Annotated in this window: 107 protein-coding genes, 1 pseudogene and 2 riboswitches (2 of these 110 cut by a window edge); of the genes and pseudogenes, 45 read left to right on the forward strand and 63 right to left on the reverse strand. The window is 35.9% G+C overall.

All coding sequences use genetic code 11. The features are described from left to right. Window positions 1–2,172: the 5' portion of a penicillin-binding protein 1A gene (locus MUB18_RS18330; RefSeq protein ID WP_248754170.1), read on the reverse strand. It extends 246 nt beyond the left edge of the window; only the first 2,172 of its 2,418 coding nucleotides appear in the window; the start codon lies at window positions 2,170–2,172; the stop codon falls past the left edge of the window. Between the two features lie 230 nt (window positions 2,173–2,402). On the opposite strand from MUB18_RS18330, the gene rpoN reads away from it, so the two are divergent. Continuing rightward, entirely contained in the window at window positions 2,403–3,869 is a 1,467-nt protein-coding gene (gene rpoN, locus MUB18_RS18335) for an RNA polymerase factor sigma-54 (protein ID WP_094771657.1), read from the forward strand. Window positions 3,870–4,232: 363 nt separating this feature from the next. Beyond that, window positions 4,233–5,426: a porin gene (locus MUB18_RS18340; RefSeq protein WP_248754171.1), complete on the forward strand. Its 1,194-nt coding sequence runs from the start codon at window positions 4,233–4,235 to the stop codon at window positions 5,424–5,426. Between the two features lie 79 nt (window positions 5,427–5,505). On the opposite strand, the gene MUB18_RS18345 is transcribed toward MUB18_RS18340, so the two are convergent. The 9 genes from MUB18_RS18345 to MUB18_RS18385 form a co-directional block, all read right to left on the reverse strand. Next, window positions 5,506–6,726: a tetratricopeptide repeat protein gene (locus MUB18_RS18345; protein WP_248754172.1), complete on the reverse strand. Its 1,221-nt coding sequence runs from the start codon at window positions 6,724–6,726 to the stop codon at window positions 5,506–5,508. Window positions 6,727–6,863: 137 nt separating this feature from the next. Continuing rightward, window positions 6,864–8,027, reverse strand: a complete 1,164-nt coding sequence (gene lysA, locus MUB18_RS18350; protein ID WP_045755787.1) for a diaminopimelate decarboxylase — start codon at window positions 8,025–8,027, stop codon at window positions 6,864–6,866. A 14-nt stretch (window positions 8,028–8,041) separates the two neighbouring features. Further along, a complete protein-coding gene (locus tag MUB18_RS18355; protein WP_248754173.1) occupies window positions 8,042–9,355 on the reverse strand; it encodes an aspartate kinase in 1,314 nt (437 codons plus the stop codon). A 119-nt stretch (window positions 9,356–9,474) separates the two neighbouring features. Beyond that, window positions 9,475–10,422, reverse strand: a complete 948-nt coding sequence (locus tag MUB18_RS18360; RefSeq protein ID WP_045755785.1) for a D-2-hydroxyacid dehydrogenase — start codon at window positions 10,420–10,422, stop codon at window positions 9,475–9,477. An 8-nt stretch (window positions 10,423–10,430) separates the two neighbouring features. After that, complete coding sequence (gene serC, locus MUB18_RS18365; protein ID WP_248754174.1) at window positions 10,431–11,504, reverse strand: 3-phosphoserine/phosphohydroxythreonine transaminase; 1,074 nt, start codon at window positions 11,502–11,504, stop codon at window positions 10,431–10,433. 203 nt (window positions 11,505–11,707) lie between these two features. Continuing rightward, a complete protein-coding gene (locus MUB18_RS18370) occupies window positions 11,708–11,965 on the reverse strand; it encodes a hypothetical protein (protein WP_248754175.1) in 258 nt (85 codons plus the stop codon). A gap of 65 nt (window positions 11,966–12,030) precedes the next feature. Continuing rightward, window positions 12,031–13,293 (reverse strand): NADP-dependent isocitrate dehydrogenase, encoded by a 1,263-nt coding sequence (icd, locus tag MUB18_RS18375; RefSeq protein WP_045752236.1) that lies wholly within the window; start codon window positions 13,291–13,293, stop codon window positions 12,031–12,033. A gap of 8 nt (window positions 13,294–13,301) precedes the next feature. Then, window positions 13,302–15,425 (reverse strand): cation:proton antiporter, encoded by a 2,124-nt coding sequence (locus MUB18_RS18380; protein WP_248754176.1) that lies wholly within the window; start codon window positions 15,423–15,425, stop codon window positions 13,302–13,304. 113 nt (window positions 15,426–15,538) lie between these two features. Continuing rightward, a complete protein-coding gene (locus MUB18_RS18385) occupies window positions 15,539–16,759 on the reverse strand; it encodes an ABC transporter permease (protein WP_094771664.1) in 1,221 nt (406 codons plus the stop codon). A gap of 111 nt (window positions 16,760–16,870) precedes the next feature. Here MUB18_RS18385 and fmt point away from each other — a divergent pair, with 111 nt between their 5' ends. Next, the gene (fmt, locus tag MUB18_RS18390) at window positions 16,871–17,788 is read left to right on the forward strand and encodes a methionyl-tRNA formyltransferase (protein WP_094771665.1); all 918 of its coding nucleotides are present in this window, start codon (window positions 16,871–16,873) and stop codon (window positions 17,786–17,788) included. On the opposite strand, the gene MUB18_RS18395 is transcribed toward fmt, so the two are convergent. After that, window positions 17,785–18,027 carry a helix-turn-helix domain-containing protein gene (locus MUB18_RS18395; RefSeq protein WP_045754102.1) on the reverse strand — a complete coding sequence of 81 codons (243 nt, stop codon included), beginning with the start codon at window positions 18,025–18,027 and terminating at the stop codon, window positions 17,785–17,787. The two genes, fmt and MUB18_RS18395, sit on opposite strands and share 4 nt — an antisense overlap. 376 nt (window positions 18,028–18,403) lie before the next feature. Here MUB18_RS18395 and MUB18_RS18400 point away from each other — a divergent pair, with 376 nt between their 5' ends. After that, window positions 18,404–19,264 (forward strand): RNA polymerase sigma factor RpoD/SigA, encoded by an 861-nt coding sequence (locus MUB18_RS18400; protein WP_021189489.1) that lies wholly within the window; start codon window positions 18,404–18,406, stop codon window positions 19,262–19,264. Window positions 19,265–19,552: 288 nt separating this feature from the next. Here MUB18_RS18400 and MUB18_RS18405 read toward each other — a convergent pair whose 3' ends face one another. From MUB18_RS18405 to MUB18_RS18425, 5 genes are all read right to left on the reverse strand, one after another. Next, entirely contained in the window at window positions 19,553–19,723 is a 171-nt protein-coding gene (locus MUB18_RS18405; RefSeq protein WP_248754177.1) for a quinol oxidase subunit 4, read from the reverse strand. Between the two features lie 390 nt (window positions 19,724–20,113). Further along, window positions 20,114–21,883, reverse strand: a complete 1,770-nt coding sequence (locus MUB18_RS18410; RefSeq protein ID WP_248754178.1) for a RagB/SusD family nutrient uptake outer membrane protein — start codon at window positions 21,881–21,883, stop codon at window positions 20,114–20,116. A gap of 117 nt (window positions 21,884–22,000) precedes the next feature. Beyond that, a complete protein-coding gene (locus tag MUB18_RS18415) occupies window positions 22,001–25,324 on the reverse strand; it encodes a SusC/RagA family TonB-linked outer membrane protein (protein ID WP_248754179.1) in 3,324 nt (1,107 codons plus the stop codon). Between the two features lie 21 nt (window positions 25,325–25,345). Further along, window positions 25,346–26,380 (reverse strand): FecR family protein, encoded by a 1,035-nt coding sequence (locus tag MUB18_RS18420; RefSeq protein WP_248754180.1) that lies wholly within the window; start codon window positions 26,378–26,380, stop codon window positions 25,346–25,348. A gap of 27 nt (window positions 26,381–26,407) precedes the next feature. Continuing rightward, complete coding sequence (locus tag MUB18_RS18425) at window positions 26,408–26,944, reverse strand: sigma-70 family RNA polymerase sigma factor (RefSeq protein WP_045754098.1); 537 nt, start codon at window positions 26,942–26,944, stop codon at window positions 26,408–26,410. A 429-nt stretch (window positions 26,945–27,373) separates the two neighbouring features. Between MUB18_RS18425 and MUB18_RS18430 the strand changes: the two genes are divergently transcribed. Then, complete coding sequence (locus MUB18_RS18430; protein ID WP_248754181.1) at window positions 27,374–28,366, forward strand: 2-hydroxyacid dehydrogenase; 993 nt, start codon at window positions 27,374–27,376, stop codon at window positions 28,364–28,366. A 112-nt stretch (window positions 28,367–28,478) separates the two neighbouring features. Here MUB18_RS18430 and bla read toward each other — a convergent pair whose 3' ends face one another. The 6 genes from bla to MUB18_RS18460 all read right to left on the reverse strand — a co-directional run bounded on the left by bla (window position 28,479) and on the right by MUB18_RS18460 (window position 34,628). Continuing rightward, complete coding sequence (gene bla / locus MUB18_RS18435) at window positions 28,479–29,390, reverse strand: class A beta-lactamase, subclass A2 (RefSeq protein WP_411028106.1); 912 nt, start codon at window positions 29,388–29,390, stop codon at window positions 28,479–28,481. 288 nt (window positions 29,391–29,678) lie between these two features. Further along, on the reverse strand, window positions 29,679–30,047 hold the full coding sequence (locus MUB18_RS18440; protein ID WP_248754183.1) for a DUF2200 domain-containing protein: 369 nt from the start codon (window positions 30,045–30,047) through the stop codon (window positions 29,679–29,681). Between the two features lie 98 nt (window positions 30,048–30,145). Then, window positions 30,146–30,532 carry a VOC family protein gene (locus tag MUB18_RS18445; RefSeq protein ID WP_248754184.1) on the reverse strand — a complete coding sequence of 129 codons (387 nt, stop codon included), beginning with the start codon at window positions 30,530–30,532 and terminating at the stop codon, window positions 30,146–30,148. 146 nt (window positions 30,533–30,678) lie between these two features. Next, window positions 30,679–31,527, reverse strand: coding sequence for an SDR family oxidoreductase (locus tag MUB18_RS18450; protein ID WP_248754185.1), 849 nt, complete (start codon window positions 31,525–31,527; stop codon window positions 30,679–30,681). Between the two features lie 49 nt (window positions 31,528–31,576). After that, window positions 31,577–31,987 (reverse strand): Rrf2 family transcriptional regulator, encoded by a 411-nt coding sequence (locus MUB18_RS18455; RefSeq protein WP_248754186.1) that lies wholly within the window; start codon window positions 31,985–31,987, stop codon window positions 31,577–31,579. Between the two features lie 304 nt (window positions 31,988–32,291). After that, window positions 32,292–34,628 carry a GH92 family glycosyl hydrolase gene (locus tag MUB18_RS18460; protein ID WP_248754187.1) on the reverse strand — a complete coding sequence of 779 codons (2,337 nt, stop codon included), beginning with the start codon at window positions 34,626–34,628 and terminating at the stop codon, window positions 32,292–32,294. Window positions 34,629–35,241: 613 nt separating this feature from the next. Here MUB18_RS18460 and MUB18_RS18465 point away from each other — a divergent pair. From MUB18_RS18465 to MUB18_RS18480, 4 genes are all read left to right on the forward strand, one after another. Then, complete coding sequence (locus tag MUB18_RS18465) at window positions 35,242–35,922, forward strand: DinB family protein (RefSeq protein WP_248754188.1); 681 nt, start codon at window positions 35,242–35,244, stop codon at window positions 35,920–35,922. Then, entirely contained in the window at window positions 35,923–36,372 is a 450-nt protein-coding gene (locus MUB18_RS18470; RefSeq protein ID WP_248754189.1) for an SRPBCC domain-containing protein, read from the forward strand. It abuts the gene before it with no gap. Between the two features lie 2 nt (window positions 36,373–36,374). Further along, window positions 36,375–36,536, forward strand: a complete 162-nt coding sequence (locus MUB18_RS18475; protein ID WP_248754190.1) for a DUF1801 domain-containing protein — start codon at window positions 36,375–36,377, stop codon at window positions 36,534–36,536. A gap of 411 nt (window positions 36,537–36,947) precedes the next feature. Continuing rightward, entirely contained in the window at window positions 36,948–37,511 is a 564-nt protein-coding gene (locus MUB18_RS18480) for a DUF4230 domain-containing protein (RefSeq protein WP_248754191.1), read from the forward strand. 324 nt (window positions 37,512–37,835) lie between these two features. Here MUB18_RS18480 and MUB18_RS18485 read toward each other — a convergent pair whose 3' ends face one another. Together MUB18_RS18485 and MUB18_RS18490 are read right to left on the reverse strand one after the other, a co-directional pair. Continuing rightward, window positions 37,836–38,792: a helix-turn-helix domain-containing GNAT family N-acetyltransferase gene (locus tag MUB18_RS18485; RefSeq protein WP_248754192.1), complete on the reverse strand. Its 957-nt coding sequence runs from the start codon at window positions 38,790–38,792 to the stop codon at window positions 37,836–37,838. 366 nt (window positions 38,793–39,158) lie between these two features. Continuing rightward, entirely contained in the window at window positions 39,159–39,629 is a 471-nt protein-coding gene (locus tag MUB18_RS18490; RefSeq protein WP_248754193.1) for a hypothetical protein, read from the reverse strand. Window positions 39,630–39,812: 183 nt separating this feature from the next. Between MUB18_RS18490 and MUB18_RS18495 the strand changes: the two genes are divergently transcribed. Further along, window positions 39,813–40,649 carry an alpha/beta hydrolase gene (locus MUB18_RS18495; protein ID WP_248754194.1) on the forward strand — a complete coding sequence of 279 codons (837 nt, stop codon included), beginning with the start codon at window positions 39,813–39,815 and terminating at the stop codon, window positions 40,647–40,649. Window positions 40,650–40,825: 176 nt separating this feature from the next. Here the strand turns inward: MUB18_RS18495 and MUB18_RS18500 are convergent, their stop codons facing one another. After that, window positions 40,826–41,332 carry a GNAT family N-acetyltransferase gene (locus MUB18_RS18500; protein ID WP_248754195.1) on the reverse strand — a complete coding sequence of 169 codons (507 nt, stop codon included), beginning with the start codon at window positions 41,330–41,332 and terminating at the stop codon, window positions 40,826–40,828. A gap of 114 nt (window positions 41,333–41,446) precedes the next feature. Here MUB18_RS18500 and MUB18_RS18505 point away from each other — a divergent pair, with 114 nt between their 5' ends. Then, window positions 41,447–41,650 (forward strand): DUF6965 family protein, encoded by a 204-nt coding sequence (locus tag MUB18_RS18505; RefSeq protein ID WP_248754196.1) that lies wholly within the window; start codon window positions 41,447–41,449, stop codon window positions 41,648–41,650. Window positions 41,651–41,688: 38 nt separating this feature from the next. Here MUB18_RS18505 and MUB18_RS18510 read toward each other — a convergent pair whose 3' ends face one another. From MUB18_RS18510 to MUB18_RS18520, 3 genes are all read right to left on the reverse strand, one after another. Next, entirely contained in the window at window positions 41,689–42,756 is a 1,068-nt protein-coding gene (locus tag MUB18_RS18510; RefSeq protein WP_248754197.1) for an acyl-CoA dehydrogenase, read from the reverse strand. After that, window positions 42,737–43,369, reverse strand: a complete 633-nt coding sequence (gene pnuC / locus MUB18_RS18515) for a nicotinamide riboside transporter PnuC (RefSeq protein ID WP_248754198.1) — start codon at window positions 43,367–43,369, stop codon at window positions 42,737–42,739. The genes MUB18_RS18510 and pnuC overlap by 20 nt, the downstream gene beginning before the upstream one ends. Window positions 43,370–43,425: 56 nt before the next feature. Then, window positions 43,426–43,571, reverse strand: a riboswitch (TPP riboswitch). 9 nt (window positions 43,572–43,580) lie between these two features. After that, the gene (locus MUB18_RS18520; RefSeq protein ID WP_248754199.1) at window positions 43,581–45,089 is read right to left on the reverse strand and encodes a malate:quinone oxidoreductase; all 1,509 of its coding nucleotides are present in this window, start codon (window positions 45,087–45,089) and stop codon (window positions 43,581–43,583) included. 297 nt (window positions 45,090–45,386) lie between these two features. Here MUB18_RS18520 and fabG point away from each other — a divergent pair, with 297 nt between their 5' ends. Both fabG and MUB18_RS18530 read left to right on the forward strand, forming a co-directional pair. Then, a complete protein-coding gene (gene fabG, locus MUB18_RS18525) occupies window positions 45,387–46,130 on the forward strand; it encodes a 3-oxoacyl-[acyl-carrier-protein] reductase (protein ID WP_045752681.1) in 744 nt (247 codons plus the stop codon). 251 nt (window positions 46,131–46,381) lie between these two features. Then, window positions 46,382–47,359, forward strand: coding sequence for an acyl transferase (locus MUB18_RS18530; protein WP_094773629.1), 978 nt, complete (start codon window positions 46,382–46,384; stop codon window positions 47,357–47,359). Window positions 47,360–47,537: 178 nt separating this feature from the next. Here the strand turns inward: MUB18_RS18530 and MUB18_RS18535 are convergent, their stop codons facing one another. Beyond that, window positions 47,538–48,404 (reverse strand): neutral zinc metallopeptidase, encoded by an 867-nt coding sequence (locus MUB18_RS18535; RefSeq protein WP_045752683.1) that lies wholly within the window; start codon window positions 48,402–48,404, stop codon window positions 47,538–47,540. Between the two features lie 193 nt (window positions 48,405–48,597). On the opposite strand from MUB18_RS18535, the gene MUB18_RS18540 reads away from it, so the two are divergent. After that, window positions 48,598–49,179, forward strand: coding sequence for a PhnA domain-containing protein (locus MUB18_RS18540; protein ID WP_248754200.1), 582 nt, complete (start codon window positions 48,598–48,600; stop codon window positions 49,177–49,179). A gap of 75 nt (window positions 49,180–49,254) precedes the next feature. Here MUB18_RS18540 and MUB18_RS18545 read toward each other — a convergent pair whose 3' ends face one another. The 3 genes from MUB18_RS18545 to MUB18_RS18555 form a co-directional block, all read right to left on the reverse strand. Continuing rightward, entirely contained in the window at window positions 49,255–50,178 is a 924-nt protein-coding gene (locus MUB18_RS18545; RefSeq protein WP_248754201.1) for a polysaccharide deacetylase family protein, read from the reverse strand. A 165-nt stretch (window positions 50,179–50,343) separates the two neighbouring features. After that, entirely contained in the window at window positions 50,344–51,993 is a 1,650-nt protein-coding gene (locus MUB18_RS18550) for a protein-disulfide reductase DsbD family protein (protein ID WP_248754202.1), read from the reverse strand. 133 nt (window positions 51,994–52,126) lie between these two features. Next, window positions 52,127–53,203 (reverse strand): PLP-dependent cysteine synthase family protein, encoded by a 1,077-nt coding sequence (locus MUB18_RS18555; RefSeq protein ID WP_248754203.1) that lies wholly within the window; start codon window positions 53,201–53,203, stop codon window positions 52,127–52,129. A 190-nt stretch (window positions 53,204–53,393) separates the two neighbouring features. Between MUB18_RS18555 and MUB18_RS18560 the strand changes: the two genes are divergently transcribed. Beyond that, a complete protein-coding gene (locus MUB18_RS18560) occupies window positions 53,394–53,852 on the forward strand; it encodes an Lrp/AsnC family transcriptional regulator (RefSeq protein WP_045752688.1) in 459 nt (152 codons plus the stop codon). Between the two features lie 70 nt (window positions 53,853–53,922). Here MUB18_RS18560 and MUB18_RS18565 read toward each other — a convergent pair whose 3' ends face one another. Beyond that, on the reverse strand, window positions 53,923–54,468 hold the full coding sequence (locus tag MUB18_RS18565) for a hypothetical protein (RefSeq protein ID WP_248754204.1): 546 nt from the start codon (window positions 54,466–54,468) through the stop codon (window positions 53,923–53,925). Window positions 54,469–54,792: 324 nt separating this feature from the next. Between MUB18_RS18565 and MUB18_RS18570 the strand changes: the two genes are divergently transcribed. Next, the gene (locus tag MUB18_RS18570) at window positions 54,793–55,122 is read left to right on the forward strand and encodes a YchJ family protein (RefSeq protein ID WP_248754205.1); all 330 of its coding nucleotides are present in this window, start codon (window positions 54,793–54,795) and stop codon (window positions 55,120–55,122) included. Between the two features lie 54 nt (window positions 55,123–55,176). On the opposite strand, the gene MUB18_RS18575 is transcribed toward MUB18_RS18570, so the two are convergent. Both MUB18_RS18575 and MUB18_RS18580 read right to left on the reverse strand, forming a co-directional pair. Further along, the gene (locus MUB18_RS18575) at window positions 55,177–56,622 is read right to left on the reverse strand and encodes a dicarboxylate/amino acid:cation symporter (RefSeq protein ID WP_045752690.1); all 1,446 of its coding nucleotides are present in this window, start codon (window positions 56,620–56,622) and stop codon (window positions 55,177–55,179) included. Window positions 56,623–56,797: 175 nt separating this feature from the next. After that, the gene (locus tag MUB18_RS18580) at window positions 56,798–57,148 is read right to left on the reverse strand and encodes a 4Fe-4S dicluster domain-containing protein (protein WP_045752691.1); all 351 of its coding nucleotides are present in this window, start codon (window positions 57,146–57,148) and stop codon (window positions 56,798–56,800) included. Window positions 57,149–57,309: 161 nt separating this feature from the next. On the opposite strand from MUB18_RS18580, the gene MUB18_RS18585 reads away from it, so the two are divergent. From MUB18_RS18585 to MUB18_RS18610, 6 genes are all read left to right on the forward strand, one after another. Next, window positions 57,310–58,323 (forward strand): acyl-CoA reductase, encoded by a 1,014-nt coding sequence (locus MUB18_RS18585; protein ID WP_045755258.1) that lies wholly within the window; start codon window positions 57,310–57,312, stop codon window positions 58,321–58,323. Between the two features lie 59 nt (window positions 58,324–58,382). After that, window positions 58,383–58,586, forward strand: a complete 204-nt coding sequence (locus MUB18_RS18590) for a hypothetical protein (protein ID WP_045752692.1) — start codon at window positions 58,383–58,385, stop codon at window positions 58,584–58,586. A gap of 4 nt (window positions 58,587–58,590) precedes the next feature. Beyond that, complete coding sequence (locus MUB18_RS18595; protein WP_045752693.1) at window positions 58,591–59,271, forward strand: cell division ATP-binding protein FtsE; 681 nt, start codon at window positions 58,591–58,593, stop codon at window positions 59,269–59,271. Window positions 59,272–59,429: 158 nt separating this feature from the next. Continuing rightward, a complete protein-coding gene (locus tag MUB18_RS18600; RefSeq protein ID WP_045752694.1) occupies window positions 59,430–59,966 on the forward strand; it encodes a nucleotide exchange factor GrpE in 537 nt (178 codons plus the stop codon). A gap of 10 nt (window positions 59,967–59,976) precedes the next feature. Next, window positions 59,977–61,134 carry a molecular chaperone DnaJ gene (dnaJ, locus tag MUB18_RS18605; protein ID WP_094773625.1) on the forward strand — a complete coding sequence of 386 codons (1,158 nt, stop codon included), beginning with the start codon at window positions 59,977–59,979 and terminating at the stop codon, window positions 61,132–61,134. A 304-nt stretch (window positions 61,135–61,438) separates the two neighbouring features. Beyond that, window positions 61,439–62,074 carry an outer membrane beta-barrel protein gene (locus MUB18_RS18610; RefSeq protein WP_045755293.1) on the forward strand — a complete coding sequence of 212 codons (636 nt, stop codon included), beginning with the start codon at window positions 61,439–61,441 and terminating at the stop codon, window positions 62,072–62,074. Between the two features lie 56 nt (window positions 62,075–62,130). Here the strand turns inward: MUB18_RS18610 and MUB18_RS18615 are convergent, their stop codons facing one another. Further along, entirely contained in the window at window positions 62,131–62,898 is a 768-nt protein-coding gene (locus MUB18_RS18615) for a C40 family peptidase (protein WP_045755294.1), read from the reverse strand. 75 nt (window positions 62,899–62,973) lie between these two features. On the opposite strand from MUB18_RS18615, the gene MUB18_RS18620 reads away from it, so the two are divergent. Continuing rightward, on the forward strand, window positions 62,974–63,447 hold the full coding sequence (locus MUB18_RS18620) for a universal stress protein (RefSeq protein ID WP_045752819.1): 474 nt from the start codon (window positions 62,974–62,976) through the stop codon (window positions 63,445–63,447). 266 nt (window positions 63,448–63,713) lie between these two features. On the opposite strand, the gene MUB18_RS18625 is transcribed toward MUB18_RS18620, so the two are convergent. The 7 genes from MUB18_RS18625 to MUB18_RS18655 form a co-directional block, all read right to left on the reverse strand. Then, the gene (locus tag MUB18_RS18625) at window positions 63,714–64,883 is read right to left on the reverse strand and encodes an RsmB/NOP family class I SAM-dependent RNA methyltransferase (protein WP_248754206.1); all 1,170 of its coding nucleotides are present in this window, start codon (window positions 64,881–64,883) and stop codon (window positions 63,714–63,716) included. A 3-nt stretch (window positions 64,884–64,886) separates the two neighbouring features. Beyond that, a complete protein-coding gene (locus MUB18_RS18630) occupies window positions 64,887–66,176 on the reverse strand; it encodes an ABC transporter substrate-binding protein (protein ID WP_248754207.1) in 1,290 nt (429 codons plus the stop codon). Beyond that, a complete protein-coding gene (gene guaA / locus MUB18_RS18635; RefSeq protein ID WP_248754208.1) occupies window positions 66,133–67,683 on the reverse strand; it encodes a glutamine-hydrolyzing GMP synthase in 1,551 nt (516 codons plus the stop codon). Before guaA ends, MUB18_RS18630 begins: the two co-directional genes overlap by 44 nt. Window positions 67,684–67,875: 192 nt before the next feature. Further along, window positions 67,876–69,144, reverse strand: a complete 1,269-nt coding sequence (locus MUB18_RS18640; RefSeq protein ID WP_248754209.1) for a tetratricopeptide repeat protein — start codon at window positions 69,142–69,144, stop codon at window positions 67,876–67,878. 297 nt (window positions 69,145–69,441) lie between these two features. After that, entirely contained in the window at window positions 69,442–70,278 is an 837-nt protein-coding gene (gene pyrF, locus MUB18_RS18645) for an orotidine-5'-phosphate decarboxylase (RefSeq protein ID WP_248754210.1), read from the reverse strand. A 16-nt stretch (window positions 70,279–70,294) separates the two neighbouring features. After that, window positions 70,295–70,879 carry a TlpA family protein disulfide reductase gene (locus MUB18_RS18650; protein ID WP_045752825.1) on the reverse strand — a complete coding sequence of 195 codons (585 nt, stop codon included), beginning with the start codon at window positions 70,877–70,879 and terminating at the stop codon, window positions 70,295–70,297. An 11-nt stretch (window positions 70,880–70,890) separates the two neighbouring features. Then, entirely contained in the window at window positions 70,891–71,634 is a 744-nt protein-coding gene (locus tag MUB18_RS18655) for an RluA family pseudouridine synthase (protein WP_045752826.1), read from the reverse strand. Window positions 71,635–71,761: 127 nt separating this feature from the next. Here MUB18_RS18655 and panB point away from each other — a divergent pair, with 127 nt between their 5' ends. Both panB and MUB18_RS18665 read left to right on the forward strand, forming a co-directional pair. Further along, a complete protein-coding gene (gene panB / locus MUB18_RS18660) occupies window positions 71,762–72,577 on the forward strand; it encodes a 3-methyl-2-oxobutanoate hydroxymethyltransferase (RefSeq protein WP_045752827.1) in 816 nt (271 codons plus the stop codon). Window positions 72,578–72,589: 12 nt separating this feature from the next. After that, complete coding sequence (locus MUB18_RS18665) at window positions 72,590–73,198, forward strand: hypothetical protein (RefSeq protein ID WP_045752828.1); 609 nt, start codon at window positions 72,590–72,592, stop codon at window positions 73,196–73,198. A 124-nt stretch (window positions 73,199–73,322) separates the two neighbouring features. Here MUB18_RS18665 and MUB18_RS18670 read toward each other — a convergent pair whose 3' ends face one another. From MUB18_RS18670 to dinB, 6 genes are all read right to left on the reverse strand, one after another. Further along, window positions 73,323–73,526 (reverse strand): YwbE family protein, encoded by a 204-nt coding sequence (locus MUB18_RS18670; protein ID WP_038697238.1) that lies wholly within the window; start codon window positions 73,524–73,526, stop codon window positions 73,323–73,325. A 72-nt stretch (window positions 73,527–73,598) separates the two neighbouring features. Continuing rightward, complete coding sequence (rseP, locus tag MUB18_RS18675) at window positions 73,599–74,924, reverse strand: RIP metalloprotease RseP (protein WP_045752829.1); 1,326 nt, start codon at window positions 74,922–74,924, stop codon at window positions 73,599–73,601. 22 nt (window positions 74,925–74,946) lie between these two features. Next, window positions 74,947–76,101, reverse strand: coding sequence for a 1-deoxy-D-xylulose-5-phosphate reductoisomerase (locus MUB18_RS18680; RefSeq protein WP_248754211.1), 1,155 nt, complete (start codon window positions 76,099–76,101; stop codon window positions 74,947–74,949). A 15-nt stretch (window positions 76,102–76,116) separates the two neighbouring features. After that, on the reverse strand, window positions 76,117–76,905 hold the full coding sequence (locus tag MUB18_RS18685) for a beta-carotene 15,15'-monooxygenase (RefSeq protein WP_248754212.1): 789 nt from the start codon (window positions 76,903–76,905) through the stop codon (window positions 76,117–76,119). 154 nt (window positions 76,906–77,059) lie between these two features. Then, window positions 77,060–79,189, reverse strand: coding sequence for a S9 family peptidase (locus MUB18_RS18690; protein ID WP_248754213.1), 2,130 nt, complete (start codon window positions 79,187–79,189; stop codon window positions 77,060–77,062). A 98-nt stretch (window positions 79,190–79,287) separates the two neighbouring features. After that, window positions 79,288–80,388 carry a DNA polymerase IV gene (gene dinB / locus MUB18_RS18695; RefSeq protein ID WP_411028107.1) on the reverse strand — a complete coding sequence of 367 codons (1,101 nt, stop codon included), beginning with the start codon at window positions 80,386–80,388 and terminating at the stop codon, window positions 79,288–79,290. Between the two features lie 340 nt (window positions 80,389–80,728). Between dinB and MUB18_RS18700 the strand changes: the two genes are divergently transcribed. Continuing rightward, window positions 80,729–81,133, forward strand: a complete 405-nt coding sequence (locus MUB18_RS18700; protein ID WP_248754214.1) for a hypothetical protein — start codon at window positions 80,729–80,731, stop codon at window positions 81,131–81,133. A 1,193-nt stretch (window positions 81,134–82,326) separates the two neighbouring features. Here the strand turns inward: MUB18_RS18700 and dnaB are convergent. Continuing rightward, window positions 82,327–83,934, reverse strand: coding sequence for a replicative DNA helicase (dnaB, locus tag MUB18_RS18705; protein ID WP_045752833.1), 1,608 nt, complete (start codon window positions 83,932–83,934; stop codon window positions 82,327–82,329). Window positions 83,935–84,366: 432 nt separating this feature from the next. Between dnaB and ubiE the strand changes: the two genes are divergently transcribed. From ubiE to MUB18_RS18735, 6 genes are all read left to right on the forward strand, one after another. Next, window positions 84,367–85,107 carry a bifunctional demethylmenaquinone methyltransferase/2-methoxy-6-polyprenyl-1,4-benzoquinol methylase UbiE gene (ubiE, locus tag MUB18_RS18710; protein ID WP_248754215.1) on the forward strand — a complete coding sequence of 247 codons (741 nt, stop codon included), beginning with the start codon at window positions 84,367–84,369 and terminating at the stop codon, window positions 85,105–85,107. Between the two features lie 36 nt (window positions 85,108–85,143). Then, window positions 85,144–85,908, forward strand: coding sequence for an SDR family NAD(P)-dependent oxidoreductase (locus MUB18_RS18715; protein ID WP_045752835.1), 765 nt, complete (start codon window positions 85,144–85,146; stop codon window positions 85,906–85,908). Between the two features lie 13 nt (window positions 85,909–85,921). After that, window positions 85,922–86,371, forward strand: coding sequence for a GatB/YqeY domain-containing protein (locus MUB18_RS18720; protein ID WP_045752836.1), 450 nt, complete (start codon window positions 85,922–85,924; stop codon window positions 86,369–86,371). Window positions 86,372–86,424: 53 nt separating this feature from the next. After that, window positions 86,425–86,871 (forward strand): GNAT family N-acetyltransferase, encoded by a 447-nt coding sequence (locus MUB18_RS18725; protein ID WP_248754216.1) that lies wholly within the window; start codon window positions 86,425–86,427, stop codon window positions 86,869–86,871. Window positions 86,872–86,881: 10 nt separating this feature from the next. After that, a complete protein-coding gene (locus MUB18_RS18730; RefSeq protein ID WP_045752838.1) occupies window positions 86,882–87,256 on the forward strand; it encodes a DUF423 domain-containing protein in 375 nt (124 codons plus the stop codon). 5 nt (window positions 87,257–87,261) lie between these two features. Beyond that, window positions 87,262–87,324, forward strand: a riboswitch (Fluoride riboswitch). A gap of 48 nt (window positions 87,325–87,372) precedes the next feature. Continuing rightward, window positions 87,373–88,668, forward strand: a complete 1,296-nt coding sequence (locus MUB18_RS18735) for a voltage-gated chloride channel family protein (protein WP_248754217.1) — start codon at window positions 87,373–87,375, stop codon at window positions 88,666–88,668. A 65-nt stretch (window positions 88,669–88,733) separates the two neighbouring features. On the opposite strand, the gene MUB18_RS18740 is transcribed toward MUB18_RS18735, so the two are convergent. The 5 genes from MUB18_RS18740 to MUB18_RS18760 form a co-directional block, all read right to left on the reverse strand. After that, the gene (locus MUB18_RS18740; RefSeq protein ID WP_248754218.1) at window positions 88,734–90,467 is read right to left on the reverse strand and encodes a thiamine pyrophosphate-dependent enzyme; all 1,734 of its coding nucleotides are present in this window, start codon (window positions 90,465–90,467) and stop codon (window positions 88,734–88,736) included. A gap of 94 nt (window positions 90,468–90,561) precedes the next feature. Further along, window positions 90,562–91,878, reverse strand: a complete 1,317-nt coding sequence (gene mgtE, locus MUB18_RS18745) for a magnesium transporter (RefSeq protein ID WP_248754219.1) — start codon at window positions 91,876–91,878, stop codon at window positions 90,562–90,564. A gap of 66 nt (window positions 91,879–91,944) precedes the next feature. Next, on the reverse strand, window positions 91,945–92,649 hold the full coding sequence (gene pepE, locus MUB18_RS18750; RefSeq protein ID WP_248754220.1) for a dipeptidase PepE: 705 nt from the start codon (window positions 92,647–92,649) through the stop codon (window positions 91,945–91,947). Window positions 92,650–92,832: 183 nt separating this feature from the next. Next, on the reverse strand, window positions 92,833–93,021 hold the full coding sequence (locus tag MUB18_RS18755) for an Arc family DNA binding domain-containing protein (RefSeq protein ID WP_108157420.1): 189 nt from the start codon (window positions 93,019–93,021) through the stop codon (window positions 92,833–92,835). 19 nt (window positions 93,022–93,040) lie between these two features. Next, window positions 93,041–93,913, reverse strand: coding sequence for an SPFH domain-containing protein (locus tag MUB18_RS18760; protein WP_248754221.1), 873 nt, complete (start codon window positions 93,911–93,913; stop codon window positions 93,041–93,043). A 118-nt stretch (window positions 93,914–94,031) separates the two neighbouring features. On the opposite strand from MUB18_RS18760, the gene MUB18_RS18765 reads away from it, so the two are divergent. From MUB18_RS18765 to MUB18_RS18785, 5 genes are all read left to right on the forward strand, one after another. Then, entirely contained in the window at window positions 94,032–94,517 is a 486-nt protein-coding gene (locus MUB18_RS18765) for a DNA-deoxyinosine glycosylase (protein ID WP_248754222.1), read from the forward strand. Window positions 94,518–94,576: 59 nt separating this feature from the next. Continuing rightward, a complete protein-coding gene (locus tag MUB18_RS18770) occupies window positions 94,577–95,755 on the forward strand; it encodes an AIR synthase related protein (protein ID WP_045756131.1) in 1,179 nt (392 codons plus the stop codon). Between the two features lie 51 nt (window positions 95,756–95,806). Further along, entirely contained in the window at window positions 95,807–96,241 is a 435-nt protein-coding gene (locus MUB18_RS18775; protein ID WP_045756124.1) for an ATP-dependent zinc protease, read from the forward strand. A gap of 66 nt (window positions 96,242–96,307) precedes the next feature. Beyond that, window positions 96,308–97,240, forward strand: a complete 933-nt coding sequence (gene rimK, locus MUB18_RS18780) for a 30S ribosomal protein S6--L-glutamate ligase (protein WP_045756123.1) — start codon at window positions 96,308–96,310, stop codon at window positions 97,238–97,240. A gap of 179 nt (window positions 97,241–97,419) precedes the next feature. Continuing rightward, on the forward strand, window positions 97,420–98,277 hold the full coding sequence (locus tag MUB18_RS18785; protein ID WP_248754223.1) for a fumarylacetoacetate hydrolase family protein: 858 nt from the start codon (window positions 97,420–97,422) through the stop codon (window positions 98,275–98,277). A 62-nt stretch (window positions 98,278–98,339) separates the two neighbouring features. On the opposite strand, the gene MUB18_RS18790 is transcribed toward MUB18_RS18785, so the two are convergent. Then, entirely contained in the window at window positions 98,340–99,014 is a 675-nt protein-coding gene (locus MUB18_RS18790) for a head GIN domain-containing protein (RefSeq protein ID WP_045756130.1), read from the reverse strand. Window positions 99,015–99,190: 176 nt separating this feature from the next. After that, window positions 99,191–100,270, reverse strand: coding sequence for a class II fructose-bisphosphate aldolase (gene fbaA, locus MUB18_RS18795; RefSeq protein ID WP_094773615.1), 1,080 nt, complete (start codon window positions 100,268–100,270; stop codon window positions 99,191–99,193). 264 nt (window positions 100,271–100,534) lie between these two features. Between fbaA and MUB18_RS18800 the strand changes: the two genes are divergently transcribed. The 4 genes from MUB18_RS18800 to MUB18_RS18815 all read left to right on the forward strand — a co-directional run bounded on the left by MUB18_RS18800 (window position 100,535) and on the right by MUB18_RS18815 (window position 105,628). Beyond that, window positions 100,535–100,882 (forward strand): ArsC family reductase, encoded by a 348-nt coding sequence (locus tag MUB18_RS18800; protein WP_094773614.1) that lies wholly within the window; start codon window positions 100,535–100,537, stop codon window positions 100,880–100,882. Window positions 100,883–100,969: 87 nt separating this feature from the next. Continuing rightward, window positions 100,970–102,919, forward strand: coding sequence for a M1 family metallopeptidase (locus MUB18_RS18805; RefSeq protein ID WP_248754224.1), 1,950 nt, complete (start codon window positions 100,970–100,972; stop codon window positions 102,917–102,919). A gap of 108 nt (window positions 102,920–103,027) precedes the next feature. Next, window positions 103,028–103,732 carry a hypothetical protein gene (locus MUB18_RS18810; RefSeq protein WP_248754225.1) on the forward strand — a complete coding sequence of 235 codons (705 nt, stop codon included), beginning with the start codon at window positions 103,028–103,030 and terminating at the stop codon, window positions 103,730–103,732. Between the two features lie 408 nt (window positions 103,733–104,140). Further along, window positions 104,141–105,628 carry an amino acid permease gene (locus MUB18_RS18815; RefSeq protein ID WP_248754226.1) on the forward strand — a complete coding sequence of 496 codons (1,488 nt, stop codon included), beginning with the start codon at window positions 104,141–104,143 and terminating at the stop codon, window positions 105,626–105,628. A gap of 87 nt (window positions 105,629–105,715) precedes the next feature. On the opposite strand, the gene MUB18_RS18820 is transcribed toward MUB18_RS18815, so the two are convergent. Further along, window positions 105,716–106,021, reverse strand: coding sequence for an FtsB family cell division protein (locus tag MUB18_RS18820; RefSeq protein WP_045752120.1), 306 nt, complete (start codon window positions 106,019–106,021; stop codon window positions 105,716–105,718). Window positions 106,022–106,387: 366 nt separating this feature from the next. On the opposite strand from MUB18_RS18820, the gene lpxB reads away from it, so the two are divergent. Both lpxB and MUB18_RS18830 read left to right on the forward strand, forming a co-directional pair. Next, the gene (lpxB, locus tag MUB18_RS18825; protein ID WP_045752119.1) at window positions 106,388–107,497 is read left to right on the forward strand and encodes a lipid-A-disaccharide synthase; all 1,110 of its coding nucleotides are present in this window, start codon (window positions 106,388–106,390) and stop codon (window positions 107,495–107,497) included. Between the two features lie 65 nt (window positions 107,498–107,562). Beyond that, window positions 107,563–108,201, forward strand: a complete 639-nt coding sequence (locus MUB18_RS18830; protein ID WP_045752118.1) for a hypothetical protein — start codon at window positions 107,563–107,565, stop codon at window positions 108,199–108,201. A gap of 45 nt (window positions 108,202–108,246) precedes the next feature. On the opposite strand, the gene MUB18_RS18835 is transcribed toward MUB18_RS18830, so the two are convergent. The 3 genes from MUB18_RS18835 to MUB18_RS18845 are packed head-to-tail and all read right to left on the reverse strand — an operon-like array spanning window position 108,247 to window position 111,318. Then, on the reverse strand, window positions 108,247–109,326 hold the full coding sequence (locus MUB18_RS18835) for a DUF3810 domain-containing protein (protein ID WP_317233168.1): 1,080 nt from the start codon (window positions 109,324–109,326) through the stop codon (window positions 108,247–108,249). Window positions 109,327–109,333: 7 nt separating this feature from the next. After that, window positions 109,334–110,389, reverse strand: a complete 1,056-nt coding sequence (locus MUB18_RS18840) for a nucleoid-associated protein (protein WP_248754227.1) — start codon at window positions 110,387–110,389, stop codon at window positions 109,334–109,336. 23 nt (window positions 110,390–110,412) lie between these two features. After that, window positions 110,413–111,318 carry a histone deacetylase gene (locus MUB18_RS18845; protein ID WP_045752673.1) on the reverse strand — a complete coding sequence of 302 codons (906 nt, stop codon included), beginning with the start codon at window positions 111,316–111,318 and terminating at the stop codon, window positions 110,413–110,415. A 128-nt stretch (window positions 111,319–111,446) separates the two neighbouring features. Between MUB18_RS18845 and MUB18_RS18850 the strand changes: the two genes are divergently transcribed. Together MUB18_RS18850 and MUB18_RS18855 are read left to right on the forward strand one after the other, a co-directional pair. Then, a complete protein-coding gene (locus tag MUB18_RS18850) occupies window positions 111,447–112,082 on the forward strand; it encodes a YceH family protein (protein ID WP_248754228.1) in 636 nt (211 codons plus the stop codon). Between the two features lie 226 nt (window positions 112,083–112,308). After that, window positions 112,309–113,184 (forward strand): DUF72 domain-containing protein, encoded by an 876-nt coding sequence (locus MUB18_RS18855; RefSeq protein ID WP_248754229.1) that lies wholly within the window; start codon window positions 112,309–112,311, stop codon window positions 113,182–113,184. Between the two features lie 67 nt (window positions 113,185–113,251). Here the strand turns inward: MUB18_RS18855 and eno are convergent. Beyond that, a pseudogene (gene eno / locus MUB18_RS18860) lies at window positions 113,252–114,548 on the reverse strand (phosphopyruvate hydratase). 212 nt (window positions 114,549–114,760) lie between these two features. Further along, on the reverse strand, window positions 114,761–115,343 hold the 3' portion of the coding sequence (carA, locus tag MUB18_RS18865) for a glutamine-hydrolyzing carbamoyl-phosphate synthase small subunit (RefSeq protein WP_045752669.1). 518 nt of this gene lie beyond the right edge of the window; only the last 583 of its 1,101 coding nucleotides appear in the window; the start codon falls outside the window, past its right edge — the gene reads right to left on this strand; the stop codon is at window positions 114,761–114,763.

Consider the following 115,343-nt stretch of genomic DNA (forward strand, 5'->3'; position numbering starts at 1 on the left):
AGGTGCTGGAAATTTACCCTGAGTATACCCTAGAGCTTTATCTTTGTATATAGCTTCCATAAACAAACCAAAGATCGGTAAAGCTGTTTTAGACCCCTCTCCTGTTTGTGAGTTTTTAAAGTGAATATTACGATCATCACAGCCTACCCATACTGCTGTTACCAAATCCTTTGTAACCCCCATATACCATCCGTCAACATATTCGGACGAAGTACCAGTTTTACCCCCTATCTCATTTTCTTTACTAAACAAGTCATATTCCCACAAGGCTTGTGAAGTCCCCCCTGGCTCCTCCATTCCACCACGCAACATATAAGTCATCAACCAGGCATCCTGTTTATCGACAACTTGTTTACGTTCAGGTTTAAAAGTTGCAATAACATTACCTTCATAATCTTCAATGCGCGAAACTAAAACCGGAGTCACACGCTCACCATGATTCATCATTGTTGAATATCCATTTGCCATCTCAAAAACTGAAACATCATTCGGCCCCAATCCAATCGATGCTACAGCACTCAATTTACTTTCTATACCAACACGATAAGCCGCTTCCACAATCTTATCCGCCCCAACTTTTTCCGTTAACTGCACGGTGATTGAATTTACCGAACGTGCCATTGCCCAACGCAAGGACATATCTCGGTAACTGAAATTCCAATCTGCATTTTTAGGCTCCCAAACTTCAATAGAATCGCCTTTATCAATTTTAATCGTGACTGGCTTATCTTGCATTTGATCACAAGGGGTCATGCCCGATTCCAAGGCAGCCAAATAAACAAATGGTTTAAATGTGGATCCTGCTTGTCGTTTTGACTGGTTTACATGATCATACTTAAAATATTGATGATCTATTCCTCCAACCCAAACTTTGATCTCACCCGAGTATGGATCCATACTCATCACACCCGTATTCAACATCGTCACATAATATTTGATCGAATCCACTGTGGACATCTGCACCTTCTCACGCAAGCGTTCACCTTTCCATGAAAAAACTTCCATTTCTTTTTTTTGATTCAGATAGTAATCCATACTATCCGTACGGTTATCGTATTTTTTAGCCAAAAATTTATAATAATCGGTTTTTTTAACCAAATTATCAATAAACCCAGGAATCACCTTACCGGACAGATCCCTCCAAGGATCTTCATTGCCCCATGCGTTTTTCAATCTTCTTTGCAATACTTGCATTTGCTTAGCTACAGCCTCCTCGGCATGCTTTTGCATTTTTGAATTGATGGTGGTGTAAATTTTTAAACCATCTTTATAAATATCTCGATCATTCTCTTCTGCCCATTTTTCCAACCAACGTTCTACAGCTGCACGCAAATATGAATCTTCTCCTGCATGTACATCCTTATTGTCCGCATGCAAGACTAATGGCTCTTTTGACAATTTTTCTACCTGTGATTGATCAATATAATCAGCTTTTGCCATTTGCGCCAATACAACATTTCTACGTTCACGCGACTTTTCTAAATTACGCATTGGATTATAGATTGTAGTTCCTTTCAGCATCCCCACCAATACTGCGGATTCATTGATACTCAAGTCACTTGCATTTTTACTAAAATAACGACGCGCAGCAGTTTGGATACCATAAGAATTATTACTAAAAGATACCGTATTCAAATACATTGTAATGATTTCATTCTTTTCATAACGGGATTCCAATTTATAAGCTGTCATCCATTCTTTGAATTTGGTTACGATCAAACCCACACCAGGAATTTTTGCCAGTAAACCACCAGACTTATTATATCGAGTTCGATAAAGATTTTTTGCAAGTTGCTGTGTAATGGTACTTGCCCCCCTTTTATCCCCAGTTAAGGTCGAAATAATCCCCGATCCTAAACCCCAAAAATCAACCCCACTATGTTTATAAAAACGAACATCTTCCGTAGCGACCAAAGCATTTATCACATGCTTAGATATACTGTCAAAAGCAACGGGATTACGATCTTCATCGAAATACCGACCTATTAATACACTATCTGCAGTATACAATTCTGTTGAGATATTGACACTTGGCATCGTAATATCCTTTTTTGTAGGCGAGTAGCCAAAAAGCCCTAAAAAGTTAAGCTGTATAGCACAAACTAGGACGATTAAAAAATATATAGCGATCGCTATATAGCGTAAAAATTTATTCTTAATACGTTTGAACATACGGTAAAGGTCTAAAAATGTTTTGTGAAAACAAGCAAAAAAAATAAGCTTTTACATGCTGCAAAGAAGAATTAACGAAATTTAACATTTCGTTATTCCAAATCTGATAATTAGGATTATAAGAATCCATATTGCTACAATAATTATACCTAAATATACCACCTCAGTATTTTTGTTTCATTAATCGATATAATTTATTTAAATTTATCTTCGAATTAGTCATATAAAACATGTTAAAGCAAACCTTACAACAAAAGTTATTACAAAAACTATCTCCACAACAGATTCAGTTTATCAAACTTTTACAGGTTCCTACGGTATCTTTGGATGCACGCATTAAAGAAGAATTAGAAGAAAATCCAGCTCTTGAAGACGGCAGCTTAGCAAATATGGCTGAACCGAATGAGGAATACCCGGATCGTGACCCTGACGATACTTTCGATAGTGAAGAAAGCTATGACAGCGATGAGTTTAATGTAGATGAATATATTCAGGAAGATGATTATACCGATTATTCCAATAATTATAATTACTCTGATGAAGACGATGATAAAAAAGAGATTCCTATTGCTGTACAAGATTCATTTTTCGAAAAATTGCAACAACAATTAGATTTATTAGCTTTAGATGACCGTGATTTTCTAATTGGACAACAGATTATCGGAAGTTTAGATGATGACGGCTATCTACGTCGACCTATATTAAGTCTTATCGATGATCTAGCATTCTCACAGAATGTCATAGCGTCAGAAAGTGAAGTATTGGAGATGCTTAAAGTGATTCAAGATTTTGAACCTGCTGGCATTGGTGCACGTGATCTACAAGAATGCCTACTGATACAACTGCAAAAGAAAGATCAAAACAATCCTACAGTTATTCAAGCGACCAAAGTAGTTAAAAATTATCTAGAAGAATTTACAAAGAAACATTACGATAAACTGGAGAAATCACTAGGATTAACATCAGAAGATCTTAAGAATATCGTTAATGAAATACTTAAACTAAATCCCAAACCAGGAGATTCAGGCGCTGTTGCAGGCAAACAACTGCATGTTATACCTGATTTTCATATCAGTAATAATGATGGTGTTCTTCATCTTACCTTAAATGGTCGTAATGCTCCAGAACTACGTGTAAGCCGCTCATACCAAAGTATGTTTGAACATTACGAAAAGTCTAATCAAAAGGATAAAAAGATGAAGGAAGCGGTTCAGTTTGTTAAACAAAAACTGGATTCTGCTAAATGGTTTATTGATGCCATCAAACAAAGGCAACAAACTTTATTGAAAACCATGAATGCTATCATGGAGTATCAATACGATTACTTCTTAACAGGAGATGACGTCAAACTTAAACCCATGATTTTAAAAGACATTGCTGACCGTATTGGTATGGATATTTCAACAGTTTCTCGTGTAGCAAACTCGAAGTATGTACAAACAGAATTTGGAACTTTCCTTCTCAAATCCTTTTTCTCTGAAGCGATCCAGACCGAATCTGGGGAAGAAGTTTCGAATAAGGAAGTAAAAAAGATCTTAGAAGAATGTATTGCAAATGAGGATAAACGTAAACCACTAGCTGACGAGAAATTAACCGAAATTCTGAAAGATAAAGGTTATAATATCGCTAGACGTACTGTGGCAAAATATCGTGAAGCACTCAATATACCTGTCGCCCGCCTTCGTAAAGAGTTATAAAAACTGAAAAGCCACCTACTGGTGGCTTTTTGTTATTTAGATTATTATCTTTGTTCCAAACAATAAATAAGAATTATATTCAAAATACAAATTGACTTGGTTATATTTCAATTTGAATAAAGATAGTCGAAAGGGATCTCGTACAAAAAACTATCGCACATATAACTCATATTTTTGTGCCAATAACAAATATTTAGCTACCATATTCTAATATGATGTATTGATGAAAATTATCTCCAAAACAACCCCAATAACGACCTTTGCATTACAGCATATGGAAATTAATTGATGGCTATCTATGTATCATTGTGAAATCATCATTACTTACTCAAAAAAAAACTTACTATAATTTTTTAAAGACCAATGAGAGCAACAAAAATTGTTACCCTTACAGCCTTACTTGCGATCCTAACCTGTGCGGCAGAAGGGCAAGAACGAGATGATAGAGCTACTATCTTAAATTTCAAAGGAATTCAATTTCACAGCAAAGATTCACTTTTCTACACGAACTTCAGATTTAGGATGCAAAACCGAGCAGGGTTCACCGAAAAATTAGACGGAGAAAAGAATCGTGAATGGGATGCCCGTGTTCGTAGACTTAGGATGCGTGTCGATGGTTATATTTACACACCTAAAATTAGCTACTCGTTGCAATTGGCCTTTACCAGAAGTGATCAAGATTTTGATGAAACCGGGATACCTAATATTGTCCGTGACGCAGTTGTATTCTACAACTTTACAGACGATTTCTACATCAGTTTTGGGCAAAATAAATTACCGGGAAATAGACAACGTGTCAATTCTTCCGGACAGCTCCAGTTTGCAGATCGTTCCTTAGTAAATACAAGATTTACATTAGATCGCGATTTCGGTATGAGTGCCAATCTTAGCAAAAAAATTGGTGAAGTACCTATTAATGCTAAAGTAGCAATCTCTACAGGTGAAGGTAGAGCAGCAAGTGGTACAGATAGCGGATTATCTTACACAGGAAGGGTTGAATTTTTACCTTTTGGCAATTTTGAAAACGGAGGAGACTATTCAGAAGGAGATTTGGAAAGGGAAGAAACACCTAAGTTATCAATTGGAGGAGGATATAGTTTAAACGATAGAACGACACGAATAGGTGGTCAAACAGGTAAGTATGTTGAAAATCCTTTCACTTTAAAAACAAGCTTTGTGGATGCAATCTTCAAATATCAAGGATTTGCTTATCAAGCGGAATATATGCGTCGTGATGTCGACAATCCAATGAATATTGATTTACAAGGCAACACAGTCTATGCATATAAAGGATTCGGTGTGAACCAACAGATGTCATATCTGATGAATCATGGATATGAAATCGTCAGTCGATATACTTTTGTTCAGCCACACAAAGATATTCGAGCTTATGAAAAGCAGACAGAGATCATAGAAGCTGGCATAAACAAATATATAAAAGCACATCGCCTAAAATTTAATCTAAGTGGAAATTATACCTTTAAAGATGGGCAATTTGACAATACTGATGAAAAAAATTCATGGGGATTTCTATTTCAAGTTGAGTTAGGAATATAATTACCCATATATTCAGGATTAAATGAAAATCCCCTTAAACGCATCTGGCTTTTAGGGGATTTTTCAAAAAAAGATGAAGCTACTCCTCATCCAATTCTTCAAACTTTTGTAAATCTGCTTCAGCTCCGATTCTATCACCTAAGGATTCCTTAATCGCAGCACGGTATTGGTAAAGGTCCGAGTAGTATGGATTGAGATCAATAGCCCGATTATAATCGAGTAAAGCCTCCTCCTGCTTACCCAAACGTTCAAATACATCTGCACGAAGTACATATGGATAGAAGTCATCTTTCATCAGAGCGATCAATTTAGAATAATCAACGATTGCATCTTCGTCTTTTCCCAATCTTTCAAACAGCGAAGCCCGCTCCTCGTATATAACTGATTGATCTGGATTTATGGACTCTGCTTTTTTATAATCGGCTAACGCATCCTTATCCTTCCCTAGGCATTCATACAATTTTGCACGTAAAATATAAGCTGACACACAAGACTTATCCATTATTAAAGCTTGATCACAATCTTCTAAGGCCAATACGTACAAAGTCAACTTGCTATAAATAGCTGCTCGGTAGACATACCATTCCGCAGAATCAGATGACAACATTAACCCTTCAGAATATAAAGCAATAGCTTGCTGATAATCATAAATATGAACATATTCCAAAGCAAGCTTCGTTAAATTCTCCATATTATCAGGATTTTGTCTCCAAGATCTTTCGAGATCTTGGATATCTACTTGTTCCGCTTTGAGCGTTACCAAATAGGGAAGATGTTCATGCCATTCTAACAGACTATGATAATTAAAATCAAGGCGCTTTGCCACCTGATAATCATAAAAAGCACCTTCATCATCATCCAAATTACGATTCAGTATACATCGGCATGCATAAAAATAAGGTTCTTTTGGAAAATCTACGATAGCTTTGGTATAAATTTGAACTGCTTTTTCAGGTTCATCATGTATAAAATAGTGTAATGCTAAATAACTATAACCAAGCGGAGTTACTTGCACACTTTGAGCTTGTTGTAAATAATTTGCAGCATCAATTGAACCAGATTGTATTGCTGTCAACCCCTTCAATAAAAGTATTTCTGTAGCTTCTACATTTACATCGTCCAATTCAGCTAAGATCTCTCGATATCCAGCCGTGACCTCAGGTTTAAATTGAAGCAATTCTACGATTGGTAGATAAGCATACTTTGCTAATAAAGCAGTTGTATTACCCTTTAAATCAAAGTCTGAACCAACATGTTGGTGCCTAAACAATTTCTTAAGTATATCTTGAATCTGTTGCATTTACAAATGTACAAGGATGTACAGCAAAACAGAAATATATTTCAATCCTTTACTGAATTGATAACTGTCCGATTCGTATAAAAATAAAAAGGCTTAAACATTTGATAGTTTAAGCCTTTTTATTTTTATAGGATAGTTTACACTAATTCGTCGCTATAGACATAACGGATCTCTTCTCTAAGATTGTAACGCGAAGCCATAACTTCACCATAGGCACCAGCAGTACGTATCGCAATCAAATCTCCTCTTTTTGACTCTGGCAAAGTCACCTCTTTCCCAAAGCAATCTGAGCTTTCACAGATCGGCCCAACAACATCATAGTTGACAAATTCCTTCGAAGTAGCAGCATCCAATTTTTCGATTTTATGAAAAGCTTGGTACAAGGCCGGGCGCATTAATTCGGTCATTCCAGCATCCAAAATCAAGAAATTCTTCTTTACACCATTCTTCACATAAAGTACTTTACTAATTAAAGAACCACATTGTGCTACCAAAGCTCGCCCCAGCTCAAAGTGAACTTCTTGTTGCGCAGTTCTTTCCAAAAACTTATCAAAAATATCAAAATACGTTTCAAAATCAGGTATAGCATTGGTATCTGGATGATGATAATCTACTCCAAGCCCTCCCCCTACGTTCAATACTTTGATAGCTACACCACGTTCCTCAAACCAGTTCTTCCACTCATTTACCTTTACACACAAGCTCTTAAATACATTCATATCCGTTATTTGAGAACCAATATGAAAATGAAGTCCAATGAGTTCAATATTTTCACATTTCCGTATTACAGCAGCTGCTCTTTCTAATTCAGCATTTGTTACACCAAATTTATTTTCATCCAAACCTGTAGTGATATAATGATGAGTATGTGCATCGACATTGGGATTGATTCGCAAAGCTACCTTCGCTTTACGTCCCTTTACTTCAGCTAAATCATTGATAACTTCTAACTCCTGAATAGACTCTACATTGAAAGCAAAAATATCGTGCTCTAATGCTAAATTTATCTCTTTGTCAGACTTTCCTACTCCAGCAAAAGTGATCATCTTTGCATTAAACCCTGCATCAATGGCTTGTTGCACCTCATTACCACTTACGCAATCGGCACCAAAGCCCTTGCTTTGGATCATTTCAAGTAATCTACTATTAAAATTTGATTTCAACGCAAAATGTACATGAAATCCACGTTTACTGGATGCCTCATATGCTGCATCCAACGTATCTTCCAATACGTTCAGATCATAATAATAAAAAGGAGTTTCTTTTCCTATGAACTGATTTTTTATATTTTCATTTTTCATTTAGGCTATTTCAATTAAAATAAACGGTTATGTAATGAACGTAATGCCTCGACTTTATGATTTGTATCCAATAAAACAGAAACATTATAGTCAGAACCGCCATATGAAATCATACGTACAGGTAAGTGTTTTACCGCATCTAAAACACGCGCAGCATATCCATGCGTATTCAAGTCAAAATCACCTACTACACATACGATCGTTTGATGCTCATCAACTGAAACTGTTCCAAAATCCTCGACCTCTTTGATAATATCTTGCAGATTTTTTGTATCATCAATAGTAACCGAAACAGCCACTTCAGAAGTTGTAATCATATCAATTGGTGTTTTATAACGCTCAAATATCTCGAAAACACGACGTAAGAATCCGTACGCTAATAGCATACGAGAGGAATGGATATGAATGGCAGTAATACCATCTTTAGCAGCAATAGCACGGATACTCCCTTTTTGACCACCTTCTTTGCTAATAAGAGTGCCGGTTGCCTCTGGATCCATCGTATTTAACAAGCGAACTGGAACATTATACTTCTGAGCCGGAAAAACAGATTGTGGATGTAAAATTTTAGCTCCAAAATAAGCTAACTCTGCTGCTTCATCAAAACTCAAATGTGCGATAGGACTTGTATTTTTAACAATACGAGGATCATTATTATGCATACCGTCAATATCAGTCCAGATTTGAACCTCCTCAGCACCGATAGCTGCACCAATTAAAGAGGCAGTATAATCTGAACCGCCACGTCGTAAATTATCCACTTCCCCAAAAGAATTACGACAAATAAATCCCTGAGTAATGAATAACGTATTTTCTGGTACTTTAGCAAGTAAAGGTGTCAACCTTTCTGTAATAAAATCTACAACGGGCTCATTGTCTTCATCAATCTTCATAAAATCTAATGCCGGCAATAAAATAGACGGAACATTGATTTCTGTCAAATAAAAATGAAATAAAGCAGTAGACATCAATTCTCCCTGCGCCAAGATGATTTTATCTTCCACAGGAGTAAAAATTTCATTAGCAAAGCTTTCAATAAAATTAAAATGAGAATCAATCAGGCTTTTACCATTTTTATATCCCGCTTCAGTTTTGAACAATTCCTTAATAAGGTCTTCGTACTTGTCTTTATGCTTCTTTATTAAATCCTTTGCCAAGTCTTTATCACCTGCAAGATATGCTTGACCAATTTCTACTAAAGCATTTGTTGTCCCAGACACAGCTGACAACACCACAACCTGACGCTCAGAAGGGTTTACGATATCTAATAACCCTTTGATGCGTTCTGCACTACCGACAGATGTACCACCAAATTTTAAAATTTTCATACTGAATTACATTATATTTAAATTTTGCCGTGAATATAGGCAATTACTTAGTTTTTTTGCAAAAAAAAGCGGCACAAATACATAAAGTTTTTGTGCCGCATCATTTATTATGCGGAAGATTACTTCTTAAGATTCTCGATAATCAACTGTGCCAATTCAACACCTATACGTTCTTGTGCCTCATTTGTAGCCGCTCCAATATGGGGCGTCAACGAAATTTTTGGATGTTTTAAAATCTCTATTCGCGGAGTAGGCTCATTGTCAAACACATCCAAACCAGCAAATGCAACTTTACCTGAATCTAACGCTTCAATCAAAGCAAGTTCATCAATCACACCACCTCGAGCAGCATTCACTAAACCGACCTGATCTTTTAATAGCGCAAATTCAGCTTGACCAATTGCCGGTTTATCTAAGAATGGAACATGTAGCGTAATAAAATCAGATGTTTTTAATAAATCCTCCATTGCTATCTGATCTACAGGCAGCTCGACTTCAAATCCCTGTGTTAAAGACAACGTTAATGTTTTAGGACCATCGGCAAGATCGTAGTACACAACGTCCATTCCCAGACCTAATCCAATTTTTGCAGTCTCACGACCGATACGACCGAAACCAACAACACCTAAAGTTTTACCCCTAAGTTCAGTTCCACCAGCATATGCTTTTTTTAAAGCACCAAATTTACTCTCGCCTACTATGGGCATCTGACGGTTGGAATCGTAAAGAAAACGTACACCATTTAGTAGATGAGCAAATACCAATTCCGCCACAGATAATGAAGAAGCCGCAGGCGTGTTTAATACTGCTATTCCTCTCGAACGCGCATATTCAACATCGATATTATCCATACCAACACCACCACGTCCAATCACTTTTAAATTTGGACAAACATCAATTAGTGCTTGTCTTACTTTCGTTGCACTACGCACTGTAATAGCGTCGTATGCCTGTAATTTTTCCGCTAATTCTTCCTGCGGTATATGATTTGTATCTACTTCAAATCCGGCATTCTCCAAAAGTAATTTACCTGCTGGATCAATACCATCATTTGCTAATATTCTCATGATATAAATTAGATTTTATTTTTCAATTCTTCAAACTCCTTCATCGCATCTACCAATGCATTGATACTACTGATCGTTAGTGCATTGTAAATAGAAGCTCTAAAACCACCAACTGAACGATGCCCTTTGATACCGATCAACTCACGCTCTTTTGCCAAAGCCAAAAACTCTGCTTCTAACTCTGCAGAATCCATGATAAAGGTAACATTCATACGAGAACGATCTTCCAATGCAGCAGTTCCTCTGAAGAATGGATTGCGATCAATTTCATCATACAAAGTACGTGCTTTGATGATATTCTCTTGCTCAATAACTGCTACCCCCCCCTTAGCTTTCAACCAACGTAAGTTGAGCAACGAGACGAAGATAGAAAATACAGGTGGAGTATTGTACATAGAATCTGCAGCTATATGTGCAGAATAATCCAATATTGATGGAATAACTCGACCCGTTTTACCTAAAATCTCATCTTTTACAACTACTAAAGTAGCACCTGCAGGTCCCATATTTTTCTGTGCACCAGCATAAATTAAATCAAAATCAGAAACATTAATCTCACGACTCAAAATATCTGAAGACATATCAACCACTATGGGTGCATTTGAAACTGGTACATCAAACACTTCAGTACCATAAATTGTGTTATTCGATGTATAATGAAAGTAAGACGCATCTGCAGGAACAGTAAACTGTTTTGGTATATAAGTGTAGTTCTTATCGCTCGATGACGCAACTACCTCTACAGCTCCGATCTTCTTAGCCTCTTTAATCGCTTTAGAAGCCCAAACTCCAGTATCCAAATAAGCAGCTTTACCACTTTCTGGCAATAAGTTCATCGCTACCATAGCAAATTGCAAACTCGCCCCTCCTTGTAAGAACAAAATGGAATATCCTTGCGGTACATTTAACAATTCGCGAACCAATTTAGTAGTTTCATCCAATACCGCCTCAAATTCTTTGGAACGATGCGAAATCTCTAAGATGGATAAACCTGTATTATTAAAATCAATTACAGCTTGTGAAGCTTCTTGAAAAACTTCCTTTGGCAGAATGCAAGGACCTGCTCCAAAATTATGTTTCATCGATATATAGTTTGTTTTTGTATAGCTTTTCTATGTTTCGATTAAGCAAACGTTTGCTTTCCGAAGATCAAAGGTACAAGATTTCTTATTTAAATTTCAATAAAAAATCAATATTAATGAAATTTAGAAAAAACTAATGCCCAAATGATAAAAAGATAACATAAAACTGCTTTAAATTTGTTAAAAATGATATTATGTATAACCTATAATAAGATTACTTTCCAAGCTTGATCTACTTTATTTTTTTTTAATAAATCTTGAGCATAAAGTTGGAGATGTATTTGACGACTCGAATCATCACCAATAAAAGCATTAAGCAGATCAAAAATTTCCGGTTCATCTCTTATCGCATCAATCTCATCATCCTCAGGTAGCTGGTTCACGGTCAGCAGTTGCTGTATCTCTTCTGGTGTAAATACAGCCGAAACCTTAATAAAGGGGGGTAAATCTGAAAATTGCATATAAAAAAATTGACCTTTGAACAATAGTCAAAGGTCAACTTTATCTCTGGTATTTAAAACAGTTTTTACAACTTTTCAATAATATGATCAGCAAACGAACTCGTTTTAACAAGTGTAGCATTCTCCATTAAATTGTAGAAATCTATAGTTACAGTTTTATCTTTTATGGTCTCGCTCAATGCTTTAACAATCATATCAGCAGCTTCCTGCCATCCCATATATTCTAACATCATCACACCGCTCAAAATAACAGATGAGGGATTCATGGTATCCGTATTCGCAAAACGGGGCGCAGTTCCATGTGTAGCCTCAAAAACAGCATGACCTGTATTATAATTGATATTTGCTCCAGGAGCTATACCGATACCACCTACTATAGCCGCTAAAGCATCAGATATATAATCTCCATTGAGATTTAAAGTGGCGATCACCGAGTAATCACGTGGATTCAATAAAATCTGTTGCAAGAAATTATCGGCAATTACATCTTTAATCAATAATTTACCAGCTGCCATAGCTTCTTGCTGCTCAGCATTAGCAGCGGCATCACCTTTTTCTATTTTGGTACGTTCCCACTGACCCCAAGTATAGGTCTGATGTGCAAATTCTGTCTCAGCGAGTTCATAACCCCAGTTCTTAAATGCTCCCTCTGTAAATTTCATAATATTACCTTTATGTACCAAAGTAACCGAAGGAAGCTTGTGTTCTAGGGCGTGCTCAATAGCTGCACGGATCAATCGTTTAGATCCTAATTCCGAAACCAACTTAATTCCCACACCCGTACCTGTAGAAAAATTATAATCAACATGAAGTTCATCATGTAAGAAATCTTGAAGTTTAGCTGCATCTGATGAACCAGCGGCAAATTCGATTCCAGCATAGATATCTTCTGTATTTTCACGAAATATGACCATATTCACATATTCGGGATGTTTCACTGGTGAAGGCACACCTTCATACCACTTAGTCGGTCGCTGACAAACAAATAAATCAAGTTCTTTACGTAAAGCCACATTTAAAGAACGGATGCCTCCGCCAATAGGTGTTGTCAAAGGCCCCTTAATACCGATCAAATATTCCTTCAATATATCCAGCGTTTCTTGTGGCAACCACTCTCCAGTCATATCAAAAGCTTTTTCACCAGCCAATACCTCTTTCCAATCGATCTTTCTTTTACCACCGTAAGCCACCTCCACAGCACGATTGAATACACGCACAGAAGCATGCCAAATATCGGGACCTATTCCATCTCCAATAATAAAAGGAATAATCGGTTGATCGGGCACGTGCAACGATCCATGCAAAGACTTTGTTATTTTACTCGCCATAGTTCAGTTTATTTATCTTTATTGAACATGTTCCCAATTTCCTTACTGATTTTTCTAAAAATCGGCGCCGCTTGTACATCTTCATATTCATCAATATGTTGATTGTCTACTCGACTAGGAAATACTAATACCACATTTTCATGGATACTTTCCAATTTCTTTGCCAAACCATCCAAAGAATCTCGATATGACACTTCCCCGTAACGTGAAGACACGTAAAATAGAAGTGCGTTATCCTCTCTAAATGATGCTAGTCCCTGTATATGATCCCAATCATCATACATCTTATAATTGACTGGAACTGAATTTTTGATTTCATCTAGAAATGCTTTAGTAGCGATTTCTGTACGCTCATCACACACAAAAGTGACCGAAATAGTAAGCTCCTGTCCTAATTTAAGCACCTTCTCAACCCAATACTCAAAACCAAATTCAGACTGCGCCAAAGGCGGTACAAATACAATAATCTTATTATGGGTAATAAATGGCTTTTTAAATCGACACATCATGACATTAGCAGAAGTACGATTTAAAATGCTTTCAGACTTCTCGCCAACGATTTTATCCACAAAATTGCTTGCGCTCGGCCATCCCAACAAGATACAATCAGCCATCACATCTTTTGCGGTTCGACTGATACCACTTGGGATATTGAAATCAATGGTTGTTGCAATATTGACTTCAGTCTCACTTCCTGAAGCATATTTAACAATATTATCCAAGTTTTTACGAGCAATTGCCATATTTTTCTCCGCCTGCTCATTATCCTTTACAACAGAAACAATACTGATCGGATAATGTGACTTTTTACTACGCATCAAAGTAGCAAAGTCCAAAAGCGGCTGCATATTCTCCATATTTGCCAATGGAATCAAAATATGCTCGTCATGTTCTTTTACAATATTGATATGGCTCTCATCTTGATCACCATCCATTACAATTTTTTTAGATGCTCCCTCCGTCACAATACTTGCTACTATACACGTCACTAAAATCAATAAGATCGTACCGTTCAAAACATTTTCATCAATGATCTCATTTTTATAACCGACCATTATCACAGCCAAAGTTGCCGCCGCATGTGAACTACTCAACCCAAAGATAACGTTACGTTGTCCTGCTGAATATTTAAAGACTAATTGTGTGATCCATGCCGCACCCCATTTACCTAATATAGCAACTAATGTCAATGTAGCAGCTATAATTAAAGCTTCTGGACCGCGCAATAAAACGCTTACATCAACAATCATCCCCACACTAATCAAGAAAAAAGGAATGAAAATCGCATTTCCAATAAACTCAATCCGATTCATCAGTGCCGAAGAATGGGGAATCAACTTATTCAATGCCAAGCCAGCAACGAATGCTCCTATAATAGGTTCAAGCCCCGCTATCTCGGACAAAAAAGCCGCGAAAAATACAATAGATAAAATAAAAATATAGTGAGAAGTTTTTTCACTTTCAATACGTTCGAAAAACCATTTGGCAATACGAGGGATAACACCAAACATGATAAAAAGGAAGATAGCAAACGATACACCTAAGGTAACCCAAAACTCTTGACCGATATTACCTTGGGAAGCACCTGTGATCACAGCCAGAATAATCAATACTGCGGTATCAGTCAATATGGTACCACCAATAGTAATAGCTACAGCTTCATTTTTCGAAATACCATAACTATTGACAATAGGATATGACACCAATGTATGTGTCGCAAACATACTTGAAATCAATATACTAGCCAAAATACCATAATCCAGAAAATAATAACATACTGGAAAACCGATGGCTATGGGAATAATAAAAGTAAAAAAACCAAACCATAAACTTTTATGCTTTGTTTTTTTAAATTCATTCATATCCAGTTCCAAGCCAGCAATAAACATAATATAGAGCAAACCGATTGTCGAAAACAGATCTACTGCCGAATTTTTCTCCAACCAGTTCAATCCGTGTGGACCAATGACCACTCCAGAGATAATCAAACCTATAATACCAGGGACTTTAATGGAACGTAATAAAATAGGAGACAATAAAATAATAAATAAGACAAGCGCGAAAATGAGTACTGGACTTTTTAAAGGTGCTTCAAAAGCATGCGATAAGTGATCTAATACGTTTCTATTCATAAATATATAAGCTAATTCAAGTATACATGTGCAAAAGTATTTCACATAGAAATCCCCCTACAAAACCTCTAAAAGTAAAATATTTATTCCGGAACTACAATTAAAGCAATCAATTATTTAAAAGAAATCGCGCGAATAGGACTGATTTTAGTAATCAATAGAGAAGGAATAAACAACGCTAACATACCAATCACGACCAATGAAATATTGATCAGCACAATATCGGTCCAGTATAGTTTAACCGCCACATAAGAGATGTAATAAGTCTGTTCATCCAATTTGAAGAAATGGGTATAATCTTGGAAGAAATATAGACCTAATCCGATAAAATTACCTAACAATAGCCCTACACCAATCAAATATAGCGCATTGTACATAAACACTCGTCGTACACCAGTATTATGAAAGCCCAACGCCTTTAGAATTCCAATCATCGAAGTACGTTCCAAAATGGTGATCAGTAAAGCTGAAACCATATTGATGATCGCTACTAAAGTCACCAGTATAAAGATTATTGTGGTATTCATATCAAGCAAATCTAACCATTGAAAGATATCAGGTACTTGATCACGAATACTTACAGCATGCATATCTACAGGTACAATATCATCAATTTCATTCGTTGTTTGTTGCAATTTAGAGAAGTCATGAATGCGTACTTCATATCCCCCAACAGCTGTACTATCCAAATTATTGAGTCTCCTAATCAAATTAAGAGAACCGATGACATACACCTTATCCAACTCTTCAGAACCCGAGTTATAAATACCTTTGATTTCAAATTTACGTTTCCGAATAGGCTGTTGCACAAAGTACATGATAAAATCATCGCCGACCTTAAGCATCAGTCTGTTCGCTAAATATTTAGAAATCAAAATCTGTTCTCCAGCACCTTCATTCTTATTAAAATTTAACGTATCACCTTCAACTAGTATATTTTTTAAATAACGTTGATCATAGCCCGCATCTACTCCTTTTAGCAAAACTCCCTCGACCTCATCGTTGACATTGATAATTCCTGGTTTAGTAGCAAAAGAACTGATACCAACCACATTTTCATGATTTCTAACGGAATCTAATTGCAACGAATCTAAAGCAATCGGTGAATTTTCATAAGAATTGTTGAGATCATAACGAAGAACGATAATATCTCCAAAGAAACCACGTTGCTTGCCCGTAATTTCTGATTTGAATCCCCGCAATACACCCACAGAAAGAATGATCGCCGCGATTGCCAAGGCTATTGCCCCTATGGTAATGCGCACGATTAATTTAGAAAAAGTTCTTTTTCCTAAAAAAGTGATTCTCTTGGCTAAAAAGTATGGAAAATTCAAGCTTTTAAATTATTTATGTAACTTCGCAAAGTTAAAAAAAAATGTGAACCAGCCTACTTTATTACTGCTGTTTCCATCATCTCAGTACTAAAATAAGAAAACATTATCGATATGCGCATCATATTCATGGGAACACCAGACTTTGCCGTCGCTTCATTAGATGCTCTCGTACAATCCGGAGAAAATATTGTAGCAGTAGTCACAGCACCTGACAAACCGGCGGGCCGAGGACAAAAACTTCACCAATCGGCAGTTAAGATCTATGCAGAGGCTCATGGTATACCGGTATTGCAACCCGTTAAACTTAGAGATCCTGATTTTTTGGAAGAATTGAGAATTTATCAAGCAGATTTACAAGTCGTCGTTGCTTTTCGCATGCTGCCCGAAGCCGTATGGAATATGCCTCCATATGGCACCATTAACGTACATGCATCATTATTACCACAATATCGAGGCGCAGCACCCATCAACCACGCTATCATCAACGGTGAGCACGTGAGTGGTGTATCAACATTTCTTTTACAACATGAAATAGACACCGGAAAGATTCTATTATCGGAGGAAGTTGCTATTGCCCCTGATGACAATGCTGGAATTTTACACGATAAACTGATGCATGTAGGTGCGCAATTACTTTTAAAAACTTTGGCCGGACTAAAAACGAATACGCTGACACCAAAAGCACAAAGTACACTAATTCCAGAGAGTGAATTGAAACATGCGCCTAAAATATTCAAAGAAAACTGTCAAATCGACTGGAATCAAGATATTGACACCATCTATAACCTCATACGCGGATTGAGTCCATATCCAGCCGCCTATACAAGCTTAGACAATAAAGTATTAAAGCTCTATGTAGGAACAAAAGAATATTCAACTCCAGATATTACTCCTGGAGATTATAAGACCGACGGTAAATCCTACCTTAAATTTGCAGGTAATAATGGTTACATCCATGTCATCCAATTGCAGATAGAAGGTAAAAAGAAAATGGAAATTATAGACTTCTTAAGAGGTTACCGGTTCTAAACGACTACATCCTCATTTTTGTGGTCATCGGATTTTTCCGGTATAAACTCCATTAAATCAGCGGGCTGACATGCAAGTGCTTCACAGATCGAGGCCAGAGTATCCAAACGCAATGCTTTGGCTTTTTGATTTTTAATGATGGATAGGTTTGACAGCGTGATTCCTACCTTAGCACTTAGCTCATTCAGTGACATTTTGCGATCTCGCATTACTTTGTCTAAATGTATAATAATTGGCATAATCAAAATTATATGTTTTATTGAAAAACATGTGAATCATAAAAATGTTTTGGTTATGAAAAATTTAATTTTCTCTATGCTCAAATGTATCATTTATTTTGAAAATTTAAGCTTGTCATCCTCCTAGATGAGTAGCAATTCCTTTACAAAAACAAAGCACATTCATTACCAACCGATTACAAATCAATTTAAAAGTTTAAACATTATTATGACTGACTTATCTCTTTTTGGAATAATTTTTGCTGCATGAATATTGAAATAAAATTCCTCATAATCAGCATGATATAATCATGTATCAGCAATAAATATTAAAATAATTCGTTTTTATTTTGTATTTTTGCAAACATTTCAGAGAAGAAAGGTATTAATATAATTAATGAGACAGCTCAAAATTACACAATCGATTACCAATCGTGAGTCACAGTCGTTAGACAAATACTTACACGAAATTGGTAAAGTAGACTTAATAACAGCAGAAGAAGAAGTTGAATTAGCACAACGTATTCGCGAAGGTGACCAAGTTGCCTTGGAGAAATTGACTAAAACCAACTTACGTTTCGTCGTATCTGTAGCAAAACAATATCAGAATCAAGGATTAACCTTAGGTGATTTAATCAATGAAGGTAACTTGGGCTTAATAAAAGCAGCTAAACGTTTTGACGAGACTAAAGGTTTTAAATTTATCTCTTATGCGGTATGGTGGATTCGTCAATCAATTCTTCAAGCTATTGCGGAGCAATCTCGTATTGTGCGTTTACCATTGAACCAAGTGGGTTCATTAAGTAAAATTAGTAAAGCATTCTCTAAATTAGAACAAGAATATGAACGCGAACCTTCACCAGAAGAGTTAGCTGATATTCTTGAAACAACAGTCGATAAAGTTTCGGATACTTTAAGTAATTCGGGAAGACATGTCTCTATGGACGCACCATTCGTGCAAGGGGAAGAAAATACCCTATTAGATGTATTAGAGAATCATGACCCAGATACTGATAGTTCTCTTATCGATGAGTCTTTATCGGAGGAAATCAGACGTTCATTATCTACTTTGACAGAAAGAGAAAGAGAAATAATCGTTTTATTTTTCGGTCTCGGATCTAATCACCAATTATCTTTAGAGGAAATAGGTGAAAAATTCAACCTGACTCGTGAACGTGTCCGCCAGATTAAAGATAAAGCTTTACAACGCTTACGTCATACATCTCGTAGCAAGATTTTAAAATCTTATTTAGGTTAATAGTATTAACAGTATTTTTAGATGCGCAGCCAAAAACTGCGCATTTTTTGTATCTTATCGCATCCTCCCCACGTCTAATACAACACAGCTCATTTTGTATTATAAGATCCAGCGCATCAACGCTATTATTAAATTCAGAAGATATAAATTATTTTTTTTAGTTCACCCTACCACTCTGATTGATTTAGAAATGATTTACATAAATTTATTTTGTGGACGATATTTTTCGGATAAGGCATCATTATCTTGATACAAAAAGAAAATCTATTGCAACAAGATAATTTTAAATTACTTTTTATATTGCTGCCCCGGAGCAAAATGCTTAGCAGATTTTGTTCCTGCTGCTTTTTTAGCTTGGCCAGGAGGAACTTTACCACTATGACCGGATGTCCTTGACATATAGCATGAAGTACTGAGCATAGCAGTTGAAAGTGCTAATATAAAATATATCTTTTTCATTTTAATCATTCTATAGTAATGACATTTAACGTGCCAAAAAAAGATAAGGCCAAATCTATACTTCATTTTTATCTATCATAGACAATTTGATACCTCAATTTATTTCATAAAACAAAGGAGAACTCAAAAATTAACAAAAACATAATACATCATCAAAAATGGTTCAATAGGTGTCAATTCACAGAAAATCACTTCTCTTCATATAAACTATCTTAAAAAATTACGCTGAGTTTATTGAGAACTATAAAGAAAGTAGTCCCGACCAGAAGATCGAGACTACGCAAGATGGTTCAGTAATTGAACTTGTTTAGAATACAGAAGAAGTTCTTATCTAACTATTTGACATCTTAAAACAGTATATTTTAACCTATAGCACATTCATCACCTGTGCTATTCCAGAGTTGGATTGAATGTTCCCCCCCAGTCCTTATTTTGTTTAATATTTGAATTTTTATCAATGACAGATTGTGCTATCGGAAAGAAATAGTAGGTATCAGGAACCAAATTCACTTTATTTCCTGTATTCGGCACTTGAAGTATACTGTACTTAAATTGATTTTCCCTGAGTTGATAACTCTTTGCAAGCAGAGCAGCCTCATCCAAATCCATATCTGTGCCATCGTTGGTGATAGCAATTGCTTCTACTCCATATTTAGTCGTGTTGTTCAGCATGTTTAATTTGCGAGCTCGTCTCAAATCCCAGAAACGATGTCCCTCAAAACAGAATTCGATATTACGTTCAGCTAAAATTGCATCACGCATTTGCGAACGGTCAGTTGCTGTAATACCATAGTTACCATCGTCCCCAGCTTCAATACCAGCACGCATACGAATTTGTTTTAAAAGATTTAATGCCGTATTGAAATCACCAGTTTCATTTGCCGTTTCCGCATAATTCATCATAACTTCTGCAAAACGCATCAATACAAAATCGACATCGTACTGTGTTTCCACTTCCGTTTGTTTAAGAGACAACTTAGAGTTTTTAAGAATAAAAAAGCCACTATATCGATTCAGATTTTCTGATGGTGTCTTTGCTTTAGGATTCACACCAAAATTATCCAGATCAGCAGCTATACCAACTGAGGTATATTGTCTCTTTCCTGTCTTTCCCGAAACCTCATATACTTTACCATTCCATACAATCGATTTTTCAAATCGTGGATCTCTATTTTCCCAATAAGACTGCAAAAACTGCTCACTGGTCTTATAGTACTTTCCGGTCGGGTCTGAAAAAGATTTGCCATCTTTCATTGGAAACGATTTAACAAAATCCCAAGATGGAACAGCACTCGCGGATCCTCTACTTTCAGATCCCGGACGAACACCATTATCCCAACTTGCGACTTTATTAGGGTAAGCATTGATGACTGCAAATACGACTTCAGCCCCCTTCTCCTGCAATGCAATATTGGAATAGTCAGCGGTCAAATTATACCCATCAGCTTTTAACTTATCATAAGCAGCCTTATTAGCTATGTTTGCTTCTGCCCAGAAAGCATTATTATATGGGTTGGATGGGTTAAATTGAGGTGATGCTTTGTATAATAAGACTTTGGCTTTAAATGCCATAGCAAAGTTTCCATCAATCCTACCATAGTCTACTGAATTTTTAGCAATTACAGGAGGCAATAAAGAAATCGCTTGATCAAGATCTTTCACGATAAAATCAAAGCACTCTTTTGTGGTATTTCGAGGTACTTGTAATTGATCGGTTTCTAAATCTTGAGGAACAGTAATATAAGGCACTCCTCCGTGGTTTCTCACCATATTGAAGTACATATAAGCACGCATAAATAAGGCCTGGCTAAGGACTGAATTTTTCACATCTTTACCCAGTCCTGTACTTTCGTTTACTTTTTGGATTGCAGTATTAATTTTACGTATGGTCGTGTAGTCCCAAACTTTATACGCTGCATTATTAACTGTAACTGCATCTAATGGAAAGGCAATTCCGATTAATTGATCGGAATTTGCATCAGCTCCAGCGCTCCAATTACCAAATAAGGGATAAAGATTGGTTATATAAGCATTCACGAGGTTTGGATCATTCCAAACCTTACTTTCATCAAGTGAATTTAGATCTTCAATATCCAACACATCTTTACAGGATGATGATGTCAATAAAAGCGCTAATATGGGATAAAATATTTTTTTCATCAGTTTATAATTAATGGTATTGTTTTATGATTTTTTGTACATGAAATCTACCGAAGTAAAAGCAGATACTCTTTCGTATTTAAAGACATTGCAGCGAGGATTTCATGATGAGTTTTCTTAAAATTTAATATCCAATCCTAATGTGAAAGTTTTCATTACAGGATAGGAATCATACATTTTCTGCTCTGGATCATGAAATTCTGTCATAGGCGAAAACACAAATAAATTTGTTCCATTAAAGAAAAGATTAACATGATTGATTTTCATTGCTTTTGTAAGAGACTGCGGTAAACTGTATGAAACATTTAAATCTCTTAAACGTAAATAAGCACCATTGCGAATCCAAAAACTAGATGCCCCAGTGCCCGATTCTTGCCAATTAGATCCTACCACTCTTGGATATTCAGCATTTGGATTATCTGCTGTCCATACATCTCCAGCCCAGATTGGGTAATATGGACGAAAAGTACCTCCATGCTGACGGATTCCGCCCCCTTCTTGATTACTAATAACACGATCATAGGCCAATACTCCTTGTAGTAAAGCTGAAATAGTGACGCCTTTCCAGTTTGCATTTAGTCCTAAGCCATAATTAATACGAGGAGTATTATTTTCAGAAAGTAAGGTCAAATCATTATCATCAATTTTTCCATCTGGCATATCCGAATAATTAGCGCCACGAATATCTTTATATAAGATCATCCCAAGATAAGGATCACGTCCGTAGGTTTTAAAACCACTGCTTTTCAACGCATCCAATTGTTGTTGCGTTCTGACAAGATCTATAGCTTCAAACCCTATGATTCTATTTTCGGGTCTACCAACTCGAGATTCAAAATTACGTGTCCCACCAACCGCAAAAGCTGGTTCTTCATCAAAAATATCCCATCGATCTTTTGCATATCCCATATTAGCTGTCACTCCATAGGACACTTCACCAATACGGTCATTCCAATTGACGGAAAACTCACCCCCTTTGTAGCTTCTCGCGGCATAATTTTCAGGAGCTAAGGCCCGTCCATAATTATCCGGTACTTTTAAAGATCGTGGACCTAATATATCTGTTTCTTTTCGACTAAATACATCAACTGAACCGGTTAATTTATTGTTGATAAAACCAAAATCTAAACCGATATTAACACTTTTAGATGTCGTCCATGTTAGGTTTTGCGTTGGTGTAGCTCCGTAAGCAACACCATTATAGTAACGATCTCCAAACATATATCCTCCTGAAGGCCGATATTTTTCTTGATACAAAAATTGTCCGATCCTTTGCGCATTCACATTCAAATCATTACCTGTAGTACCATAAGATGCACGTAATTTTAAATCACTCATGGTGTTTCTAACATTGGAAAAAAACTGCTCCTCCGATATGCGCCAAGCGGCTGACATCGAAGGAAAAAAACCCCACCGTTTGTCACCCGGGAATAAAGGAGAACCATCATATCGAAATGAAAATTCGGCAATATATTTATCCGAATAATTATAGTTTGCACGTCCAATGAAGCCCCTTCTTGAATTAATAGATTCATAAGCATCTGTAGATCTAAAATTACGATCTGTCGGATAAATAAACATCTGATCGATACTTACAATCGGATTTTCTGCACGTGAATTCACGTATGTACCACCGGCCTTAAATTGTTCATACACTAATAATGCATCGATACCATGTTTATTAAATTTACGGTTATAATTCAAAAACCAGTTGACCTGATATTCCCATTCCCGTTGTGGAGCATAATCCATAAAAGGCTGTGCCTGACTAAATGTAAAAACATTCACTTTATCCTCAGATGGCGGTGCTGGGATAAATCGATTACCGTCCGGATTCAAGGATGTAAAAGTATAGTTCTTCTGAAAAGTCATAAATCGTTTGCGCATATAATCTTCTGCAAGATAACTACCGACAACTTTCGTAGATAAGCCCTGTACAAGTTTATCCAACTTATAATTTAACGTCATAATCGGATTGACTTGTCGGACTTTACGATCTATGTAGCGGTTACCAACAACTTGGTCAATCACATTCCATGCTTGCCAACTTCCCATAGGTGTTTGCACAGGATAATCTGTTGGTGAATCACTTGGTGACCCATCAGCATTGAGATAAAACGGATACATCTTAGGCCAGTTAAATGTTACACGATAAAAATCTGAAACATCAAAATCATCATCATCAGATGAGGTACTAAAAGGCCAATAAAAACGCTTTGAATTGATTTGATTAGCAGAAATATTAACATCAATCGTAAAATCATCCGTGATCTTAGCACTAACATTACTTCTCAAATTAAACTTCTCATGATCCAAAGATTTATAAGATCCATTCTCTTTTCTATAGCTCACCAAATTATAATAGGTGATGCGATCTCCTCCACCAGACACAGAAATTGATTGTCTATGACTGAATGGATTTCTCCATATCACATCGTTGACACTGTAATCCTTATCTTTAAAATAATCAAACTCTATTTGTCCATTTGGAGCGACCCAGGGCGAGGTCTTACTTCCATTTTCCCACAAAAATTGTGAAACACGATTTTGATAAGTCAGCTCATCAGCAGCTGTAGTAATATCAGCTAAAAGCGTCTGAGTTGGTGCTCCAAAACTATAGTTACTTTGTACATTGAAAACAGGTTCTTGCGCAGATCCTTTTTTAGTAGTCACCACCACAACTCCGTTTCCAGCTCGCGTACCATATACCGCAGCAGTAGCTGCATCTTTCAAGAAACTCATCTGATCCACTTCGTTTGCTTCTAAGGCATCGAACGCAGCCTTGTCACGAACAATCCCATCAATAACATACAAAGGTTCGGCAAAGCTACCACGAATGCGTAAACTTGATGAAGCTCCTGCCATTCCTGAGGTATTAGTCACATTGATTCCTGCGGCACGTCCAGCAAGAGCATTGGACAGATTAGAAGGCGAAATATTCTTTAACTGTTCTGCATTGACTGAAGCCACAGAACCGGTGATATTAGCCCTCTTTTGTTTTCCATATCCTACAACGACAACTTCCTCTAGACTCTCTTGTTCTTGTTCCAAGGCAACGGTAATAGCGACTTTATCTTTTGAGTCAATATTATAGTTACTAAGGATTTTGGTTTTGAAACCAACAAAACTGACTTTAATCTCGTAGTCTTGTCCTTCGGGGATATGATCAAATGAGAAAGTTCCTGCTGCATTTGTCGTATTGATCTGTTTGTACTTTGTTTTTGGGTTTTCAATACTCACTGTTGCTCCACTAATCGGATTGTTACTCGCATCCCGTACAACCCCATTGACAGAAGCTGTTGACTGCGCTAATCCCACATGATAACTCATACTCACAAGCCCTAACATTCCCAGTCGAAGAGGCCAATTCGTTTGCGGACTTCTAAATCGCAGTAGCAGCATCGTTTGGAATTGATGCTTTTTGGATAAAAAGTTGTTCATAATTCGTTTTAATTTGATTGTTTATTTATTTGGGTTGGTATAGTTTATATCGGTATGGTGTAGATAGTTGATTTCTTTTATAATATCTTCATACACCTGGTTCTTATTGGAGAAGGTTCCACTATAGAATTTATTCGCAATTTTTGCTTTATCGTACTGAAAATCTATATCGTAATTTTGGACCAGAAGTGCCAAAACATCTTCTAAAGAAATATTTTTAAACTGGATAGTATGCGTATTTTGAAGAAAATGTCCACCTCGATCTGTACCTACCGTATGTGATTTTATCTCTTCAAGAACGATCAGATCGCGATGATCTAAAGTAATTTCCTCATTAGGAAAAAAAGTGCGTACCAACGTTTTTCCCCTATTAGTATCCTCAGCCTTCACCTCAATCTTTCCTTCAAACAATTTAATTTGCGTTTGAGTAGATTCCAATTCATCAACGGTAAATATGGTGCCTAAAGCTGTAGTTATTACACCAGTTGAATGTACATGAAAAGGTTTATGCACATCTTTCGCAACATGGAATTTCGCCTTGCCTTTTAAGTACAATGCTCTTTCTTTTAGTGTGCTGAAATCTTCGGCGTATTTAATTTCTGAATGCGGATAAAGACTTATGACCGAACCATCACTAGCCGTTAAATGCATAATTTCATTTCCAGAATTAATGTAGTATAAATTGCTGATCTCTTTAATTTGATCATCAAGAACTTTAACTTTCGTAATTTGTGAAGTTGGTCCTACCTTCGAAGTACTAAAAGGAAAGTAATACCCAATTATACCGATCAATACTGCAGCAGCTGCCGAAACAACACGACGTACTTTCTTCTGATAGGAGCGCTTATTTTTTTGATTTATAAAGGCAAATACTTTTTCTTTGATTTTATCTTGATTATGGTAATCTAGATTTTCTGGCACGAGGCTCCATTCCTCTTGGGGCGAAAGCTCGTCAAGTACCCCTGCTTGTTGTATATAATTTTCCAAAAACTCAGCTTCTTCAGTAGAACACTGGTTTTTTAGATATCGGTCAATTAGTTCAGTAGTAATCTTCATATAATAAGAATACTGCAATACTTGACCTTACCCCCAAAAATATTTTAAATAAAATATAAATAATAAGAATATTTTTTTTAATGCTTTCAATGCTAAAGCTATGTGATTCTCCACAGTTTTAGGAGTTATTGAAAGTCGCTCGGCTATTTCCTTATAGCTTAAATGATCAAATCTGCTCATCATAAAGACTTTTCGGCGCGATTCTGGCATCCGTGCTACAATCTCTTCATACCGTAATTGAATCTCTTTTAAGAGATATAAATCTGACGGTGTCGGAACGGCATCTGCTTTAATTTTCAAATCCAACGAAACCTGTCTTTTTCTTTCCTCCTTTACAATATCAAAAAGAGTCGTACGGGCGATACAGAATAATTGGGCTTCTATGTCCACAGATATATGTTTATGAAAAAGGTTATTCCAAAGTTTAATAAAGACACGCTGTACCGTTTCTTCAGCTATATAAGTAGAAGAAGTTTTATTCAATGCGTATTGATAAACTTTTTTATTCCATTTTTCATAAATGTGCTCAAATTCAGCAGTAGAAATTAAGGTTTGGTTAGACATAACATGGATTAGTGTCGAAACTAATATAACAATTAATACTAGCTATTCACAATCATAATATATTAGAGAGTAAATCTAAACCATACTGGGTCGAATATGCTAATTTATCCCCTGAGTTTTTATTCAATTCTATTTCATATAAGTATAATTTAATAATAAACTAAAATAGCAAACCATTAAACCTAGCTACTACAAAATTTCAATCAAAATTTACACTATAAAACAATTATAATCATACATTATAAATAGATACAACTTAATTTTTATTGATTAGCACAACAACGATCATACAATAAATTACTAGAGCAAATTTTTTAAAAATAAGAATGATGATTAAACGACTTACTTTAATAAATTCATTTTTAATAAGGCGTAATCAAATTGCTATTGTAAGTAACTTTACCTAAGTTTACTAGTAAAACAATTAGTATGAAAATAGCTTTTTTCTCCACCAAGCCTTATGATAAACAATTTTTTGAAAAAGAAAATGAAAAATATGGTTTCGAACTCAATTTTTACGAAACACATTTAGGACCTCATATCGTAAATGCGATAGAAAAAGAAGATGCTGTTTGTGTTTTTGTCAATGATCGATTAAATAGGGAAGTTATAGAAGTGCTTGCCCAAAAAGGTGTAAAAATAATTGCCTTACGGTGTGCGGGTTTTAACAACGTTGACATGGATGCTGCCAAAGAATTTGGTATTTACATTTGTCGTGTACCGGCATATTCACCCGAAGCCGTTGCTGAACATGCCATGGCTATGTTACTGACTTTGAATCGTAAAACTCATAAAGCATACAATCGTGTACGAGAACAAAATTTTTCACTAAACGGATTATTAGGATTCAATTTATATCAGAAAAAAATTGGTGTGATTGGAACAGGTAAGATCGGAAAAGCTTTTGCAAAAATTGCTTTGGGTTTTGGCGCCGAAGTGATTGCTTATGACCTATATCCAGATCAATCGCTCAGTGAACTTAAGGTGAAATATGTCGATTTAGAGACCCTTTTTACGCAATCAGATATCATATCGTTGCACTGCCCACTAACTGTTGACAATCATTACTTAATTAACAAAGAATCGATTGATAAGATGAAAAGTGGTGTCACCATTATTAACACCAGCAGAGGCAACTTGATCAATACTACCGATGCTATACAAGCCTTAAAAAACAGACAAATTGGACTTCTTGGCATTGACGTTTATGAACAAGAAGAAAAACTTTTTTTCAAAGATTTGTCCGCGACAATCATAGACGATGATACTATTCAGTTATTAATGAGTTTTCCCAATGTTTTGCTAACTGCACATCAGGCTTTTTTTACAAAAGAGGCTTTAGAACAAATCTCACAAAGAACACTTAAAAGTATAGATGAATTGCTGCAAAATGGAGCAACAGATCAAGAAGTATTACTTTAAAAAAGAGTTTAATGATTTCCATTCGAATTGCTTTTGATATCAAAAGCAATTCGAATGGAATCTGATCAAAAAATAAAACGGTATATTTATGAGCGCATAAAAAAATACATAACTAGTTACGATTGTTAATTCCTGTAAAATAATCCCAAGTCACTTTAGCGATGTCTGAAATCATCCGCTCATTCGTTTCCTTACTCTCTTTGGAATTTGTCACAAATATACTAATGACAAAGTATTCGCCATTTGGAAGAGAAACAATTCCTACATCATTTAATGCTGCAGTAACACCTGTATCTTTATTTCTACCCGACGAGCCCGTTTTATGTGCGACCACAGTTCCTGCCGGAAGTTGTCCTTTTATTTGATTAAGACCTGTGTTAGTGGACTTCATCGTACTCCATAGAAAATCATACATGGACATGGACAATAAATTGTTTTTATTGACATAAAATGTCTTCAAAATGTTGTTCATTTCTTGAGGAGTGCACCAATTCAAAAACTGTTTATCCCAATTACTTTGCATCGTTTTTTCATTAATTTTAATAGAGATATTCTTAAAACCTTGCTTCGCAAAATATTGCTCTACTTTCTGTGGGCCACCAAGAAGCTTTAACATGACATCACAACCAATGTTATCGCTTAATGTAATTGTATATTCGAGAATTTCTCTCAATGTAAGGGTTACTCCGTCAGGATACTTATCTCGAATAGGACTCCAGATCTCTGGAGTAAGATCACGTTTTGTAATTTCAATTTTTTGATCCAAAGTAAAATTACCTTTGTCAATCTCTGTTAACATCACAATTGCTAATGGAAATTTAAATACGCTTTGCATTGGCAGACGCTGACTTGCATGTACACCTACTGTATCATTTTGGCTTATGCCACTGATAGCAACACCAACTAAGGCATTTTTACCAGTGATAATTTGATTGATATGCTGTTGCAAACCATCCATATTTTGAGCATAGCTGGTAAACGATAAGAAAAAGATTATCATTATTATGTATGTACTTTTTAACATGGAGTATCAAATATTATGTGGTTTCGTGTAAAAGAAGACGTGTTGAATTTCGTTTTTTAAATCCTGATCTTTTGATCTAAATTCTTTATTCATGTAAAATTAATAAAACAAATGCTGTCAAACAACTACAGTGCAGTTTCCTGCTCCTAAATAGGACTAGTATTTAATATATTACCATAAAAAAGCCGATTACAATAATGTAAACGGCTCCATTTATTATTTATTGAGTTAGCTTCGATCAATTTATGAGCAATTACTATACAGTCTCATATACTAATATACAAACATTTATTCTGAACGACGCATAATTTTTTCTATCTTTTTTCCTTTTGCTAATTCATCTACGATTTTATCTAAATACCTCACCTTCCGTGTTAGCTGGTTTTCTATTTCTTCAACACGATAGCCACAAATGACACCAGTAATCAACGTTGCGTTCGAATTAAGATTCGCCTGATCGAAGAAGATTTCAAAAGTCACTTTCTCATCAATTTGCTGCTGCAACGTCACATCATCAAATCCAGTTAGCCATTGAATCACCCGATGTAACTCTTCTTTAGTTCGGCCTTTCTTTACAACTTTTGCGACATAATGAGGATAAACGGATGCGAAAAGCATTTTAGCGATACGTTCATCCTGTGTACTCTTGATTTTCATTAATTTAGTCATTTTATGATATACCCTTACCGACTTTAGATTTATTGCTACCTTATTATTTCTATGACTGCTATAAAGATCAATGACTAAGTTAAATCTTATTCAAAATTTCCCTTTGGTTCCCAAAGTTCAATTACATTACCTTCAGGATCTAATATATGTACGAATTTACCGTATTCAAATTCTGAAATTTCATCGACCATAGTCACATCTTCTTTTTTTAATTCCTCAACCAAAGCGACGAGATTATCCACCCGATAATTAATCATAAATGGCTTAGTAGAAGGTTTAAAATATTCAGACTCTTTAGGAAAAGTACACCAAGTGGTATTGCCCTTTTTAGAGGTATCATCAACATCTCTCCATTCAAAATTAGCACCATACTCGCTAGTAACTATTCCAAGATTTTTGGCATACCAATTATTTATCGCCTCCGGATCGTCACATTTGAAGAATACCCCTCCTAATCCAGTTACTTTTTTCATAATTATAAAATCATTTGCTAATGGCTAATCATTAAATATTCAGAATAAATATAAAAAAAATGAGTTAAACATCTCTAGAAAAAAAACACATCACCTCCATCATACAGATAGAAGTGATGTATTAAATTAAAACTATAATATTAGTATTATACTGCCAAAGCTTCCCTCACTGCTGCTGCCAATGTCGTAGTAGGACGACCAATTAAAGATGACAATTGTTTATTATTATCGTACAAATCTCCTTTTGATGCACCAACATCAAAACTTGCAAAAGCCGCCGCTAAACCTTCTGGCAAACCAGCACCTATTAGTGCAGCGGTGTACTCAGCCTCACTTAAATTTTGATATGGAATCGTTTTACCTGTTTGTTTAGATATTTCAGCAGCTAAATCTGCAAGTGTATATGCCTCGTCACCTACTAATTCATATACTTTACCTTGCTCATTAGAACTTGTTAAAACAACTGCAGCTGCTTCAGCATAATCTGCTCGGGCAGCTGATGAAATTTGCCCCTCACCCGCACTACCAATTAAAACTCCGTGGGTAATGGCAGCTGGAACTGATGCCGTATAATTTTCCGTATACCATCCATTGCGTAGAATAGTATAAGGTATACCAGATGATTGAAGAGCTTTCTCTGTAAGTAAATGTTCTTCTGCTAAGCTCAAGGAAGATGTATCAGCATGTAAAAGACTAGTATATACAATCCACTTCACTCCTGCTTCTTGAGCTGCAAGGATCACATTTTCATGCTGAGTTTTCCGCTGCCCTATTTCATTACCAGATATTAACAATAAATGATCAATACCTTGCAATGATCCGCTCAAAGTCTCAGGTTTATCATAATCAAATATACGCGATTCAACTCCTAACTCAGCTGCCTTTTGAGTGTTGCGTACCAAAGCAACTATATGATCAGCTGCTACTTTTTCTTTTAATTGTTTTACCACTAGACGTCCTAGATGTCCGGTCGCTCCTGTAATTCCTATTTTCATAAATCTTTATATTGTAATAAAATTTGTTACATTTAAAGTCAAAAAAAAATCAACGAAATTTTTTTGCAAAATTTTCTAATGATATGCCTCTTAATGAACGAATAACCAGTTGGTCTGTTTCAGCATACAACTTCTCCAACTCCCCATTAATCCTTTTACCAACTGGACAATTGGGATTAGGACTTAAATTCTTTTTACCTAATATTTCCGAATTCTTCACCGCGACATAAATATCGGCTAGTGATATATCTTCGCTAGGCTTATTTAACATTGACCCACCTACTTTGCCCTTACGTCCTACGACAAAGCCAGCATCTTGCAGCGTACTCAATTCTTTTCTGACCATCGCCGCATTAATATTAATACTTCCTGCAATCCAATCCGAATTTACCCAATTATCCCCACTATCGGCCAATAAAGTCAATATATGTAATGCCGTTGAAAATCGTGTGTTATTCATATCGTCAACAAATGTAATCAGATTATTTATATTGTAATAATTTATATTACAATTAGATTTAAAAATGACATTTAATTTATAAATCGATGTATTTACCCCCTGTGAGAGATTATGCAGATGCTCCTACATTTTAGTAAATTGATTACAATCATTAACATATTAATGCTCATAATCAATCTACTATAATAGTTCATCATTTTTCACTACAGGATTATTAAGATCATGTTTAACATTTTCTGCCCAAATTTAAAACTCCTTTTCAAAAGTATAGCTAGGCTGTTAATCATGATCAGTACGTTTACAATTAACGACTACCTGTAGTAATCACGATCTCATTACTATTTACAAGATCATGATGAGAGACTTTAAATCCTTTTGATTTTTTTCCATCTATAGCAATGTTTTTAATATAGCATTCCACTCCTTGACGCTCACGTCTAATAATTAATTTATCCTTTCCATGATGATACTTAGCATCCAAATGAATGGTTACTTTATCAAACACTGGTGTCACTACCGTATATTCAGGTCTTCCTGGACAAAGGGGATAAATCCCCATCATATTCATAGAAGCCCAAGTAGACATCGTACCGGTATCATCATTTCCAGGTATACCCGCTGCTGTATTTTTAAAATGAGTATTTAATATTTCCGTTACTAATTTTTGAGTACGCCATTCTTCACCCTCTATTTCAGAAAAGATATGTGGGTACAGCATATCAGGTTCATTGGTCACATCAAAATAGCCTTTATCAAAAGTAGCCTGAAGTTTTTCAACAAAATTACGCTTACCGCCCATTAATTTCACTAAGCCAGGAATATCATGCGGAATAGCGAAAGTATAATTCCATGCATTTCCCTCATGAAAACCTGGATTGGGCTCAAAATTAGCGCCTTGTAAAGGATCAAAAGGAGTTAAAAAAGTTCCATCTGGAAGTATAGGTCTGAATGTTCCGTAATCTTTAGAATAATAATGCTGATAACCTTTCGCACGCTCCGCAAATAATTTTGCATCTTCCTTCTTACCTAATGACGCCGCAAACTGCGAAAGATTCCAGTCTGCAAGATAATATTCTATCGAGTGAGAAACAGAATTATCAAATGCTGCACGGAGAGGTACATATCCATACTTGACATAATCAGCATTGTCAGGTCTTATTTTATTTGTACTATCCACGCATGTGGCAGATTTATAAAAAGCATCATAAGCTGCTTGATAATCGTAATCCCGAATACCTTTCATCCAAGCATCAACAATAACAGGAATAGCAGGATCGCCATCCATCGTATAGGACTCTCGGCCATATAATTCCCACTTAGGCATCCATCCACTCTCCTTGTAAATATCAATCATCGATTTTATCATTTCAGTTTGACGATCTGGAAACAGTAAACTCATCAAGGGTTGAACATTTCTATAAGTATCCCAAAGTGAAAAAACAGTGTATCGATTACCATTTGTATGGAGCGTTTCTCTACTCTCCATCGCTGGATATTGACCATTGAAATCTTGTAAAATATTAGGATGAATGAGCGCATGATACAATGCTGTATAAAAAACAGTTTTCTGATCATCTGTACCACCTTCCACTTCTATTTTAGATAGATCTTCATTCCATTTTTTAGCAGCCGCTGTCTTGATCTGATCAAATCCTCCACTAGGTTGCTCCTGCTCCAGATTTTCTCTTGCATTCGCTATACTAACAAAAGAAACCCCTAGCTGAACTTCAATTTGTTCATTTTCTATTGTTTCAAAGCTCAAAAATGCCCCAATATCATCACCCGAAAGTTCATTTTGATACGATGTAAAAAGTTTATATTTTCCCGCATCTTTATTCCATTCATTTTCCCAAGCATCACCTGATCGCTGAAATTTCCAATATCCTTTCTGAATTGGTTTCTTACTTAAACGCATAACAAAATAAATAGGATATACAGCCTGATTATTTACATAGCAAAACGATCCCAACAACTTTGATCCTTCGATCTCATGATCATTTACAAATCGCATAGTAGCCCCCGTTTCATTAGTAAGCCCTTCTCCTAAATTTAATAAAATATGGCTTTTGCCTTTAGGAAATGTAAATCTTGAAATTCCTGTTCTAAGTGAAGCAGTTGCTTCAGTTTTAACACCATACTTTTCCAAATAATTAGAATAGTATCCTGGCGAAGCATGCTCATCCTTGTAAGTGCTTCCGTAATTTTTATAATCTACCTGAAGATCCCCTGTAGTAGGCATCAACAAAAGACTTCCCATATCTGGACACCCCACACCACTTAGGTTAACATGAGAAAATCCAGTGAAAAATTTATTATGATACTCATAAGGAGTTGACCACCATTGTGCATCCTTATTAAATTTATTCAAAGATGATCCCATCACATTAAAGGGAGAAACATTCATTAAGCCCTGCGGAACCTGAGCCCCAGGATTTGTAGTACCATAGTTTGTGGTTCCAATAAAAGGATTGACAAAGTCAATAGGTTTTTTTTGCGCAACAGCATATTGTAGCATGAAAATAAAGAGCAGAACGGAACTGATTTTCTGCCAATTTATAAATTTATAGACAGCATGTATCGCTATCCAAGATTTCAAAGGTATTCTACAATCGTTTAAAGTAAGTAAGATTTTTATGTTCATTGATTTGTTATAAAAAGTATTATTTGTTTATTTTATAATCATGTAGTTTCATGCTTATAGTTCACTTATCAAAGTTTCCATCTTGACAAGCACTATCCTCCATTAAAGCTTTTCTCATCATTTTTCAACATACATTTTAACTGAATTATTTAACGTAGTTCCTATTATTTTCAATTGTAAAATCATCACTATCCGACTATATTGATCCCAACCATAACTTTCCTCCCTGCTTCTCTCAAAAGCATAGTATGAGATAATAGCAATTCATATAAAAAATCAGTCTAGATGCATCATAAAAGAATAGAAATAGATATGATATATCCAATCTACAATAATAAGGATTATATTACAAGATCACACAATACAGTAAGTAGTGAACTCTTTATACCGTTAAAATACTGTTAAACATTATAAAAAAGTGTATTGCACAAAAGTGTTCACTATAGAATTAAAAATGATTGATAGGAAAAGGAAAATTTTCTTGTCCTATGCTAAGCATATTAAAAAAAAATAAAACTAAAATTGTTAATATTTATTATTGATTATATAAACAGTAAAAGACACCTTTACATTATATATACCTGGATATCAAAATCTAAAAAATTATTAAATTATGAAAACAATTATAAAAGTTATACTAACACTAAGTGCGGGTATAATCCTACCATTCACGGCACTAGCTGTTTCAGATAGTAATAATACAGCTATATTGCAAACATCAATTCGAAAAGCTAGTCCTATTACAATTTTAAATCCTCATGGAAATATTGATTCATTACTGCAATATTTTCAATACACCACCCAGTTGTTACAAAACAATATTTCCGGACTTAGTGAAGCGCAACTACAATTTAGCCCTGGAGAAGGTAAATGGTCTATCAGTCAATGTTTAGAACACATTATTCGCTCAGAGAAAATGTTATTTGACATGGCCCAAAAAGAACTAGCAAAAACTGCACAACCTCAACGAAAAAACGAAGTAAAAACAACTGATCAAGATTTAATTACGATGATGACCGATCGAAGTCAAAAATTTCAAGCTCCCAAGGAGTTGCAACCTACAGGAAAGTATAACAATAGCAGTATCGCAATGAGCGACTTCACTGCAGCACGAGAACCTGTAGTGCAATATATTAAAAGAGCTAATCTTGATGATCTACGCAATCACATTAGTGAGTATCCGACCGGTATAGTCGATGGTTACCAAAATCTGCTCTTTATTGCAGCACACTGCGCTAGACACATTAAACAAATAGAAGAAGTAAAGAAAAATCCAAATTTTCCTAAAAAATAAATGATGAGAACTAAAACCTATCAGATCAATATCAAAGCACCCGTTGAACAAGTCTTTTATAAAATGCTTGATAGACCCACTTATAAATTATGGACAGCTGAATTCCAACCCACTTCAGATTACGAAGGCGGATGGAACAAAGGAGATAAAATTTATTTTATCGGCATCAATAAAGAAGGAAAAAGAGAAGGAATGATCGCCAAAATTGCGGAACATATTCCAAATAAATTTATTTCTATAGCTCATTACGGAATACTACATGGGGATACAGAAATTTTAGAAGGACCTGCAGTAGAAGGTTGGACAGGCTGTACTGAAAATTATCACTTTGAGGAGCAAGATGATGTTACTACAGTCACCGTTAAAGTGGATGTCATGGATCAATATCTAACTTATTTTGACGAAACATGGCCTAAAGCTTTAGCCCGTCTAAAACAAATCTGCGAATAAAGGTGGTCCATGTTTTTGATGAATATTATGAGAACATAGTCGAGCACAATAAAAGTTGCTTACTTGCACTGCGCAAGATAATTCTACAACAGGATACGCTAATCAAAGAAGCGCAGAAATGGGGCATGCCCTGTTTCTGCTATAAAAATAGGATATTTTGTTAACTATCTATGGATCGTCACAAGTAAAATCATATACATGATCAATTCCTGAGAAAAAAATTCAATCGATCCATAATCTTAACTCCACAACGTTTTGTCTGTTTAAAAATTAAGGACAACCCAAAGTTGAATCCTGAAACAAAAAGCATCAACTATACAAACACATTAGCAATACAAAAGGACAGCTCTAAGGGGAGATTAGAAACAGCTATTATGAATTTGCGATTACACTTGAGTAATACAGCAAAGAGCCTATCTACACACCTTGCATAGTCACAAACCATCCAATAAATACCCAGTTGCTTTAATATCATTAATATGGCTAAGACTCTCTACAAATAGCTTAATCGTTATGACATAAAATTTTTACATAGTAAAATGAATTATTGGTCTATAAATTGATTATATTATGTCATGGCAAAATTTTTAAAAATAGTATTCATATTAGCAATTATTACTGTCTTAGGTTGGTTGGTTTGGTCAAAGCTTGAAAATAAAACCACAACAGTAACGACACATCAGCTTTTGATCGAGCGCATCGAAGCAATGGGCAAACTAGAACTGGTCAAATACAGATTGAGTGATGTACTTGAACATAAAAACGTTTCCACATTCTTACCCGATGCGAGCGTTCTTTTGATCATCAAAGCAGATGCCGTAGGCTGTATCGATTTGACAAAAGTAAAATCAGAAGATATCCAAGTTTATGGAGACTCTGTTGCAATGAAACTACCTAAACCCGAAATTTGTTACATCAAGATCGATCATAAATCTTCACGTGTATATGATACCAAGATGGCATTTTTCCGAGAAGCAGATCTCGTAGACGAAGCCTATAAAAATGCAGAAAAGGAAATTGCATCAGAAGTTAAAAAGTCCGACATCTTACTACAGACCCGCACAAATGCGCTGAATGTATTTACACCACTATTAAAAAGTTTAGGTTTCAATAAGGTGAGCCTTTCATTTGAAGAATAAAACCGTAGGTTCCACCCGTTTGCAATTTACGTTCGAAATCTCTAGGAGATAGCGTAACAGTACATTGAACATATAAAAGTAGCAGTACGGTAGAGGCATTTTATATAGGACCTGCCCAAGATCTAGACAGTATTATTACTGAAGCAGATCCAGACCATACGGCACTAAAAGTTTACAAAGAGCTAGGCATTGAAATTATTTAAATCTGCACACTCAGTGATAAATGCTACAAGTTTTATCTACGACCTACACCCATTATCTTTATAATTTACTCCATATTAAGCAGTTAAAGTTTCCATTTATTAAGAAATCATATATATATATTTACCTACCCAATTCTAAAACCATCTGAATATTACATCTTTTATATGGCGTGGCTCGTCCTACAATTTTTTGGAATCCGAGCTTATGATATAAATTGATAGCAGGTTTCAGAATGGTATTACTCTCTAAGTATATATTTGCAGCACCTAATTCTTTAGCTTTGTTTACGACAGCTTGACCAAGCAAAAATCCTAAATTTTTACCCTGTGCTCTTGGAGATACAGCCATTTTTGCCATTTCAAAATCATAATCTCTATCCTTCATTTTAATAAGAGCACAAACACCCACTGGTTCATGATGATAAAGAGCGACTAAAATAGCCCCACCTTGATCTAAGATGTATTCTTGAGGATGCTCTAGAGCTCGGTAATCAGCTTCTTCCATCTCAAAATAAGTAGAAATCCATTCTTCATTAAGAGATCTAAAAGCTAATTGGTGTTCAGCTTGATAAGGTACAATTTGTACTGCTTTACTTTCACGTATCTTTTTTTGTTCTTTTACTCTTTTTAACAATGATTTTTGTTCCAAAAGCACCTCCCACTCTTCAATTGCTTCCCAAAGATTATGAGTAGCTTCTCCTATAACAGTTTCGATTGCTGCATCCACGTCGCTACATGAAATTTTTATTGTTTCACTGAGATTTTTTCCTTTATCAGTTAAGCCCACAACATTTCTACGTTTATCTCGTGATGATAAATTATCTTCAACAAGTCCAGCCTGAGCCATTTCTCTGATTATTTTAGTAACAGAAGGTTGCGAATGTCCAATTTCATAAGCAAGATCAGTAATCGTTTTTTCTCCTTCTTCAGACAAAATAAAGAATACAGGAAACCACTTTGGAAGAAACTCCACATGATAAAGTTCATATATCTGAGCAGCATCTTCGGTGACCTTATTAGTCAATAATCGCAATCTACTTCCCATAGCCATTTTTCCCGTCTTATTAAAGAAATTCATAAAACTATTTTTAAAAAATTTATATTACATAACCAGTTATGTAACTGGTTATGTAAAATTACAAAAATATTTCCCTGATCCCAATAAGATACAGGACTTACATTACTTAAAAATTTCCTGATGCTCCAAAAATAAGTGAGCTCAATCTTTTTGTAAGCTTTAATTAAAACCTATTAATAGACTAGGTTACTCATAAAAATGAGATAAAAAAACTCAGTGTAACACAAATTTATGGAAGATATCTTTCTTTACAGATTATTTTCTATGTTAAAATGAGCACAATAGAGAATAAGTATAACATCACGACAATCCCCCCATTATAAAGACTTTTAAAATCCATATATGCAAATATAAAATTTTTACGCATTAGCAAATACGAGTATCCACCCAAAAATTATCCCGTGTCTGTAATATAGATTCAGGCGTAACTCGATTTAAGACATACGATTTATCATCAATTTGCAATTCTTTGCAATCGATGTCATCTTCCACAAACAACATTCTCAAAATGGCATTACTTTCACTAGCTCGAATGTCCGATTCAACCATTTTTGTATCGTTTGAAATAAACCAGCTTTTAGCCTCTTCTTTATTGAAAAATTTCAGATACATGAGACATGAATCAAATTCTCCCAATTCTTTAACTGCGTGTTCAGGATAGAAACTTCGAATATATTCTTCATATAGATCTCGTCGATCATGTCGCAATGCAAAATTTCTAATAATCAATCGCTGTGGATTACAATCTATACTAAATTTATGGGGATTTTCTAGAAAGCCATAATACTTATTGTATCGCACAAGACATGCATCCAAACTTTTTTTAATATTGTCCATAAGAACTAGCTTATTACTTATATATATAACAATCAAATGCTTATAGTGTTTAATGATTATATTGAGCATCTTCAATGAAGCCATAGTTCCCTATATCTATGGTTTTTTATGATCGTTTTTACAGGATAAGCCTTATCTTTACTCAGATCATAGTACACCAGTCCGCTGCACAAAAAATATCTAATGACAAAGTATCTATCAGTATTCATTGCAATTATTTTCTCGTCGTATAACGCGTATTCTCAAAAAGCAATTATCCTTGGACAAAGAGATCATATACATTCTACAGTACTTGGAGAAAACAGAACAATCAATATATATTTACCAGAAAATTATAGTGCTACCGACACGATCAAATACCCCATTATTTATATATTAGATGGTGGTGTAGAAGAAGATTTTATTCATCTAGTTGGGATCGTTCGTTATTATACACAACCGTGGATTGCGCAATTTCCAAAATCAATTATTGTTGGGATCGAAAATACGAATAGAAAAAGAGATTTCACCTTTGCAGTTCCCAACCTCGACTTCCTGGAAAAAGAAGGTTTTAAGAAAGAAAATTTTTCTCAGTATGGAAAATCAGCAGCATACATTGCATTTCTGGAAAGAGAACTACAGCCCTACATGGAAAATAAATATCATGCAAATACAGATCGTACCATTATTGGAGAATCATTAGCAGGTCTGTTAGCATCTGAAATTCTAGTGAAGAAGCCCCATTTGTTTAGTAAGTATATCATTATAGCACCAAGCCTGTGGTGGGGAGAACAAAAGTTATTACATGAATCTAAAGATGCATTACATGCTCATGTCAACAACCCATTAAACGTCTATTTAGGAGTTCCTAATAAAGATGAAGACGTCAAAATGTACAAGGAATCAATCAACTTTTATAAGATGTTGAAACAAACCAATAACATCAATGTATGTTTTGACTATTTACCACAAGAATTGCACGCAACAATTGTTCACCAAGCCGTATACAATGCATTTAAAAAATTATACCCAAAGAAATAAATTGGTTATCTTTCCCTATGCGATCTACCCTATTGATTTATTGACAGCTTATATTCCAATAACATATATGAGTAGAAATTAGCACTGTAAATTAAAAAGAAAAAATTATAGAATCGGCCCTTTCACCGATCATAAGCATTGCTTACAGACAATAAATTATGAGTATAAAAATGATATTATACCCTCATTTCGAAAAGTGTAAATGAATTATTTCGATAATGCGCTGGCATATCAGTATTTCCTTGAAGCGCAATAGTAGCTACTATGTTAAAACCGCATTGCTCATAATAATGGTTCAGTCGTTCATTACCTGCGGTAGTATCCATTCTTATAAATTCTTTTTGCTTTTGTTTAGCTATTATTTTTACAAAATCAATGATCTTGACAACAAAATTTTGACCTCTAAAAAGTGGATTAGTAGCAATACGATGAATATAAATCGCCGGTTCTTTATTTTTTTCTTCCCAAATAATTGGATCAGAGTCAGCGAGTAGAAAAACACAAGCAACTTGTTTGTCTATCACAATTTTATACTGCTGCCCCCTTCTAATTTCCTCTAGTACAGTCCGCTCTTCAAATCCCAACCAATTCACTTTGCCTAAGGCATGCTGATAGGCAATCGCTTTATCGTACAATTCCATGTGGGCAACCAAATCTTCGATACTACTTTTTTCTATTCTCATGAGTCTTCAAATCTTGTTGTAAAACTTGCATCAGCTTATAAATATAGATGATTTGATATGAACAAAGAATAATCTTAAATTTTTTCTGTCACATTATAATTTTATCTTTGATCTATGACAATTGAGGAACTAAAAGAATATTTTGATTCTGCATCATTACCGGATGAAATACAGATAACAGTTGATATGCATATCTTCGATATGCCCAAGTTTCTACAAGCCAATATAGCTGCTTTAGAACGTTGGAATAAAGAATTAGAAAAATGTCCTTCGTATCATCGTCTGATAAATTTAAAAAAAGCACTTGAAAGTCAATAATTGCTAATATCGATGCGATATCATTTACCGCTTCGATATTATTCCTGCAATAAACTGTGCTGTGAAGCTGTAAAAATATTTCTAAATACGATGTTCATCTCCTTTTCTCGCTGTGCAGCTTCAATACCACAAAGTGGAAATAATTGCATCACATGATCTTTAATACTGGATACGAAGCTCCGACTTTCAATGGCAATCCTGTTATAAATAATAGCATTGTCCATTTCTTTTTCTAGATTGCTCCAAGATTGCTCTGCCAATTGATATATGACATCTCTTCGTTTATTAAAATCATCTTGTATCTTATCCAATCGTTTAAAATAAAGCTTTCCTTTATCCTTTAACCATACTTCATCCTGAGATTTCACAATAAAATACCTTTCAACCAGATCAATAAAGCGCTTGTACATACCGATAAAATTAACTAGTAATGTTAATTCGGCAAGCGGAATAAAAGGATACTGGTACAAAAGCTGAGGCCACGTACTTTTCGATTCATTAATCACAAAACTACGTGAATCTTTCACAAAAAGATTTTCGACCGAGAAGCTATGGCTTGCAGTACATTCCAAGCCAAACGTATCCCAATCGTAATGAATCAATACATCATTACGATCGAAAAAGAAAGAATATATAAGCTGTTGATCATTTTCGTCCAATACCGGTATACCCTTTTCAGTGATGACACAATTTGCTGTAAAATGAGTCAGATGTGGGGCACCGGTAGCATATTTCCAATGACCTTTAATCCGATACCCACCTTGTTCGCGCTCAGCATATCCAGATGCACGACCACTTCCACCAAGGCACACTTGCGAATTCTGAAAGATCTCTTTGCCAATTTTTGGGTCGATAAATCCGACAAACAAATTAGCTCCCGAGCACAAAGTAATGGTCCAAGCTAAACCACCATCGTGATAAGCCAATTCCTCCAACAATTGCATTCCTTCTAACAAAGAAAATTCCAAACCGCCAAGACATTTAGGCACCCATATCTTAAACCATTTCTCAGAGATACTTAAATCCAGTTGTGCTGCAGTCATAGCTTTACAATTAATTGCATGCTGTTGCTGGTCTTTTATAAGATTAATGTGAGTTTGATTCATGATCATATATAAATTCACTTTTGAGGATTCTTTTCCAGTTAAAATAACCAAAGAAAGCCATGACAAATAAAAACAAAGTTAAAGCCGCAAACAAGAACAGATCTTTATGGTACAGCAATGGTATTGCCATAAAATTGCTAATATTTAATAAAATCCAATTCTCGATCTTTCGCTTGGCCAGTAGCCACATTCCCGCCCATGCTGTACAGGACACAAGCGCATCCCACAAAGGAACATCAGAGTCTGTAGCATGCAATAATCCGAAATAAAATACAATAAAACCAATGATACAAATCAATGATACTACGATCCAATCATTTTTTGATGATCGCGTGATGACATGATGATCTGTACGGTTTTGTTGCCAATACATCCAACCATAGATACTCATCAGTAGGTAGTACATATTTAAGGCTATTTCACCATATAATTTCGCGAAAAACAGAACGTAAATTGACATTAATATACCACAAATACCAAAAAGATAATTGATAGATTTATTAGATTTAGCGAACCAAACTTGTAAAACACCAAAGCCAACGGCTAACCATTCAGGCAAAGATGTCGCTTTGATCTGCTGTAAAAAATCGTATAAAATTTGATTTAACTGCATTTAAAATATGTGTAAGATAAAATAATACACACTTATGAAATAGCTATAAATGCAAGATTTTTGAAATTAAATATCCCTACGCCAGCATTATCTGGATCAGGTATATAACAAGAATTGCTCAGGGTATTGAGCAATTCTTGTTATTTGGGTATAATCTCAGCCTGTACCAGTACATTTACTGCAAGCACCCCATAAGTATGGTTAAAAGAAATTAATCTTTAAAATTCTCAAGCTTTAATGCAGTATGTGTGCGCTTTCTAGTCGCTACACAAAGCTCTGCATCATCATTTAATGATTGTCCGTGCGTCGGGATCATTTCTCGCAATTTTTTGCGATATTCATCTGCTTTAGCACGTTCTGGAAAACATCTTTTCAGAAGTTTGATCATGATAGCTACAGAAGTAGAGGCACCTGGTGAGGCACCTAGCAACGCTGCAATAGAACCATCTGCAGAAGAGACAACCTCCGTTCCAAATTCTAGCACACCACCATGTTTAGCATCCTTTTTGATCACTTGTACACGCTGGCCAGCAACTTCTATTTTCCAATCCTCTAATTGCGCTGTTGGCATAAACTGTTTCAAAGCATCTAATTTATCTTTGGGACTTTTCATCACCTCAGATATTAAATATTTTGTAAGATCCATATTGTCACGTCCTACAGATAGCATCGGTTTAATATTTGATAACTTGATCGAAGCAGGTAAATCAAAATAAGAACCTTGTTTTAAAAATTTAGTAGAAAAACCAGCATATGGTCCAAACAACAAAGCCTGTTTACCATCTATATAACGTGTATCAAGGTGTGGCACAGACATAGGAGGAGCACCAATAGAGGCTTTACCATATACTTTCGCATGATGATCTTTGATGACATCTTCATTGACACAGCGTAACCACTGACCACCAACAGGAAATCCTCCATAACCTTTAGATTCAGGAATACCCGATTTCTCTAGCAATAGTAAAGAGTGTCCACCAGCACCTATAAAAACAAATTTAGCGTTGATTGATCTTTTTTCACCAGTTTTTAAATCCTTGACCTCCAATTCCCACGTACCATTGTCATTTCTATCAATGTCACGTACTTCTTGGGTAAGATGCAAGGTAATATTTTCTTTAGCATCCAAATGTTCAACCAAATCACGCGTCAACGCGCCAAAATTTACATCCGTGCCTAATATCATTTTCGTCGCAGCGATTTTATCATCGTCAGGACGACCTTTCATCATTAATGGAATCCATTCATTTAAAACCGCTTTATCCTCCGTATATTCCATGCCCTTGAACAAGTTATTCTCGGATAAAGCATCAAATCTCTTATGAAGGAAATCAATATCTTTTTCACCGAAAACAGCACTCATGTGCGGAACAGATCGAATAAAGTTTTCCGGTTTTTTGATAACTCCTTGATCAACCAAGTAAGTCCAAAATTGTTTAGATACTTCAAATTGTTCCGCAATACTGATTGCTTTATCAATTGAAACTGTACCATCCGCTTGTTGTGGGGTATAATTCAACTCACATAATGCAGAGTGACCAGTTCCTGCATTATTCCATGCATCTGAACTCTCTGCTGCAACAACATCCAAGCGCTCTAAAATCTCTATTTTAATATCTGGACTCAACTCATTAATAAGTGTGCCTAGAGTTGCGCTCATGATACCTGCGCCAATTAAAACGACGTCTACCTCTTTGGTATTTTTTGTTTTTTTACTCATGTCTTCGTGATTGATGCAAATTTAATATAGATTTTTATATTAACGCAATCCTTTTGTCAAAAAACTGTACTTTTTAAAACCACTTATTCAAAAATACCATACTATTATTAAGAATTCCCTAACCTGACTGTTTTAGCCATTTTTATTTAACATGCCCCATTCAAGTTGACAGTATTATTACAACTTAATTTTCGATTATTATTTTGCAAATTCAAAATTAAATTGATATTAAGGTTGCGATTGTAGGATAGTTTTAACATTTTTGCAAGCACCTTATATTACATATAATACATAAGAATGAAATTACTTGAAGGAAAAACTGCTCTAATCACTGGAGCCTCAAAAGGAATAGGAAGAAAAATTGCTGAAGTATTTGTACAACACGGTGCAAAAGTGGCATTCACATATTTATCATCTGTGGAAAAAGGTCAAGCTTTAGAGCAAGAACTTCAAGCTTTTGGAACTACTGTAAAAGGTTACCGCTCAGATGCATCAAAATTTGATGAAGCTGAAAAATTAATCAGTGACATTGTTGCCGATTTTGGTACTATTGATATTGTTGTCAACAATGCCGGTATTACAAAAGACGGGTTGTTAATGCGTATGACTGAAGAAAACTGGGATGATGTGATCAATGTAAATTTAAAATCTGTCTTCAATGTTACTAAAGCAGCATCCAAAATCATGATGAAAAACCGTAAAGGTTCTTTTATTAATATGAGCTCTGTAGTAGGAGTTCAAGGAAATGCAGGTCAAGCAAATTATGCTGCTTCCAAAGCTGGTATTATCGGCTTTTCAAAATCAGTTGCTAAAGAGTTAGGATCACGCAACATCAGATCCAACGTGGTGGCACCAGGATTTATCCGTACCGAAATGACGGAAGTATTAGATCCTAAAGTAGTCGCAGGATGGGAAGCTGGTATACCACTGAAACGTGCTGGAGAAGCGGAAGATGTCGCAAATGTATGTTTGTTTCTTGCATCCGATCTATCTGCATACGTAACAGGACAAGTATTACCAGTAGATGGCGGTATGTTATAATCACATATATATCAAAACATAAAAAAGGTTCTTAGGCTTTCAAGCTAAGAACCTTTTTTATGCGCTAAATTTTTATTGAAAGCCTCATTGCCACTATCCAATACAGATATTAACAGCGTAGAAATTATTCATATTCCTACAAACATAAGTCAAAAGCAAAAAAAATGAACGGGTACATGGATTGGCCTGTCATGCATTTAGGATTGTAAATAAAACAAATTTATCTAAGTTTGTACTGAAATTTATAGCGTATGAACTGGGACCGAGTATTTACTATTCAAAATCAAACAGAATTTAATAAAATCTGCTTAGACACTTTTCATTTTCAAATGGAACATGTCCGTATTTACAAAAAATATGTGCAGTACCTCAATATAAAAATAAATACGATCGATCATTACACTAAAATCCCATTTCTGCCAATCGAGCTTTTTAAAACTCAGGAAATTATTGCCGACGATCTACAGCCTGAGATTATATTTACAAGTTCAGGCACCACAGGAATGACTACCAGTAAGCATCTTGTTGCTGATAAAAAAGTTTATGAGCAAAGTTTCAGAACTGCTTTTGAACAGTTTTATGGCAAAATGGAAAATATAGCCATTTTAGCTCTTCTACCCTCCTATTTAGAGCGCACTGGATCTTCATTAATCTATATGATTAATGATTTAATGCAGCATAGCCAACAGCCAGAAAGTAACTATTTTTTATATAATCACGAAGAATTATACCAAACACTCTTACAATTAAAAACAAAAGGGACGAAGACATTACTTTTCGGAGTAACATTTGCCTTACTAGATTTCATAGAAAAATACGAATTATCATTTCCAGAGCTGATCATTATGGAGACGGGAGGCATGAAAGGCAAACGTAAAGAAATGGTTCGAGAAGAAATTCATGATTTACTTTGTAAAAGCTTTCAGGTCTCTGGCATACATTCTGAATATGGAATGACAGAATTATTGTCTCAAGGATATTCCTATGGAAATGGCATATTCAAGCATCCCAATTGGATGAAGATTTTAATTCGAGAAACAAATGATCCACTAACACTTGCTACAAACAAAAAAACAGGAGCGATCAATGTTATTGATTTAGCAAATCGATATTCTTGCTCATTCATCGCAACCCAAGACCTCGGAAAAATTTACGATGATGGGTCTTTTGAAGTATTAGGTCGATTTGATCAAAGCGACATCCGTGGATGTAATTTACTGGTGCAATAATAAAGAGCAATTTCAAATCAGCATATAGCATTTTCAACAATTGATTGATTTAGATCTACGATCTACAACAAGTAATTTAAACATCAGATCATTATAATGCCGAGTATTAATAAAAAAAGCTTTTCTTACGAAATCAATAAAAAAGACCAGATTTAACATTCTGGTCTTTTTCATATCGTTATTTCAAACTTGGATCTTCGAAAGTATTTCCACTAGTCATATCACCAGAATCGTATCCTTTCTTAAACCAGGCACGTCGCTGTGCTGAAGTTCCATGTGTGAAAGAATCGGGCACAGCATAACCTTGAGCCTGAGTTTGTAATCGATCATCACCAACAGCTTCCGCAGCGGCCATACCGTCCAAGATATCATTGTAATCAATCTGTATATCAGATAGTTTATTAACATGGTGCGCCCATACTCCAGCATAAAAATCAGCCTGCAACTCGGTCATCACCGATAATTTATTATTTTCAACTTCACTCAATTTACCGCGCATATTATTGGTCTTAGGGAGTAAACCAACTAATTGTTGAATATGATGACCAACTTCATGTGCGATAACATAGGCTAGAGCAAACTCACCTTTAGCACCAAATTTTGTTTTCAATTCTTGATTGAAAGTTAAATCTAAATAGATCCTATGATCGCCCGGGCAATAAAATGGTCCATAAGATGCTTTTCCTACACCGCATCCATCAGTTTCCGTACCTCCATCATAAACCACCAAACTGGTTGCTTCATAATTTTTACCCAACTGCTCCTTAAAAAGTGTCGTCCAAACAGTCTCTGTACTCGCTAAAACAGTTCTTGAAAAATCAGTTAATTTTGCTTCCTCTTCACTAATTTCTCTTGGCTGTCCAGTTTGCTCTGTACCAGTCATATTTTGCGCCTGTTGTAATAATTGCGCTGGATCTCCCCCCATCAAAAATCCAATAATCAATACAATTATTCCACCTACGCCCCCTAAAGTCAGTTTTTGACCACCAGACATTCCCCTTCTATCCTCAAAGTTGTCGCTCTTTCTACCACCTTGCCATTTCATGTTTATTCAGTTTTAGTTTAATTTCAGTTAATATTAAATAAGATACAAATTATATCGTTTACTGCATTGCAAATTATATTCCAAATTATCAATCCTTTATTTTTTGAGTTGTTATATCTGCTATTTTTAGATATACAATTATAAATATTCACTATGTTTGCAACTTATCATTTGCAACTTATCCAAAAATTAGATGAATTTAGAAAATCAACTATTCGAAAGAGCGGAAAATAAATGTGAATTGAGTCAAGCAACTGAAGATTTAGTCTTATACACACTACCTCCCGATTTACAAGCCAATGCCGACAATACCATCGTTTTATGCCAAAAATGTGCCGATCAATTAAATAAGACGACACAATTAGATGCCGAATACTGGAAATTCTTACCCGATAACATGTGGTCAGAAGTACCTGCTGTACAAGTAGCTGCTTGGCGTATGTTGAATCGCTTAAAAAATGAAGGTTGGGCCTCAGAAGCGTTAGATATATTATATCTGGATGATGACACCCTAGAATGGGCGAAACAAACAGGAGATCACGAAAATGATGGCTATGTAGAATTTCACCTAGATAGTATCGGACAACAATTGTTTGATGGTGATTCAGTAGTACTCACCAAAACATTAGATGTAAAAGGATCTTCAATCCGTGCAACTTTAGGTACCGTTGTTAAAAATATCCGACTTGTTTTCGATAATACAGAACAAATTGAAGGAAAGATTGATGGTCAGACCATCGTGATTTTGACAAAATATTTAAGAAAGCAGAATTAGAATAAAAAAAGATCCCCGACATTTTGCTGTATCGGGGATCTTTTTTAAATAAAGGATTTTATTAAACAGCCTTTTTTATTTCTGTTTAGGATAGTCGCGCATATGCGCAAATTCATAATTTGGATGCAATTTCAAACTATCAATCAAATCACTTAACATTTTCTGTGCTTTTCTAGTTTGAAACATATCATCATGCATCAATAAAACAACATTATTCTTAGAAAACGACGTACCATTACGCAACCTATTATTAATCTGACGATAAATAAAACTTACAGACTCTACCGGCATACCCGATGGTTTACCCTTTTTCCATTCACAATCCCAGCCCATCGATCGGTAGCCATTTTGGTATAGCAAATCTGCAGTGCTCGATCCACTTTGCATATCAATACGTTTGCGATCAGCAAAATACCAGATATTACGACCAGGCAACCTGACAATTTTATGTTTTAGATTTAAATCCTTCTCATTTTTATCAAAATCTTCATAAGCAGACTCGGCATTACTATAAAAATAAGTAAACTTATTATTTGCATGGTTAAAACTATGGTTATAGCAATCAACTAATGGATTATTCATATAACGTTCATAATACTTATGCAAGCCTTTGCTCATTCGATCATGCTTTCCAATAAGAAATACATTTATTTTTATATTTTTTGCTGTTGCTATCGAATCAATAAATTGACTGCCATTCAAAGGACCATCGTCAAACGTCAGATAAATATAACGCGGCGATACAGAGTCCGTTAATAATTTAGCAGTATCCACTTCATGATGTAAAATACTCTTTTTCTCCTTAGTGGCAATTGAATCTTTTTTCATGTTTTCAACCACCGTATCCTTATCTATATCATCAATTGCTTTAGTACTATCAACAGTACTCACAGGAGCTGCACCTGTTTTTTTATTTCCATCTTCATTGCATGATTGCAATACAAAAGATGTCACTGATATTAACCCAAGGAACAACCCCAGATTTAATGCTTTCTTCATGTTATAATTCACCTTTAACCCTACACGTAAACCACTCAAACCAATATTTGAAACGTAGTGGTTTTAACGATGTAAAAGTAAGATTAAATTTATCAGTAATCCAATTTTATGAAATCTTTTTTCGTCAAGAATAAAAACATTTTTCATCAGATTAGTCATCCAAAGCTAATTTGATTTCACAAAAGCTGCTAGACCCTCATTCAAATAATTTAAATAAGTAATAGGATCATAATCAGCACCCTTAGGCTTGACCAAAACCTGACGATTCGACGAGTTCATTAAAACATAAAAAGGTTGTGAGTTAGATTCAAACTGGCTCGCTTGCAAATAACTCCATTTACTTCCTATCGTTTTTAATAATTTACCCGCACTCGTTTTTTGTTGATCTTCCACAGCTAATTCTGTACGATCGTCCACATAAAGTTGGATAATAATGACATTATTCGTCAAAAAAGAAAGAACTTGTGGATCTGTCCAGACATTAGCCTCCATTTTACGACAATTGACGCAAGCATGCCCAGTAAAGTCAAGCATCACCATTTTCTTTTGAGCTTTAGCATATTCCATCCCCTCTTCATAATCAAAGAACACATTTAATCCAAGCGGAGCATGAAATAGATCTGCATACTTGCGATTAGACACATCTGCTACCTGTCGAGTCGTACCTCCAGATGCTTGATTCAAGTCAAAATCCTGTGTACTCTGTGGCGGTAAGAATGCAGAAATGGATTTCAATGGTGCACCCCACAATCCAGGAATCATATAAACTGTAAATGATAAAACGATGATTGCGAAAAAAGTACGTAAAACAGATAAATAAGGCAAGTTGCTATCATGAGAAAATTTGATTTTCCCAAGTAAATAAAAGCCCATCAAACCAAATATAACAATCCACAATGACAAGAAAACTTCACGGTCGAACCAATTCCAGTGGTATGCCAAATCAACATTAGAAAGGAATTTAAGCGCAAAAGCTAATTCTAAGAATCCCAATACGACTTTCACACTATTCAACCAACCACCAGATTTTGGCATCGCCTTCATAGCACTTGGAAATAAGGCAAATAATGCGAATGGTATAGCCAAAGCTAGCGAAAAACCAAACATCCCTACAGCAGGACCTAAAAGTGCACCACTCGTAGCAGCCTGCACCAACAAAGTACCTATAATGGGTCCAGTACAAGAAAATGACACCAAAGCCAAGGTAGCAGCCATAAAAAATATACCTGCCCACCCTCCTTCATCAGATTTTGCATCCATTTTATTCACCCAAGAACTTGGAAGACTAATTTCAAACGCTCCTAAAAAAGAAGCTCCAAAAGCGATCAGCATCAAAAAGAAAAAGAAATTAAAAATACCATTCGTTGACAAAGCATTGAGCGCATCAGAACCAAAGATCATCGTCACTGCCAAGCCAAGAACCACATAAATTACAATAATAGAAATCCCATAAAATAAAGCCCGGATAAAAGACTTTGAGCGATTTTGACTGCCTTTGGTAAAAAAGCTGACCGTAAGCGGTAACATTGGAAATATACAAGGCATAAGTAATGCAGCAAATCCACCAATAAATCCTGCTAAAAATATACCAAAAAGAGAATCACCACCTTTAGTCCCCGAATTTGAGATTATGGCCTCACTCTTGCGAACAACCGGTGTCGTATCAGAGACTACAGTATCCGTCTGAGCTTCACTAACACTTCCATCCACAAATTCCAATTCATCCATTTTCAATAAAGTATCAGTTTCTTGAGCTTGGGCAAAAATAGGACAGAAGGCTATTAACAGCAATAATTTTACGATTAAACTTTTCATAAATAATTAAATAATAATGTCGAGCGACAAATTGCAATTGGTTAAACCTGACAACAATGGGAGTACTCCCATTGTATCAGATTCTACTTAACATAAATATACTGCCCAATATCCCATTAGGCTGAAACAAACACTATACAGGTTCAGTATTGAAAAGAGACTTTGTCAATCTACTAATCGGTTGAAATCCCGTAAAAGAAAGATCTGTAGAGATATACCCATCAATAACGGGTTGCTCTTTAACTAGATCAGTACTTAAATATTTTTTATTATCATCACAAAGTAAGGTCACCACAACGGCATCATTCCCTAGTTTTTGTTTCAGTTTAATGGCACCTATCACATTAGCTCCTGAAGAAATCCCTACTGCTAACCCCAATTCCTTCGCTAATTTTTGAGCCATAATAATAGAATCTCCGTCCGAAGCAGCAATCACCTCATCAAGCTCATCCAATTTTACAATAGCAGGAATAAATTCATCTGAAATCCCTTGAATACGATGCGAACCAACTTTGTGTCCAGTTGACAAGGTCGGACTCTCTGCAGGCTCAAGAGGATGAATCTTGACGTGAGGATTAAGACTACGAAGATGGCGTCCTACCCCCATTACCGTCCCACCTGTACCTACACCAGCTACAAATGCATCTGCAACAAGACCCTTTGAGGCAAGTTGAAGACCAATCTCTCGACCAGTAGTAAATTCATGCGCTTCGGCATTAAATTGATTTTCAAATTGCCTAGGCAAGAATACACCGCCCTTTTTAGCTAATTCCTCACTCAACTGGATACTACCCAAAAAACCACCTTCTTCTTTACTTACCAATTGAATATCTGCACCCATACTTTTAATAATATCGATACGCTCTTTACTCAACCAATTGGGCATGATGATCTTTACCTGGTGTCCCAAAGCTTTACCAATAGCAGAAAAAGAAATACCTGTATTGCCACTGGTGGCTTCGATAATCACATCTTTAGGATCTATTTGGCAATTCATATATGCCTTATACATAATGTATAAAGCCATACGATCTTTAATACTACCAGTTAAATTATAGTTTTCACATTTCACATAAATCTTTCCAGCCTTACCTTTATATGTGTATTGCAATTCCAACATTGGTGTATTGCCAACTAAACACCATAAATGTTTAAATCTACTATCGAGTTCTGGAGATAAACACTTACTAAACATCAATTCGTTAACCATGATCAATTATTTTTTAATCATAAAGAGGTCATGCATACACACCCTCCATATTATCACCAAAATTGAGTTAAAACAAAATAATATTCAACACAAATGAATAACATCGATAAATTTTATTGAAAAATTGATATATTTAATAAAAAATACAAAACAGATGTTCATATTTCATCAATATCAATAAAAAATACATATGCACCTCGATGATACAGATATCAAATTATTAAGAATATTACAGCACGATGCAACCCTAAGTAATAAAGAACTCGCATTCCGTTTACACAAATCTATTGCTGCAATCTATGAACGTGTTAAAAAATTAAAACAGCAAGGCTATATCAAAAAGACTGTTGCAATTCTTGACCGGCAAAAAATTAATATGGGTTTGATTTCATTCTCTCAGGTATTCTTAAAAGCACATACCGCGGAAGTTTTGAATGAATTTGAAAAAGAAGTAGCAAAATTTCCAGAAGTCATGGAATGCTATCAAATGGCGGGGTCATATGATTTTATGCTTCGCATAGCCACTAAAGATATGCAAGCTTATCATGAATTCTTAAGATATAGACTCGCGGTTCTTCCACATGTCAATACGGTACAAACCTATTTCGTCTTATCTGAAACCAAAAGTGAAACCGCATATCCTATTTAGCTCATTGAATAACAAAAAAGAGGAAATTTTCATTTCCTCTCTTTCTAATAAACACATCAAAAATTAACCTTTATCTTCTTCCATGCCCTTCGCCCCTATCTGAGCGGCGATCGTGGTTTTTTTTATCATTTCTTTTTTCGGATTTTCGATGATCTTGCCAATCTCCTCTATGATCATTGCGGCGTTCCACACGATGATTATCATATCGGGCATTGTGACGTGGACGATCGTGGTCACCTCTATAATCCCTTATGCTAACTTGGTTTCTACGATTTGCATAATGTCCATAATCTCTTCTATAACGATCATGATGTCTCCAAGGATCTCGATCATTAACAACTACTTTATAAGTATTATAAAAATTAAAGTTACGATATCTCGCAGGTAAATTTCTGCTCGTGACCCATCTTCGGCCATGATAATGTGTATATCGTCGGTTGATCACATCGTAGTAGACATTAATTTCAGGAATGTAGTAATAACGAACATAATCATAACCTACCGGTCCCCATGAAGGTTGATTTCCAATGTTAATACTAACATTAACTTGTGCTGCAGCAGGCTTTACAAAAAACAAACCGCCAACTAATATCGTTAAGTAAACTAATTTTTTCATAGCTGTTCCTCCCATTATTTTAATATTTTTCAATTTATTTATAAGTAGGACTCAAGTACTGAAAAGAAGATTAACGACAAGATGTTAACATTTGTTAAAAATACAAAAACAGCCTCATCATCAATCAATTAAAATTAAATTTTACATGAATGTGTAAAGAATAATAAAAAATTCAGCATTTTATTTGGTTAAAAATTTATCCACATCAAAACGAATAGAAAGAATCATTTTTTATCTTTGTTAGACATTTAAATCCATCATCCATTGACAACACAAAATACCACGTGCTATTGCGGCAATCGGCAGCCATATGAAGATTGCTGCATGAGGATTCATCTTGATCAAAAGCAAGCACAAACTGCCGAACAGCTTATGCGTGCAAGATACAGCGCTTTTGCAGTTCAAGATATTAACTTTTTATACGAAAGCTTTTATGTTGCGACACGTGGTTTTCAAAATAAAAAAGAAATCCAAAAATGGGCAGAGGAATCGAAATGGTTGCAGCTCCAAATAGTACGAACAAATATAAATACAGTAGAGTTCGAAGCCCACTATTTAGACGCCCAACTAAATCTTCAAATTCATCACGAGATATCCCGTTTTAAACAAACTGAAGGAATATGGTATTATGTCGATGGTGACCTGTTATCATAACAAAGGGTCTTACAAGATGATGTAAGACCCTTTGTTATGATGATAAATATCCTATTAGCGCTCTAATTCAGGTTGTTCGTGATCATCACGATATGGTGCTTCTTCATCGAACTCTCCTTCCCATTTGGCTACTACCACTGTCGCTAAACAGTTACCAATTACATTTACCGAAGTTCTAGCCATATCCATCAGTTCATCTATTCCCAAAATAGCCGCAATCACAAATGTTGGTAAACCAAACTGATCAGCCGTCGCTATTAAAATAATAAGGGAAGCACGTGGTACAGCAGCAACTCCTTTGGACGTGATCATCAATGTAAAAGCAATCATTAATTGTTCTCCAAAACTCAAGTGTATTCCAGCCGCCTGCGCAACAAATATAGCCGCCAACGACAGGTACAATGAAGTACCATCTAAATTGAAACTATACCCTGTTGGTATAACAAAAGATACAATCTTGCGTGGCACACCAAATTTTTCCATGGCCGACATAGCCTTTGGCAAAGCAGCATCAGAACTTGTCGTTGCAAAAGCGATGGAGACAGGTTCTTTAATTGCATTGATAAACTTCAGTATTGGAATTTTTAAATATAATGCAACAGGCAACAAAACGAAACACATAAAACCAATTAATGCCAAATATAGCGTTGCTAATAGCATAAATAGGTTTTTCAGAATATCCACACCAAGATGTCCAACTGTAAAAGCCATAGCTGCCCCCACCCCAATAGGTGCAAAATACATGATCAAATTCGTAAATTTAAACATGGTTTCAGACAAACTTTCTGTAAAATCGACTAAAGGTTTTCTTTTCTTTTCGTCGACCATAGCTAAGCCAATTCCAAATAAAACAGAAAAGACTACGATTTGAAGCACCTGATTATCATACACTGCTTTAACGATATTCTCAGGGAAAAGATCTCTAAAAAAGGCGGTAAACTTGTATACGGGATGTACATGTTCGGGCAATGAAGCTAAAATATCGGCATCATTACTAATATGAGTCTTCGGCAATTCTTCATGTGGCATATGCGCGACATCAACACCCACACCTGCTTTTGTCAAATTGATGGCCCCAAGTCCAATAAAAATAGCACAAGTCGTTGCGCAGAAAAAATACAACATGGATTTCCATGCCATCCGACCGACTTGTTTCAAATCAGAGTGACCAGCTATACCATAGACTAAGGTCGCAAATAAAATTGGACCGACAATTGTCTTGACCAACTTGATAAAGCCTTTACTCAATGGTTGTAATGAAATAGCAATATTAGGAAAATCCAGACCCACGAAAATACCTAAGATCATACAAGTCAAAATCCAGGTCGTTAGATTTTTTCGAACCAAAGCATTCGCTATTAACACAGTGGCAACAATCCATCTTACTGCCATTAAAAATGATGGAGAAAAATTGACCCAACTAAATTCGTAACATATCGCAATAATTGCTGCAATTGTTACCGAAACAAGGGTAATTAGCCCCATTTTTGATTTATACATCGGCACACTATTATAAAGGTAAAGTACAAAAATAAAAAAATACTAGTCTTTCACAAATATAAATATGGCGGTATTACCATAACTTCAAACTAAATGCAAACATGTGGTCATAAAAAAAGGTAGAATATTTGAATATTCTACCTTTTTCGAAATAATATTTTAAAAGCAATACTTTTTATTCAGCATGTAGCCAAGCTTTCTTCGCTAATAACTCCTCTTGTGATTCTCGAACTTCTTCATCGTCGACACAACAGTCAACCGGACAAACTGCTGCACATTGTGGTTCATCATGAAAACCAACACACTCTGTACATTTGTCTGAAACAATGTAATATACTTCATCTGACACTGCAGCTTGAGAATCGTTAGCATCTAACGTAACTCCATCTCCAAAATCTATAACTCCATCTAATGCCGTTCCATCTGAGAATTTCCAACTCACTCCAGCGTCATATATTGCATTATTCGGGCACTCCGGTTCGCAAGCACCACAGTTAATACACTCGTCTGTAATTTTAATCGCCATTTATAACCTCAAAATTATGATAAAAAACTATTTTTGTACTGTCATTTATACAATCAGATCATTTTACACGTTTAAAATATAGTAATTTGGTTTGCTGATTGTGTATTGACAACACAAATATAAAACAAATTTGTGTATACATGTTTATTAATTTTCACATTTTGACAAAGAAACAACGATTAGAAGGTTTTGCAAAACTTGCAAACTTATTCCATACAGATAATACAGAACTACAAGAATTAATAACTGCTGCTCAGCATAAAAATGCCTGGTACACTGCAGAACATGTTACTAAGGCCTTTGATTCTTGGAAAGCTAATTTAGAAATTCAAAAACTTGAAAACTGGATGGCACCCTATCCTGATATTGAAAGTGATCAAATTGTAGGCCTTGTGCTAGCTGGAAATATACCATTAGTGGGTTTCCATGATATTTTGTGTGTATTAGCAGCAGGATTTAAAGCCAAAATAAAAGTTTCATCAGACGATGCACATTTGACCACCTATGTGATACAAAAATTGATTGAATTAGAGCCACGCTTCAAAGATAAAGTAGAATTAGTAGAGCGATTAACAAATTTTGATTTAGTCATTGCCACAGGTTCAGATAATTCTTCACGCTATTTCGAACATTATTTTGGAAAAAAACCAAATATTATAAGAAAAAACAGAAACAGTGTCGCTGTACTTACGGGCAACGAGTCTCCAGATCAACTAAAAGCACTCGGTCATGATATATTTGATTATTTTGGTCTAGGCTGCCGTTCCGTTTCTAAAGTATTTGTTCCTAAAGACTATGACATCAGTCACTTTTACGAAGGAATAGCATCATTTGAAAAAGTAAACACACATTTCAAATACAATAACAATTACGATTATAATAAATCCATTTACCTGATCAATGCAGACAAACATTATGATAATGGATTTTTATTATTAAAAAAAGATGATAAAATAGCATCACCACTAGCAGTCATTTATTTCGATGAGTATGAAAATGTTAATGATTTAACCCAATACTTAGATATTATAGCAGATCGATTACAATGTGTGACATCAGAGATGCCGTTAGCAATAAAAACACCTTCTTTTAAATTTGGAGCAAGTCAAAACCCGGCGTTGGATGATTATGCCGATGGAGTCAATACGCTCGATTTTTTATTTGCAAACCAATAAGCATAGCCTTATATTCGTAGAAGAGTATTTGAAATAAAAAGTACTAACTTTGTAAGTAGATGTATATAATCAAAGTAAAAGGAGTCGCCAAAATCCCGGATTATGTTCAATTAAGAGATGATTCATTCACTCTTTTAGCATATTTCAGGGTAGATCGACCTGACAAATCATTAGACAAAATCGGTCTTGGAGATAAGTCAGAGTATATTATGCAAATGGTAAAGGACTTGCCATTTGGACAAATAAAAAAATTAGAATTATAGTTCAATGTCTGGAAATACAGTAATCACATTAAAAAACGTCGATATCTATCAACAAAAACATTTGGTATTATCAAATGTAAATTTGAATATTAATAAAGGCGAATTCCTTTACCTCATTGGTCAATCAGGGAGTGGGAAAAGTAGCTTACTTAAAATTATTTATGGCGATCTATATATTGGAAATGGTGAAGGATTAATTGCAGGATTTGATCTTAAAAAACTGCATGAAAATGATGTCCCTTATCTAAGACGTAAATTAGGAATCGTTTTTCAAGACTTTCATTTGTTATCAGATCGTTCGGTAGAGAAAAATTTAGAATTCGCCCTGAGAGCAACAGGTTGGAAAGATAAAACACAAATTGAGCACCGTATGCTTGATGTGTTAGAAAAAGTAGGTCTTCGCTCAAAATTAAAGAAAATGCCGCATGAGCTTTCAGGAGGTGAGCAGCAACGTATCGTTATCGCCCGTGCATTACTCAACAATCCAGAAATTATTTTGGCCGATGAACCAACAGGTAATCTAGACCCAGCCACTTCAGAAGAAATTGTTTTGCTTTTACGTGATATTGCTTCATCAGGAACGGCTATTTTAATGGCAACTCACGATTACCAAATCATTCGTAATATGCCAGCCCGTATCATAAAAACAGCCGATGGAGTACTGGTAGATCAAGTAGAAATATAGCCTGTCAAAACTGACAGAAAACCTTATCGTCCGACATTTTGTTAGTCCAATTCTTGGGTTACTGACAAGCTGTCGGATTTTTCTATTTTGGCAACAACTTTGACTGTATTTAGATTTTAAAGAAAGAACATTAGTTTCCAACATAGAATTTAGAAGAAATGAGCGAACAAGAGAATAATAACGAGACGATTCAAGATCCTATTGAGGATAATACGACAGAAAATCAAGAAGAAACAATTGAACTTTCTGTTGAGGAGAAATTAAATGCTGAATTAGCAGAATCAAAAGATAAATATATTCGTTTATCAGCTGAATTTGACAACTACAGAAAACGTACAAGTAAAGAACGGGTTGAATTGATTCAATCTGCTGGAAAGGATGTCATCACAAAATTATTATCAACAGTAGATGACTTTGACAGAGCCTTAAAAGCAATGGAGACAGCTACAGACGTTGAATCAATAAAAACAGGTATAGATATCGTCAATAATAAATTCAGACAAACTTTGGAGCAACAGGGCTTAAAAGAAATGGATGTATTAGGTAAAGAATTCGATGCAGACCTACAAGAAGCAATTACAGCAATTCCAGCTCCTACCCCAGATTTAAAAAATAAAGTTATTGATGTTATTGAAAAAGGTTACTATTTAAATGATAAAGTAATCCGTCATGCAAAGGTAATTATAGGTCAATAAGATAAAAAAGATGTCAAAAAGAGATTATTACGATATATTAGGTGTAGCTCGTGGTGCAGATGAAAAAGAAATTAAATCTGCCTATCGTAAACTAGCCGTGAAATATCACCCGGATAAAAACCCTGGTGATCATGAAGCTGAAGAAAAATTTAAAGAGGCTGCTGAAGCATATGATGTCTTAAGCAATCCTCAGAAAAAACAACGCTATGACCAATTTGGTCATGCTGGTAACTCTGCTTCAGGTGGCGGTTATGGTGGTGGCATGAATATGGACGACATATTTAGCCAATTTGGAGATATATTTGGTGGAGGTGGTCATCCTTTCGAAAGTTTCTTCGGTGGCGGTGGCGGAAGCGCTAGAGGTGGTCGCCGTGTGGCAAGAGGTACAAATCTTCGCATCAAAGTAAAGTTAACACTGGAAGAAATTGCCAAAGGCGTAGAAAAAAAAGTAAAAGTAAATAAACAGGTAAACTGTCATACTTGCGACGGCAGTGGGGCAAAAGACAAATCATCTTTTCATACTTGTAATACTTGTGGCGGTTCAGGATCAGTGAGACGTGTCACCAATACCATTTTAGGTCAAATGCAGACAACTAGCACTTGTCCTACTTGTAACGGAGAAGGTGTAGAGATTACTGCTAAATGTACAACATGTAGAGGCGAAGGATTAGAAAGAGGTGAAGAAACTATCGCCATAAACATTCCTGCTGGTGTAAGTGAAGGAATGCAATTGTCGATGAGTGGTAAAGGTAATGCCGCACCTCGTGGTGGAATTGCAGGAGATCTAATCATTCTAGTTGAAGAAATTCCACATGAAGCATTGAAAAGAGATGGTTTGAATGTTATATATGATCTTTACATCAATTTTGTAGATGCTACATTAGGAACAAGTGTTGAAGTACCCACTATCGATGGCAAAGCAAAAATTAAAATTGATCCAGGAACACAAGCAGGCAAAATCCTAAGACTTAAAGGAAAAGGTATTCCTGAAGTCAATTCTTATCATAAAGGTGATCAACTTATTTATGTAAATATTTGGACTCCAAAAGCAGTTTCTTCGGATGAGAAAGAAATCTTAGAAAAATTGAAAGAATCTCCAAATTTCAAGCCTCAACCGGGCAAATCTGAAAAATCTTTCTTTGAGCGGATCAAAGAATATTTCGATTAAATAGTAAATCGTATACCCTATACTTAAGACCATATGTCAGCACTGACATATGGTCTTTTTTTATGTCAGCATACAAACTGACATTATTTCACAAAAAGTTAGATCAGTATCAAAGTGAAAATTTTATAATATTTATTTTTTCATAATGTCAATTTTTAAAACTCTGATAGTGTTTAAATTACGATTCACATAATTTCTTAATACATTTTCATGACATTTTTAAATGCGATTGGTATTCATATTGATATTATGAATCAAATAGTCAAAAGGTTTGGCTATGCTTAAAAAACAAACTTTTAAAAAAATGAAAAAATTATTACTTACACTAACAGCAGTTGCTGGTTTAACTTTTGCATCTCAAGCTCAAGAATTTGGTTTCAAAAAAACTGATTTTATTGTAGAAGGTAATTTATCAGCAAATACAACGAATAACAAAGAAACAGAGAAAAAAACAAGTACATTCAATTTCAATCCATCTGTTGGTTATTTTGTATCAGATAAAGTTGCAGTTGGTTTAGATTTCAATATTGGTAATTCAAAAAACACAGATTATTCAGCAACTGCGGATACTTATGTTAAAAATAACAATTTTGGAATTGGAGCTTATGGTCGTTACTACTTCTTAGATTTAAGCCCACGTTTCAAAACGTATGCACAATTGTCAGCTGGTTACAACCAATTCGGTGGTGAAATCAACAATGGTACAACGACAACAGATATCGCTAAAACAAAAGGATTTGGTGCTGGAGCTGGATTAGGTGTTAACTACTTTGTAACAGAAAACATCGCAATCAACTTTGGTTTAACAAACTTATTGTCATTCAACAGCAAAAAAGTTGATGTTGACGGCGCAAAATCTTCAAATGAATTCAATGCAAACATCAACAGTTTCAACAACTTCTTTGATACTGCTAAATTTGGTTTGACTTTCAAATTCTAATCGTATTCATTATACAATAATTAAGGGTCGGTGTAGCTACACCGACCCTTAATTATTTATATATAACGTTTGACAATTCGTAGTCTATGGGTATATCTATTTAATTCCTGATTAAATATACCTTCCTGATCCATCCTGTCAATACGTACACGGGCAGAGGCATGAATGATCGTTTCAGAATCCAGCATGATACCGACATGATTGATCCGACCTTCCTCATTATCAAAAAATGCCAAATCACCAACCTTAATCTCAGACAAAAAGTCAACCGTTTCCCCCAATTCAACCTGCTGATATGCATCACGAGGCAAAGACACTCCAAATGACTGATAGATCAACTGTGAAAAACCAGAACAATCGATCCCAAATTTAGAACGGCCGCCCCACAGGTAAGGCACATCCCAATAGCGCTTCGCTAGCAGTGCGACCTGATCCTGAAAATCTACTGCGCCATATCGCAATTCCTGACCAACAAAATCTTGTATATTTTCCGCATCAAAATAAGCAAAAGATGCTCTCACATGAGTTCCATGTAAAAGCTGAATAGCATAATCACGATGAGTAAGAAAGCCTCCCTCAAATCCGACACGCATGATTGCTAAAGATTGATACTGCTGATAACCTTGATCATCTACCGTCAAAAACTGACCATTTTGTATCCAACCGTTATAACCATCAGCTGTAGTACTGATTTTGGTCCAATCTTTTGATTTTGTTATGATTTCAAAAGTCTCACCAAATAATAGTTGTGAAACCATTTCGCTTCGATGTGCAGCTTCTGCACGAAGAGGAACGATTGTCAAATTACATATTCCAAATTCCATATTTATAAAAACAAAAATGCGTATATTCAGGTTATTAATATATATAATACGAAAATAAACTTTAATATCACAACCATGGATACCAATGTCGTAAAAATAACTAGAATATTAGTCGCTGTGGACGATGAACCCTGTTCACATAAGGCCATTGCATATGCTAAAGAGATGGTAAAGAAATTTGAAACTTCAGTTGCATTAGTGACCGTCACCTCTCCCACTTCACCAGCAAGCTATGGAGCTGATCCGCTATTAGGACAACAGCCTATTATTATACCTGAGGTATCAGAAATAGAACAGCAAAATGCACAAAAATACCTCGAAGAACTAGGACAAGAATTTGTAGGTGCCAGTGAGGTTTTCCTATTCAATAGAATTGGATCTGTAAAAGAAGAAATACTGGCCACTTCCCATGAATGGTCAGCAGATCTGATCGTCATGGGATCTAATGGCCGGACTGGTTTTGACCATTTTATATCTGGTTCCGTTTCAGAGGCAGTCATTAGAAAAGCAACATGTCCGGTATTAGTCGTTCCTGGCAAATGCGAATAAGATGATAACTATACCAGTGGGCGATCATCAATAAACAGCAATCAGTCTACTGGTATAACCTATTATCTCAGCTATTATAAAAATAGTAACTCACTCATTTTAATCCTCAAATTTAGAAGTTTGAAAACGCTTTCGATTGAAGTACAATGTTGTGGAGATAGGCAAAAGAAACACTAGCTATCCATTTATTACCTATCAAAATGTCTCAAAAAACAAAAGCCATTTGATAGATACAAATGGCTCCTTAAATAATATAGCTTAATAAATTACATCTTGATTAACCGAGCAACAAACATACTATCCGCCTTTTCATAATAGCCCTTTAAGACTTGATATGATTCAAGCGCGTATCCTAATTCTTTTTGAATGTATGCAATAACCTCTTCATTCTCCTTTCCAAAAACAGAGCAGGTGATATATATAAGTGGTTTGCCTACTTTAAGGTGCTGAGATACATTCCTTGCAATTTCCTTTTGTAATGATGCAAATTCATTAATTTTCCTTGCATTAAAATAAGTGATATTCTCAGGACTACGTCCCCAGGTACCAGAACCCGTACAAGGAGCGTCCAAAATAATTCCATCAAAAAGCTCTGCACCCAAAATCGGAGTAGTATCTTTTGTTAGATCCACTATTTTCTTTCGATAATCTCGTATTCCCGCACGTTCAAAACGCTCATCCAAGTTCCGCAAGATACTCATACGAATATCTGAAACAAGTAAGTTAGTCTTTGGATGCGCATCAAGAAACAACAGAGCCTTACCACCCGAGGCAGCACAAGCATCCCACCAGTTTTCTTTTGGAGAAGCATCCATAAAGTTCAGAGTACGCTGTGATGATAAATCTTGTACTTCAATTACACCATCGAGATCTTTAAAGCGCTGCAATGATGTACCATTTGACAATGCAATAATCTGGTCAGAAATAAATTGATAACTTATCCCCTCTGATTCAAAAACAGCTTTTACAAACTTTTCTTTACCACGTTTCACCCGAATAAATAAATCAGGTTGGATAAATTGATTCTGAATAAAATCATCTTGATCTATGGCATTAGATAGCTCATCTTTAAAAGGAAAAACATCAGCAACTTGTAATAATTGAAGCTCTTTTAAAAATGTCAATTTATCATTTAGAGATAGCGCTATATTCCAATCCGGTTCAAATAAAGCAACAAATGGACTTTCCGTCTCACAAAGATATTCTGCTATTATCAGTCTCTTGTGCTGAGAAAGCTGCTTCGCACCTTTCCCTAATCGAAAATAGTTGTAACACAATCGGGAAGTCCACTTACGGTCCTTTGATCCCATTTGTTTATTAATTTTGAAAAATGAAGTAAGATAACGTGCAAACGGTTCATTCCCCTCATAACCATCCAGTGCTCTTTCAAAATTACGAATTTGCTGCTGAACTCTCTTTTCACTAAAATCACTCATCTATTACTTCCTATCAAAATTATTATTACGATATACCATAAATCGTATTCCTCTATTCACATACCCCCATTCCGGAAAATAATCAAAACTAAAATCATTATTAATTCCAGAATAAGTCTCTTTGACCACATGTTGAACATAATCGTCACCGTATTTAGCAATCAGGCCACCAAAATAAATAGCCGCATCATATCCTTTATACGAAAAATCAGATGGTGCCACTTTAAATTTAGTCTTATATTTAAGATCAAATTTCCGGGTCTTTTCCGCCCCCTCATCAACCAATGTCGAGGTCGTCACGGTTAATTCATAACGATCTATATTAGCATAGTCTTCAAAAGAAAGTTTAGCCCAATTTGGATGACCGTACAATTTAAAAGCATAGCCCGATTCACTACTATGTACATCCATATTGGCTAGTAATGCTCTAATTTGGTTTCTATTTGTCGTACCACATACGATATGATTCGTTCCAGCTATCACTAAGTTATCATTTAACTCTGCTATAGAAGTAACAACTTTTATCTGTAGGCTTTTATTATAACCAAGAGCCTCTGAAACAAAATTATCCAAGAACTGCTTACTATCCGCATCTTGCACATTATATACCAATACCATATCACCATAAGCATATTCCTTTGAAACATACTTGGCCATGATTTCAGAATGCGCACGAATAGAAGGTGTCAACGACACTAAATTTGGGATACCAAATTCAGAAGCTAAAGTTGCAGCTAAAGGAGATATTTGTAAGATGCTTTTATTTTTAAAAGATTGTGAAAAAGCTTTAATCTCTTTTGGATAAACAGGTCCAACAATTAAACTTGCATTTTTAACAACATTCGATGTTGCTAACGATGAGTTTCTATAGTTATCATCTTCAGAATCAACCACCTGCAAATTAAATTTATTTCCCTGCTCACCTAACTCCTCTAAGCCAAGTTGAAAACCCTGGTAAAAATCCAATGCTAATGCTGATCTTTTGACATCCTCTGCGGTAGGACGCATACCAGAGATACGGTTCAGTTGAAAAGGTAAAAGAAGAGCAATAGATTTTTGTCTTTTAAGGCTTTCACTCGCTTTAGTAGCTTCGAGTTTTTTGGCTTCTTCTGCCTGTTTTGCAGCAGTTATTGCACCATTATTAGATGAAGTACTCTGCTCACCTTTACTAGAAGGTGAGCGAAGTACGCCTATTTTTTTTGTCGTACAGCTTGAAAGACTTAATGCCAATGCTACTGCAAGAACTATTTTATTCCCACTCAATCGTCGCTGGTGGTTTTGAACTGATATCATATACAACTCTATTAATTCCTTTAACGTGGTTGATAATTTCATTTGAAATTTTAGCCAACAAGTCATAAGGTAAGTGAATCCAATCTGCAGTCATGCCATCCAATGAACCTACAGCACGTAAACTAACCACATGCTCATAAGTACGTTCATCACCCATAACACCTACAGAACGAACAGGAAGAAAAATCGTGCCAGCTTGCCAAACCTTATCATACCATCCCGCTTCTTTCAAGTTACGGATAAAAATATCATCTGCTTCCTGAACAATACGAACGCGATCTTCTGTGATATCACCTAATATACGTATCGCTAATCCTGGACCCGGAAATGGATGTCTTCCCAGAATTGCAGGATCAACACCTAATGTTTTACCAACACGTCTGACCTCATCCTTAAATAAGGTTTTTAAAGGCTCTACCACTTTCAGCTTCATGAAATCAGGCAAACCACCCACATTATGATGTGATTTAATAGTTGCAGAAGGACCTTTTACCGATACCGATTCAATAATATCTGGATATATAGTACCTTGGCCCAACCATTTAGCCTCAACACCCGCAGGTAATTCTTTTTGAATTTCTTTTGCAGCCTCATCAAATACATCGATAAAAGAATTACCAATGATTTTACGTTTTTGTTCCGGATCAGAAATACCAGCTAAGCGACCAAAGAATAATTCTTTCGCGTTGATACCTTTAATATTAAGACCCATATTTTTGTATGAATCCAGTACCTGCTCAAACTCACCTTTACGTAACAAACCATGATCCACAAATATACAGTGTAGGTTTTTTCCAATTGCTTGATGTAACAATACAGCAGCTACCGTAGAATCAACCCCACCTGACAGTGCCAATATTACATGGTCTTCACCTAATTCAGCTTTCAAAGAAGCAACACTAGTTTCAGCAAAAGCATCTGGAGTCCACTCTTGAGCACATCCACAGATTCCGACAACAAAGTTTTTTAATAAAACTACGCCATCAGTGCTATGCGTTACTTCAGGGTGAAATTGAATACCATAAGTTCGTGTTCCTAAAACATGATAAGCAGCAACACGAACTTTATCCGTACTAGCTATAATTTCAAAATTTGAAGGAACCTCTTTGATCGTATCACCATGTGACATCCATACTTGAGACTGAACGGGTACACCTGCTAATAATTCATTCTCAGCATTCACAAATTGCAAATTTGCACGCCCGTATTCACGGATCTCTGAAGGTAAGACCTCACCTCCTGATTTTTGAGCGATATATTGTGCACCATAACATACACCTAGCAAAGGAAAACGCTCTTGAATTGAATTAAAATCAATTTGAGGAGCATCCTCTTGTCTTACTGAATATGGACTTCCCGAAAGGATTACTCCTTTTACAGTCTCATCAAATTCAGGCAAGTTGTTGAAAGGATGAATTTCACAATATACGTTAAGTTCTCTTACACGACGCGCGATTAATTGCGTGTATTGCGAACCAAAGTCAAGAATTATAATTTTTTCTGGCATGGCGCAAAGTTACACATTAGATATGAATTTATAGAATGGAAATTTGACTTAAATCAACTCAAAATACGCAATTTGCTCTAAAAAGCATCCATTTCTTTTATTCCAATAAAAATCAACTAGCTCATCAATTCTATCAAATTAATTTCAACACTTTTATAACTTAAAACCATACGCCGATAGATACTTTCATATTTAAAACAGTTTCCCCCATACAGATTTAAATTTCGATGTAAATCTGTAATCTCCTTTCTCAAGAATATCCAATAAATTTTTCGTTGCTGAGTAAGTAGTTTTCATTTTAATCGCTGTTATCACTTCCTCCGATTTAGCATCCTTACCGTCAAGATGATATAACACAACTAATCCAACTAATACATCTATTTCAGAAGGGTCCAGCGCATGCGCACGTTCAAACATTTCAATTGACTTTGGAATTTGATTGAGCTCAAATAAAGCATAAGCATAGTTACCCAGTATCATTCTTTGTTTTGGACTTTTTTGCAACACCAAGTCATAATATTCAGCTGCTTTTGCATAATTATTTAGCACATCGTAAGTCAATGCCAATCCAGCATAGATATCCAAATCAGAATTACCCAAACTAATCACTTTTAATAAATCATTTTGAGCGTCCTGATATTTCTTCAAATCAAATAAAACTGAATATCTATTCTCATAATAGACTGGATTATTGATATCCAACTCAATAGCTCGATCCAAATCTTTCTTTGCTTGTAATAGCTTATCCATATCTTGAAAAATCAAACCTCTATTATTATAATACATAGCTGCTTTAGGAGAGTTTTCAATTGCTTTATCCAGAAGTTCAATAGCTCTTAAATTATTTTTTTGCCGTTGCAATGCTAAAGCACCATAAAAATAAACATCAGCTACAAATTGTGGTTCAGCCATCTCTTCCCCATTTTTCAGATTATTTTCAAAAAGTGTAAATACATTTATGAGTTCATCATCTTTACGCATCTCATTCAATAGCTTCAAATAGTTATTGTAATATCGCGCGTTATTTTTCTCCAACTGAAGCACGCGCTGATAATCCGATCTCGCCAATTCTGGCTTCAAATCAAAATAATACGTATTACCACGAATATCATAAAAAGTATGATTTTCAGGATCCAATGCTATTCCTGTAGTAGCTGTAGCAATAATATCAGCATTCCTTTTCAATCCAATTAAGATGTAGCATTTCACTTCATAATAAGCACTGATTGTTTGATCTTGATCAATAAGCTTATTGATCCGTTTTAAAGCTTCTTCATATTTGCCAGCCTTATAAAGATCCCATGCAACTTGATACGAGTCATCACGAGAAGAACCCGTTGTTTCCAAAGCCACATCCTCAACTTGTTTTACCTGCACAGCAGCACCTTCTTTCTCCTGCGCAACACTAACATGCCATATGCTCATTAGACCTATCAAAAGCAGTACATTAATTCCTTTCATCAGTTATAATATTCTTTAAAGATAATTTACAATAGTAAAATTAAGTTTGTTCACTTAGATTCTTGTTGTCGCCAGATGAAGTTGACCCGCTGATCGATATTTTAATTTTTCTTCAAAAAAGAAATAAGTCAGCAAATATGCTTTTCTCATCTTGACCTAATCCATATATAAACCCCAAATAAAGTAAAATGTTTCCTCATTTTTTAGTATCTCCATTTCTCAAATTATAAAATATTTAACAAAAAAAGCTTCATATCTTTCGATATGAAGCTTTTTAATCTTATAGTTTATATCAAACTAGCTGATAATTCCAGCTTTAATCAACTCCAATTCCATTTCTTGCTGCAATTTAAGCGCTTCTTCTCTTGCCTTTTCTGCAAAATCAAGACCCTTTGAAGCATAGATAATACCGCGGGTACTATTGACCAAAAGTCCACAATCCTTATTCATTCCATATTGACATACATCTTGCAATGATCCCCCTTGCGCGCCAACACCAGGAACCAATAAGAAATGATCAGGTGCATGCTCACGAATTGTGATAAATCCTTCTCCTCGCGTTGCCCCAACGACATACATCAGATTCTCAATCGTTCCCCATGTATTTACCTTATCAATAACCTGTTCAAACAACTGCAATCCCGAAATATTTTGAAAATTCTGAAAATCCAAACTTCCTTCATTAGATGTTAAGGCAAGCACAATCGCCCATTTTCCATCAAAATCTAAAAATGGAGTAACAGAATCTTTTCCCATGTAGGGTGCAATAGTGATCGAGTCAAACCCCAAACCCGATTGTTTTTCATCAAAAAACGCTTGCGCATACATTTTCGACGTATTTCCAATATCACCTCGCTTCGCATCCGCTATGCTTAGGCAATCTTTAGGAAGTGCTGCCCAAGTTTTCTGCAAAGATTGCCATCCTTTTATTCCATAGCTCTCGTAAAAGGCAATATTAGGCTTATAAGCAACACATAAATCTGCTGTAGCATCAATGATAGCTCTATTAAACGCGTAAATTGGATCCTCTTCTGCTAAAAGATGTTCAGGTATTTTAGTAATATCTGTATCTAAACCAACGCAAAGAAATGATTTTTTTATTTTGATCTGTTGAATAAGTTCTGCTCTTGTCATACTTGTTATTCTGTACTTATTTTTTTGTTAATTCGATTATAAAATCAGATACTTCTTTACGAGAATAATCTGCTAAACCTTCATGTTTAGTTTCAATTTCACCGTTCTTATTGATGATCAATGTGGTCGGAATAGAACCCCCTAACCATTCTTTTGGAATTGCAGAATTTGGATAGTAAACCGGCAAATTCAATTGTTTACCCTTCATAAAAGTATTCGCCTTTTCAGACTCCCCCTCAATCTCCACGATAAGGAATACAACATCCTTATTATCTTTTAATCGCTCATATAAAGTCGCAATAGATGGCATCTCAGCGATACAAGGCGGGCACCATGTAGCCCAAAAGTTGATAAAAACCACTTTACCTCTAAGATCATCCATTTGAACAACTTCTCCCTGATCATTCTTAAAAGAAATATTGTGATCCGTAGCGATAAAAGCCTGCGAATCTGATTCCTTAGGTTTTTCCAAAGAAGGCTTAAATAAACCGATACGCATCAATCCCTGTTGAAAATATGCACGACTTGTAGGCCAAAGCAATAAAAGAATGACCACAACAAAGATCGAATTGAATACTATTTTTTTAGTTTTTGGATTCATGAATGATATACTTAGGAATCAAATTTTTCTAATTGCTTAAGCAATGTGGCGAAATCTTTTGGATAAGGTGCCTCAAATTCAAACCTCTTTCCATCAATCGTAAAATCAACATATCGCGAATGCAATGCAAAGCGTTTCATAATCGGTTGCTCCTCTTCATTTTTAGACAATGAAAATCCTCGTTTTTTAACCTGTGATAAATAAACAGGCTTTCCATGGTACATATCATCACCAACAATAGCAGCTTTTTGGGTCGCTAAGTGTATACGAATTTGATGCATACGACCAGTGATTGGCTTACACTCTACTAAAGTATAATGATTAAAATAACGAATAGAATTAAAAATTGTAGTTGCAGCTTTTCCCTTAGCACGATCTATAGATACATTTTTACTTCCTTGATTCAAAATTGGTAATTCAACCTTCAAATCTGTAAACGTATGTGTTCCCGCGATAATGGCATGATATACTTTATTGACACGACGTCTTTCAAATTCAATAGAGACGGCACGGTAAGTCTCTGGATTTTTAGCAATAAGTAATAATCCCGAAGTTTCCTTGTCCAATCGGTGACAAATTTGAGCATCAGCAAAATATTTTTTTGCTAAGCGTAAAATATTGATCTCCCCCCCTTCGCGTTCGTCCAAGGAAGCGATAAACGGTGGTTTGTTGATAACAATTAAATTATCATCTTCAAAAACAATAAGATCGGAAAATTTCGGAAATTTAAATAAGCGAGTTTCGTTTTCTCTCATGGCACAAAAATAGTAAAATCAAAGCAATTAAGTCCCCTAATTACTAAACTATCATTTTAATATCAATAATTAATGACCTTAATTCAACGAATTTCTCTAATTTTGATTAAATTAAAATAAATCAGTAATGTCTGTAAATAAAGAAGTAAAACGTATTACAACAGTACAAGTACAGGAGATGAAGCAGCGCAATGAAAAAATTGCCATGTTAACCGGTTATGATTTCACTATGGCTAGGGCACTAGACCAAGGCGGAATCGACATCATTTTAGTAGGAGATTCAGCGGCAAACGTTTTTGCGGGTTACGAAACAACGCTTCCCATTACTTTAGATCACATGATCTACCATGCAGCATCTGTGGTACGTGGTACAAACAGAGCCATGGTTTTAGTCGATCTTCCATTTGGCGTATATCAAGGTAGTGTTGAACAAGCGTATTTATCGGCAGTACGTGTAATGAAAGAATCTGGAGCACATGCCCTGAAGTTAGAAGGCGGTCTAGAAATCATTGACAACATTAAAAAAATTATAAATGCAGGAATTCCTGTCTGTGGTCATTTGGGACTAACTCCACAAGCAATCAATAAATTTGGAAATTTTGGTGTTCGCGCTAAAGAAGAACATGAAGCTGAAAAACTAAAAGCAGATGCACTAGCACTACAAGAAGCGGGTTGCTTTGCAATTGTACTCGAAAAAATACCTGCTGCATTAGCCGCAGAAGTAAGTGCTTCGCTGCACATCCCAACAATAGGTATTGGCGCGGGAAATCAATGTGACGGACAGGTATTAGTCGTCAATGATATGCTTGGGCTGACAGATGGGTTTAAACCTAAATTCTTAAGACAGTATGCACAGCTTTATCAAGAAATAACTGGAGCTGTAGGACAGTATGTTGCTGATGTCAAATCAGTCGATTATCCCAATCAAAACGAACAATATTAACCGATAGCTGTCATGACCAAAATTATTTTAATAGCCGGACTTATATTATTTTTATTATACTACATCAGTAAAAAGTTGTCCGCATCATTTACTGCAAGTAATAGTCCAGCTATTATTGTAAAAAATGGTTATCAAAAAATCGATACTTCCAAAGTCATCATTGCCGACACATCTCAAAAAGTGATGAAAAATGTAGGCATTGGCGCCATCTTACTAATTATCATGCTTGCATTGATCATCAAAGTCAAGCTACTGCTGTTCTTGCTGCCGATCTCAATCTATATGATGGGCTACTTATTTCTATTTAAAAATCATTTAAAGAAGACAACAAGTCAGGTCATTTGGTACAATAAACAAACAGCAGATGTTATGATTGAATCTCTTACAGAGAAGACCTATCGCTTTAATTTGCTTAGCGATGTCCAAGCTGTTCAACAGATCGAGTCAATTCAAAATACAAAAGGATTATTGTTTGGATATTTTAGAATCAAAACCAAGGAAGAAATTATTGAAATTCCTTATCTCGTATATCAAAATAATCCGAGCAATCAGGACTTTTTCAGTTCATTAAAAAGCAATTATAAGATCGATCTACAGAAAAAGATATTCCCGATCATTTAATTCAACGATTTACATATGCTGCAGAATAGAATAAAAATAAGACAGCAATAAATCGCTGAGATTAGGTATAAAAAAGGCTTCTATCCACTCAGATAGAAGCCTCTTTTATACCAGAACAATACCGTTAAAAGTCATCTTCAATAATCTCAGCCACACGACCGATCTGACCGTCCATCAAACGGACTTTAATTCCTCTATGATGATACGGGGCTGAAGTTAATAAATCTTTTACGATACCTTCTGTAAGCTCTCCCGAACGTTGATCTTTTTTCAAGATAATATTAACCAACATACCTGGCTTAATCGTTGCTCTTGTTTTTCCATCCATAATACAAATATCAAAAAATAAACAAGGTCTTACAAATGAAGTAAGACCTTGTCTCATTAAGTTTATGATATGCTATTTAAATAATTTAAAAATATCATTACCGAAAATAAACACCATCAAAGCGAGTAGGATAAAAAATCCAACCATTTGTGCTTTTTCCAAGAATTTCTCACTTAATGGTTTTCCTTGTATCATTTCTATTAATAAGAAAACAACATGACCACCATCTAAAGCTGGAATAGGTAATAAATTCATAAATGCCAGAGCCATTGACAGCATACCTACCAGTGACCAAAAACGCACCCAATCCACTTCAGTACCAAATAACTGTGCGATTCCTACAGGACCTGAAAGCGCCTTATCAGCACGAATCTCACCTTTAAATATTTTACCAAATCCTTTTGCATTATCGGTAATCACCGTAAATGCTTTCTTTGCACCCATTGGCAAAGATTCCATCAAACTATAATGAATGGTAAACGTTTTAATCGTTTGATCACGATTGACATTAAAACCTAAAATGGCATCCTTTGGAACTACGCCTTTTAAAGCTTGTTCTTGACCATTACGTACGATTTTCAATTCAATTGGTTTACCAATTTTACTATTCAGCTGATCTTTAAACTGGTCAAAAAACAAAATTGGAGTTTGATCAACTGCGATGATACTATCACCTTTAATCAAGCCCATTTTTACAGCTTCAGAACCCGGTTGAATACCAGCAACAGCTGTCATTTTCGTACGAGGTTCGATAAATTTCTCATCCTTTTTATCAGCAATAGTATTTAAAATATCAGCAGGGACGTGAATTTTAGTATGAACACCTGCACGCTCAACCGTAAGATCAACACCACCCATTAATAGCTTAGAACTGATTAAATCCGAATAATTTACAATTTTAACACCATCAATAGCCATGATACGGTCTCCCGCCTGTAAGCCGATTGATTTACCAATTTCCCCCGGAACAATCCCATTCACCAGTTGATCGTTTTTAATATCCGTGGTTCCCATTTTGAATGTCAACATCCAAAAAACTACAACACCCACAACTACATTCACTATAATACCGCCCAACATGACGATCAAGCGTTGCCAAGCTGGTTTTGAACGAAATTCCCATTCCTCAGGTTCACCTTTTAATTGTTCAGTATCCATGGACTCATCGATCATACCTGCGATCTTGACATATCCTCCCAAAGGCAACCAACCTATACCATACTCACAGTCTTTATATTTGAATTTGAATAATTTGACACCCCATGCATCAAAAAACAAATAAAACTTCTCTACTTTGATTCCAAAAGCTCGAGCCGCTAAAAAATGGCCCAACTCATGCAATACGATTAAAATTGACAAGCCTAAAATGACTTGTGCCACCATAATTAAAACACCCATGTATCTCCTTCTATAATTTTACTTAATTGATTATTTCTTCTGCGATTCTCCTCGCAGCATAATCGCACTCAATATAGTCATCTAGACTTGGTCTCGCAAGATAATTTACTTTTTCCAATACCGTCTCGATCACATCGCTCATGCCCAAGAAACTGATCTTATCCTTTAAAAATGCATCCACGACGATTTCATTAGCTGCATTTAACACACAAGAACGATTACCGCCCTTTCGCAATGAATCATAAGCCAATGCCAAATTTCGGAAGGTATGTAAATCAGGTTTTTCAAAAGTCAATTGCGGATAGTCCAGAAAGTTAAAACGTTCAAAATTATTTTCCAAACGAAGTGGATAAGACAATGCATATTGTATCGGCAATTTCATATCTGGTACCCCGAGCTGCGCTTTTATCGACCCATCTTGAAACTGAACAAGAGAATGCACAATAGACTGTGGATGTACAATGACATCAACCTGATCAACTTCCAAATCAAAAAGCCATTTTGCTTCTATGACCTCCAAGCCTTTATTCATTAAAGAAGCCGAATCAATAGTGATCTTAGCGCCCATCACCCAATTTGGATGTTTTAAGGCATGCTCCTTAGTTACTGAGGCCAACAAAGACCGGTCTTTCCCTCTAAACGGACCACCAGAAGCCGTGATATAGATCTTTTCAATCGGATTAGCGTCCTCTCCCACCAAGCATTGAAAGATCGCCGAATGCTCCGAATCAACCGGCAGCATCTTCACCTGATGTTTTAAGGCTAAACCCATCACCAGCTCTCCGGCAACCACTAAAGTCTCTTTATTTGCAAGTGCTATATCTTTACCATTTTCTATTGCTTTAATGGTAGGTCTTAGACCTGCCGCACCAACAATAGCATTCAAAACAACATCGATCTGTTCAATCTGTACAACGTCCTCCAAAGCTTGCACACCCGAGTAAACAGCGATAGCAGTATGACCTAATTTTGCTTTAACAAATTCGAACTGTGTTTCATCAATAATCACTACAGCCTGAGGTAGAAATTCAAGCGCCTGCGCCACTAATAAATGAGCATTAGAACCACAAGTCAATACAACTACTTCAAAACGATCAGGAAAAGCCCGCACCACATCTAAGGTTTGTGTACCTATACTACCCGTTGAACCTAAAACAGCTATTCCTTTTTTATTCAAAATCAATTTTTTTTATTAAAATATATTACTTAAGATACTAGGATCTTCACTTCCTTTATATTCCTGAACCATATCTCGGTACGCAACAGTATACACAACCGATGTTAGTGGAATAATCAAAAAGGAATTTATCAAACTAAATATGATCGCCATAATCGAATACTCCATATACACCCAATAAATATTCAGTACACTTACAAAAGTCAAACTCAACAAAATTAAAAATAGACGAACAACATTTCCTTTTGTAATCGCCAAGCTCCAACGCAATGACTTAGTTACATTAGTTCCTTTATCAATGATAAAAAAGGGGAAAAAAGAAATTCGAAGCAAAATAAAGAATGATAAGATCGCAGCGACATTAGGTACAATCTCAAAAGAAACGACCTCAGTATCAATCCCCATATAGATAAGTGGAAAACAAACAATCATGGCAACGACAAGAATCAATAAAGAAGCTAACGTAAACAACACGATACCACCTAAAAAGATAAATAATTCTGACCAAGAAGGCCAAGTTTTGACAACCCCTACATGTTCCTTATGATCCAATAAATTCAAAATATACTTAAAAAGAAACAGCTGCAGACCTAATAAAGTAACAGCAAATAATAACATTAAAGGAATCTTGATAAGAATACTTGACATCTCTAAATAAAATGTCAATTCATGCGCAACGACAAACAATAAAAAAATAGACAACAGCAATCCTCCTATAGAGAAATAATGCCCCTTAAGTATGTGAATTGACTTGCTTAAAACTTCATTAACAGCAAAAGTGCTCTCCTTGAGAAACTGAATCATCGAAATAAAAATAAATTACACAAAGATGAAATAATTTTTGGTTATCAACAATTTAACACATCAATATTTCATCTTTTTTTAAAGATAAAGAACTCCAAATCAAAAAAGCCTTCTCAAAATAATATTTGAGAAGGCTTTTCTTATCAGTACCGCTCTATTTGAAGTCTTTTGGAACTGGTTTTTCCAATAAATATTGATAGTAAAAACGAACACGTTCTTTAAAATCATAAGCATTTTTTGATCTTTCAAAACCATGGCGACTACCTGGGTAGATCATCAACTCAAACGGTACCGAACGATCCGTTAAGGCATCTACCAGTTGTGTCGTATTTTGCAAATGAACATTGTCATCCATGTCTCCATGCATGATGCGTAAAACACCTTTGTAGTTGTCGGTATAAGTCAATACCGATCCCTTTTTATAACCTTCAGGATTATCTTGAGGGGTATCCATCCATCTTTCAGTATAGTGCGTATCATACAGCTCCCATGAAGTAACTGGGGCTCCTGCAATACCAAAATCAAAAACGTCCGCGGCCTTGGTTAATGCCAAACAGGTCATATAACCACCATAACTATGTCCCGTTATTAAAAATTTATGCTTAGCCACATAAGGCTTTGCTTTAAACCACTTTGCAATGGTAGAATAATCGATTATTTCCCAATGGCCTAAGTTTCGGTGCATCAAGGCCACCCCCTTCTTTCCAAACTGTCCAGAAGCACGGTGATCTGCAGAAACCTGAATAATACCTTCATTAGCCCAATATTGGCTTCGTGTTCCTTTCCATGTATCCTTCACTGTACCTGCATCAGGACCTCCATAGATACTAAAAATAACAGGATACTCTTTTGTCTCATCAAAATCAGTCGGATAAGTAACCACTACCGGTAAATCATACTGACCATCATCAGACTTGATCGTGAAGTACTTAGTCGCACCAAATTTATAAGAATTAAAATCAGAAGATTTACTATCGGCAAGCTCTTTCACGATCTGACCTTTATTATCCACCAAAGCAATCCTGTTTGGAGTACTTACATTCGAGTAATTCGTAATAAAATAGCGTCCATCAGGAGAAATCTTCACATCATGAGAATAGTCACCAAATGTTAAACGCTTCATGTTTTTACCCGAAAAATCAACACGGTATAAATCATATCGAGCAGAGTTTTCTTTACGAGCCATAAAATAAACCACTTTTGCTTTTTCATCGATATATTCCAATGAAGTCACCTGCCAATCACCTGCTGTAATCGGGTTTAATAGTTTACCACCTAAAGTATATAAGTAATAATGTGCCCAGCCCGTTTTATCCGATTTTAAGATATAATGCTTATTATCTTCCAAATAAGTAATCCGCTCATCATGATCCAAATTAATCCATGAAGACTGTTTTTCATCGTAAATTTCTTTCTTGGCGCCAGAATTAGGATCTACTTGATAAAATTTCAAATTATTCTGGTCACGATTCATCCATTGGACCATAATATTTTTACTATCAAAACTCCAATACGGTTGACCAAAATATTGATCATCTTTCTCATTAAAATCAGACCATATCACTTCACCACCAGTAGCATTCACAATTCCGACTTTCACTTCAGGATTGGGATCACCAGCTTTTGGATAGCGCGTCTCTTCTAGATACCCATGCTGACCTTTGGACACATAAATTGGAAACATCGGCACTTTAGTATCGTCAAAGCGCATAAAGGCTAGTTTCTTACTGTCTGGAGACCACCAAAAAGCCTTATAATTGGTCGATCTACCTAATATTTCCTCATAATATACCCAAGATGACCAACCATTATAAATAACATCAGTCCCATCATTCGTATAGCGAATTTCTTTCCCCGACACTAAATCAATAGCATACAAATCGCTTTTTCGTGTAAATGCGACCAGCTTACCATCTGGTGAAAGGGTTGGATTTTGCTCAGCAATATCCGGAGAGCTTGTCAATTGCTTTGCAGCTTGATTACCGTCCTGAATAAAAATATCATTTTTTGAAATGTACACTTTCACAGAAGATTTAGCCGGCACAACATGCAATTCACGTTTACCGCTTTTTAAATCCACTTGATACACTTTGCCATCCTGCGCATCCCGCTCCAAATAAGCCGTATTATTTGCCCAACCTGGATAGCCATTGATACTTTGTGTTAATGAATTTCGATTTCCCCAAGATTGATCAAAATCCAATCGTTTTTGTTGCGCTTGAACTGAAGATTCTGATACGAGAATAAAAGCCGTAAGACTCAGCGCGGTAATTAATTTACTCATTTAAATATGAAGATTATCTAAGTTTGACCACTAAGATAGGAAATTGACCCTATTTACAAGAAATTTAAGTTGTAACAAGCTGAATAGACAAGTAAAATTTACATATCCTCAAACAGCGATAATTGATAGCCCTCAAAACGTTCGATTTTTTCATCTTGAAAATTTGAAATCGAAATCCCCATCAATCGAACCTTTTTATCAAGCTCCAACTTAAGGAGCAAAGCAAGTGCAACTTGATACATATCTTCTTGATTAGAAAATATTTGTAAGATTGAAATGCTTCGAGTCAATACCGTGAAGTCAGCATATTTCACTTTCAACGTTAAGGTTCTCCCCCGTTTGTCCCCTTTTTCAAGACGACCATAAAGACGGGTGCTCAGATCATGTAAAATAGATTTAAGCTCCTCCAATTGTTCAATATCATGCGAAAAAGTATCTTCAATACCAATAGATTTACGAATACGATTAGGAACAACAGCACGATCGTCAATTCCCCTCACAATCTGATAGAAAAAATCACCCGATTTTCCAAACCAACGAATCAAATCAGCATGGGACTGCTTCTTAAGATCCATACCTTTAAAAATTCCCAACGAGCGCATTTTATTAGCAGTCACCTTTCCAACACCAAAAAACTTTTCAACAGGAAGCTCCTCCATAAATGACAATATTTTTGAAGGACCTATAAAAGTCAGCCCATCGGGCTTGTTCATATCTGAAGCTATTTTAGCAATAAACTTATTAACAGATACACCAGCCGATACAGTAAGGTTAAGCTCAGACTTTATTTCTCGTTTGATTCGCCTCGCTATTTCCAAAGCTGATCCGATCTGCTGTTTATCATCAGAAACATCCAAAAATGCTTCGTCCAAAGATAGTGGCTCCACCAAATCTGTATAACGATTAAAAATAGTGCGAATGTGATCTGACACCTGCTTATAAACATCAAATCTAGGTTTGGTAAATATAATATGAGGACATAATTTGAGCGCCTGTATAGAAGACATGGCAGATTTAACCCCATATTTTCGAGCCTCATAACTCGCTGCAGCAACTACCCCACGACCGTCAGGAGATCCACCGACAGCGATTGGCTTACCCCTTAAATCTTCAAAATCACGTTGATCGACAGAAGCAAAAAAAGCATCCATATCCAGATGAATAATTTTTCTCTTTTTATCTGTTATTGTCTCCATCATCAATTTCTAATTATACAAATTTATAGAATAATATATAGAGATGCTCCTTTATTGAAATTTTAAAATCCATAAACAAACTCAAAAAACATCCTATTTATACTTATGGTTATTGTAATTTTTTTCTGAGTAAGCTCCGCTACAGCTAAAAAACAGGTGAAATAGTCGTATTAAAAATTGGAAAGTAGATCGATCCACCAGCATAATAAGAAATGGCCGTTTAGACATTTCAAATAGCAATCACAAAGAATAGAAAAAAGATTAATTTTGGATAGATATCCACATAATGATATTGCCCATCCAAACAAATTTACCTAAGTTTATACTAAAATTAAACTCAAATATGACTAATTCAATAGATACGCAACAAAAGAAAGGTGGTTTCAAAAAATTCATAATAATCGCCATCCTAGTCATTTTAACCCTTGGAGCAAGTATTACATACTATAAATACTTTTTCGTTTTTGGCGAAGGAGTTAAATCAGGCTATTTAAACTTCGCTGTAAAAAAGGGAAATGTGTTTAAAACCTACGAAGGCAAGCTGATACAAGAGGGTTTCGGACAGATGAAAGCAGGCGGTGTAGCCAGCAATCAATTTGAATTCTCCATTCAAGATGAAGCTATATTTAAGCAACTCGAAACAAATAGTGGTAAGTTTTTCGATTTACACTACAAGGAATATCATGGCGTATTGCCTTGGAGAGGAAATACGGTCTATGTTGTCGATAAAGTCATTAACATGAAATAAGAAAAAGCTGTCTCCTACGCTTCTGACCAGCGCATGAGATAGCTTTTTAGTAATACCCCTATATATTTCAACACGCTCCCAGTATCATCACATATACTTTGAACAAAGGTACTTTGATCCTCCTGAGTATACCACAGAAAAATTTTCATAAAAAATCTGGTTTACGCGAAGGTAAAGATATCCGGTCTTTTCTCTATCATCTACTGCAGAATACTGCGATACGAGTAGGGAGCAACTTCAATATATCTTATATCTATATGTATGGACCAAAAATAGTGATATCATGGTGAAAACACCATAAACTCGGACTGAACACGGACTCAACACGGACGCAACACGGATTTACGGTGTATATGATCAGATTATAACCTACATTTCATCTGAATCAAACTCAAATTACCCATAGACACCAGCTATACTTAGTCACAAGCTAACAAGAATAAAAACTGGCTTTATTTAGCTTGAACAATGTTTTTTAAAGATTTAAAAAGAAATGCTCCATCTGCTCAAGCGATAGATGAGCATAAACTTGCCACATGAACGAACGGGTAATATTGAAACACAGAGTCCGAGTCAAAAAAACCGAATCATCATATCCATCAGGTTAATTTATCCTCATCGTTCTTACAATAACATGTCCACAAGTAATCAAAAACTTAAATACACACTGAAGATGTAATATTAAAAAACGGAGAATTTTTATCTTACCAATTTATATTCCATTAAAATAGTCAAGTCTTCGGTCAAAGATATATCCAAGGATACATTGACAATATAAATTAGGGTAAGAATAATATACGAAAAAATATAGGTTTTTGATTTCTGAAATATCCCACCGCTCGCTCAGGAGCAGGGACCAACATACTCACAAAAAAAGAGTACGGCCACCACATGAGACTGACAGCCCGGATATGGTGACTGTGGCAGTCTAGCAACATCGCCGATATCCTGCAACAAGATGATTATTTATTATAATTTTTTTTCACAAAAGTAATCGTGAGATTTCGCAAATCTCGGAATCGGTTACAACCCTTTGTAAACGAAAGGTTGTAAGACCGAAGACTGCGGCAATAAGCTCATTTGTTCCTTTAAAAATCAAATGATTATACAGAGTATCGTAGCGTACGCTTATAACGGCACGGAGATTGAATTGAAAACAGCCCTTTTGGACAAATTATTTTTCTATGCTACTACTAAAAAGGAGCATCATCAGGCATGTCGTTCATACGCGAAGGCATCGTGATACCACCTGTCATACCGCCGGTATCACCACCACTAAACATGGCGGACGGATTCATTGCTGGCGAACTGAATGATGTCGGATTATTAAATCCATCAGCAGCACCCATCCCTGTAAATTCATCTTCTAAATCCACAAACTTCACGTATTTACCAATAAAGCGGAGCGGTACAATACCCGTCTCACCATTACGGTGCTTCGCAATAATAACCTCTCCCACACCAGCGGTAGATCGGCCTTCTTCATCCTCTGTCATACCATAATATTCTGGACGATATAAAAACAATACCATATCCGCATCCTGCTCAATAGATCCAGATTCACGTAAATCGGAAAGCATCGGTCGTTTTGAATTTCCCGGACGAGACTCTACAGCACGGCTTAATTGGGATAAAGCTAATACCGGAACATTCAATTCTTTAGCCACAGATTTCAACGCCCTTGAAATACTACCAATCTCTTGCTCACGGTTACCACCACCTTTACCCTCAGCCTTACCATGCATAAGTTGTAAGTAATCGACGATCACCATTTGAATATCATGTTGCGCTTTCAACCGTCTACATTTTGCTCTAAATTCAAACACGTTTAATGCGGGAGTATCATCGATGATTAAAGGAGCCTCAGTCAAACGTCCAATCCTTGAATGCAATTGTTGCCATTCATGATCAGCTAAATTACCTTTCTTTAATTTTTCTTGTTCGATCTCAGTTTCACCAGCGATCAAACGATTCACCAGTTGCACAGATGACATCTCCAGCGAGAACACCACGACAGGTTTTTGATGATCAACCGCAGCATTACGTGCTACAGATAATACAAAGGCCGTCTTTCCCATTGCAGGACGAGCAGCGATAATGACCAAATCTGATGGTTGCCAACCTGAAGTCATACGATCTAAGGCGGTCAATCCCGAAGGCACACCAGTCAATCCATCTGTACGATCACGCAACAACTCCAAATTAGAGATCGCTTCACGCATGATATCATCCATTTTACGAGAATCTCTTCTTAAATTGTTTTGAGCAATATCAAATAAACTCTTCTCTGCATGGTCTAATAAATCAAATATATCTGACGTTTCATCATATGAACTATTGATAATTTCGGTAGAAACTTTAATCAGTTCACGTTGAATATATTTTTGCGAGATAATACGCGCATGAAATTCAATATTTGCAGCAGAAACTACGCGATCTGTTAATTGTGTAATATAATATGCTCCACCCACCATTTCCAAAGCTCCCATCTTTCGAAGTTCGGCGGTCACAGTAAGCAAATCAATAGGCGAAGTTTTTTGGAAGAGATTAAAAATAGCTTCGAAAATCTTCTGGTGCGAATCTTTATAAAAAGAATCCGGTTTAAGAATATCAATGACCTCACTTAGCGCATTTTTCTCCAACATCAAAGCCCCTAGGACAGCTTCCTCCAAATCCAAAGCTTGAGGCGGCAGTTTGCCAAGTCCGCTAACTAAGTTGTTGAGTTTAGTCCTACGCTCTCCGAAATTGGTTTTCTTACCAGTTCCAGCATTATTATCTTCAAAATTATTATCGTTACTCATCTTTATGTGATATCCAAAAACTTGTGCATGTACGCCAAAAAATTGATAGCGGATAGCAAATGTATAAAAAATAAGGTAGAGATTTTTTAAGAGTTGTACACAGTTAAAATAGTTGTGAAAACAATCACCTTAAAAGCTTTTGATAAACATCGTTTTACATCCTAACTTTTCCACATTTGATGTGGAAAAAAATGTTAACAACAAAAAATAGCATCTAATTTACAATACATTAAGACGTTGTTAACAACTTTGACCACTGTTAACAAAGTTAAGCTATTTCGCACACTATTCGTACAAGCTTATTGGAAGAAATTTTAAAAAGATTATTCCGATTTTGGTTTAAATTGGAAGCTAAGCTCAAAAATTCTGAATTTTTATTTTTTCCTTTTCGATCATATTAAAGCTCAATCAGAATATTGTATCTTTGCTACTATGACAAATGAAGCATCATCATTAAAACCATACAAAGACGCGAAAGATGGTAAAAAGCAACAAGTTGCAGATATGTTTAACAACATCTCCAAAACTTATGATTTTTTAAACCATTTTTTGTCCCTAGGTATCGATATAATTTGGCGTAAAAAAGCGATTAATGCTTTAAAAACCATCGCTCCACAATATATGCTTGACGTTGCTACGGGAACGGGAGATTTTGCATTGGAGTCCATTAAGATATTAAATCCTAAAAAAATAATTGGTGTAGATATCTCTCAGGGTATGTTGGATGTTGCACAACAAAAGATTACGCAAAAAGGACTCTCCAATCAATTTGAAGTGCAGTTAGGAGATTCTGAGCATCTGCAATTTGAAGACAACACATTTGACGCAGTAACAGTCGCTTTTGGAGTTCGAAATTTCGAAAATTTAGAGCAGGGATTGGCCGATATATGTCGTGTATTGAAACCAGGGGGTAAAGCTGTAATCTTGGAATTTTCTAATCCTAAAAAATTTCCAATCAAGCAATTATACAATTTCTACTTCAAGAGAATAACACCCACGATCGGAAAAATATTTTCGAAAGACTCAAGTGCTTATTCCTATCTCCCAGAATCTGTCGCTCGTTTTCCTGATGGCGAAAAATTTGCTCAAATCACTAGAGCAGTAGGTTTTTCAGACACCGTAATTCGTCCTCAGACTTTTGGCGTATGTACAATTTATATTGCTACAAAATAAAAATCTCAGTTTAGTTTTATTTTTAACACCAATACTATGTCAAAAACAGTATTCATCACAGGAGCAAGTTCAGGAATCGGAAAAGCATGTGCTGAGGTTTTAGCGCAAGAAGGTTACAACTTACTACTATGCGCACGTCGTTTCCAAAATCTGGAAGAAATCAAAGATAAATTAACAGCACAATATCCTCAAATTGCTATTCATATCTTTGAACTTGATGTACGCAACTACGATGAAGTGAAATCAAAAATTGAAGGCTTACCTGCCGAATGGAAAAATTTGAATGTACTCATCAATAATGCAGGGTTAAGCCAAGGATTAGATCCTATTCAAGATGGTGATATTGGCGATTGGGACCGGATGATCGATACCAATGTCAAGGGATTATTGTATGTAACAAAAACCGTCATTCCATTATTGCAAGATCAAGAAGGAGCACATATTATCAATATAGGCTCGATTGCTGCCAAAGAAGTTTATCCCAACGGCAATGTCTACTGTGCAAGTAAGCATGCCGTAGATGCCCTTAATCAAGCCATGCGTATCGATCTTCTTTCGAAAGATATAAAAGTAACAGGCATTAATCCTGGCATGGTAGAAACTGAATTTTCAGAAGTACGTTTTAAAGGTGACAAAGAACGAGCAAAAAATGTGTATACAGGAGTCGAGGCATTGACAGGAAAAGATATTGCCGAAACCATAGCATTTGTTATCAGTAGACCCAAGCATGTCAACATTAATGACCTGATCATTATGCCAACTGCCCAAGCAACTGGAACGATTGTAAATAGAAAATCATAAAATCAATTAAAATATGACTTTAGAAGAAAAAATAAATCAAGATATTAAAGCGGCAATGATCGCAAAAGATGCGAATAAATTGCGCGGCCTTAGAGCAGTAAAAGCAGCAATATTATTAGCTAAAACAGAAAAAGGTCACACAGAGGAATTGACAGAAGAGACTGAAATAAAAGTACTTCAAAAATTAGTTAAACAACGAAAAGAATCTGCTGAAATTTATAAAAATCAAAACAGAGAAGATCTGTACGCTATTGAAGTGGAGGAACAAGAAGTAATCGAAGCTTATTTACCAAAACAATTGAGCAGAGAAGAAGTCGAAAAAATCATCAAAGATATCATCAGTACTACTGGAGCATCTTCTGTAAAAGATATGGGTAAAGTAATGGGTGCCGCTAATCAACAGTTAGCAGGAAAAGCCGATGGACGCACAATATCTGAGCTTGTAAAAAGTTTACTCGCTTAATTAAATATACTTAATTATTAAAAGGGCTATAGCAATATAGCTCTTCTTTTTTTATGGAATTATTTTGGAAACATAAGACCTTCTCTGAATTAACTACAGCAGAATTATATCGCATTATCAAATTACGAGTAGAAGTTTTTGTCAACGAGCAACAATGTTTTTATCCCGAATTAGATGATAAAGATTATCAATGTAGCCATCTTTGGGCAGAGATCAATGATGAAGTTGTTGTATATTCCAGACTCGTTCCTCCAGGCCTCTCTTACCGAGAGCCGTCAATCGGTCGAATTGTCACCAACCCTACCTTTAGGGGCAACAATTATGGCAAATTACTGATCGCTCGATCGATCGCGTACAGCTATGAAAAGCATGGCAGGACAGCGATTCAAATTGGGGCACAGACTTACCTTAGAAAATTTTATGGTAGTTTTGGATTTGAGCAAGTATCGGATGAATATTTAGATTATGGAATTCCTCATATTGACATGATAAAACCTTAAATTTAATTATATGAATCATATCGTTATTATTACAGCAGCTATTTTAGGTTCTACAGCCATTATGCTTGGCGCTTTTGGGGCACATGCCTTTAAAAAATTGATTAGCGAAGAAAAACTAGCCTCATTTGAAGTTGGTGTTCGCTACCAGATGTATGCCGCCATCACCCTCTTGATCATTGGATTTAACCTATCATTTGATCTATATAGTGAACGATTTGCCTTCTATGGGATCACATTGGGGACATTACTCTTTTCAGTCAGCCTCTACTTCTTATCATTTGCACAGTATTGGAATAAAAACTTAAAATTCCTAGGCCCTATTACACCACTAGGAGGGCTCCTGATGATAGCAGGTTGGGTTGCATTAATCATTCGTTTTATCTAACTTAGCCTTAATAAGGCCATGATGTCTGCCCTGAACCGCTTGATAAAGCTGATGACGTCTACTCCGATCGTGCAAAAAGCACGATCTATAATTGTGTATGTTATGATCAAGTAGACATGTTGACAAAAAAAAATATCTTTTCAAAATTTGCCTTTCAGCGTACAATCATTTTCATTTTAAAGTGGTTGTCGATTACGGTGCTCATCGGCATTATAGTCGGTTCTATTTCGGCATTTTTTCTGTCCAGTTTATCTTGGGTCACCAACTATCGCGAACTTCACCCAGCGATTATCGTTGGATTACCAATAGCCGGTTTACTAATTGGCATATTATATTATTACTATGGAGGCCTATCCAGTAAAGGAAACAACCTCCTACTTAAAGAATACTACCAAAGCGAACAGAGTATCCCGCTAAGGATGGCGCCCCTAGTTTTAGTTAGCACACTTCTAACGCATCTTTTTGGAGGATCTGCAGGACGAGAAGGCACAGCTGTACAAATCGGTGGAGCTATCGCTGATCAATGCACCCGAGTTTTCAAACTCAATCAGGACGATCGTAAGATTTTAATCATTATGGGGATCAGTGCTGGTTTCGCTTCTGTTTTTGGAACACCTTGGGCGGGAGCAATATTTGGATTGGAAGTGATTACTGGAGGTAAATCAAGATTAAAAGCATTTATACCGAGCATCATAGTCGCCTTTGTAGCCAACTATGCCTGCTCATTTTGGAATGTAGCTCACACGCATTATCAGATCCATGAGAGCATACCTGCAATAAATAGTCAGTATATGCTCTATACAATTGCAGCAGGTGTTGTTTTTGGACTAGCAGCATATCTATTTACCCGATGCAGCGATTTCTTTACGGCTATTTTCAACCAGATAAACTATCCCCCACTGCGGCCTTTTATTGGAGGATTAGTATTGGTGGCCACCATTTGGTTATTAGGAAATACACGATATATTGGCTTAGGTATCCCAACGATATTAGCATCTTTTGATAGTCCTTTAAATGCTTATGATTTTTTGATCAAGCTCTTATTAACCACTTTCACACTAGCTGCCGGATTTAAAGGAGGAGAGGTAACCCCCTTGTTTTTCATTGGTGCTACCCTTGGCAATGCCCTTTTTAGTATCATTCCATTACCTTTGGGGCTACTGGCAGCAATGGGCTTCATCGCTGTCTTTGCCGGAGCAACCAACACACCGTTAGCGTGTTTAATAATGGGTATTGAGTTATTCGGATATGAAGCAGGTATTTATTTCACTGTAGCGTGCCTGATCGCGTATTTTTGCTCAGGCTCAACAGGCATATACGCCACTCAAATGCAAAAGGGACCAAAGCATCGGTTTTACCTCCATTTGCGAACTCGAAGAGCAAGTCTATACGAAAAGTTAAAGAACTTCTAAAAGCTAGAAAAACAGCTCATGGATCATCATTAAATGAATAAGCCATGAACTGTCTATTATATGCGCTATAGCTCTTTAAGATGTTTGTAATTAGATTTTATGGTGTCAATTACTTCCTGCATTTTTCCGCCCAGCATTAATTTAGACATCGATTTGGCCATACCTACCATTTGATCAAAATCAACTTTTGGAGGCATTGCCAATGCATTGGGATTGGTAAACACATTAAGAAGAATAGGTCCGAGATGTGACAGGGCAAATTCAACTGCATTTCGAACCTCTTCAGGCTTGCGAACATTTATACCTTTAAAGCCCATCGCCTGTGCAATGGCTGCAAAATCTGGATTTACCATATCAGTTTCATTATCAGGTAAACCGGCAACTTCCATCTCCAATTTTACCATACCCAAAGCCCTATTATTAAAGACGATGATTTTTATCGGCAATTGATACTGATTGATTGTAGCCAAATCTCCAAGCAGCATCGACAATCCACCATCGCCACATAAAGCAATTACTTGTCGCTCTGGATGAGACAAAGCTGCCCCTATTGCCATTGGCATAGCATTGGCCATAGATCCATGATTAAAAGAACCGAGCATCTGCCTCTTACCAGTCCCTGTGATAAAACGCGCTCCCCATACACAAGTCATTCCGGTATCTACGGTAAATATGGCACTATCCGTCGCTAATTCATTGATACAATGAGCCAAATACTCCGGTTGAATGGTATCTTCTCCCCCTTTCTCTTCCATAAAACTGCGCATATTATCCTTTACTTTTTCGTAGATCTTAAGCTGAGCTTCCAGGAAACTAGCATCTTCTTTTTGTTCCAGTAAAGGTAGAAGGGCTTGTAAAGTATGTTTGATATCACCACATAAGCCCATCTCCAATTTTGCGCGTCGACCTAACCGTTCGACAGCTGTATCAATCTGAATAATCTTATTATCAGTAGGCATAAACTTATCATAAGGAAAATCTGTTCCTAGCAATAAAATCAAATCTGACTCATGCATACTTTGGTATGCCGCAGCTTGCCCAAGCAGACCAGTCATTCCTATTTCATAGGGATTATCATGTTGAATCCCCATTTTACCCCTAAAAGAATATCCTACGGGAGCCAAAATCTTTTGAGACAATTGGACCACCTCAGCATGCGCACCAGAAGCACCTATACCACAAAAAACAGTTACACATTTACTCGAATTAATAACTTTTGCTAGTACATCCAGCTCATCATCCGAAGGTCTAATGACGGGGTTTACATGGAACAATTGAGTCGAAACAATAGATTCTTCAGCTTTCATCTCCGAGACATCGCCAGGTAAACCAATAACAGCAACACCCTTTTGTCCGATAGCATGTTGTATTGCTGTTTGAATGATTCTTGGTGCTTGCTCTGCAGTAGTGATTAATTGATTATAACAACTGCAGTCATCAAAGAGCTTGATGGTATTTGTTTCCTGAAAATAGCCCATTCCCATTTCAGGCGTGTTTATCGTCGATGCGATCACAATGAGGGGAACATGAGAACGATGAGCATCGTACATACCATTGATCAGATGCACATGTCCTGGACCGCAACTACCCGCACAACAAGCAATTCCATCTAATTCCGCTTCGGCAGCAGCGGCATAAGCCCCAACCTCCTCATGACGGACATGAATCCATTTGATCCGACCATCTTTACGGATTGCTTCATTAAAAAAATTTAGACTATCTCCTGTAACCGCATATACACGTTTTACGCCTGCTTCAACTAGCATTTCAACTAACTGATCTGCAACAATCTTTGCCATAATAAATCATTTAAGTCAAAGAGCAATCAATAGCTCTCCAACTTAAATAACAATAAAAATTACAATCAGTTTTAAAATTTTCTGTTAAGAAAGGTTATAATAATTTACCAGCTAAAAATAATCCCGCAACAGTAAAGTAAATAATCAATCCAGATACATCAACCAAAGTCGCGACAAATGGTGCAGAAGCAGTCGCTGGATCCAAGCCAAATCTTCGTAAGACAAATGGAATAACAGATCCCGATAAAGTACCCCAAAGAACAACAAATAGCAAAGATAAGGAAACACTTAAAGCAATATATACCCAATAGATACCATAGTCATAAATCCCTAATTCTTGCCATAATAAGATTCTCAAAAATCCAATAAGACCAAGTATACCCCCTAAAATCAGTCCAGAGGAAATCTCTCTTTTCATCACATACCACCAGTCCTTCAATTTGATCTCTCCCAAGGCCATAGCACGAATAATTAAGGAAGCCGCCTGCGACCCTGAATTACCACCACTCGAAATAATCAGTGGCACAAACAAAGCAAGCACGACCGCTTTTTCAATTTCTCCGTCAAAATAAGCCATCGCCGAAGCAGTAAGCATTTCACTTAAAAATAGAATAATCAACCAACCTGCTCGTTTTTGAATTAACTTTAACAAAGGGGTTTTTGTATAGGCAACGTCAAGTTCATCCATACCACCAAAACGATGGATATCCTCCGTGTCTCGATCTTCAATCTGATCCAGCACATCATCAAAGGTGACAATTCCAACCAAAACACCATTTTCTGTCGTTATAGGCAGTGCACTGCGATCATATTTTTTAAAAATCTCAAAGGCTTCCTCCATGGGAGTCACCGCTTTTATGGAGACGAAATTATAATCGATCAATTCTGAAATCTTAGTATCCGCATCAGCTAATAGCAGTTCGCCAATTTTCAAATCATCAATCAATACATTATTTTCATCGACCACATAAATAAAATTTAAGGTTTCAGCTTTCTTACCAAATAACTTAATATGTTTAAATACATGTTCAACTGTAAAATAAGGTCGTACTTGTACGTACATGGGCGTCATCAAACGGGCAATACTGTTTTCGGCATAACCAATCAACTTTAGCGCCAACTGCTTCTCACGTTCATTCAATAGATTGATTAAATACTTAATCAGATCATCGGGTAATTCAGAAAACAACTGATTCCTAATATCCGGTTTCAGATTATTAAGCAATTCCGATAATTGCGACTCCGATAGAGATCGCGCCAATCTATATTGAACATCCTTCTCTAAAAAAGAAAAAATTTCGAGTCTTAATTCAAAATCATATTGATTGAATTGTTGATACAGGGCCTCTTGATCCAATGTACTTAGAGCCTCGGCAAGATCTGCGGGATGTATTTTTATTTTTTTACCCATACATAGTTACTTTTTTGTCTCCGCGAGATGTTGAAAACTAAACGAAAAATATCATGATAGAAATATTCAAAATTGAAGGTGGCCAGGCTGGAGCTCAATCGGTTCCTTCCCTTGTTGAAACAATCTGGCGGATAAAGTACCCTTAAGTTCAATTTGAGCATTTTCAACATGGAGCCAGCTCCCCTCTCTCAAGCCTAAAACAGCTTGAGTATTAAATTGATGAAACTCGCGTATTCGGGTTTCTCTTGTTTCACCTTTATGGGTAGAATTGGGATCCGGATCAAGATAATGAGGATTAAGATTGAAAGGTAAAAATTGCAAGGCATCAAAACTAGGCGGATATACAATGGGCATATCGTTAGTTGTTCCGATTGTCAATCCAGTTAAATTAGATCCTGCAGAGGTACCAACATATCGCAATCCTGCGGCGACTGCTGCCTTCAAATCATTGACAAGGTCTAATTCATACAAGGTCTTCAACAAAAGAAAAGTATTTCCCCCACCGATAAAAATCGCCTTTGCCTGCCCAATCGCCTCTTTTTGATCCGAATAAGTGTGTAAACCGCTCACACGAATACCTTTATCTGCCAGAGCTGTCTGCACATTTGCCGTGTATTCATCATAAGAAATACCAGAAGGTCTTGCGTAGGGTACAAAAATCAATTCATCAGTTTGAATAAAATCAACCAAATCGTCTTTTATATAAGTCAAAAAAGAACTTCCGTGAATGGTGCTCGTACTGATAACAAGCAATCTAATATTACTATTCATATCCATTATCTTACTACCTAAAAATCCTTCAAATTTAGAATTTATTATGTTATTCCAATACAAAAAAAGCTAGCGTGAAAAAGATTTAATAAAATCTTTATTTTCACGCTAGCCCAATTGTATCTCTGCAACAGAATCAATTTACTACTCTTACTCCGGATTAAAAATTATTCTAAAAAATCTTCATTCTATCGACTTATTGACATCGGTCTTCTTTTTTTTATCCTCCAAGCGCTTCTCCTGTTTCAAAGCCTTGTGCAATAAATATTCAATTTGCCCATTCACGCTCCTAAATTCGTCGGCAGACCATTTTTCCAATGCTTTATATACATCACTCTCTATCCGGAGCATGAAATTCTTTTTTTCCGCCATACTTTTTAACTTACTTATACTATTGATACAAAGTCCCTGTGTTCAATACTGGAGAGGCTGCCTTTTCACCACACAGTACGACCATAAGATTGCTCACCATAGCTGCTTTTTTGTCATTATCCAATTCTACAATATCCTTTTCGGACAACCTTTGTAAAGCCATCTCCACCATTCCTACTGCACCTTCAACAATTTTGGCACGTGCAGCAACAATTGCCGTAGCTTGTTGTCGCTGTAACATCGCCCCAGCAATCTCCGATGCATAAGCCAAATGACTGATACGCGCCTCTTTGATGATAATACCAGCAGGAGCCAATCGGTCTAACAGCTCTTTTTCCAATATATGATTTACGGTATCACCACCCTCGCGCAACGTGATTGTAGCTTGATTGTTGGGATCGATTTCTAAATTATCATACGGAAAACTCCCTGCCAGATGCCTCACCGCTGCCTCACTTTGCGTACGGACATAAGAAGTGTAATTCGTGACATCATAAGTTGCTTTGTAGGTATCCCCTACCTGCCAAACAATAACTGCACCGATCTCAATAGGATTTCCCATCTTATCATTGACCTTTAACGTCTGACCTTGCAAGTTATCCGATCGTAAACTAACATTTAAGGTCGAATATAAAGGATTGACAAAAAATAATCCATTTTCTTTTACTGTACCCACGTAACGTCCAAAAAAATTCAAAACACGGGAATGGTTTGGATTAATAATCATTAAACCCTTTAATAAGAATAAAGCAGTTAAAATACATAAAATCCCCACCATTACATACCATACAGAATCATTCGCTTGAAAGAAGCAGACAATACCCAATACAAAAAGAATAATAGCCATTAATAGCGCTAAATAGCCAGACAAGGGTTTAATTAATTTTTCCATAATTTAATATTTGATATTATTTTGATATCAAATATATACCATAAAGATGTCATTTCCAAAAAAAATATTTAATATCAAAAAGTAATTTTTATCTTCGTTATTATTGCATATATACCCCATGTTTAAACAATCTTTTTTACCCATTGAGCATAAAGAAATTCAGATCTTAATATTAGGTTCATTGCCTGGAGATAAATCGATTCATGAGCAACAATATTATGCCCATCCTCAAAATCGGTTTTGGAAATTAATGCAGCACATTTTCAACAAGACTGCTTCGCTTTCTTATCCTCAAAAGCTCGACTTGCTATTAGAAAATCAGATTGGACTGTGGGATGTATGTGCCCGAGCCAAAAGAAAGGGAAGTATGGATCTTGATATTGTAGAAGAGATACCGAATGATCTTCCGCATTTCATTTCACAGCACCCGCGATTAAAGACGATCATTTTCAATGGACAAAAAGCCCATCATGTATATGAAAAGCATTTTACAAAGAGCGAACACTATCAATATTATACACTACCTAGTACCAGTCCCGCAAATGCGCGATACTCTTTGGAAAAATTACTTCAGGAATGGTCACTTTTATTAAAAAAAGATTAACAAATATTTCCTACAATAAAATCTTAAAATTCATATTGAATCCTTATTTTTGCAGCAACATGTCAGATTTAAAATATAACCAAAGAGGTGTATCCGCAGGTAAAGAGGATGTACACAATGCTATTAAGAACATCGATAAAGGATTGTATCCAAAAGCTTTTTGTAAAATCATCCCTGATATTCTAGGAGGTGATGAGCAGTGGTGTAATATTATGCACGCTGATGGCGCAGGCACAAAATCTTCATTGGCCTATGTTTACTGGAAAGAAACAGGTGATCTATCGGTATGGCGAGGAATAGCTCAAGATGCAATTATCATGAATTTAGATGATTTACTTTGTGTAGGTGCTACTGATAATATCCTACTATCATCAACCATTGGTCGTAATAAAAATGTCATTCCGGGAGAAGTACTTGCTGAAATTATCAATGGTACTGAAGAAATTCTAGGTGAATTGCGTGAAATGGGCATCGGAATCTATTCAACCGGTGGAGAAACTGCAGATGTAGGTGATCTGGTACGTACCATTATCGTAGATAGTACCGTGACATGCCGCATGAAACGTGAGGACATTATTTCAAATCATAAGATAAAAGCAGGTAATGTAATCGTTGGCTTGTCATCATCGGGTACGGCTACTTACGAAAAAGAATATAATGGTGGTATGGGTTCAAACGGATTGACCTCAGCGCGCCATGATGTTTTTAATAAAAGTATTGCAGAAAAATATGCCGAAAGCTTTGATCCCGCTGTTCCTTATGAACTAGTATTTGCAGGTAGTCAAAATTTAACTGACACCATCACTGTGGAGACAGGAGAAAAAATTACTGCAGGTAAATTGGTACTTTCACCAACTCGCACATACGCTCCAGTCATCAAACAGATTTTAGATCAGTATCGTTCACAGATTGATGGTATGGTACATTGTTCAGGTGGTGCACAAACAAAAGTTTTGCATTTTGTTGATGAAGTTCATGTCATCAAAGACAACTTATTCCCGATTCCTCCCCTGTTTGAACTAATTCAAAAAGAATCAAACACCGATTGGAAAGAAATGTATAAAGTATTCAATATGGGACATCGTATGGAACTATATGTACCTGAAGAAATCGCATCTGCAATTATTTCAATATCTGAATCTTTTGGTATTCCAGCTCAAATTATTGGTCGCGTAGAAGCATCTGCTACAAAACAGGTAACAGTAAAATCTCCTTACGGCGAATTTGTTTACGAATAATAAAATAGCATGAGGCTTGATTAATCACAAGCCTCATCGTACCCTATAGCCATGAAAGATAAACTAATTGTGGGATGGAAAGAATCATTAGATTTACCAGAACTTGGTATTTTTAACATTGAGGCTAAAGTGGATACTGGAGCAGGCTCCTCTGTTTTACATTGTGAATCATATGAGGTTAAAATAATTGATAATCATAAGTGGATTATTTGCCAAATAATCGTTAATTTTAAAACAGGAGAACTTCGCATATTTAAGTTTCCTGTTTATAGAGAAAAAATCGTCAAAAGTTCATTCGGTCAAAAAGAAAAACGTTATTATATTCTTACGAAAGCAAGATTGTACAATCAATCATTCGAAATCAAGTTATCTTTTAGAAACCGCTCGTCCATGCGATATCCCATGTTATTAGGAAAAAGTTTCCTGTCTAAAAAATTTATCGTGGACGTCTCAAGGTCTAACTTATCTCAAAAAGCCGTTGGGTAAAACTAATGTTCATACATATTTGTTAATTTACCAACATTACAATTAAATAATTCTAATCATAGCAAAGTGAAAATCGCTGTATTATCAACAGTTAAAAGCTTATACTCGACACGTCGATTAGTAGAAGCCGCAGAAAAACGTGGACATGAATGCGTTGTCATCGATCATAGCAAATGCTATGTAGGAATTCAACAAGGCAAACCCAGCATCCATTATAAAGGTCAAGATATTTCAGATATTGATGCGATCATCCCCCGTATTGGGGCTTCAGTAACTTTCTATGGTTCGGCCATTGTAAGACAATTTGAAGTTATGGGTGTTATATCTGCCAATCCAAGTCAAGCCATTACCCGCTCAAGAGACAAGCTTCGCTGTATGCAGATCCTCTCCGGAGCAGGAATAGGACTTCCCATTACTGGATTTGCTCGCACAACTTCCGATGTGGACGATCTTATCAGTATGGTTGGTGGTGCACCATTGGTGATCAAACTCTTAGAAGGAACACAGGGAATTGGAGTCGTATTAGCAGAGACTAAAAAAGCTGCATCCTCTGTTATCGAAGCTTTTTACGGCTTGGGAAATAATATATTAATCCAAGAGTATATCAAGGAAGCAAAGGGAACAGATATTCGTGCTTTTGTAGTCGGAGGAAAAGTAGTCGGTGCAATGAAAAGAACGGCCAAAGAAGGCGAATTCAGATCAAACATCCACCGCGGAGGAACCGCTGAAATTATCAGGCTGACGAAGAGCGAGCGGGAGACGGCTATTGCTGCTGCGGCCTCTATGGGTTTAACAGTATGTGGTGTTGATATGATGCCTTCAGACAGAGGCCCATTAGTGCTGGAAGTAAATTCATCTCCAGGATTAGAGGGCATAGAAAAAGCAACAAAAAAAGATATAGCAGGTGAAATAATCATATATCTTGAAAAGCAATATGAATTGAAAAAAGCGGCTAAGCCCGAAATTCGTAAAAAGAAAAAGAAAGAAAGTAATTTATAAAATGGAGGTTCCTAAAAAAAAGGAACCTTTTTTTATAAATAAATTTAAAAACGAAAGAAAACACCAGGAAGTAAAAGCAATGATACAATCAAGCTTTATACGATCACGACATTTTGACAATAGCAAAACGAAAGAATAGGAATATACGGGTACATTTGCCGAATAACTATTTAGATGCTATGAAGCTATTTCGATACGGAAAATTAAATGAAGAAAAAACAGGAATTTTAATCAACAATATCCACTATGATACCTCTGATTTTGGTGAAGATTATGACAATAATTTTCTTGCCACAGGAGGAATCGAACGATTAGAAGCGTTTATTTCAAAAAATCAAGCAAATCTTAAAGCAATACCACCCGATAGTCGCATCGGAACTCCAATGGCCAATCCAAATAAAATCGTATGTGTAGGTCTCAACTACTCTGATCATGCAGCAGAAACAGGACTGGTACAAGAGCAAGAGCCTATTTTATTTTTAAAAGCTATCTCGGCATTAAACGGGCCGTTTGATGACATTATGATCCCTAAAAATTCTTTCCATACCGACTGGGAAACTGAACTCGCTGTAGTAATTGGCAAAAAAGGAACCCATGTACCAGTAACAGAATCAACCGATTATATCGCTGGATATGTGATGATGAATGATGTAACCGAGCGTCATTTTATGAAACATCGAGGTGGCACTTGGGACAAAGGAAAAGGATACAATACCTTTGCACCTCTAGGGCCTTATTTTGTAACTAAAGATGAAATCAAAGATGATGGAAATTTACGCATTTGGTTAAAACTTAACGGTACACTCATGCAAGAAGGAAATACAAAAGATTTCATCACTCCTGTCAAAGAATTGATTTCCTATATATCCGACTTCTTTGGCTTATTTCCAGGAGATATTATTTCAACCGGTTCACCATCAGGCACAGGTATAGGTCATGTACCACAACGATTTTTAGTAGAAGGAGACGAAATCGAGTATGGAATAGAAGGATTAGGAATTTCAAAAAATAAAATAATCAACTATCAAAAAGACTGATATTACAGACATAAAAAAAGCACTTCTGAGACGAAGTGCTTTTTTTATGTCTGTCCGGCAGACTATTTGTAATTTATAGTACCACCAGCTAATTTTTTTTCCGATGTGTGTGGAGGTTTACCATAAACATCGATGATACCACCAGCACGAGTTTTAGCGATTATCGAATCTTTAACATACACCACCGCGTTTCCTCCCCCATTAACAGTCACATTGGTCACATCAGTAATTAAATCTTTTCCCTCATACTTGCCTCCGAAATTAGAAATAACATCCTGTGTGATACTTTTTCCCATTAGAGATACGGTAGAACCTGAAGTTGACTTGACATCAACCTTTTTAGTCTCCACATAGACAACGATCAGACCTCCTTCGGCAGCAGATACGCTTAATTGATCAGCAGAAATCTGACTGTTCTGTCTATTGATAATCTTAGCGCCTTTTTTTGCAGATAAACTTTTCAACGATTGAAAATAGACCTTGACATTGATATTATTTCCCTGTAATGCGTTTAGCGTATTCATCTTGATACGCAATGCACCGTTCTTGTTGATCACTTGAATATTTTCAGAATTAGTTCCTTCGGTCACGACCTCATTGGAAGTACCCTGTATTAATTCGACCTGAATTTTATCCGTAACATCAACGGAGTTAAACGTTCCCACATTTTGCTTTATCTGAGCAATACCCAATTGGGCAATAAAACATAAAATAGCACCTAATCCTAATTTTTTCATAACCATATATTCTATTCGTATAATCATTATACAAAATATGCACCATTTGTGAATTTAACTTACTATTTAGCACATTTTAACAAAAATAATAAAAACAAAGCGTTAACAAAAAAAGCGTATGAAGTGACATACACTTCATACGCTTTAATAACTGCTTTTAGCAGTCGTATACGATATTACAATTTGTTATTGATATCGATCGCATTTAACTCTTGAAAAGCTTGTTTCAAACGAGTTACGAAAGCCTCTTCACCTTTACGTAACCATACGCGAGGATCATAGTATTTCTTATTGGGTGAATCAGCACCTTCAGGATTGCCGATTTGACCTTGCAAGTAATCATGGTTTTTAGCTTCGTATTCACGAACACCATCCCACATAGCCCATTGCATATCTGTATCGATATTCATTTTGATAGCACCGTAAGAAATTGCTTCTTCAATCTCTTCAGGAGAAGAGCCCGATCCACCATGGAAAACAAAATTAACAGGTTTTTCAGCTGTTAAATTGAATTTCTCACGAATATATTCTTGTGAATTATGTAAAATAACAGGTTGTAATTTTACATTTCCTGGTTTATACACACCGTGTACATTGCCAAAGGCAGCTGCTACAGTAAATTTATCAGAAACTTTAGATAATTCTTCGTAAGCATAAGCCACCTCTTCAGGTTGCGTATATAATTTTGAGCTATCAACATCTGAGTTGTCAACACCATCTTCTTCACCACCTGTAACGCCCAGTTCAATTTCTACAGTCATACCAAGTGGTTTCATGCGTGCTAAGTATTTTGCAGAGATTTCGATGTTTTCTTCGATAGGCTCTTCAGATAAATCTAACATATGGGAAGAGAATAATGGTTTGCCATGTTGCGCAAAAAATTTCTCTCCAGCATCTAATAGACCGTCGATCCAAGGTAATAATTTTTTAGCAGCGTGGTCAGTATGCAAAATTACTGCAACACCATAGTGCTCTGCCAATAGATGAACGTGTTGCGCAGCAGCTACAGCACCTAGAATACATGCTTTTAAACCATCATTATTTAATGTTTTACCAGCGTAAAATTGTGCTCCACCATTCGACAACTGAATAATTACAGGTGAGTTAACCGCCTTAGCAGTTTCCATTACAGCATTGATCGAGTTAGTGCCTGTTACATTAACTGCAGGTAATGCGAATTTATGCGTTTTTGCTAATTCGAACAATTCTTGTACTTGATCTCCCGTCAATACACCTTTAAAATCTTTTAGGCTCATATTATAATTTGCTTTTGTTATTTATGGACTAAGTTAAAAAAAAATATTGTTCTACATAATTTATAAAGTGTACATATTACACTAACACTTATGATTGATCTTCATTTCAGCAACATATAGGTATAATGAATATTAAATACTGTTTATATCAGTTATTAGACATTTCACATAGTATCATCAGAAGTAATTATTATTGCACTATTGCCCCCAATTATTTTGTATATATAATCCATTTCAATAAGTTTGGTTAAAATAGAGTAAAATATGTTACACGTATACGGCATCAAGAACTGCAGCACAGTAAAGAAAGCACTTAATTGGTTAGAAGAAAACAAACTTAATTACACTTTTCACGATTATAAAAAGGAAGGAATTTCGGAAGAGAAATTAAGGGAATGGGAGAAGGAAATCAGTTGGGAAATCTTAGTCAATAAAAAAGGAACAACTTGGAGAAAATTAACTACTGAGGATCAAGCAGCTGTTACAGATGCGAAATCAGCAAATCAGATATTAGTAAAAAATACAAGTATGATCAAACGTCCATTAATAGAAGGTGGTAAACAACTTGTCGTTGGATTCGATGAAAAGGAGTACAGTTCCTTTCTAAAATAATCGTTACAATTACAGTATTTGACCGAAAAAATTTAACAATACATCTTTTCATACTATATTTAGGCAGAACAAGTCCTACAATTTAGTATGAAAAGATTATCCCTATTGTCCATAAGTATTCTGTCCTTATCCTTAACAAGTCTAAGTGTTGCTCAGCAAAAGAATAATTACAATTATACGGAAACATTTGCCCCATTATTTTTCAAGAATAATGGTGATGAATTTCGCTCTGCAAGTGGAAAACCAGGTCCGGCCTATTGGCAGAATAATGCCGACTATAAAATCTCGGCAACATTAGATGATCAAAAAAATACAATTGCAGGAAAAGTCGAAATAAACTACACCAACAATAGTCCCGATCAATTAGACTATGTCTGGCTGCAATTGGACCAAAATATGTTCTCCAAAGAAGGTCGAGGGACTGCTATTACACCATTGACAAAAAGCAGGTACGGCGATGCCAACACCAACTTTGATGGAGGATATACTGTAGCATCAGTTACTGATCAAGCAGGTAATCCCGTGGATTATATCATTACAGATACCCGCATGCAAATTCGACTTCCAAAAGCAATAGCTGCTAAAGGCGGAAAAGCAGGTTTTAAAATACAGTACTCCTACACCATTCCAGAATATGGTGCCGATCGTACGGGGATATTAAAAACAGCAAAAGGCAATATTTTTGCTATTGCACAATGGTTTCCACGATTGTGTGTATATGACAATATCAGAGGTTGGAATACCCTACCGTATACCGGACCAGGAGAATTTTATCGCGAATTTGGTAATTACCAAGTCGAAATCACAGCGCCAGCAAATCACATCGTTGTACTCGGAGGCGAATTACTCAATCCTCAAGAAGTATTTACGTCAGAACAGTTAAAACGATACGAAAACGCGAAAAATAGTGACCAAACAATCGTGATCCGTTCTGCACAAGAAGTCGCTCAAGCAAACTCAAGACCAAACAAAAAAAGTTTAACGTGGAAGTACAGTCTATATAATGCCCAAGATATTGCATGGGCATCTTCTACATCATTTATACTAGATGCTGTAAAAATTAATTTAGCTAGTGGAAAAAAATCACTTGCTATATCCGCATATCCAGAAGAAAGTAACGGCAACAATGCCTGGGAAAGATCGTCCGAATATACAAAAGCAGCAATTGAACATTATTCCAATAAATGGTTTGAATACCCCTACCCTGTAGCGGTCAATGTAGCATCAAACGTCGGAGGAATGGAATATCCAGCGTTATCCTTTTGTGGTAATAGAGCCAAAGCAGGATCTCTATGGGGCGTCACAAATCATGAATTTGGGCATAATTGGTTCCCGATGATTGTGTCCAGCAATGAAAGAGAGTTTGGATGGATGGATGAAGGCTTCAATTCATTCATAAATGAAATCGCAACAGAAAGTTTTAATAATGGCGAATATTTCAAACAAGTGGGTGATCCAAACAGCCAAGCAGTTCGATTTACCGATCCGCGATTGGAAGCGATTATGAATACACCACAAAGCATGGACGAACGTAATATTGGTATTTTACTTTATTACAAACCAGCTTATGGATTAAAATTACTGCGCAACGAGATCATCGGCAAAGAGCGTTTTGATTTTGCTTTTAAAAAATACATTTCAGATTGGGCATATAAACATCCAACTCCAGAAGATTTTTTCCGCTCCATAGAAAATGGTACAGGTGAAAATTTAAACTGGTTTTGGCGCGGATGGTTTCTAAACAATTGGCGTGTCGATCAAGCCATTACCCAGGTATCGTATATTAAAAATGACCCTAAGCTAGGTGCTGTCATCACTATTCAAAATCTAGAAAAACTACCAATGCCTGTCGTAGTAGAAGCGACAACAGCATCTGGGAAGAAAATCCGCAAAAAATTACCTGTAGAAATTTGGGAAAGAAATAAATCTTTCGATTTCAAGCTTGATTCGCGAGAGCCTTTAACATCTGTCCAACTGGATCCAGATCATGTTTTTCCAGATCATGTTCCCGAAAACAATATCTGGACAGCTAAATAAAAGATAAAAATCTTCTATACATTTAATTAGGAGATTTTTATTTAAAAAAAATCGTTTTAAGCACATTACTCCTTATAATTATGTATTTTTGATAATAAAACACTTAAAATGAGAATAACAATTATACATAGTTTAAGCCTATTTGCAATGCTAGGTGTTAGTAGTCTTTTTACTGAAGTGCGAGCACAAGAAAAGGTAAAAGGGATTACGCTGGAACTCACAAGCAGTCAAAGAATAGGTGGAGTTTCAATTAAAAATCTACGTACCAATACAACGGTAGAGACAGATCAAGAAGGTAATTTTGCGATTGATGTTCAATTGAATGACTACTTAGCGATTGAAGCAACTGGTTATGAAAAAGATACAGTCTTTGTATATGATTATGGTGTTAAAAGAATTTATCTCAATCGACTAAACAATGCGATCGAACTTAATGAAGTATATATTGAACGTATGACCGATAGTCGTCTTAAAGCAGAAATAGAGGCAACAAAACTCGCTGGTAAATATTCGGATGTAGGGCAAGAACGTGGAGGAATCCGTCTTTCCCCTTCCCGCATATTTGGCAAAGATGCAAAGAAGGCTCGTCAAAACTATAAACTCTTAGTTGAAGAACAGCATAAAAGAGTTATTGATCGCAAATTCACAACAGATTTAATCCAGTCTCTAACTCCGCTTAGAGATCCTGAATTAGCTCTTTTTAAAGAGCAATACAGACCTAGCTATAAATTCATTGAGCAAGCCTCAGCAGAGGATATCAAAATTTATGTGATGGATTCCTACAAGAAATTCAATACCAACAAACGAAAGTAATTCTTTGGTTTTACCCTTAATGCAAAAGCTTTTAACTGGAATATCCAGTTAAAAGCTTTTTGTTATTTATGAACTTTTTATGTCCAACTCAAATAAATAAGTTTCAATCTCAACAAATACATTTTGTTCATTGACCAGCCCATCATTCCGCATAGTGGAGGAATTTATCCACCATATGTAAACGTTAAAATATACATCTCTTGGTCCAATATAAAAATTTTACCATTTGTACATCTAAAAAGTCCAAGTTTGTAAAATAATTTACGAAAGCGTATTAAACATTAATTATCACAATATCAATATAGAGACTAAAAAAAACTTCCTTTTTTTTCATTTATTAAACTATATTTGACTTTGAAAAGACAATCAATATTAGTTTAAAAAACAACTCAATTATAAAATAAATATATGCTTTTTAAAAAATCGATTAGCAAGTTAATTGCAGAAGCAGAACTTAACGGTCAGGGAACATTAAAACGTACACTCTCCAGTTCTGGTCTTATTGCTTTGGGTGTAGGTGCAATCATTGGTGCCGGATTATTCTCACTGACAGGTATAGCAGCGGCAGATCATGCTGGTCCTGCTGTCGTGCTTTCCTTTATTATCGCAGCTGTGGGCTGTGGTTTTGCAGGATTATGCTACGCCGAATTTGCCTCTATGATCCCGGTTGCAGGATCGGCATATACCTATTCATATGCAACAATGGGCGAATTTATGGCTTGGATCATCGGATGGGATCTTGTACTGGAATATGCACTTGCCGCAGCGACAGTCTCAGTAAGCTGGTCGCAGTACTTCAATCAGCTCTTACTCACATTAGGGGTTGAAATTCCAACACAATTTTTACATGGACCTTGGGAAGGTGGTATTGTGAATGTTCCTGCTATCATTATTGTTTGTTTGCTGTCGTTACTGCTCATGCGCGGTACAGAAGAATCTTCATTTGTAAACAATATTTTAGTTGTATTAAAAGTAGCTGTAGTTTTAATTTTCATCGTATTAGGGTGGGGATTCATAGACCCAGCAAATCACACGCCATTCATTCCTGTCAACCATGGTGAAGAACTGGTAAAAAGTGGTCAATTGGGCTTTTGGAGTTTTCTCGGAAGCGATGACTTTGGGCATTTTGGTTTCAGTGGAATTCTAAGAGCGGCAGGCGTTGTCTTTTTTGCTTTTATTGGTTTTGATGCCGTAAGTACTGCTGCACAAGAAGCAAAAAACCCTAAAAAAGGCATGCCGATAGGCATCATCGGATCATTAATTATCTGTACTTTACTTTATGTATTATTTTCTTATGTATTGACAGGTTTAGCACCTTATACGGAATTTAAAGGTGATGCAAAACCAGTTGCTACAGCTTTTGCTAAAACAGGATATACCTTTCTAAACACAGCACTGATCGTAACGATTATTGCAGGTTACACTTCAGTAATCTTAGTTATGTTGCTAGGACAAAGCCGTGTATTTTACTCCATGAGTAAAGATGGTTTATTACCTAAAATATTTTCAGATCTTTCCAAAAGACAAACCCCATGGAAAACAAACTTAATTTTCATGGTTTTCGTCAGTATATTTGCAGGATTTGTTCCAGTATCCGATCTAGGTCATATGGTTAGTATAGGTACTTTATTTGCCTTTACTTTAGTTTGTATAGGAATCTTAGTATTGCGTAAGACAGAACCTAATTTGGAAAGACCATTTAAAACTCCATTTGTACCACTTATTCCAGTATTGGGAATATTGGTCTGTGTGCTGATGATGGCTTCTTTACCGATTGAGTCTTGGGAACGCTTAGGTATTTGGATGCTAATTGGTGTCATTATCTATTTTGTATATAGCAAGAAACATTCGAAAATCCGAAAAGAGTATGCCGAAGAACATAAATTAAAAGACTAATCAAAAAAGGCTGTTTCATTGATGAAACAGCCTTTTTTGATATTATCAATGCGCTTATGACCATAAACCAGCGAGTAGCATGATATATTATTCTTTTTCTTTGGGTTCCACCTCTGTCACGATATAAACGTCTTCATTTTCCTTCTTCATCTTATACTTTTCTCGCGCTATACGCTGGACTTCACGTTGATCAGATCTAATGTCAGTAATCGTTTCGATGATACTCTGATTCTCTTTCTCATAAAAAGCCTTCTCTCGTTCTAAATTACTTTTTTGATGTTGGTAGCTATATTGCGTTGCAAAGTCATTGCGATCAAAAAAACACATCCATACGGTAAAAGCTATTGCCGCCAGAAAATATTTATTTCGAATAAGTCCTAAAAATCTATCCATAGTGCAAAAGTAATATTAAAGATCTATACATGCTAAATCTCAATTAAATATAGAAACATTTATTTGGAAAATCATTATGCATCAACCAAGTAGTATTTATTTATGGAAAAAGCCGGTAACTATCATCTCATATTAACAGCGAGGCATTGTTATTTTTATATTTAAAAATTCCATTATTTATGAGAAAAAATTCAATGGAATGAAGCATGCATAAATAAAACATGAAAAATACATAGTGAATACCCCAAAAAAAATAATGATCTATAAAAACGAGATAACTGATAAATTTGGTTAAATCCGCATTTAAATTGCGGATTTAACCAAATTTATCTAAGTTTAACCCTATTATTGAATAGAATCGAGCAAATGAAATATTATCTAATAGCAGGCGAAACTTCAGGAGATTTACATGGTGCAAACCTAATCAATGCATTAAAAATTGAAGACCCCGAAGCTACTTTTAGTATCGTTGGTGGTACGCAAATGGAGGAATCTGCCAATCAAAAAGCCCTGATTCACACTTCTGAAATGGCATTTATGGGATTTGTAGAAGTTTTAAAAAATTTAGGCACCATTTCAAAAAATCTAAAAAAGGTTAAGGAAGATATCATCAAACAAAATCCAGACTGCGTTATTTTAATCGATTTTCCTGGATTCAATCTAAAAATTGCAGATTTTGCGAAGAAAAAAGGTATTAAAACCTGTTATTATATCTCCCCTAAAGTATGGGCATGGAATCAAAAGCGAGTCGTTAAAATCAAACGAGTCGTAGATCACATGTTCTGTATTCTTCCCTTTGAAGTAGATTTCTATAAAAAATGGAAAATGCCCGTTGATTATGTCGGAAATCCACTTTTAGATGCGATTTCTTCCTATCAATTCAACCCTAATTTCATTGCCGAGCATCAACTTTCAGAAAGGCCTATTATCGCGCTACTTCCGGGAAGTCGTAAGATGGAAATTGCTAAATTGTTACCCGTCATGGCCAATTTAACGTACCTCTTCCCTATGCATCAATTTGTCATCGCTGGTGCTCCTAATTTTGATAAATCTTATTATCAACAGTACCTTGGGGACCAACAGATTCCAATTGTATTTAATGCCACCTATGATCTACTGAAACATGCCGAAGCAGCGGTCGTGACAAGTGGAACAGCCACCTTAGAAACAGGAATTCTTAAAGTCCCTCAGGTGGTGGTTTACAAGGCTAATGCGCTGTCCATCTGGATTGCAAAACTTGTGATCAAAGTAAAGTTTATCTCCTTGGTCAATTTGATCAACGACTATCTATCTGTCCGCGAGCTTATCCAAGATGATTGTACCACCTATGATATTGCACAGGAATTAGATCAATTGATCAATAAGCCTGAATATCGGGCTAGCGTACTGGAAAATTATGAAATATTGGCGCAAAAATTAGGTCAACCAGGTGCCTCAAACAAAACAGCTAAATTAATTGTTCAGTATATGAAGTAGCGAATTAAACTTTCAAAAACGCTATTCGTCAAATAGATGTTATTTAACAAAAATTACAAATAGCTATGAAAAAAATAATAACAATACTAACATGTGCCTTTCTGGCATTTCAGTCATATGCACAAAGTAATGTAGAGCACATCAGCAAATTGGAAATTGGGAAAAAGGCTAAAAAAGTCTACAATACCAAATCATCTGATTCAACAATCAATTTACATATTGATACCTTAATCATGGGAGATAAAGCGTCTTTGATGTTTTATGCGAATAAAAATGTCAATCTCACTATTGGGCATGCCATTATTGGCAACAATGCTTCCATTTCAGGTACCGATAGTAAAAACAATGGATCAAATTTTGATATTCAAGCAAATTTCCAAAAGTTAGGATCGCTATACATTGTAGCGAAAGGAGATAATGCCTTTAACGGAACAAGAACATTTCCAAATGGAAACGGTGGAAATGTAAAGTTATCACTTTCAGAAAATAGTATCGTACCACAAAGGGAAAACAAGAAGCAACCCAATTATCTTCAGATCGCTAACGAAGGCGGAGGTAAAAATGTCAATGCAACAAGTGATCTTCGATCAATTTATGATCGTGTGAGACAGGCACCAGCTGGATTACGAGGTCTTCCTCAGGGACAGATCTTCTCTGGAAGTCCGGGTATAGATGGTAAGACAGAAATTATTACCATAAAATAAAAATAGCGAGCCATGGCTCGCTATTTTTATTAGATACATGTTAGTCTAACGACAACCTTTCAGCTTTAATTCATAAGCGACCACCAGCTTGGTCATTCTATCATAACGCGCCAATCCTTCTTGCTGATTATTATGTTTTAAATAGCCGTTATAGAAGATGCCAAAGACTTTATTAGTCCAACCTGTATAATTACTCCAAAAAACAGCCTCCTGCTTCAGATCATCTAATACAAGTTGTGAAAGCCTGTTTTTATAATTGGCAAACAATTCCTCATCGATCCCCCTCAGCTCCTGTAGCATATACGATGTTGTTTGTAAATAGCTAGAATAGCGGTAAAAAAGCTCTGGATGATTTTTCAGTCGAACATAGGCAATAAAATTTGCCTCATCTTCAAACCCCACCCCCTGTTGATGTGCCAATTCGTGAACATACGTAAAAGGGCTGGAAAAAACAGGCATTGCAGTATTGACATGTGCTTCATGCGTAAAAGGATTAAAATATCCTGAGACACCAAAATAGGAAACCCAGTTACTATTGAGAGATCCCTTTGCACCGACTAAAGTCTTTGAAAGAAAAGATTGAAAAGTGGTATCCGAATACACTAACTCCACCATCTCTCTTCTTATTTTTGCATCCTGATGCTCCCATTGCTTTGGATTTATCTGGGCGCGTAAAACATTTGTCGAATCGAGACATGCTTCCAAAACGACAAGATAATCAGCTAACTTTAGACTATCTGTGCTTAAACCGGTATTCTGAACAATGGGTGTCCGGTAATAGTTCATCCCCCAGCTTATATAAAAAAACAAGTATAAGCCCAAAATTACATTAATAAGATACACCAGGAATCTACCCGCATGAGCGTATCTCTTTTTTAAAAGATGCCTAATAACGGTAAACACTAACATCAAAAGGAAAAAAACCGCAAAAAAATAAAATAAGTCTCCAATACTAAAAGGTAGATAACCAAAAATAGCTTGTGGCAAATATGAAAAAAAAGGATACCACATTCTTGAATAATAGTGTTCAATAAAAACAGTATTCTTTTCCAGAATAGTGATTACTGCAATAATAGAACACAGTATTGCAAAACAAATAAGTGATTTCCTTAACATATACTTCATTTAAAATTTAGCTCTCATTTTCAAAATATAGCTTATAATAGTTCATTCCCTTTTCTTCATCAAATCCCTTTTCAATATATTCTCGTTTCCCATGCAAATAAACATGAAAATTTTTATCCAGCTTTAATACTGTCTTATAAGAAGCTTCCATTTTCTTGACGGCTTTATCTGCTATATCAAAACTGCTTTGAAAAGGGGAATCAAATTCATCTTCAAACCCAGATCTGAAGTCATTAAACATGGTTGCCGCAATAGGATTACCGATTACTTCCTCTTCAAATTCTTCTTGATCAAAAGTCTCTTTCTCTTTGAAGTAATTCAATGATTTGTTGAGCAGATCAATCTTATCAGCCTTTTCTAGCTCAAACATATCATCCAACTTCTCATTTACAAAGTTTTTGTAGACCTTTAGATAATTGCCAGTTTGATTAAAATCATCATTTCGAATTTTAATATTTAGAAAATCATCTTTCCAATAGACAGCCTCGGTTTTATTGGTTTGATCCACAACCAGTACTTTGAATCCCTCCTCCTCTTCAACATTCACAATGATGACACCTTTATCCAGTTTATTGATATTAATCGCTTCCTCTTCGTAATCCAGTTGAAAACCACCTTGATTTGGATAAACCTTGAGATAAGTTTCCTTATTTTCTGATTTAAAAATTCCGATTGCATCATGATTTTCCCCTTCAATCTGTATATTTTTTAAAGAGACCACATATACTTCACCCGGTTTAATCTTAGGATGCATACAGACCTCATACAGATGCTTTGCTACTTGTTGAGAAAATTCATGAAAAGGTAATTGCTCCTTGAAGAACTGTTTGGTAAAGTGATAAATTTCATTCAGTTCCAGCTCCCCATTGGGATGAAACAAGCGATATACCTCATTTACTTTTGCAAAAGGACTCATAAAGTAGTGCATCAGAAGAGGAGGCAGCACTTCGTCATTTTCCAAAGGAACAGGTTGTTCCGATAAAATATAAAATTCTTCCTGCGACTTATTTCCTACACGGTGGATAGCAAGTTGATCAAAAGTAGCATCTTGATGAAAAAACATAGTTCTTATTTAAATCTGTATTATTAAAAATTATATAAATCGACAGCGATCTTAAATGTTTGGCAATGTGCATTGACAATATCTCTGATATGCATAGAATATCCTCCCCCCATACTGACCTGAACAGGGATTTTATTGGTCACACAAAGGGTAAAAACAAATTCATCACGCATCCGGCAAGCCTCAGGAGATAGTTTGAGTTTGCCTAATTTATCCGTTGCCAGTATATCCACACCCGCTTGGTAAAAGACAAAATCGGGTTTTACCTTTTTAAAAATTAGCGGCAAAGAATCACCTAATAGTTGCAAATATACATCATCTTCGAGACCATCAGCAACAGGAATGTCCAAATCCGACTGTTCTTTGATAAATGGAAAGTTTTTATCTCCGTGAATAGAATACGTGAACACACGGTCATCATCACGAAAAATATGTGCTGTTCCATTTCCTTGATGTACATCCAAGTCAATGATTAAAATCCTGTTTGCTAACTGCTTATTAAGCAAATAGCGCGCTGCCACAGCTTGATCATTAAGCAAGCAAAATCCTTCACCAAAGTCATAGCCTGCATGGTGTGTCCCTCCTGCAATATTAAAAGAAATATTATATTTTAGTGCATACAGCGCACACTGAATGGTACCATCGACCAGATAGCGTTCGCGATCAACAAGACTTTTTGTCAAAGGAAAACCGATCCTACGAATCATTTTAGCGTTTAATGTCAAATCAAAGATATCCCGAACATATATAGGGTCGTGAGCTAGACATGCTGTTTCAAAAGAAGCCAGAGCAGGTTCGAAAAAATTTTCCTTTCTCACAACACCTTCATGTAAAAGCTGTAAAGGAATCAATTCATATTTTTCCATCGGAAATCGATGACCTTCTCGTACGGGATGAATATATTCGGGATGGAACGCAATCTTCAACAAAGCAGTATATTTAAAACTTCACTAAGATAATAAAAAGGATATTTAATGGTTTTTATTATGGATAATATTTAAAAATAATTGTTTCCCCCTATAAAAAATAGCATATTTGATTTCAACTCATTACATTTATGGAACTTAGCACCAAACCACAATTATCAACCGAAGAGCAGCGTGTATTAGGCGCTTTGATCGAAAAGTCAAAGGTCACTCCAGAATATTATCCGATGTCACTGAACGGTCTCCAAAGCGCCTGCAATCAAAAAACCGCTAGAAGACCCGTCGTACAATACTCCGATGAAACCATTATCAATACCTTAGCCATATTAAAGAAAAAAGGACTTATTGCACATGTTGTGGGTGGTGGAAGCCGCGTGACCAAGTATAAACACAATTTTGCCATACAATTTCCGTTGGTACCATCAGAATTAGCGATTATATGTCTACTCTTACTACGTGGACCGTTAACTGCAGGCGAAATAAACTCCAATTCAGGACGTCTTTACGATTTTGAAGCTTTAGAGGATATCACAGCCCAGTTAGATAAGTTAGCAGCAGAAGGATTCGTAAGAGCACTCGATAAACAACCAGGACATAAAGAAATCAGATATATTCATCTGTTAGGCGACGTTGATCTGGAACAATTTGAACAAACTCCTGCTACATCGGAAAGCACTGCACTTCTACAAAAAAGAATTGAAACATTGGAACTTGAATTAGCACAACTGAAACAACAATTTCAGGAATTTTGGGATGAATTACATTAATACTTAATCAAAATCAATCCTTTTTTTAAGAAAATAACAAGATGTATGTTGATTTTTTCATCCGAGAGGTGCACCCAATGGAAGAGGTATCTATCTATGATTTCAAGAATCAAACGATTCAATATATTAACATGTTCGATCCCATGGCAAATTGGAAATGAAAAGTTGTATAGTATAATTAAACTTCATGACGCTTAATTTGTTATAAAGTATAAAAACATAAAATATGAAATTTGGACAAGTCACGAACCCCCAGGATATCGATTTTAACTTACCAGCGATCTCCCCTGAAACATTGAAATTACTCAAGCAGCATAAGAATAAAGCATCCTTTGAAGTTTATGTGGGCTGTGCCAAGTGGAATAAGACAGAATTGAAAGGCTTCTATCCAAGAGGAACTAAAGACGAACTCACTTATTACAGCAATCAATTTAATAGTATTGAATTAAATGCAACTTTCTACCATGCACCATCCAAGGAGCAAGTAGAAACTTGGAAGAATAAGACACCTGCAGATTTTAAGTTTTTTCCTAAAATACCGCAGTCTATCAGTCATTATAGTCGTCTATTGAATACCGAAGAAAAAGTAAAAGAATTTACTGACAATATCGTTTTTTTCGAAGAGAAGTTAGGGATGATTTTTTTGCAGATGCACGATAACTATAAACCAAAAGACATGGAACGCTTGCGTGAGTTTCTGTCAAAATTTCCAAAAGGTCTTCCACTAGCAGTAGAAGTACGAAATCAGGAATGGTTTTCAGATCCCAAAATAGCTGAGGCTTACTTTCAACTACTTGAAGAGTTTAGTATTACAAATGTCTTGGTTGATACAGCAGGGCGGCGTGACCTATTGCACATGCGCTTGACTACACCTATCGCCTTTATACGGTATGTTGGTGCCAATCATGCTTCGGATTACTCCAGATTGGATGAATGGATTGCGGTTATTAAACAATGGCGAAAAGCAGGACTGCAAAAGTTATATTTCTTTATCCACCAAAATATAGAAGTGGAGTCTCCTCTATTGGCAACTTATTTTATTCAACAATTAAATGCAGAGTTTGGTCTAAGTATCGTTTGTCCAAATAAAGGTAACGCCTAGAACTGGAAAAAATCAAAAAGCCTAATCAAATGACTAGGCTTTTTACTTTTATGCTTTATTAAAAAGATTATTTTTTAGCAAAACGGAAGTTTTTACCAATAAAACGTGCATTTGCACCTAATTCTTCTTCAATACGTAATAATTGATTGTATTTAGCCATACGATCCGAACGTGAAGCAGAACCTGTTTTAATCTGACCACAGTTCAATGCAACAGCTAAATCAGCAATTGTCGAATCTTCAGTCTCTCCAGAACGGTGCGACATTACTGACGTATAATTTGAATGCTGTGCCAAAGTAACCGCATTGATTGTTTCCGTCAAAGATCCAATTTGATTAACTTTTACCAAGATTGAGTTTGCAGTATCGGTATCAACACCTTGTTGCAAACGTTTTGTATTCGTAACAAATAAATCATCACCAACTAACTGGATCGTTGCACCGATTTTTTCAGTTAACAATTTCCATCCAGACCAGTCATCTTCCTGCATACCATCTTCAATAGAAATAATCGGATATTTCTCAGTCAATTCTGCTAAATAAGCAACTTGCTCTTCAGAAGTACGGATAGCACCTTTATCACCTTCAAATTTAGTATAATCGTATTTTCCGTTTACATAAAATTCAGATGCAGCACAATCTAAAGCCAAACAGATATCAGAACCTGGTTTGTAACCTGCTGCTTCGATAGCTTTTAAAACAGTTTCAATAGCATCTTCAGTACCATCAAAAGTTGGAGCAAAACCACCCTCATCACCTACTGCTGTAGATAAACCACGGTCATGTAAAATCTTTTTCAAGTTATGGAATACTTCTGTTCCCCAGCGCAAAGCTTCTGAGAATGAAGGTGCACCTACTGGCATAATCATAAACTCTTGGAAAGCAATAGGAGCATCAGAGTGAGAACCACCATTAATGATGTTCATCATCGGAATAGGTAATGTATTGGCATTAACACCACCAATATAACGGTATAGAGGTTGACGAGACTCTTGCGCAGCAGCTTTTGCAACAGCTAAAGAAACACCCAAAATAGCATTAGCGCCTAAATTTCCTTTATTTTCAGTGCCGTCCAAATCAATCATGATTTTGTCGATTGCATTTTGTTCAAAAAACGTCAACACCTGCCAAAGCTTCAGCAATTTTAGTATTTACATTTTCTACTGCTTTCAAAACACCTTTACCTAAGTATTTTGATTTATCACCATCACGCAACTCTACTGCTTCGTGAACACCTGTAGAAGCACCAGAAGGTACTGCAGCACGTCCAACGAAACCATTCTGTGTCGTTACATCTACTTCGATAGTAGGATTTCCGCGCGAATCCAAAATCTGACGCGCATGTACATCAATAATTAAACTCATTGTAATATTGGTTTAAACTTTTTATATAGTATTTTATACAATACTTAGTGTAATTTTTACACTAAAAAATTATATTCTGATTTAATAATCAAATATAAATAAAATTGGGCTGATTAAAAAACGTAAAAACACAATTTTATGGCAAGAATGAATAGCTAAAGAACAAAAAAAAGAGGTTAGCAAATCGCTAACCCCTCTCCTATACGTATTCATTATTTTTTTATCAATTCAATGAAATCATCAAATAAATAACGTGAATCATGTGGACCAGGTGATGACTCTGGGTGATATTGTACCGAGAATGCATTTTTACCGATCACACGGATACCTTCAATCGATTGATCATTTAAGTTGATATGGGTTACTTCAACTTTATCAGACTGTTCAATATCTTCTGCAACTACACCAAAACCGTGATTCTGCGATGTAATTTCACAACGATTGGCAATGATGTTTTTCACAGGATGATTGATACCACGATGTCCATTGTGCATTTTCTGAGTACGAATATCATTTGCTAAGGCCAATATCTGATGCCCTAGACAAATTCCAAACATAGGCTGATCTGCTGCTAAAATGTCTTTTACGGTTTGTATTGCGTAACTCATCGCAGATGGATCACCAGGACCATTAGAGATAAAATATCCAGCAGGATTCCATTCTTGCATTTCAGCAAAAGTTGTTTTAGCAGGAAATACCTTGGCATAAACTTCTCTTTGATCGAAATTGCGAAGAATATTTTTCTTAATCCCTAGATCTAGTACTGCAACACGAACCGGAGCATCTTCATTACCG

Origin of the sequence: Sphingobacterium sp. PCS056 (assembly GCF_023273895.1) — a bacterium.
In the GTDB taxonomy this organism is placed as follows: Bacteria; Bacteroidota; Bacteroidia; order Sphingobacteriales; family Sphingobacteriaceae; genus Sphingobacterium.

What these genes read in the sequence shown, in the direction of transcription:
- MUB18_RS18530 (WP_094773629.1), top strand. Translation starts at nt 46,382, where the DNA reads ATGAACTGGGACCGAGTATTTACTATTCAAAATCAAACAGAATTTAAT.
- MUB18_RS18380 (WP_248754176.1), bottom strand. Translation starts at nt 15,425, where the DNA reads ATGAATAGAAACGTATTAGATCACTTATCGCATGCTTTTGAAGCACCT.
- MUB18_RS18550 (WP_248754202.1), bottom strand. Translation starts at nt 51,993, where the DNA reads ATGAAAAGTTTAATCGTAAAATTATTGCTGTTAATAGCCTTCTGTCCT.
- MUB18_RS18830 (WP_045752118.1), top strand. Translation starts at nt 107,563, where the DNA reads ATGAAAAAAATAATAACAATACTAACATGTGCCTTTCTGGCATTTCAG.
- MUB18_RS18410 (WP_248754178.1), bottom strand. Translation starts at nt 21,883, where the DNA reads ATGAAAAAAATATTTTATCCCATATTAGCGCTTTTATTGACATCATCA.
- MUB18_RS18815 (WP_248754226.1), top strand. Translation starts at nt 104,141, where the DNA reads ATGCTTTTTAAAAAATCGATTAGCAAGTTAATTGCAGAAGCAGAACTT.
- lysA (WP_045755787.1), bottom strand. Translation starts at nt 8,027, where the DNA reads ATGAAAAATGAAAATATAAAAAATCAGTTCATAGGAAAAGAAACTCCT.
- MUB18_RS18760 (WP_248754221.1), bottom strand. Translation starts at nt 93,913, where the DNA reads ATGGAAAAATTAATTAAACCCTTGTCTGGCTATTTAGCGCTATTAATG.
- dnaB (WP_045752833.1), bottom strand. Translation starts at nt 83,934, where the DNA reads ATGAGTAACGATAATAATTTTGAAGATAATAATGCTGGAACTGGTAAG.
- MUB18_RS18370 (WP_248754175.1), bottom strand. Translation starts at nt 11,965, where the DNA reads ATGCAATTTTCAGATTTACCCCCCTTTATTAAGGTTTCGGCTGTATTT.
- dinB (WP_411028107.1), bottom strand. Translation starts at nt 80,388, where the DNA reads ATGATGGAGACAATAACAGATAAAAAGAGAAAAATTATTCATCTGGAT.
- MUB18_RS18725 (WP_248754216.1), top strand. Translation starts at nt 86,425, where the DNA reads ATGGAATTATTTTGGAAACATAAGACCTTCTCTGAATTAACTACAGCA.
- MUB18_RS18690 (WP_248754213.1), bottom strand. Translation starts at nt 79,189, where the DNA reads ATGAGTAAATTAATTACCGCGCTGAGTCTTACGGCTTTTATTCTCGTA.
- MUB18_RS18510 (WP_248754197.1), bottom strand. Translation starts at nt 42,756, where the DNA reads ATGAATCAAACTCACATTAATCTTATAAAAGACCAGCAACAGCATGCA.
- fmt (WP_094771665.1), top strand. Translation starts at nt 16,871, where the DNA reads ATGCGCATCATATTCATGGGAACACCAGACTTTGCCGTCGCTTCATTA.
- fbaA (WP_094773615.1), bottom strand. Translation starts at nt 100,270, where the DNA reads ATGAGCCTAAAAGATTTTAAAGGTGTATTGACGGGAGATCAAGTACAA.
- MUB18_RS18715 (WP_045752835.1), top strand. Translation starts at nt 85,144, where the DNA reads ATGTCAAAAACAGTATTCATCACAGGAGCAAGTTCAGGAATCGGAAAA.
- rpoN (WP_094771657.1), top strand. Translation starts at nt 2,403, where the DNA reads ATGTTAAAGCAAACCTTACAACAAAAGTTATTACAAAAACTATCTCCA.
- MUB18_RS18650 (WP_045752825.1), bottom strand. Translation starts at nt 70,879, where the DNA reads ATGAATCCAAAAACTAAAAAAATAGTATTCAATTCGATCTTTGTTGTG.
- lpxB (WP_045752119.1), top strand. Translation starts at nt 106,388, where the DNA reads ATGAAATATTATCTAATAGCAGGCGAAACTTCAGGAGATTTACATGGT.
- MUB18_RS18400 (WP_021189489.1), top strand. Translation starts at nt 18,404, where the DNA reads ATGAGACAGCTCAAAATTACACAATCGATTACCAATCGTGAGTCACAG.
- MUB18_RS18620 (WP_045752819.1), top strand. Translation starts at nt 62,974, where the DNA reads ATGGATACCAATGTCGTAAAAATAACTAGAATATTAGTCGCTGTGGAC.
- MUB18_RS18610 (WP_045755293.1), top strand. Translation starts at nt 61,439, where the DNA reads ATGAAAAAATTATTACTTACACTAACAGCAGTTGCTGGTTTAACTTTT.
- MUB18_RS18480 (WP_248754191.1), top strand. Translation starts at nt 36,948, where the DNA reads ATGGCAAAATTTTTAAAAATAGTATTCATATTAGCAATTATTACTGTC.
- MUB18_RS18630 (WP_248754207.1), bottom strand. Translation starts at nt 66,176, where the DNA reads ATGATATCAGTTCAAAACCACCAGCGACGATTGAGTGGGAATAAAATA.
- MUB18_RS18790 (WP_045756130.1), bottom strand. Translation starts at nt 99,014, where the DNA reads ATGAAAAAATTAGGATTAGGTGCTATTTTATGTTTTATTGCCCAATTG.
- MUB18_RS18500 (WP_248754195.1), bottom strand. Translation starts at nt 41,332, where the DNA reads ATGAGAATAGAAAAAAGTAGTATCGAAGATTTGGTTGCCCACATGGAA.
- MUB18_RS18575 (WP_045752690.1), bottom strand. Translation starts at nt 56,622, where the DNA reads ATGTATAAATCAAAAATGGGGCTAATTACCCTTGTTTCGGTAACAATT.
- MUB18_RS18755 (WP_108157420.1), bottom strand. Translation starts at nt 93,021, where the DNA reads ATGGCGGAAAAAAAGAATTTCATGCTCCGGATAGAGAGTGATGTATAT.
- MUB18_RS18810 (WP_248754225.1), top strand. Translation starts at nt 103,028, where the DNA reads ATGAGAATAACAATTATACATAGTTTAAGCCTATTTGCAATGCTAGGT.
- MUB18_RS18625 (WP_248754206.1), bottom strand. Translation starts at nt 64,883, where the DNA reads ATGAGTGATTTTAGTGAAAAGAGAGTTCAGCAGCAAATTCGTAATTTT.
- MUB18_RS18590 (WP_045752692.1), top strand. Translation starts at nt 58,383, where the DNA reads ATGTATATAATCAAAGTAAAAGGAGTCGCCAAAATCCCGGATTATGTT.
- MUB18_RS18835 (WP_317233168.1), bottom strand. Translation starts at nt 109,326, where the DNA reads ATGAAGTATATGTTAAGGAAATCACTTATTTGTTTTGCAATACTGTGT.
- MUB18_RS18730 (WP_045752838.1), top strand. Translation starts at nt 86,882, where the DNA reads ATGAATCATATCGTTATTATTACAGCAGCTATTTTAGGTTCTACAGCC.
- MUB18_RS18700 (WP_248754214.1), top strand. Translation starts at nt 80,729, where the DNA reads ATGACTAATTCAATAGATACGCAACAAAAGAAAGGTGGTTTCAAAAAA.
- serC (WP_248754174.1), bottom strand. Translation starts at nt 11,504, where the DNA reads ATGAAACATAATTTTGGAGCAGGTCCTTGCATTCTGCCAAAGGAAGTT.
- MUB18_RS18360 (WP_045755785.1), bottom strand. Translation starts at nt 10,422, where the DNA reads ATGAGAATATTAGCAAATGATGGTATTGATCCAGCAGGTAAATTACTT.
- panB (WP_045752827.1), top strand. Translation starts at nt 71,762, where the DNA reads ATGTCTGTAAATAAAGAAGTAAAACGTATTACAACAGTACAAGTACAG.
- MUB18_RS18770 (WP_045756131.1), top strand. Translation starts at nt 94,577, where the DNA reads ATGTCAGATTTAAAATATAACCAAAGAGGTGTATCCGCAGGTAAAGAG.
- MUB18_RS18785 (WP_248754223.1), top strand. Translation starts at nt 97,420, where the DNA reads ATGAAGCTATTTCGATACGGAAAATTAAATGAAGAAAAAACAGGAATT.
- MUB18_RS18420 (WP_248754180.1), bottom strand. Translation starts at nt 26,380, where the DNA reads ATGAAGATTACTACTGAACTAATTGACCGATATCTAAAAAACCAGTGT.
- MUB18_RS18405 (WP_248754177.1), bottom strand. Translation starts at nt 19,723, where the DNA reads ATGAAAAAGATATATTTTATATTAGCACTTTCAACTGCTATGCTCAGT.
- MUB18_RS18765 (WP_248754222.1), top strand. Translation starts at nt 94,032, where the DNA reads ATGTTTAAACAATCTTTTTTACCCATTGAGCATAAAGAAATTCAGATC.
- MUB18_RS18425 (WP_045754098.1), bottom strand. Translation starts at nt 26,944, where the DNA reads ATGTCTAACCAAACCTTAATTTCTACTGCTGAATTTGAGCACATTTAT.
- MUB18_RS18355 (WP_248754173.1), bottom strand. Translation starts at nt 9,355, where the DNA reads ATGAAAATTTTAAAATTTGGTGGTACATCTGTCGGTAGTGCAGAACGC.
- MUB18_RS18455 (WP_248754186.1), bottom strand. Translation starts at nt 31,987, where the DNA reads ATGAATAACACACGATTTTCAACGGCATTACATATATTGACTTTATTG.
- MUB18_RS18395 (WP_045754102.1), bottom strand. Translation starts at nt 18,027, where the DNA reads ATGCCAATTATTATACATTTAGACAAAGTAATGCGAGATCGCAAAATG.
- MUB18_RS18345 (WP_248754172.1), bottom strand. Translation starts at nt 6,726, where the DNA reads ATGCAACAGATTCAAGATATACTTAAGAAATTGTTTAGGCACCAACAT.
- MUB18_RS18485 (WP_248754192.1), bottom strand. Translation starts at nt 38,792, where the DNA reads ATGAATTTCTTTAATAAGACGGGAAAAATGGCTATGGGAAGTAGATTG.
- MUB18_RS18415 (WP_248754179.1), bottom strand. Translation starts at nt 25,324, where the DNA reads ATGAACAACTTTTTATCCAAAAAGCATCAATTCCAAACGATGCTGCTA.
- MUB18_RS18805 (WP_248754224.1), top strand. Translation starts at nt 100,970, where the DNA reads ATGAAAAGATTATCCCTATTGTCCATAAGTATTCTGTCCTTATCCTTA.
- MUB18_RS18740 (WP_248754218.1), bottom strand. Translation starts at nt 90,467, where the DNA reads ATGGCAAAGATTGTTGCAGATCAGTTAGTTGAAATGCTAGTTGAAGCA.
- MUB18_RS18720 (WP_045752836.1), top strand. Translation starts at nt 85,922, where the DNA reads ATGACTTTAGAAGAAAAAATAAATCAAGATATTAAAGCGGCAATGATC.
- guaA (WP_248754208.1), bottom strand. Translation starts at nt 67,683, where the DNA reads ATGCCAGAAAAAATTATAATTCTTGACTTTGGTTCGCAATACACGCAA.
- MUB18_RS18640 (WP_248754209.1), bottom strand. Translation starts at nt 69,144, where the DNA reads ATGAAAGGAATTAATGTACTGCTTTTGATAGGTCTAATGAGCATATGG.
- MUB18_RS18850 (WP_248754228.1), top strand. Translation starts at nt 111,447, where the DNA reads ATGGAACTTAGCACCAAACCACAATTATCAACCGAAGAGCAGCGTGTA.
- MUB18_RS18430 (WP_248754181.1), top strand. Translation starts at nt 27,374, where the DNA reads ATGAAAATAGCTTTTTTCTCCACCAAGCCTTATGATAAACAATTTTTT.
- bla (WP_411028106.1), bottom strand. Translation starts at nt 29,390, where the DNA reads ATGTTAAAAAGTACATACATAATAATGATAATCTTTTTCTTATCGTTT.
- MUB18_RS18470 (WP_248754189.1), top strand. Translation starts at nt 35,923, where the DNA reads ATGATGAGAACTAAAACCTATCAGATCAATATCAAAGCACCCGTTGAA.
- MUB18_RS18445 (WP_248754184.1), bottom strand. Translation starts at nt 30,532, where the DNA reads ATGAAAAAAGTAACTGGATTAGGAGGGGTATTCTTCAAATGTGACGAT.
- MUB18_RS18490 (WP_248754193.1), bottom strand. Translation starts at nt 39,629, where the DNA reads ATGGACAATATTAAAAAAAGTTTGGATGCATGTCTTGTGCGATACAAT.
- MUB18_RS18600 (WP_045752694.1), top strand. Translation starts at nt 59,430, where the DNA reads ATGAGCGAACAAGAGAATAATAACGAGACGATTCAAGATCCTATTGAG.
- MUB18_RS18460 (WP_248754187.1), bottom strand. Translation starts at nt 34,628, where the DNA reads ATGAACATAAAAATCTTACTTACTTTAAACGATTGTAGAATACCTTTG.
- rseP (WP_045752829.1), bottom strand. Translation starts at nt 74,924, where the DNA reads ATGGGTGTTTTAATTATGGTGGCACAAGTCATTTTAGGCTTGTCAATT.
- MUB18_RS18595 (WP_045752693.1), top strand. Translation starts at nt 58,591, where the DNA reads ATGTCTGGAAATACAGTAATCACATTAAAAAACGTCGATATCTATCAA.
- MUB18_RS18840 (WP_248754227.1), bottom strand. Translation starts at nt 110,389, where the DNA reads ATGTTTTTTCATCAAGATGCTACTTTTGATCAACTTGCTATCCACCGT.
- MUB18_RS18615 (WP_045755294.1), bottom strand. Translation starts at nt 62,898, where the DNA reads ATGGAATTTGGAATATGTAATTTGACAATCGTTCCTCTTCGTGCAGAA.
- icd (WP_045752236.1), bottom strand. Translation starts at nt 13,293, where the DNA reads ATGGCGAGTAAAATAACAAAGTCTTTGCATGGATCGTTGCACGTGCCC.
- MUB18_RS18495 (WP_248754194.1), top strand. Translation starts at nt 39,813, where the DNA reads ATGACAAAGTATCTATCAGTATTCATTGCAATTATTTTCTCGTCGTAT.
- MUB18_RS18685 (WP_248754212.1), bottom strand. Translation starts at nt 76,905, where the DNA reads ATGATTCAGTTTCTCAAGGAGAGCACTTTTGCTGTTAATGAAGTTTTA.
- MUB18_RS18450 (WP_248754185.1), bottom strand. Translation starts at nt 31,527, where the DNA reads ATGAAAATAGGAATTACAGGAGCGACCGGACATCTAGGACGTCTAGTG.
- MUB18_RS18540 (WP_248754200.1), top strand. Translation starts at nt 48,598, where the DNA reads ATGAATTTAGAAAATCAACTATTCGAAAGAGCGGAAAATAAATGTGAA.
- MUB18_RS18340 (WP_248754171.1), top strand. Translation starts at nt 4,233, where the DNA reads ATGAGAGCAACAAAAATTGTTACCCTTACAGCCTTACTTGCGATCCTA.
- MUB18_RS18735 (WP_248754217.1), top strand. Translation starts at nt 87,373, where the DNA reads ATGTTGACAAAAAAAAATATCTTTTCAAAATTTGCCTTTCAGCGTACA.
- MUB18_RS18775 (WP_045756124.1), top strand. Translation starts at nt 95,807, where the DNA reads ATGAAAGATAAACTAATTGTGGGATGGAAAGAATCATTAGATTTACCA.
- dnaJ (WP_094773625.1), top strand. Translation starts at nt 59,977, where the DNA reads ATGTCAAAAAGAGATTATTACGATATATTAGGTGTAGCTCGTGGTGCA.
- pnuC (WP_248754198.1), bottom strand. Translation starts at nt 43,369, where the DNA reads ATGCAGTTAAATCAAATTTTATACGATTTTTTACAGCAGATCAAAGCG.
- MUB18_RS18465 (WP_248754188.1), top strand. Translation starts at nt 35,242, where the DNA reads ATGAAAACAATTATAAAAGTTATACTAACACTAAGTGCGGGTATAATC.
- MUB18_RS18670 (WP_038697238.1), bottom strand. Translation starts at nt 73,526, where the DNA reads ATGGATGGAAAAACAAGAGCAACGATTAAGCCAGGTATGTTGGTTAAT.
- MUB18_RS18655 (WP_045752826.1), bottom strand. Translation starts at nt 71,634, where the DNA reads ATGAGAGAAAACGAAACTCGCTTATTTAAATTTCCGAAATTTTCCGAT.
- mgtE (WP_248754219.1), bottom strand. Translation starts at nt 91,878, where the DNA reads ATGGGTAAAAAAATAAAAATACATCCCGCAGATCTTGCCGAGGCTCTA.
- MUB18_RS18560 (WP_045752688.1), top strand. Translation starts at nt 53,394, where the DNA reads ATGCACCTCGATGATACAGATATCAAATTATTAAGAATATTACAGCAC.
- pepE (WP_248754220.1), bottom strand. Translation starts at nt 92,649, where the DNA reads ATGAATAGTAATATTAGATTGCTTGTTATCAGTACGAGCACCATTCAC.
- MUB18_RS18820 (WP_045752120.1), bottom strand. Translation starts at nt 106,021, where the DNA reads ATGGATAGATTTTTAGGACTTATTCGAAATAAATATTTTCTGGCGGCA.
- MUB18_RS18555 (WP_248754203.1), bottom strand. Translation starts at nt 53,203, where the DNA reads ATGGTTAACGAATTGATGTTTAGTAAGTGTTTATCTCCAGAACTCGAT.
- MUB18_RS18800 (WP_094773614.1), top strand. Translation starts at nt 100,535, where the DNA reads ATGTTACACGTATACGGCATCAAGAACTGCAGCACAGTAAAGAAAGCA.
- MUB18_RS18535 (WP_045752683.1), bottom strand. Translation starts at nt 48,404, where the DNA reads ATGAAATGGCAAGGTGGTAGAAAGAGCGACAACTTTGAGGATAGAAGG.
- MUB18_RS18505 (WP_248754196.1), top strand. Translation starts at nt 41,447, where the DNA reads ATGACAATTGAGGAACTAAAAGAATATTTTGATTCTGCATCATTACCG.
- MUB18_RS18545 (WP_248754201.1), bottom strand. Translation starts at nt 50,178, where the DNA reads ATGAAGAAAGCATTAAATCTGGGGTTGTTCCTTGGGTTAATATCAGTG.
- MUB18_RS18665 (WP_045752828.1), top strand. Translation starts at nt 72,590, where the DNA reads ATGACCAAAATTATTTTAATAGCCGGACTTATATTATTTTTATTATAC.
- MUB18_RS18565 (WP_248754204.1), bottom strand. Translation starts at nt 54,468, where the DNA reads ATGAAAAAATTAGTTTACTTAACGATATTAGTTGGCGGTTTGTTTTTT.
- MUB18_RS18855 (WP_248754229.1), top strand. Translation starts at nt 112,309, where the DNA reads ATGAAATTTGGACAAGTCACGAACCCCCAGGATATCGATTTTAACTTA.
- MUB18_RS18570 (WP_248754205.1), top strand. Translation starts at nt 54,793, where the DNA reads ATGAGGATTCATCTTGATCAAAAGCAAGCACAAACTGCCGAACAGCTT.
- ubiE (WP_248754215.1), top strand. Translation starts at nt 84,367, where the DNA reads ATGACAAATGAAGCATCATCATTAAAACCATACAAAGACGCGAAAGAT.
- MUB18_RS18520 (WP_248754199.1), bottom strand. Translation starts at nt 45,089, where the DNA reads ATGAGTAAAAAAACAAAAAATACCAAAGAGGTAGACGTCGTTTTAATT.
- pyrF (WP_248754210.1), bottom strand. Translation starts at nt 70,278, where the DNA reads ATGACAAGAGCAGAACTTATTCAACAGATCAAAATAAAAAAATCATTT.
- MUB18_RS18580 (WP_045752691.1), bottom strand. Translation starts at nt 57,148, where the DNA reads ATGGCGATTAAAATTACAGACGAGTGTATTAACTGTGGTGCTTGCGAA.
- MUB18_RS18440 (WP_248754183.1), bottom strand. Translation starts at nt 30,047, where the DNA reads ATGAAAATCAAGAGTACACAGGATGAACGTATCGCTAAAATGCTTTTC.
- fabG (WP_045752681.1), top strand. Translation starts at nt 45,387, where the DNA reads ATGAAATTACTTGAAGGAAAAACTGCTCTAATCACTGGAGCCTCAAAA.